The organism is Limisphaera ngatamarikiensis (genome assembly GCF_011044775.1).
In the GTDB taxonomy this organism is placed as follows: Bacteria; Verrucomicrobiota; Verrucomicrobiia; order Limisphaerales; family Limisphaeraceae; genus Limisphaera; species Limisphaera ngatamarikiensis.
On the sequence record NZ_JAAKYA010000012.1, the window covers coordinates 1 to 102,902 of the forward strand.

The 102,902-nt window shown below is 64.2% G+C and carries 75 protein-coding genes, 1 tRNA gene and 2 pseudogenes; 42 read left to right on the forward strand and 36 right to left on the reverse strand.

Features of this window, described 5'->3' with window-relative positions:
• The 4 genes and pseudogenes from G4L39_RS01805 to G4L39_RS01820 form a co-directional block, all read right to left on the reverse strand.
• Positions 1-649, reverse strand: a pseudogene (locus G4L39_RS01805) (hypothetical protein); the annotation flags it as partial.
• Positions 633-2,390 carry a TolC family protein gene (locus G4L39_RS01810; RefSeq protein ID WP_165105458.1) on the reverse strand — a complete coding sequence of 586 codons (1,758 nt, stop codon included), beginning with the start codon at positions 2,388-2,390 and terminating at the stop codon, positions 633-635. The gene G4L39_RS01810 and the pseudogene G4L39_RS01805, both read right to left, overlap by 17 nt.
• Positions 2,391-2,656: 266 nt before the next feature.
• On the reverse strand, positions 2,657-3,793 hold the full coding sequence (locus G4L39_RS01815) for a glycoside hydrolase family 43 protein (RefSeq protein WP_165105459.1): 1,137 nt from the start codon (positions 3,791-3,793) through the stop codon (positions 2,657-2,659).
• A 93-nt stretch (positions 3,794-3,886) separates the two neighbouring features.
• Positions 3,887-5,401 (reverse strand): TolC family protein, encoded by a 1,515-nt coding sequence (locus G4L39_RS01820; protein ID WP_165105460.1) that lies wholly within the window; start codon positions 5,399-5,401, stop codon positions 3,887-3,889.
• A 267-nt stretch (positions 5,402-5,668) separates the two neighbouring features.
• Between G4L39_RS01820 and G4L39_RS15305 the strand changes: the two genes are divergently transcribed.
• Positions 5,669-7,081: a Gfo/Idh/MocA family oxidoreductase gene (locus G4L39_RS15305; RefSeq protein WP_165105462.1), complete on the forward strand. Its 1,413-nt coding sequence runs from the start codon at positions 5,669-5,671 to the stop codon at positions 7,079-7,081.
• A 182-nt stretch (positions 7,082-7,263) separates the two neighbouring features.
• Here G4L39_RS15305 and G4L39_RS01830 read toward each other — a convergent pair whose 3' ends face one another.
• Positions 7,264-8,016 (reverse strand): transporter, encoded by a 753-nt coding sequence (locus tag G4L39_RS01830; RefSeq protein ID WP_165105463.1) that lies wholly within the window; start codon positions 8,014-8,016, stop codon positions 7,264-7,266.
• Between the two features lie 786 nt (positions 8,017-8,802).
• Between G4L39_RS01830 and G4L39_RS01835 the strand changes: the two genes are divergently transcribed.
• From G4L39_RS01835 to G4L39_RS01850, 4 genes are all read left to right on the forward strand, one after another.
• Entirely contained in the window at positions 8,803-9,111 is a 309-nt protein-coding gene (locus G4L39_RS01835) for a FeoA domain-containing protein (protein WP_165105465.1), read from the forward strand.
• Entirely contained in the window at positions 9,104-9,352 is a 249-nt protein-coding gene (locus G4L39_RS01840) for a FeoA family protein (RefSeq protein WP_165105466.1), read from the forward strand. The genes G4L39_RS01835 and G4L39_RS01840 overlap by 8 nt, the downstream gene beginning before the upstream one ends.
• Positions 9,353-9,355: 3 nt before the next feature.
• A complete protein-coding gene (gene feoB / locus G4L39_RS01845) occupies positions 9,356-11,680 on the forward strand; it encodes a ferrous iron transport protein B (protein WP_165105468.1) in 2,325 nt (774 codons plus the stop codon).
• A 132-nt stretch (positions 11,681-11,812) separates the two neighbouring features.
• Positions 11,813-12,613 carry a hypothetical protein gene (locus G4L39_RS01850; protein WP_165105469.1) on the forward strand — a complete coding sequence of 267 codons (801 nt, stop codon included), beginning with the start codon at positions 11,813-11,815 and terminating at the stop codon, positions 12,611-12,613.
• A gap of 442 nt (positions 12,614-13,055) precedes the next feature.
• Here the strand turns inward: G4L39_RS01850 and G4L39_RS01855 are convergent, their stop codons facing one another.
• From G4L39_RS01855 to mqnE, 6 genes are all read right to left on the reverse strand, one after another.
• On the reverse strand, positions 13,056-14,213 hold the full coding sequence (locus G4L39_RS01855; RefSeq protein ID WP_165105471.1) for an HD domain-containing phosphohydrolase: 1,158 nt from the start codon (positions 14,211-14,213) through the stop codon (positions 13,056-13,058).
• Positions 14,210-15,415: a response regulator gene (locus tag G4L39_RS01860; RefSeq protein WP_165105472.1), complete on the reverse strand. Its 1,206-nt coding sequence runs from the start codon at positions 15,413-15,415 to the stop codon at positions 14,210-14,212. The genes G4L39_RS01855 and G4L39_RS01860 overlap by 4 nt, the downstream gene beginning before the upstream one ends.
• Positions 15,412-18,180, reverse strand: coding sequence for a hybrid sensor histidine kinase/response regulator (locus G4L39_RS01865; protein ID WP_165105474.1), 2,769 nt, complete (start codon positions 18,178-18,180; stop codon positions 15,412-15,414). The genes G4L39_RS01860 and G4L39_RS01865 overlap by 4 nt, the downstream gene beginning before the upstream one ends.
• A 270-nt stretch (positions 18,181-18,450) precedes the next feature.
• A complete protein-coding gene (locus G4L39_RS01870) occupies positions 18,451-19,593 on the reverse strand; it encodes a glycosyltransferase family 4 protein (RefSeq protein ID WP_165105475.1) in 1,143 nt (380 codons plus the stop codon).
• Between the two features lie 325 nt (positions 19,594-19,918).
• The gene (mtnA, locus tag G4L39_RS01875; protein ID WP_205880705.1) at positions 19,919-21,052 is read right to left on the reverse strand and encodes an S-methyl-5-thioribose-1-phosphate isomerase; all 1,134 of its coding nucleotides are present in this window, start codon (positions 21,050-21,052) and stop codon (positions 19,919-19,921) included.
• Between the two features lie 128 nt (positions 21,053-21,180).
• Positions 21,181-22,344, reverse strand: a complete 1,164-nt coding sequence (gene mqnE, locus G4L39_RS01880) for an aminofutalosine synthase MqnE (protein WP_165105478.1) — start codon at positions 22,342-22,344, stop codon at positions 21,181-21,183.
• Positions 22,345-22,611: 267 nt separating this feature from the next.
• Here mqnE and G4L39_RS01885 point away from each other — a divergent pair, with 267 nt between their 5' ends.
• The 10 genes from G4L39_RS01885 (at position 22,612) to G4L39_RS01930 (ending at position 30,967) form a co-directional block, all read left to right on the forward strand.
• Positions 22,612-23,127 (forward strand): type IV pilus modification PilV family protein, encoded by a 516-nt coding sequence (locus G4L39_RS01885; protein WP_165105479.1) that lies wholly within the window; start codon positions 22,612-22,614, stop codon positions 23,125-23,127.
• A gap of 14 nt (positions 23,128-23,141) precedes the next feature.
• The gene (locus G4L39_RS01890) at positions 23,142-23,747 is read left to right on the forward strand and encodes a PilW family protein (RefSeq protein ID WP_165105480.1); all 606 of its coding nucleotides are present in this window, start codon (positions 23,142-23,144) and stop codon (positions 23,745-23,747) included.
• A 21-nt stretch (positions 23,748-23,768) separates the two neighbouring features.
• Positions 23,769-24,074 (forward strand): hypothetical protein, encoded by a 306-nt coding sequence (locus G4L39_RS01895; RefSeq protein WP_165105481.1) that lies wholly within the window; start codon positions 23,769-23,771, stop codon positions 24,072-24,074.
• Positions 24,075-24,128: 54 nt separating this feature from the next.
• Positions 24,129-25,445, forward strand: coding sequence for a hypothetical protein (locus tag G4L39_RS01900; RefSeq protein WP_165105482.1), 1,317 nt, complete (start codon positions 24,129-24,131; stop codon positions 25,443-25,445).
• A gap of 18 nt (positions 25,446-25,463) precedes the next feature.
• Entirely contained in the window at positions 25,464-26,081 is a 618-nt protein-coding gene (locus G4L39_RS01905) for a hypothetical protein (RefSeq protein WP_165105483.1), read from the forward strand.
• A gap of 115 nt (positions 26,082-26,196) precedes the next feature.
• On the forward strand, positions 26,197-27,267 hold the full coding sequence (pilM, locus tag G4L39_RS01910) for a pilus assembly protein PilM (RefSeq protein ID WP_165105484.1): 1,071 nt from the start codon (positions 26,197-26,199) through the stop codon (positions 27,265-27,267).
• Between the two features lie 4 nt (positions 27,268-27,271).
• Positions 27,272-27,952: a PilN domain-containing protein gene (locus G4L39_RS01915; protein WP_165105485.1), complete on the forward strand. Its 681-nt coding sequence runs from the start codon at positions 27,272-27,274 to the stop codon at positions 27,950-27,952.
• Entirely contained in the window at positions 27,949-28,530 is a 582-nt protein-coding gene (locus G4L39_RS01920; protein ID WP_165105486.1) for a type II secretion system protein GspM, read from the forward strand. The genes G4L39_RS01915 and G4L39_RS01920 overlap by 4 nt, the downstream gene beginning before the upstream one ends.
• A gap of 14 nt (positions 28,531-28,544) precedes the next feature.
• A complete protein-coding gene (locus G4L39_RS01925; protein ID WP_165105488.1) occupies positions 28,545-29,018 on the forward strand; it encodes a hypothetical protein in 474 nt (157 codons plus the stop codon).
• Between the two features lie 512 nt (positions 29,019-29,530).
• Positions 29,531-30,967 carry a type II secretion system protein GspD gene (locus tag G4L39_RS01930; RefSeq protein ID WP_165105489.1) on the forward strand — a complete coding sequence of 479 codons (1,437 nt, stop codon included), beginning with the start codon at positions 29,531-29,533 and terminating at the stop codon, positions 30,965-30,967.
• Positions 30,968-31,181: 214 nt separating this feature from the next.
• On the opposite strand, the gene G4L39_RS01935 is transcribed toward G4L39_RS01930, so the two are convergent.
• Positions 31,182-31,499, reverse strand: coding sequence for a DUF971 domain-containing protein (locus tag G4L39_RS01935; protein WP_165105491.1), 318 nt, complete (start codon positions 31,497-31,499; stop codon positions 31,182-31,184).
• Between the two features lie 531 nt (positions 31,500-32,030).
• On the opposite strand from G4L39_RS01935, the gene G4L39_RS01940 reads away from it, so the two are divergent.
• Positions 32,031-35,606: a M6 family metalloprotease domain-containing protein gene (locus G4L39_RS01940; protein ID WP_165105492.1), complete on the forward strand. Its 3,576-nt coding sequence runs from the start codon at positions 32,031-32,033 to the stop codon at positions 35,604-35,606.
• 259 nt (positions 35,607-35,865) lie between these two features.
• Here G4L39_RS01940 and G4L39_RS01945 read toward each other — a convergent pair whose 3' ends face one another.
• Positions 35,866-36,960, reverse strand: coding sequence for an agmatine deiminase family protein (locus G4L39_RS01945; RefSeq protein ID WP_165105494.1), 1,095 nt, complete (start codon positions 36,958-36,960; stop codon positions 35,866-35,868).
• Positions 36,961-37,263: 303 nt separating this feature from the next.
• Between G4L39_RS01945 and G4L39_RS01950 the strand changes: the two genes are divergently transcribed.
• Both G4L39_RS01950 and G4L39_RS01955 read left to right on the forward strand, forming a co-directional pair.
• Positions 37,264-37,908, forward strand: a complete 645-nt coding sequence (locus tag G4L39_RS01950; RefSeq protein ID WP_165105495.1) for an O-methyltransferase — start codon at positions 37,264-37,266, stop codon at positions 37,906-37,908.
• A 184-nt stretch (positions 37,909-38,092) separates the two neighbouring features.
• Positions 38,093-39,451, forward strand: a complete 1,359-nt coding sequence (locus G4L39_RS01955) for an APC family permease (RefSeq protein WP_165105497.1) — start codon at positions 38,093-38,095, stop codon at positions 39,449-39,451.
• Here the strand turns inward: G4L39_RS01955 and G4L39_RS01960 are convergent.
• The gene (locus G4L39_RS01960; RefSeq protein WP_165105498.1) at positions 39,448-41,190 is read right to left on the reverse strand and encodes a sugar phosphorylase; all 1,743 of its coding nucleotides are present in this window, start codon (positions 41,188-41,190) and stop codon (positions 39,448-39,450) included. The genes G4L39_RS01955 and G4L39_RS01960 overlap by 4 nt on opposite strands.
• A gap of 196 nt (positions 41,191-41,386) precedes the next feature.
• On the opposite strand from G4L39_RS01960, the gene secA reads away from it, so the two are divergent.
• Positions 41,387-44,461, forward strand: a complete 3,075-nt coding sequence (gene secA, locus G4L39_RS01965; RefSeq protein ID WP_165105500.1) for a preprotein translocase subunit SecA — start codon at positions 41,387-41,389, stop codon at positions 44,459-44,461.
• Positions 44,462-44,493: 32 nt separating this feature from the next.
• Here the strand turns inward: secA and G4L39_RS01970 are convergent, their stop codons facing one another.
• The 10 genes from G4L39_RS01970 to G4L39_RS02015 form a co-directional block, all read right to left on the reverse strand.
• A complete protein-coding gene (locus G4L39_RS01970; RefSeq protein ID WP_165105502.1) occupies positions 44,494-45,126 on the reverse strand; it encodes a response regulator transcription factor in 633 nt (210 codons plus the stop codon).
• Positions 45,123-46,592, reverse strand: coding sequence for a response regulator (locus tag G4L39_RS01975; protein ID WP_165105503.1), 1,470 nt, complete (start codon positions 46,590-46,592; stop codon positions 45,123-45,125). The genes G4L39_RS01970 and G4L39_RS01975 overlap by 4 nt, the downstream gene beginning before the upstream one ends.
• Positions 46,593-47,210: 618 nt before the next feature.
• Positions 47,211-47,621, reverse strand: coding sequence for a F0F1 ATP synthase subunit epsilon (locus tag G4L39_RS01980; RefSeq protein WP_165105505.1), 411 nt, complete (start codon positions 47,619-47,621; stop codon positions 47,211-47,213).
• Between the two features lie 18 nt (positions 47,622-47,639).
• On the reverse strand, positions 47,640-49,049 hold the full coding sequence (gene atpD / locus G4L39_RS01985; protein ID WP_165105506.1) for a F0F1 ATP synthase subunit beta: 1,410 nt from the start codon (positions 49,047-49,049) through the stop codon (positions 47,640-47,642).
• A gap of 12 nt (positions 49,050-49,061) precedes the next feature.
• Positions 49,062-49,940, reverse strand: a complete 879-nt coding sequence (gene atpG / locus G4L39_RS01990; protein WP_165105508.1) for an ATP synthase F1 subunit gamma — start codon at positions 49,938-49,940, stop codon at positions 49,062-49,064.
• A 21-nt stretch (positions 49,941-49,961) separates the two neighbouring features.
• Entirely contained in the window at positions 49,962-51,494 is a 1,533-nt protein-coding gene (gene atpA, locus G4L39_RS01995) for a F0F1 ATP synthase subunit alpha (protein ID WP_165105509.1), read from the reverse strand.
• A gap of 80 nt (positions 51,495-51,574) precedes the next feature.
• Entirely contained in the window at positions 51,575-51,970 is a 396-nt protein-coding gene (locus tag G4L39_RS02000) for a F0F1 ATP synthase subunit delta (RefSeq protein WP_165105511.1), read from the reverse strand.
• A gap of 49 nt (positions 51,971-52,019) precedes the next feature.
• The gene (gene atpF, locus G4L39_RS02005) at positions 52,020-52,520 is read right to left on the reverse strand and encodes a F0F1 ATP synthase subunit B (RefSeq protein ID WP_165105512.1); all 501 of its coding nucleotides are present in this window, start codon (positions 52,518-52,520) and stop codon (positions 52,020-52,022) included.
• Positions 52,521-52,527: 7 nt separating this feature from the next.
• Entirely contained in the window at positions 52,528-52,734 is a 207-nt protein-coding gene (locus G4L39_RS02010; RefSeq protein WP_165105514.1) for an ATP synthase F0 subunit C, read from the reverse strand.
• A gap of 84 nt (positions 52,735-52,818) precedes the next feature.
• Entirely contained in the window at positions 52,819-53,727 is a 909-nt protein-coding gene (locus G4L39_RS02015) for a F0F1 ATP synthase subunit A (protein ID WP_240893734.1), read from the reverse strand.
• A gap of 386 nt (positions 53,728-54,113) precedes the next feature.
• On the opposite strand from G4L39_RS02015, the gene aroC reads away from it, so the two are divergent.
• The 4 genes from aroC to G4L39_RS02035 all read left to right on the forward strand — a co-directional run bounded on the left by aroC (position 54,114) and on the right by G4L39_RS02035 (position 61,090).
• A complete protein-coding gene (aroC, locus tag G4L39_RS02020; protein ID WP_165105516.1) occupies positions 54,114-55,193 on the forward strand; it encodes a chorismate synthase in 1,080 nt (359 codons plus the stop codon).
• Positions 55,194-55,626: 433 nt separating this feature from the next.
• Entirely contained in the window at positions 55,627-56,916 is a 1,290-nt protein-coding gene (eno, locus tag G4L39_RS02025; RefSeq protein ID WP_165105517.1) for a phosphopyruvate hydratase, read from the forward strand.
• 124 nt (positions 56,917-57,040) lie between these two features.
• Positions 57,041-58,705, forward strand: a complete 1,665-nt coding sequence (locus G4L39_RS02030; protein WP_165105519.1) for an ArnT family glycosyltransferase — start codon at positions 57,041-57,043, stop codon at positions 58,703-58,705.
• Positions 58,706-59,764: 1,059 nt separating this feature from the next.
• On the forward strand, positions 59,765-61,090 hold the full coding sequence (locus G4L39_RS02035; RefSeq protein ID WP_165105520.1) for a right-handed parallel beta-helix repeat-containing protein: 1,326 nt from the start codon (positions 59,765-59,767) through the stop codon (positions 61,088-61,090).
• A gap of 537 nt (positions 61,091-61,627) precedes the next feature.
• Here the strand turns inward: G4L39_RS02035 and G4L39_RS02040 are convergent.
• The 3 genes from G4L39_RS02040 to trxB all read right to left on the reverse strand — a co-directional run bounded on the left by G4L39_RS02040 (position 61,628) and on the right by trxB (position 65,933).
• Positions 61,628-62,419, reverse strand: a complete 792-nt coding sequence (locus tag G4L39_RS02040; protein WP_165105522.1) for a type II secretion system protein — start codon at positions 62,417-62,419, stop codon at positions 61,628-61,630.
• A 13-nt stretch (positions 62,420-62,432) separates the two neighbouring features.
• On the reverse strand, positions 62,433-64,355 hold the full coding sequence (locus G4L39_RS02045) for an immunoglobulin domain-containing protein (RefSeq protein ID WP_165105524.1): 1,923 nt from the start codon (positions 64,353-64,355) through the stop codon (positions 62,433-62,435).
• A 648-nt stretch (positions 64,356-65,003) separates the two neighbouring features.
• Positions 65,004-65,933: a thioredoxin-disulfide reductase gene (trxB, locus tag G4L39_RS02050; RefSeq protein WP_165105525.1), complete on the reverse strand. Its 930-nt coding sequence runs from the start codon at positions 65,931-65,933 to the stop codon at positions 65,004-65,006.
• Between the two features lie 357 nt (positions 65,934-66,290).
• On the opposite strand from trxB, the gene G4L39_RS02055 reads away from it, so the two are divergent.
• From G4L39_RS02055 to G4L39_RS02065, 3 genes are all read left to right on the forward strand, one after another.
• Positions 66,291-67,616, forward strand: a complete 1,326-nt coding sequence (locus tag G4L39_RS02055) for a sugar porter family MFS transporter (protein ID WP_165105629.1) — start codon at positions 66,291-66,293, stop codon at positions 67,614-67,616.
• 7 nt (positions 67,617-67,623) lie between these two features.
• A complete protein-coding gene (locus G4L39_RS02060) occupies positions 67,624-69,759 on the forward strand; it encodes a GH32 C-terminal domain-containing protein (protein WP_165105527.1) in 2,136 nt (711 codons plus the stop codon).
• A 378-nt stretch (positions 69,760-70,137) separates the two neighbouring features.
• The gene (locus G4L39_RS02065) at positions 70,138-70,905 is read left to right on the forward strand and encodes an SIR2 family NAD-dependent protein deacylase (protein ID WP_165105528.1); all 768 of its coding nucleotides are present in this window, start codon (positions 70,138-70,140) and stop codon (positions 70,903-70,905) included.
• Between the two features lie 91 nt (positions 70,906-70,996).
• Here G4L39_RS02065 and G4L39_RS02070 read toward each other — a convergent pair whose 3' ends face one another.
• Positions 70,997-72,430, reverse strand: a complete 1,434-nt coding sequence (locus G4L39_RS02070) for a Gfo/Idh/MocA family protein (protein ID WP_165105530.1) — start codon at positions 72,428-72,430, stop codon at positions 70,997-70,999.
• Between the two features lie 1,057 nt (positions 72,431-73,487).
• On the opposite strand from G4L39_RS02070, the gene G4L39_RS02075 reads away from it, so the two are divergent.
• The gene (locus G4L39_RS02075; protein ID WP_205880707.1) at positions 73,488-74,123 is read left to right on the forward strand and encodes a hypothetical protein; all 636 of its coding nucleotides are present in this window, start codon (positions 73,488-73,490) and stop codon (positions 74,121-74,123) included.
• A 360-nt stretch (positions 74,124-74,483) separates the two neighbouring features.
• Complete coding sequence (locus G4L39_RS15695) at positions 74,484-75,218, forward strand: VPDSG-CTERM sorting domain-containing protein (RefSeq protein WP_165105533.1); 735 nt, start codon at positions 74,484-74,486, stop codon at positions 75,216-75,218.
• Positions 75,219-75,301: 83 nt separating this feature from the next.
• Here G4L39_RS15695 and bioA read toward each other — a convergent pair whose 3' ends face one another.
• The 4 genes from bioA to hpf all read right to left on the reverse strand — a co-directional run bounded on the left by bioA (position 75,302) and on the right by hpf (position 79,890).
• Entirely contained in the window at positions 75,302-76,768 is a 1,467-nt protein-coding gene (gene bioA / locus G4L39_RS02085; RefSeq protein WP_165105535.1) for an adenosylmethionine--8-amino-7-oxononanoate transaminase, read from the reverse strand.
• A gap of 13 nt (positions 76,769-76,781) precedes the next feature.
• Positions 76,782-78,029, reverse strand: coding sequence for an aminotransferase class I/II-fold pyridoxal phosphate-dependent enzyme (locus G4L39_RS02090; protein WP_165105630.1), 1,248 nt, complete (start codon positions 78,027-78,029; stop codon positions 76,782-76,784).
• A 20-nt stretch (positions 78,030-78,049) separates the two neighbouring features.
• Positions 78,050-79,279 (reverse strand): amidohydrolase family protein, encoded by a 1,230-nt coding sequence (locus tag G4L39_RS02095; RefSeq protein WP_165105536.1) that lies wholly within the window; start codon positions 79,277-79,279, stop codon positions 78,050-78,052.
• 257 nt (positions 79,280-79,536) lie between these two features.
• Positions 79,537-79,890: a ribosome hibernation-promoting factor, HPF/YfiA family gene (hpf, locus tag G4L39_RS02100; protein ID WP_165105538.1), complete on the reverse strand. Its 354-nt coding sequence runs from the start codon at positions 79,888-79,890 to the stop codon at positions 79,537-79,539.
• Between the two features lie 162 nt (positions 79,891-80,052).
• Between hpf and G4L39_RS02105 the strand changes: the two genes are divergently transcribed.
• The 3 genes from G4L39_RS02105 (at position 80,053) to G4L39_RS02120 (ending at position 85,583) form a co-directional block, all read left to right on the forward strand.
• Positions 80,053-81,252, forward strand: coding sequence for a bifunctional 3,4-dihydroxy-2-butanone-4-phosphate synthase/GTP cyclohydrolase II (locus G4L39_RS02105; protein ID WP_165105540.1), 1,200 nt, complete (start codon positions 80,053-80,055; stop codon positions 81,250-81,252).
• A gap of 42 nt (positions 81,253-81,294) precedes the next feature.
• Positions 81,295-81,786: a 6,7-dimethyl-8-ribityllumazine synthase gene (gene ribH, locus G4L39_RS02110; protein WP_165105541.1), complete on the forward strand. Its 492-nt coding sequence runs from the start codon at positions 81,295-81,297 to the stop codon at positions 81,784-81,786.
• Positions 81,787-84,749: 2,963 nt separating this feature from the next.
• Complete coding sequence (locus G4L39_RS02120) at positions 84,750-85,583, forward strand: glucosamine-6-phosphate deaminase (RefSeq protein ID WP_165105544.1); 834 nt, start codon at positions 84,750-84,752, stop codon at positions 85,581-85,583.
• A 1,100-nt stretch (positions 85,584-86,683) separates the two neighbouring features.
• Here the strand turns inward: G4L39_RS02120 and G4L39_RS15700 are convergent.
• On the reverse strand, positions 86,684-87,583 hold the full coding sequence (locus G4L39_RS15700) for a helix-turn-helix domain-containing protein (RefSeq protein WP_165105545.1): 900 nt from the start codon (positions 87,581-87,583) through the stop codon (positions 86,684-86,686).
• 247 nt (positions 87,584-87,830) lie between these two features.
• Between G4L39_RS15700 and G4L39_RS02130 the strand changes: the two genes are divergently transcribed.
• From G4L39_RS02130 to G4L39_RS02150, 5 genes and pseudogenes are all read left to right on the forward strand, one after another.
• Positions 87,831-89,171: a nucleoside hydrolase-like domain-containing protein gene (locus G4L39_RS02130; RefSeq protein ID WP_205880708.1), complete on the forward strand. Its 1,341-nt coding sequence runs from the start codon at positions 87,831-87,833 to the stop codon at positions 89,169-89,171.
• A 134-nt stretch (positions 89,172-89,305) separates the two neighbouring features.
• Positions 89,306-90,742 (forward strand): nucleoside hydrolase-like domain-containing protein, encoded by a 1,437-nt coding sequence (locus G4L39_RS02135; protein WP_165105547.1) that lies wholly within the window; start codon positions 89,306-89,308, stop codon positions 90,740-90,742.
• 86 nt (positions 90,743-90,828) lie between these two features.
• On the forward strand, positions 90,829-91,710 hold the full coding sequence (locus tag G4L39_RS02140) for a hypothetical protein (RefSeq protein WP_165105548.1): 882 nt from the start codon (positions 90,829-90,831) through the stop codon (positions 91,708-91,710).
• A 9-nt stretch (positions 91,711-91,719) separates the two neighbouring features.
• Positions 91,720-92,481: pseudogene (locus tag G4L39_RS02145) on the forward strand (ATP-binding cassette domain-containing protein); the annotation flags it as partial.
• 153 nt (positions 92,482-92,634) lie between these two features.
• A complete protein-coding gene (locus tag G4L39_RS02150; RefSeq protein ID WP_165105634.1) occupies positions 92,635-93,546 on the forward strand; it encodes an ABC transporter permease subunit in 912 nt (303 codons plus the stop codon).
• 89 nt (positions 93,547-93,635) lie between these two features.
• On the opposite strand, the gene G4L39_RS02155 is transcribed toward G4L39_RS02150, so the two are convergent.
• A complete protein-coding gene (locus tag G4L39_RS02155) occupies positions 93,636-94,100 on the reverse strand; it encodes a magnetosome magnetite crystal formation protein family (RefSeq protein ID WP_205880712.1) in 465 nt (154 codons plus the stop codon).
• A gap of 442 nt (positions 94,101-94,542) precedes the next feature.
• On the opposite strand from G4L39_RS02155, the gene G4L39_RS02160 reads away from it, so the two are divergent.
• The 5 genes from G4L39_RS02160 to G4L39_RS02180 all read left to right on the forward strand — a co-directional run bounded on the left by G4L39_RS02160 (position 94,543) and on the right by G4L39_RS02180 (position 97,665).
• Positions 94,543-95,100, forward strand: coding sequence for a hypothetical protein (locus G4L39_RS02160; protein WP_165105550.1), 558 nt, complete (start codon positions 94,543-94,545; stop codon positions 95,098-95,100).
• Entirely contained in the window at positions 95,097-95,291 is a 195-nt protein-coding gene (locus G4L39_RS02165) for a twin-arginine translocation signal domain-containing protein (RefSeq protein ID WP_165105551.1), read from the forward strand. Before G4L39_RS02160 ends, G4L39_RS02165 begins: the two co-directional genes overlap by 4 nt.
• Before the next feature lie 21 nt (positions 95,292-95,312).
• Positions 95,313-96,134 (forward strand): 4Fe-4S dicluster domain-containing protein, encoded by an 822-nt coding sequence (locus G4L39_RS02170; protein WP_205880713.1) that lies wholly within the window; start codon positions 95,313-95,315, stop codon positions 96,132-96,134.
• Between the two features lie 94 nt (positions 96,135-96,228).
• Positions 96,229-96,304 (forward strand) — tRNA-Lys (locus G4L39_RS02175).
• Between the two features lie 233 nt (positions 96,305-96,537).
• On the forward strand, positions 96,538-97,665 hold the full coding sequence (locus G4L39_RS02180) for a glycerate kinase (protein WP_165105554.1): 1,128 nt from the start codon (positions 96,538-96,540) through the stop codon (positions 97,663-97,665).
• A 92-nt stretch (positions 97,666-97,757) separates the two neighbouring features.
• Here the strand turns inward: G4L39_RS02180 and G4L39_RS02185 are convergent, their stop codons facing one another.
• Positions 97,758-100,637 (reverse strand): bifunctional fucokinase/fucose-1-phosphate guanylyltransferase, encoded by a 2,880-nt coding sequence (locus tag G4L39_RS02185; protein ID WP_165105555.1) that lies wholly within the window; start codon positions 100,635-100,637, stop codon positions 97,758-97,760.
• A gap of 81 nt (positions 100,638-100,718) precedes the next feature.
• A complete protein-coding gene (locus tag G4L39_RS02190) occupies positions 100,719-101,522 on the reverse strand; it encodes a glycosyltransferase family 2 protein (RefSeq protein WP_165105557.1) in 804 nt (267 codons plus the stop codon).
• A gap of 1,020 nt (positions 101,523-102,542) precedes the next feature.
• Here G4L39_RS02190 and G4L39_RS02195 point away from each other — a divergent pair.
• Positions 102,543-102,902 (forward strand): hypothetical protein (locus G4L39_RS02195; protein ID WP_205880714.1); only part of this gene is annotated, 360 nt, incomplete at its 3' end.

The window sequence follows — 102,902 nt, forward strand, 5'->3', positions numbered from 1 at the left end:
CGGCCGTGGGGCCGGGTGGGGCTGCTGCGGGCCCGGGCGCGGAGGGCGGGGCGGGGGAGGGGAAGGCCACGCTGTTGGTGGTGACCTGGGCCAGGAGCACGTCCAGTTGCAGCTCGTGCAGGATGGCCTCGGCGACCTGGTCGCCGAGGAGCTTGTCAAAATCCATGCGGGCAAAACGGACTCTTTGCTCGGCGGCGGCGATGTCGGTGAGGTTTTGGTTGAGCTGGATCTGGTAGTTTTGTTCCGCGTCGGCCAGACTGGCGACGGCGTTTTGGTACTGGATTTCCTGCTGAACGAGCTGCTTTTCGATTTCGGACGAATCGAGCTCGACGAGGATTTTCCCCTGTCGGACGTCTTCTTCGGTCACCAGGTAACCCTCCTCGACGATGCGGAGGATCTTGGTGCCCTGGAAGCCGACGCGCACCTCGCATTTGATCTCCTGGCTTTCCAGGGCTTCGATGCTGCCGGATTCGACCACGCTGATTTCCAGCGGGCCGCGGCGCACGGCAAAGGTGGGGCCGGAGACATCCGCGCCCGGGCGCGGGCGGTTCCACCAGGCGAGGATGAGCAGCGTGAGGGTCGCGGTCACCACCCAGCGCAGGCGGGGTTGTCGCCACCACGACCGCAGCAGTTCACGGAAGCTGGACATGGGTTACCTCCTGCCATTGACCGCGGTCCTTGATGTAGAGGATGCCGAGGTTGTTCCAGAATTGTAAGCGCGCGATGGTGTGGGCCACCAGGGCCTGGGTTCGCTGGTTGCGGGAGTTGACCAGGTCGTTCTGGGCGTCCACGAGGTCCTGGGCGCGGGCTCGACCCAGTTCGGCCAGGAGGTTTTGTTCGTCCACCCGTCGCTCGGCCAGGCGCACGCCGATCTCGCTGATTTCGTAGTTGCGTTTGGCCTGGTCGAGGGCGCGCCAGCTGTCGCGGACCTGGAGTTTGATTTCGTCCACGAGTTGTTCCACGCGCCGGGCGGCCTGGTCGCGGGCGATGAGCGCGGCGCGATAAGCGTTGCGTTCGCTGGTCTTGTCCAGACCCGGGTCAATGTCCAGTCCGGCGGCATAGCTGTAGCGCCCGGGGTCGGGCAGGACCAGCCCGGTGGTGTCGTCGGGGTCGCTGCGGAGGGTGACCGAGCCGGTGAGGTCGACGCGCGGCTTGAGCATGTTGGCTGCCAACTGGACCTTGCGTTCGGCGTCCACGAACTGGTCCTGGGCATTTTGGTAGTCGAGGCGGGCGGCCAGCGCGATGCGGATGGAGTCCTCGACGCTGATGTCGGGGTGCCGGATTTGGAGGGACTCCAGTTCGTGGTCGTCCAGGACGAGGGGCGTGTCCAGCGGCAGTCCCAGCTGGAGTTTGAAGTTGTCGAGCGCCTGTTTGTAGCTGCGGACGGCGTTGATCCAGGCGCTTTCTGCGGAGAGTTCCTGCTGGGCCAGCCGGCCGAGGTCGGTCTGTGTCACCCGACCTTCCCCGGCCAGGGCCCGGGTGCGCTCGGCGTTGCGACGGGAGCTCTGGAGGTTAAGCCAGGCATTCCGGACCCGGTCACGCTCGCCCAGCACGTTGTAGTAGGCCGAGGCGATCTGCACACTGAAATCCCGGCGGTACTGCACAAACTCGCGCAGGTCGTAGAGAATCTGGCGTTCGGCCTGGGTGAGGGCCTCCATTTGCTGCATGTAGCCCGCGTCGCGAACGAGGGGCCGGATGAAGGTGGCGGTGAGTTGGGAGGAGGGGCGCTGGCCGCCGCTCAGAAACCGCAGGAAGGAGGTGGTCAGCGACGCGCTGAGCCGGCCCACGTCCCGGATCAACCAGGCCGCCTGGATCTGGCCCGAACCGCTGACGCTGCGTTCTTCGACGAGGTTGTCGCTCAACACGGGGCGCAGTTCGCCGGTGGTCTGATCGAGTTCATAGCGCACGGCCCGTTCGGTTTGGCCGCCGAACCGGCCCTGGCCACTGGCGGAGAACACCGGAACGAAGTTGTGGCGGGTCAGCGTGAGGGACAGCGCCGACAGGTAGAGTTGTTCCTTGCGGGCCTGGTAGGCCCGGCTGTGACTGACGGCCAGGGCGAGCGCGGCCTCCAGGTTGACCCGGCGTGCGCCGCGTTCGTTGATCCCGTCAGGGCCCAGAAATTCCTCCACGGTGTCGTTAATGGGCAGGCTTTCCAGGTCCACCAGATTGGTGCGCTCGAGCGTAAAATCGGGCTCCATGTTGGGCACCAGCGGACCTTTTTCACGGATTACGGCATAGGCGGCGCGGTCGGCTGCCTTTTGGTAGTAGGCTGCGCCGCAACCGGACCCCAGGCAAACCAGGGCTGCCAGCGGTATTGCCAACCCCGAGAGGCGGGCCCACCGGGGCGATAGGGTCCCGCTCCGACCGCTTTGACATGCCGTTTGGTTCATGGTGACCAGGGGCCCTGCATTGTTGGCAGGACGGGTTTTCATCCGGGTCCCGCCCAATGATGAGCCTCCGTGGATGGGCTGTCCATCCCGCGTGCTGGCGTGATGTGCTCGCGAGCCGGAGGGCGGTGACCAGGCCGGGGCTGTGTGAGAAGCGGGTGCTGCAATGCCAACCCGCTGGGGACGAGAGCCGGGCCGGACCTGAAGTTGCGCGCCCGTTGGGGACCCGACGGTGTCGAATCCTGCACCGAACCCCGGGCGATACAGGATTACAATCGCACGCGGCGGACACCTTCGAAGGTGATCTTTACGGGTCGGATGAAGCCGTGTTCGTCGAATTCCATGCGGTCGATACACACCACGCGGTGGTTGGGGTCGCGCTCGCCGAGGGGGCGCCGGTGATAGACGATGTAGTATTCGTCGCGGCCGGGAAGTTTGAGCACGGAATGATGGCCGGCCCCGGTGGCCACGCGGGGGTCTTGTTGCAGGATCTTACCCACCCGCCGGAACGGTCCGAGGGGTGAATCGGCGATCGCGTAGGCGACGGAGTAGTCCGGCCCGGTCCAGCCTCCTTCCGACCACATGAAGTAGTAGCGACCCTGCCGCTGCAGCATGAACGGCCCTTCAACGTAACCCTCGGGTGTGATCTCCTTGTACAGGGTGCCGTCCGGGAAGGGTTCGAGGCCGGTGAAGTCCGGTTTCAACCGCACCACGTTGCAGTGGCGCCAGCCGCCGTAGTACATGTACCACCGGCCGTCTCGATCCCGGAACACGTGCTGGTCGATGGGTTGGGCCCCGTTGTAGAACTTGTCGATCAGGGGCCGACCGAGGTAATCGCGGAAAGGGCCTTCGGGCCGGCTGGCCACTGCGACGCCAATGCCGCCGGGCTCGTCGTTGTTCTGGATGTCGTTGGCGGCGAAAAAGAGGAAGTAACGGCCACGGTGATGGACGACAGAGGGGGCCCACATGGCCCGGTGTGCCCAGCGCACGGCGTTGGTGTCGAGGATGCGCGGGTGCCGGGTCCAGTGGACCAGGTCCGGCGAGGAAAAGGCATCGAAAAAGACCTGTTGATCGTAGGGTGCGGAGTATGTGGGGTAGATCCAGACCCGCCTACCGAAGACGGCCGCCTCGGGGTCGGCATACCAGCCCGGCAGGATGGGGTTGCTTGAGAATTCCGCGGAGGTGGAGGAGTGTCGGGCCGCGCAGGCGGCCAGCCACAGGCAGAGGGCGGACAGGAGGAAAAGGTGGAATTGCCCGGGCAGCCGGGCGAACCAGCCGCGGGGAGGGATTGTAGGTGCGGGATGCAGTCGCCGGGCAACCGCCTGTGCGGGCTGCGGGGTTGTCGGGGTCCGGCCCGGTGAGGGTGCGGGGGTTGCCCCGGCAGGGTGGACCGTATCGGGTTGCATTCGGGGCCTGTAGCGGTTCGGGCGCTGCGTCATGGGGCAGGGCTGGCAGACGCGGCGGGCGTTGCCCGGGCCGGGTCGGTGTGCATCCCGGGGTTATTTGATGACGAGGTCAATGCCGTGGCGTTGGAGGGTGGAGCCTTCGGCCTGGGCCAGGAGCGCCAGGGAGCGGCGGTACTGGACCAGGGCGCTGATCTCATCGGCGCGGGCGGCGGTCAGGTCGCGTTGGAGACGGAGCACAACGAAGCTGGTGCTTTTGCCGCTTTCGAGTTTTTTCTGTTCGGCTTCCAGGGCGGCCTCCGCGTAGGCGCGGGCTTCGCGTGTGGCGGCCACGCGCTCGTAGTTGGCCTGAGCCAGCTTCACGGCGTTGTCGATTTCAATCATGATGTTCTGCTCCATTTTCTTGAGGGCGAGCAGCCGCTGTTCGTACTGGGCCTTGCTGGCGCGGTAGGCGTTCAGGGCGGAGCGGTTGCCCAGCGGATAGCTGATCTGGCCGCCCACGAACCAGCTGGGCTGGTCGCGGTCCTTGATGTCGCCGAAGACGCCGCTGAATTCGGGTGTGGAACCGGAATACGCACCGCCGACGCGCAGGTCCACCTGGGGATACAATTCGTTGCGATTGATTTTCACCTGGATGCCCTGTTGTTCGAGGTCGAGCTGCGCCTGGAGAAAGTCCGGGCGCAGGGTGAGCCCTTTGGACCAGCTGTCCTGGACGTCGAGGATGGGGGGCGGCGCGTCCAGTTCTTCCAGGGGTTCGAGCCGGACGTGGGCCCAGGTGGCAAAATCATCCGTCAGGATTTGTTTCAGGTTGTTTTCGAGCACGGCCAGGTTGCGCTGGGCGGCGATGAGATCGGCCCGGCGCGCGGCCACGTCGGCTTCGGCCTGTTTTTCGTCCAGCGGGGCCAGGGCGCCCACCTCAACCCGTTTACGGTTTTCGGCCAGCAGTTGTTCGGACAATTGAAGGGCCATTTGCTGGACCTTGACGTTCTCGTAGGCGGCCTTGAGGTCGTAGTAGGCCAGTTCCACCCGGGTAACGATGTCAATCATGCGCGCCCGGAGGGCGTGTTCGCTCCATTTGAGGCGATTCTTGAGGATTTGGATGCGGAGCCGGGTGGGGTTGTACCAGAAATCCCTCAGCAACGGCTGGGTGACGCTGATGCTCACGGCGCCACTGCTGTCGGAGTAGGGGAACTCGAGGATGTTGAGGTTGGTGTCCACGCCGTATCGGATGCCGTCGGTGTCGCGCGCGGACAGGGTTACGTTGTAGAGTGTACCCCACGGGAGCAGGCCACTGAGGGTGGTTCGGAAGCTGTTCACATCCTGCTCGCGGCCGGGGAGGAGGAAGGTGCCTTCCAGCAGAGTGGAGCCGGCCTTGCTATAGTCGTGCTGGCCGGATGCACTGAGGACGGGGTCGTAGGCGCCGTAGCCGGAGCGCAGGTTGAAGAGAGCCAGCTCGGGGTTGTAGCGCTCGATCCGCAGGTCCAGGTTGTGCTCGAGCGAATGTTGGATGCAATCGGTAAGCGACCAGCGTCGCACTTCCCTTTGGACTTCCTGGGCACCCGCGAACGTGCAGCCCGCGCACAGCCAGATCGCAATCCACCTTGTTTTCATCGGGCCTCCAGCTTGCGTCAGGGCCGGGCAAAACGTCAAAGGCAAATCGGGCCGCCGGCCCGGTTGGTGGACGGCCCGGTGTCTCCGCCCGGGGCGTGCGGTGCCAATCTGCCGTTGCGGGCTTGGTGGTGACCGAGCCCGATGAGGGATCGAATGCAGCGATGGGAGTTTGCGTCCGAGATCGGGACGGGTAGAGTTGAACGCGTGGCGCGCGGACGCGATGGCTTCGGGTCCGGTGCGCCATGAACCAGGTAATGGGTCCCAACCATGAAACCATCGAACTCAGGCAAGGTCAGTCGTCGTCGTTTCCTCCAACACAGTGTGGCTGCCACCGGTTTAATGATTTTGCCGGCCCGGGTGCTCGGGCTGGACGGCGGTCCTTCGGCCAACAACCGGCTCAACATCGCCGGCATCGGGATTGGCGGGCAGGGTGCTGCCAATCTCCGGCAGATGGAATCCGAGAACATTGTGGCGCTCTGCGACGTGGACGAGCGGCATGCGGCCCATGTGTTTCAGCGTTACCCGAAGGCCCGGCGCTTCAGGGACTACCGCAAGATGCTGGATGAGATGAAGGAGATTGACGCGGTGGTCATTGCCACGCCCGACCATCATCACGCGTTTGCGGCCATGGAAGCGATCCGGCGCGGCAAACACGTGTATTGCGAGAAACCGTTGACCCACTCGGTTTGGGAGGCGCGGCGGCTGGCCGAGGCGGCCCGCCAGGCCAGGGTGGTGACCCAGATGGGCAACCAGGGCCAGGCCTCGGAGGAGACGCGGGCCTTGTGCGAGGCGGTCTGGGCCGGGGCGATCGGGCCGGTGCGCGAGGTCCATATCTGGACGGACCGGCCTTCGCGGGGGTTGTTTGAGGAGTACTGGCCGCAGGGGATTGACCGGCCCAGGGAGACGCCGCCGGTGCCGGAGGGGTTGGACTGGGATCTTTGGTTGGGACCGGCGCCGGCCCGGCCGTATCATCCGGTTTATGCGCCGTTCCGCTGGCGGGGCTGGTGGGATTTCGGGACGGGAGCGCTGGGGGACATCGGGTGCCATGCGATGGATCCGGTGTTTCGTGCTTTGAAACTCGGGGCACCGCTGATCGTGCAGGGGTCATCCACCCGCGTGAACGCCGAGACCTACCCGCTGGGGTCCATGATCACCTATGAGTTCCCCGCCCGGGACGCCTCGGTCCAGTCCCACAACCCGCATATCCGGGGATTAACAGGCCGCGGCGCCGGGGGGATTGCCATGCCGCCGTGCAAAGTGGTCTGGTACGATGGAGGGCTGCGGCCGCCCCGGCCGGCCGGCCTGCCGGACGGGCATTTGCTCGGCGACAACGGCCGCCTGTTGATCGGGGACGAAGGGTTCATCCTGGGCAACCGGATTTACCCCTTGGAACGCGCCAAGGAGGTCGCTGAGATTCCCAAAACAATCCCGCGCTCGCCGGGCCACTACATCGAGTGGATCCAGGCCTGCAAGGGCGGGCCGGCGCCCGGATCTAACTTCGACTGGGCCGGTCCCCTGACCGAGACCGTGTTGTTGGGCAACATCACCTTGCGCGTGCAATTGCGGGAAGATCTGACGCGATTTGCCCTCCGCTGGGATCCAGTCGCCTTCCGTTTCACGAATCTCGAGGAGGCCAATGCCTTTCTGAGGAGGGAATACCGGGCCGGCTGGACCTTGTGATGGTCCGGGCACGGGCTGTCTTGAAGCCCGGTGTCCGGTACACCGTTGGTTCTGGTCGGGGTTGAGGGTTGGCCGCGATTCAGATGAAGATCCGGTCCGAGGGTGGCTTCCGTTTCCACTCTGGGTGGGTCGGCGGGCCGATTCTTCTCTGCGAGCAGGCTGCGGGGTTTGGGCACGGGCTGTTAATTGGGTCTCCACATGGAGTGTTCGACGGAAAGGTAGAGGAAGAGGCCGTAATCCGCTGCGGCGCCATTCAGTCCCACCGGCGCCGCCAGACCGAAAACCACCTGGACATCGCGCGGCAGGTTGAGGGCATAACGGACACCGGGCGAGAGGATGGACCGCCAACGATGGTGGAGCTGTCCGAGGGCGTCGGGGGTATGTTCCCACCGGCCGACCCACTCGATTAACAGGTGCAGATCGTTTCGGACCGCCCAGATTGCGCTGGCCGCCAGTTGGTAGTGGATCAGGTCGCGGTCGTTGGCTGAGGCGGCGTCCGGCAGCGCGGTCAACCCGGCGTTTGCATGGAATGCGAGGGCGTCGCCGACGATTGTGCTGAAGGGCAGGTTGAACTCGGCGCCCAGCGTATCGTCGCCGAGGCCGCGGTCGGCGTCGCCCGTGGGCAGGATCAGGCTGACGCGCGGGGCCAATGCTGTCCACCGTTCGCGGTTCAACCAGACCTGGCGCCGGTAGTTGAGCATCAGGTCGCCCCATCCATCGGTCCAGATCCCTTGTTCGCGCATGAAGACGTAGGGCAGGGTGAAGCTGAGCTGGTTGGCCTGGTCGGGCACGGGCCATTCCTGGGTGAAGGTCAGGTACCATGTGTGGGAGTCGGGCCCCGATTGTCGGTCGACTTCGTGATGGGCGGTCAGAATGTGCTGCACCACGCCGGGCTCCTGGTTGTAGGCTTCTTCGACGAAGAACGAGTTGTCCATGATACCGGCTGCCCGGGGCTCGGCCCGGGTTGCCAAGCTCCCGGACCATAGAAAGCACGCAAGCAGCACCAGGTGCGCACCGTGAAAGAACGGAGCGGTTCGCTCGGACACGGTATGCAGGGCACAAACGGGATTTCGAAGGCGTTCCAAAGACCGGCTCTCAGCTACGGACAGTGGCTGCATGATTTTGTCCCCGTTCATTGACACTCGCCGAGGGCGATGCCCGACCCGATGGGGTTTGGCGGTCTCGCCCGCGGTTTGACCGTACCCGCTGCGGGCCAGGGCGAACTGGTTGCTTTGCCACCGGCGCTTTACTTCCCGCACCCGGCGGGTCGGACGCAGTTTGAATGCCTGCGGCCCCGGGTTCAAGCGGATTGCACCGGTTGCGATACCAATGCTGATCCTGCAGCCATGCGGCTGGAGGGTGGGGCCGCCGGGGGGCATGGGAGATCATGTCGTCCGCGGATGCCAACGTTCCAGGTTCAAAGGCGGATTGCAGGCTGGTCGTCAGGCTTCCGGATGGCAGGGAATCTTAGGAGCGGCAGGGACGGTATTGAAAGGGCAGCCGAGCGGTTTTTGGTGCCGGGGAGACCCTGCGGGTTGGGCCGACCCGGCGCGGGTGCGGGCGGCGCGGCGGCAGTCCGGTAAGTTGGGCGTCTGCCGCAACCACGTGGGGTGCAGGTCTCCCGGTTGTCGGTCCCACCGACCGGTGGTCTGAATGGCACCTTTCCGGAAACCGGGCAGAGCACCTTGCAGCGGGGGTGAGGCTCGACTAGCTTGGGCTCCGTGAGTGAAGCGGAGAAACCGTGCGAGTTTCTGGAAGGTGCCTGTTCGGAGCCCGGCGTATGTCCATTGAGTCGAATGGCCGAGGGGGCCGAGGTTTGCATCCGCCAGTTGTTGGCCACGCCGGAGGTGCGGGCGCGATTGCGGGAGATGGGCTTGGGCGAAAGCCAGCGGATTCGCATCATCAGTCGCCAGGTCAACTTTATTTGTCAGGTTTGCAACGCCCGGCTGGGGATCAGTGAGGAGGTGGCCCAGGCCATCCTGGTCGAGCCGGTGCGGAATGAGTCGTCCACGGATCCAGCGCATGGTTGAAACGCTGCCCTCTTTGGTTTCGCTGCCTCCCGGTTCCTGTGCGGTGGTGGCTGAGATCCGGCTGCCGCCGGCGGAGGCACGTCGGTTGATGGAATTGGGCCTGGTTCCCGGGACCCCCGTGGAGGTGGTGCGGTACGCACTGCTGCAGGACCCGGTGGAGATCCGGGTGCGGGGTTCCTGCCTGAGTTTGCCCCGGCAGGAGGCCGAGGCCATTCGGGTGCGGTTGTCTGACGGGACCTGAGCCATGGCGTCCGCAAACCGAACTGCGGTATCGGGCCCTGCGGGCCGAGCGGCCTCCACTGCCGTCCGGTACGTGTTCATCACCGGTAATCCCAATTGCGGGAAGACCACCGTGTTTAACGCCCTGACGGGCCTGCGGGCCAAGGTCGGCAACTATGCGGGCGTGACGGTGGAACGGAAGGAAGGACCGCTGCGGGGTACGCGGAAGGATCAGCCGGTGCGGGTTTTGGACCTGCCCGGGACGTACAGTCTCAGTCCGCATTCCCTGGACGAGCAGATTGCGCGCGACGTCCTGCTGGGGCGGCTGCCCGAACTGCCGCCGCCTTCGGTGATCGTGGTGGTGGTCGACGCGTCCAATCTGCAGCGCAACCTCTATTTTGCGACGCAGGTGATCGAGTTGGGGCACCCCACCGTGGTGGCTTTGAACATGATGGACGTGGCGGCGGCCATGGGCCTGAGGGTGGATCCTGACACACTCAGCAGGCGATTGGGCGTGCCGGTGGTGCCGGTTGTCGCCAGTACCGGCGAGGGGATTCCCCAACTGCGCGAACGGATCCTGGCGCTGCTGGAAACGCCCGAGCCGCCGGCGCAACGCCGGTTCCCCATCCTGCCCGAGCCCATGGTGCAGGAGGCGCAAAAGCTGGCGGCGTTGCTGACCTGGACCTATCAGGAGCGCCGGGTCCAGGCCGATGCCGAGGCCCTGCTGTTGCTGAGCACCGAGCAGGCCCTGGCATCCAGCCAGAGCCACTACACGCCCGGCATCCAGCAGGCGGTGGCGGCAGCGCGGCGGCGTTTGGAAGAGGCCGGTGTGGACTGGCGCAGCGTCGTCATCGAGGCCCGGTATCGGGCCGTGGCGGAAATCGAGGCCGCCGCGGTCACGCGTGTCGGGTCGCCAAGGGAGACCTGGAGCGACCGGGCCGACCGCGTCGTCACCCACCGCGTCTGGGGTACGCTGATTTTCCTCGGGCTCATGGCGCTGATGTTCCAATGCATTTTCGTCTTTGCGCGGATTCCCATGGAAGCGCTGCAGGGTGCCGTGGATGCCCTGGGAGGCTGGGTGGGCCGGACGCTGCCGCCGGGCGATTTGACCAGTCTGTTGACGGACGGCGTGATTGCGGGTGTGGGCGCCGTGGTGGTGTTTTTGCCGCAGATCCTGTTGTTGTTCCTGTTCCTCGGGTTTTTGGAGGACACGGGTTACATGGCGCGGGCGGCGTTCCTCATGGACCGGCTGATGAGCAAGGTGGGGTTGCACGGCAAAAGTTTCATCCCCCTGTTGAGCTCCTTTGCCTGTGCCATCCCGGGTATCATGGCGACCCGGACGATTGAGAACCATCGGGACCGTCTGGTCACCATTCTGATCGCGCCCCTGATGAGCTGTTCGGCGCGCCTGCCGGTGTACACGGTGCTGATTGCAGCCTGCATTCCGCGGCAAAAGGTCCTGGGGGTGTTGGAGTTGCAGGGATTGACCCTGATGGGGATGTACCTGCTGGGGATCGTGGTGGCTCTGGCGCTGGCCTGGGTGTTCAAGAAAACCCTGCTCAGGGGTGAACCGCCGATGTTGATTCTGGAACTGCCGCCCTACCGACGGCCCGTGTTGAAGGTGGTGCTGCATCACATGTGGGAGCGGTCCAAGGTCTTTTTGCAGCGGGCCGGCACGGTGATTCTGGCGATCAACATCCTGTTGTGGTTTTTGGCCACGTACCCCCGGAGCCATGAAATGGAGAGCGCCTTTACCAAGCAGCGCGAGTCCATTGAAGCGGAGCTGGCCCTGGTGGAGCCCTCGCATGCCGGTGAGGTGACCGGACCCGATGGGGCATTGCCCGGGGAGGATGCGCTTGAAAGGATCGAACAGTTGCGTGCGCGATTGGAGCAGGTGGAGACCGAACGGGCAGCAGCCCGACTTCGATACAGTTTTGCCGGGCGCCTCGGGCATCTGATTGAGCCCGTCATTGCACCGCTGGGATTCGACTGGAAGATCGGCATCGGCATCATCACCTCGTTTGCGGCGCGTGAGGTGTTCGTCAGCACCATGTCGGTGGTGTACAACGTCGGTGGTCAGGTGGGGTCGAACGACGAGGTGGGGAATCTGGCGCGGGTCATGCAGCAGCAGACGCGGCCGGACGGTACACCCCTGTACACGCCTCTGTTGGGGATGTCGCTGATGGTGTTTTACGTCTTTGCATTGCAGTGCGCCTCCACGGTGGCGATTGTCCGGCGGGAGACGAATACCTGGCGCTGGGCGGCTTTTCAGTGGTGTTATCTGGGTGTGCTTGCGTGGCTGAGCTCGTTTTTGGTCTGGCAGGTGGGGCGGCTCCTGGGTTGGGGTTGATCGGAAGCAGGCGGCAGGCGGCCGGGCAACACGGAGCCGGCCTTTCAGAAATTTTTCAATTAAAGGCACTTGACGCAGTTGCCGGAGGACGCTAGGGATAGAGCAGACATGCACCAAAGAGGTCGAGGAACCATGAAGACGAACCAAGCACGACTCCCGGTAGTGGCCCTTGCGGCTTTTGCCATCGGAACCTTCACCGGTTTCACAGCACCGATTGAAACGTCCGCTGCCCGTTCTGCCCTCAAGAATGTGCCCGTGGCGGAGTTGCCCGCCCGGGCTGCGCAACTTCTGGTCTCCGTGAGCGAGGAGGACCAGGTTGCCAGTGCGGTGAACGTGGTGGCTGCCGCTCATGCGGTCCGACCGGCGGCCACGGTCGCCGTGGTGGGCGCGGTGGCCCGCCAGGTCCCGGCCGCGGCACCTGCGGTGGCGGTGAAGGCCGTGAGCCTGCAGCGAAACGCGAAAGCCGATTACGTGGATCAGGTGGCTGCTGCGGCCGCAGCTGCAGCACCCCAGCAGGCGGCTGCGGTGGTTGAGGCGCTTTGCAAAGCTGTGCCCCAGCATTACGTCGTGGTGGCTTCGGCCGTTGCCTCGGCCGTGCCCCAGGCCAGGGAGCAGATTCTGGCCGCACTGACCCGTGCCCTGCCCGGATTGCAGCCCTTTGTTGACCAGGCGCGCAGTCGGCTGGGCTCTGAAGCCACGGTGGCGGCCTTGCTCCAGCACGCCAACGTCATGGTGACAGCTGCCGCCCAGGCAGCGCGCACGAAACCGGAGCTCGTACTGGCTGGTGGTCCCGGTACGGCCAACGGGCCTGTTCCGCCCCCCACTTATGGGCCTCCCTTCACGCCGCTGCCGCCGGGTGATGTGACGACCATCACGCGGTCCACCACACGCGTGGCCAAGCCGGGTGAGGGCCGCGACTATTCAACGCCGTGATTTGACCTCACAGAGGTGCTTGTGCGCCGCCGACGGTTTGGACCGTCGGCGGTTTCGTTTTCAGGTCCTTTCCAAACGTGATCCTCCCTGGCAGGGACGGATTTCGGCTGGTCAGGTTTCCCAGGTGGGCGGTCGGGGCCGTGGCGCTGGGGAGACACGGCGCCGGGGCGTCTCCGACATGCGTGAATTGGCTCCGTGGTGTGCGCCTCCGGCAAAGGCGTTGAGGCGGCTGTTTAGAAGGCCTGAGGTGCGAGGTACAGCGTGGCCCCGGGGCGGTCCACCTCTCGGGGGGTGAAGGTCATGGGATCCGGAGTTATCGGGCGCCACGGAGGTCGGGCGCAAGCGTGCCGTGGCGATGGATACGGTCCTGCGCGGTCTTTGGGCAGGGCGGCCCTGTAAGGGAGGTCTTAGGGGGCAGGACCGGACCTGGCGAAGTCATTGGTCAACCGCGGACGTAGATGGGTTGTTTGATCGGGTTGATGGCGGCAAAGTTGCGCAGGCGCTGCAGCACCACGGGGGTGAGTTCCGTGCCGTTCTTCAATACCAGAAGCCCTTCTTCGGTCTCGACGTCGCTGGCCAGGACCTGTCCCACGGTGAGTTCTTCGAGGGAACGCGGCCGGATGGGTGCCTCGTCCACGGCAGCCTTTTGCAGGAACACGTCGAAACAAGCGGCTGCACTTTGCAAAACGCGGGGGTCGTAGCATCCGGACCGTTCCTGCAGCCGGGCCAGCGCTTCGGCGCGGTTGCCGGTTTCCTGCTCGAGCATGACCATGTCGCGCAGGACGCGAAAGACCCGTGCCGGCATGGGGATGTCCTCTCCGGCGATTCGTTCCGGTGGGGAGCCCGATCCGTCGTAGTTTTTGTTTTGATAGCGAAGGATGGCGGCCACGCTTTCGAGCCTTGGGATGTGGGCCAGCAGATTGGCCCCCATTTCAGGCGCGCGATCCACCAGGTCCTGTTCCCTGGCGTCGAGCGACTCGCCGTTGACCAGTTTGTTCAAAAGCGATGTGGGCAGGGTGGTGTAACCCAGGGGGAACAACAGGGCCGCCGCCTCAAGGTCCCAGGATTGTTTCAGGTGGAAAAAGGCCGCGTAATCCCGGACTGCCTGGCGCAAGGGTTGGGTGATCTGAAAGGCCTTCGGATACAGGCTGGAAAGAATTTCGGTGAGCACCCGGATGGCGCCATTGAGAGTGCGTTCCAGCAGTTCGCGCTCGGCCGTGACCATCTGGTAATGGTGAAGTGCGGCCTGGAGGGTTTGGGCCAGGATTTCGGCCGGGCACGGCTTGTTGAGGAAGCGGAAGACATGCCCGCGATTGACCGCGTCCACGGCGGTTTTCTGCTGGGCGTTGCCCGTGAGCATGATGCGGACGGTGTCGGGGTGGCGCGCCTCCACCTGGACCAGAAGGTCGAGGCCGGTCATCTCGGGCATCTGCATGTCGGCGACGACCACGGCGTAGGGCCCGTTCTTCTCGATCTTGGCCAGTGCCTCGGGTCCGCTGGTGGCGGTGTCCAGTTGGAACCACCCCCGCAGGTTCCGTTGCAACGCAGCCAGCACGTTCGGTTCGTCGTCCACAAGGAGGATTTTTTGGTTCTGGCTCATGATGAGGTGATTGTGGCGAGTTGCTGCTGCCAGAGTTCCACCCGGCCGGCAAGTCCCAGTTTCTGGAGGTAGCCGGCGTCCGGCCCGGAGCAGGTGCCGGGCGGCAGCTCGGCTTCGCAGGGCCGGAGCGTCTCGGCGATGTGGACGGCTGTCAGGGCTCCGAACGATGCCGATCCCGAAGCGTCGGGCGCATGGTGAAACGTGATGGCCTCGACCACGGGATCGGGCAATCCCCACAGCCCCAGCAGGTATCCGGCCACCTCTGCGTGCGTGGTACCGAGCCGGGCTTGTTCGCACTCCGTCAAGGGCCGTTGCTGGCTGGCCGCCTCATGCCAGATGCCCTGATATTCGTCCTTCAAGTTAACGGCCAGGATCAGTTGTCCCAGGTCATGGAGCAGCCCGCCCACGGCTGCCTGTTCCTGGACGGACTCGGGCGCCTCCTCGAACCGTGCCAGGGCCCGTGCCCGGGCGCCCACGTCCAGCGAGTGTTGCCAGATGGGTTCCCAGGGGAACCATGGGATGGCTTCGGCGGGGTATTGCTCGAAGGCGTGCACGGCCAGCACCAGGGTTTTGAGTGTGGCCATGCCAAGGTACTGGACGGCGTCGAAGATGTCGCTGACGGTGTGTGGCAGGCCGAAGAAGGCGGAATTGACCAGTTTGAGGATCTTGGCCGTCATGGCGGGGTCTTTGGCTACAAGGGCCGCGATGTCTTCCAAATTGGCTTCGGGATCCTCGAGCTTGCGGTTCAACTCATGGTAAATCCGGGGCAGACTGGGGAGGCGATCCATGCGCCCCAACAGCTCCCGCAATCCGGGATTGTTCAGGCACGAGCCGGCCAGGGTGGCCCTGCGGACCGCCGATCGCAGCGATTCGGGATCGCACGGCTTGGCCAGGTATTGGTGTGCCAGGCCGATGCATTCGAACACGGCTTGTTCGTCGGCCTGTCCGGAGAGCACCAGGCGCACCGTTTCCGGATAACGACGTTGGACTTCGCGCAGGAGTTCCACGCCGGTCATGCCCGGCATCCGCATGTCGGTGACAAGGACGTCAAAGGGCTGTTGCTCCATCAGGGTGAGGGCTGCGGGGCCGTTGGGGGCAAAGGCCATGTCCCACTCGGACCGAAACCCGCGTAAAGCCCGTCTCAGCCCGTCGAGCACCATGGGCTCATCGTCCACGAACAGGATCCGCAGCCGCTGGTTCATGCCGGGGTGGTTTTCTGTTTTTGCTCCTGTTTTTGCAGCGGGAGGCGCAGGATAAAGGTGGTTCCACGCCCCACCTCCGTCTCGAAATCGATGGTCCCGCCGTGCTTATCCACGATGACATTGCGGACGATGGTCAGGCCCTGCCCGGAGCCGCGCCCGACGGGTTTGGTGGTGAAAAAGGGTTCGAAAATCCGATCCCGAATGGCTTCGGGAATGCCGCAGCCGGTATCGCTGACCCGAATTTCAACCCACGCGCCCTGGCGTCGGGTTTGGATGGTGATCCTGCCCTTGGTGGTCGGATGATGGCCCAGGCGATCGGCGATGGCATGGGCGGCGTTTACGATCAGGTTGAGCATGGCCTGATTGAATTCCCCGGGCAGACAGGGTACGGGTGGCAGGTTGGGATCCAAATCCAGCTCCATGTCGGCCACATACTTCCACTCGTTGCGGGAGACCGTAACGGTGGTTTCGATGGCATGGTTGATGTCGGTGGGCGTCTTTTGCGCCGACCCGGGGTGGGCAAACTCTTTCATGGCCCGGACGATCTTGGTGACGCGTTCCACGCCCTGAAGGGTTTGGTCAATGGCCCGGGGCACTTCCTCCAGCAGGTACTCCAGATCGGCTTCCCTGGCCCGGCGAAGGAGTTCTTCGATCAGTTGCTCACAAGCGCGGGCCGGGTCGGACGAGCTGAGCAGCGACCGAATGGTTTGCAGCAGCCCGCTCATTTGCTGAAAAGCGTCCTGTACGAACCGGGTGTTATCGCCCACGTACTGCATGGGGGTGTTGATCTCATGGGCAATTCCGGCGGCCAATTGTCCGATGGCCTCCATTTTTTGGGCCTGACGGAGCTGGATCTCCATGCGGTTGCGTTCCTCGCGGGCGTTGCGGAGCTCGGTGATGTCCTCTTTCAGGGCCACGAAGTGGTTGATCCGTCCCAGTTCGTCACGAATCGGCGTGATGAGGGCCTGTTCCCAGTACAGCTCGCCATTTTTCTTGCGGTTGAGCAGCTCGCCCCGCCAGATGCGGCCGCCCAGGATGGTGGTCCAGAGTTCGCGGTACACGGCCGGGTCCATTTTGCCGGATTTCAAGATCCTCGGATTCTGCCCCCGAACTTCTTCAAGGGTGTAGCCGGTCATTTCGGTGAACCGGGGGTTTACGTACTCGATGCGGCCCTCGGCGTCGGTGATCAGGACGCCCGTGGGCGACTGCTCGATCACCTGGGAGAGCATGCGGAGCTTGGCTTCCGTTTCCAGGTATGCGGTAATGTCCCGGCCGATGCCCACCAGCCCCACGATCTGGCCGGTTTCGTCCCGCAACGGCAGTTTGGTGGTTTCCAGCCATTGCCGTCCTCCGGCACGGTTGATGATGAGTTCCCGGCGGTTGATCACGGGTTCGCCGTGCAAAATGACCCGCATGTCGTCGGCGTAACAGGAAGCGGCCACGGTTCGGGGCAGCAGGTCGTAATCGGTTTTGCCCAACACCTCTGCCTCCGTTTCGGCCCCCAGAGCTTTCAGGTCGGCCTTGTTGGCCAGGGTCTTTCGCGCCAGGCGATCCTTGACGTAGACGTTGTAGGGCAGGGCGTCGATCAACGTGCGCAGCAAAATTCGCTCCTGCTGAAGTTGCCGCGTCAGGTTTTGTTGCTCCGTAATGTCCCGCAGAATGGCCACCGAGTGGGGCCGGCCATCCAGTTCCACCGGGCTCAACCGCAGTTCGAGGTCCAACCGACGACCGTCGGGCCGCTGAACCGGGCATTCGAAACGGAGCGACCCGGGACGAGCGTCGAGATCGAACAACGGCTTGCCGGTGTCCGGGCGCAACACCTGTTCCGGCCTGCGTCCCAACACGTCCACGGCCTTGATCCCCAGGATTTGTTCGGCTGCCGGGTTCATGAAGACGACCTCTCCAGAACCTTCCAGGACCACAATGCCGTCCATGGCGGCCGCCGCGATGGTCCGGAAACGGGCCTCGGAGTCCTGGAGCGCATGCTCGATGCGTTTTCGCTCGCGCAAGTCGTGTCCGATGAAGGCGTAAAAGGTGGTTGCCCGGGCATCGGAATGATGGACCACCAGCGTGGCTGCCACGGGCACGGCCTGGCCGGCGCCATCCCGGAGTTTGAGCTGGCCCCGCCATTGTCCTGCCTCGGCCACCGTGCTCAGAATCTCCGCGAACACGGGACCGGGCAGATCGGGCCCCAACAGGTCGGTCAGACGGCGTTGCGCCACCTCGGTTTCGCTCCATCCCACCAGCCGAAGTCCGGCCGGATTCAAATAGGCCAGTCGGAGGGACGGCGCTTCGGCCAAGGCCACGACGTCGTTCGAGGCATCCAGGATGACCTTCCAACGATGCTCATGATCGGCGAAACAGGTCTGGTGTTGTCGGAGCCGTTCCATTCGGCCCCGAACGGCGTTCACCAACTGGGCCACGGTGAACGGCTTGGGGAGAAAATCGTCAGCACCCAGGTCCATCGCCTGACGCTGACCGCCCAGACGCACCAGGGACTCGTCGCCGGTCATCAGGATGACCGGCAGATGCTGCAGGGCCGGAGATTGTCGGAGTTCCCGCAAAAAGCCAAAGCCGTCAAGACCGGGCATCTGCACGTCGCAAAGGATCAGGTCGGGACGATGCTCTCGTGCTTTTTCGATGCCCGTCACAGCGTCTTCAGCCTCGATCACCTGCCAACCCTGCTGGCTCAGGATCCTCTGGGCCAGCTTGCGCAGGCTCGGGTCGTCGTCCACGACCAGAATGGTAATCCCTTCTTTCTCCATGCTTGCCTTTCGGGGTCCGCGCGTGGCCGGGCAGATCCGGTCGAAGACGACGCCGGGGGGCGGCCGCGGAACGCCACGGGCGCCACCACCCGAACACCGAAACACCGCCGGCTCGGCCCGCGATCTACGGGCACCCTGGTTTCGGTTATCGGCGGAGCGACGACTTTCTTGAGTGTCGGATGGGGTTGGACGGGGCGGAATGCGCCGGCTCCTTTTGACCTGGGGATTCCACCCCGGGTTTGCCTTCAGCATGGCCGGTAGGAACCCGGCTCAACCCAGGTGGGCCACCTCGGCCGCAATGGCTTCGGCCCGTGCCAGGTCGGCCCGGGCATGTGCCTCCAACCAATCGCACACGCGCGGCAATACCTCCTGCCACTGAAACCGTTTCGCCCTTTCCCACGCTTTACGCCTGCATGCCTCGTACGCGGCTGGCGCCTGCCAAACCCGGGCCACCATCTCGGCAAGCTCCTCCGGGCGTTCGCGCGCCACCACCCAGCCGGTCCGACCGTGCAAGGTGGAATCCACCAGCCCGTCCACGGGATACACCACCGCCGGGGTGCCCATGGCATTGGCCTCGAGGACATTCAGGCCCCAGCCTTCCCTCACGGAACTGTGAAGCAAGAAGTGCGCGCGGCGGAGTTCCTCATTCTTCTCGGATTCCGGCAATGGACCGGTGAATCGGATCTGCCGGGTGAGCCCCATCCGGTGGGCAAGTTGTTTCAGGGGCACCTCCATGGCGCCGCCGCCTACGACGGTCAGTTCCGCCGGCAGTCCGCGTTGGAGCAGGTGCCCCACCGCCTCGATGGCATGATCCACCCGTTTGTTCGGGGCGAGACGGGAGACCACGATCAACCGGACCGGTGGTGTCAGCGGTTTGGGTTCGAGCTCCGGAAGGGGAGGTGTATCACAGCCGTTGGGCAGCCAGGTGACGTTGCGGACTCCGTGAGCCTGCAGGGCACGCCGGGTGGAAGGCGAGGGCACCCAAAACGGCACGTTACGATACAGCCAGTGGGTCCACCGTTCCTGCCAACGGCCGATCCACCCCAACAACCCCGGATAAAACACCTGCCAGATGGGGCCCAGCACCTCGTGGATGTACGCCACGCACCGGGTGCCACACCACCAGGGTGCATACCACGGGATTCCGTGATGCTGGTCAATGACCAGGTCGAAACGGGGTTGCCGACGATACCACCGGAGGGCGGCGAGGATTGAAGTGCCCTTGCCACCGCCCCGGAGGAAGCAGATTCCATCCCGTTCGTATCGTGGCGCAGCTCCGGGAAAGGCGTTGGAAAACCAAAAAACCTCATGCCCGCGCTCCCGCAGCGCCCGCATGAAGGCCAGCGATACCCGTTCAGCTCCGCCTGCTTCCGGGTTTTCCGGGTCGCGCCAGTTCAACATCAGAAAACGCATATCCCATCCGGCTCCCGTGCCGGTCGTGGTCCGTACCCTACACCGCTGGGTACCGATTCGGGCCGCCCAATATGCTGGGATCGGCAGCCCGGCCCAAGAACGAATCCAATTCCCGGCAGACATTGCACCGTTTGCGTTTCGGTACTGTTCCGCCCCGAGATTTCGGCCGGGCTCACGAGAGGCGCCAACGTTGCCGGCTTGCCGCCGGGGAATCAGCAACCGGCCTGCCGCCGCCGGGCCCGCCCCTTGGCCGGGACCACCATTTCGCCGGGGCTCCCGGTCCTCAACGTGCGGATGGTTGGGTTGGTGCCGGTCGGCTTTCCCGTTACACCCTGGCGGTGCCCGATCCGGTCCGATATCCCAGGGCGTGCCGATTGGCCCAGAGTTCGCCCGGTTTGAAGAGACCAACCGGTGTAAGGATTCCCGTAACCAACTCGGCCGGTGTAATGTCGAATGCCGGGTTCCATGCCGGGCTGCCCGGGTTGGCCACGCGCACGGTGATGGGTTCCGGGCGGATCCGGGATCCCTTGGGCACCACCGGGGCGCCGCGGGCGCACAACACCTCCTCGGCGTCCCGTTCCTCGATGGGAATCTGCCGCGGCGACCGCAGGTGCCAATCCAGCGTCGAAAGGGGGATGGCCACATAGAAAGGAATGCCATGACGCCGGGCCAGAACGGCGAGCTGGTAGGTGCCGATCTTGTTCGTTACATCGCCGGTTCGCCCCAACACGCGGTCGCTGCCCACCAGCACCAGGTCCACCCGCCGCTGCTGCATCAGCAAGCCGACGGCAGTATCCGGAACGATTGTGTGCGGGATCCCGGCTTGCGCCAGTTCCCACGCCGTCAGAGCGGCTCCCTGGGACCGGGGGCGTGTTTCCGTGCAAAACACGTGAAACTTTATGCCGCGTTCCCGGGCGAGGTACAGGGGTGCGGTGGCGGTGCCATGGTCCACGCAGGCCAGACGTCCCGCGTTGCAGTGGGTCAGGAGGGAGATCCCGTCGTGTATCAAGCGCAAGCCTTGCTCCCCCAGGGCCCGGCATTCCAGGGCGCTCCGGTGGGCAAATTCTTCTGCCGCGGCCAGTGCCAGGGCCTGGCGCTCCGGCACCGTCCGGCCCCGGCGCATGGCATCAAGCACCTCCTGCATGGCGCGGGTCGGATCCACCGCGGTGGGGCGGGCATTCAGCAGGGTTGCATGGACCTGGCGTACGTGGGCCCGAAACCTCCGCAAATCGCGCCCGCCATACTCCCGAATGCCCTGTGCCAAACCGTACGCAGCGGCCGCGGCAATCGCCGGGGCACCGCGCACGACCATGTCCCGAATCGCCTGCGCCGTGGCCCGATGGTCGGGAGTACGAACCCAGACAACCCGGTGGGGCAACAGGCGTTGATCCAGTAGGCAAACCGAGTTGGTGTCCGCGTCAAAGCTGACGCTGCGCGGTCCGGTGGAACCACCTTTCATGGCCGGCTTCATGGGCCTCAGGAAATCATCTACAGCCATCTGCGGCCAGCCGGTTTTTGCCGGGGCCGGTGCGGTGGTGCCAGTGAAAAGCCGCGCCGCAATGAAACCTGCCGAACAGCGCGCCCCTTTCATGGACTTTGGGCGGGCTCCGCCGCGGCCGGGACGGAATGCTCCGCAGGCCCGGGAAGGTCCGACGCTTTCCACTCCAGGATCGGTTCGTAGAAAGAATTGCGCCGCACGGGCACCCGCCCCGACTCGCGAATGAGTTGCACCAGCTGCCATTCGGGCATGTGTTGGGGCGACCGCGCGCCAGCCATGTGGAAAATGTGTTCCTCGACGATTGTGCCGTGCAGGTCGTCGGCCCCGTAATGCAGGGCCAGTTGGGCCAGCTTCGGCCCGAGCCCCACCCAATAGGCCGTGATGTGATCGAAGTTGTCCAGGTAGAGGCGGCTCAGTGCCATCGTGCGGAGTGTGTCGTGGGCGGTCGGCGGGTGATGCACGGGCAGGTCGTTGTTGTCCGGTTGGTAGGGCAGGGGGATGAACCCCACAAAACCGCCGGTTTCGTCCTGCAAGGCACGGAGGCGACGCAAGTGGTCCACCCGGTGTTCCGCCTCCTCCACGTGACCATACAGCATCGTGCAGGTGCTGCGTCCGCCCATCCGATGCCAGATGCGGTGCACCTCCAACCATTCTTCGGCGGATTCTTTGCCCCGGGCAATGGCCTGCCGAACCCGGGGATCGAAAATTTCGGCGCCGCCGCCGGTCAGGCTGTCCAGCCCGGCTTCCCGGAGGGCCAACAGCGTATCCGCCACGGACTTTCGCGCCAGCCAGGCCAGGTGCAACACTTCGATGGCGGTGAAACACTTCAGGTGCAGTTGGGGACTCAGCGCCTTCAAGGCGCGCAGCATGTCGGTGTAGTACTGGAACGGCAGGCTGGGATGCAGCCCGCCCACAATGTGCAGCTCCGTGACTCCGAGGGCCAGCGCTTCCCGGGCCCTGGCGACAATTTCCTCCAGGGTCAGTTCAAATCCATTGCCATCCCGTTTCTTGCGGGCAAACGAGCAGAAGCGGCAGGAGAGGATGCAGTAGTTGGAATAGTTGATGTAACGGTTGACGATGTACGAGGCGCGGTTGCCGACCTTGCGTTCGCGTGCCAGGTCGGCCAACCGCCCCAGCGTGTGAAGGTCCGCATTGCACCAAAGGTCGAGGGCTTCCGCCTCGGAGAGGCGTCCACCGTGTTCGACCTTTCGGAACAACGGGGTCCAACGGCTTGACGAGCGAATGCTCCACATGCAGCGCGAATTCTAGGCGGGACATGGAGAGGAGGCAAACGGACGCCGCCGCCCGGTTGGTCCGTTGACCATGCGGTGTGCTCTTCCGAGCAGAGGACAGCCTCCGGGGCGTCATATGGATTGGCCCCGGGCGCGACGATTGTCCAACACTGTATTGCTGCCGTGTCTTCAATTGGGACATACACGGCTGGTGTTGGCGGTCGGCCGGACCAGGAACGACCGGCATGGCGTGGGACGGCACGAGTCCTGCTTCTTCGCCGGGCGATGATGCCCGCCCTGAAAAGGCTGAAACTCCAAAAGCGTGGCGGTTTTACCCTGGCCGAGGCCGTGCTGGCCCTGGGGGTGCTGAGCTTTGTTGTGGTGCTCTGCTTGAGCGCCATCTCCTTCAGCCGGGTGACATCCTACAAGGCCAAGGAGGAAGCCGTGGCGATGGGATTTCTGGAACACTACGCCGAGTTGCTGCGCGGATTGCCTTTTGCTCAGGTGCTTCCCGGGTGGCCGCTGAATCCTCTGCTCGACGGTACCGGCGGCGGTCCGAACATCCGCCTCCCCACCAACGACCAGTGGTTCGACCTGAACACGGACGATTACCTCGCGTTTCATCCTGATTTGATCTGGCTGGCTCATCGGAATCCCCAGATGCGCGTGGTCATGAGCACCACGACCGTGCTGGGACAACCGCATACGCGGCACTTGCGGTTGGAAATCCGATGGGACCCGCCATTGGGACGGGGCCAACCGCGGGTCCAACGCCTGGACGTCGTCCGCGTCAAGGACCTCTGATCCGGGGACCAACCATGAAGCTCGTTCCTGAGAAACATGCAGTGCCGGAGACCTCCGGGTACACGCTGGTGGAACTGATGGTCGCGGTTTCCATCGGGATTCTACTGGCCGGGGGCGGGGTGTTTCTGCTGGTGGAAGCTGCCAGGGAAAACCTGCGCACCGTGGCTGACGCGACCGTGGAACAGGAGTCGGCCCAGCTTCAGGCCCGCATCCAGGGCCTGCTACGACAGATGAGCAGCGCGGAAGGCGCCGTGTTCATCCTGCCCGTGAGCGAGGTGGTCGGTCTGCCCACCGGCTTTCAGGCGGTGATTGTGGGCCGCGGGCCGACGCCGGATTTCCCCAGGGCCGAGCTCCGGTTTGATCCCCAGACGGGGCGCGTCTGGTTTCGGGAGAACCGATTACAGCCCGCCACGGAAACAACCCTGTTCGAGAATCGGCCCGGGCGGGTCGTTTTGCGGCAACTGGTGTTTGCCCCTTCGCTCAAGGCGGACGGCAGCACGGACAACGGACTGATCCGGGTGTTCATGGAAATGGATGATGACGGGTTTGGCCGGCGCCGGCCCGAGATGAACAGCGCCCGGGTCCTACGTTCCTTCGTCGTCAAAATGCGGAACGCCTAGCAAACCAGGGGAGGCACAGCCATGAAACTGAGAGGATCGGGTCTTAAAAGGTGCAATTCCACCAGTGGAAGCACCCTGGTGACCGTGGTGGTGACAGGCGCCATCCTCGGCCTGGTCACGGCGGGGACCATGGCTCTGGGGTCGTTTCAACTTCGAATGGCCCACGGGCGGAACGACTGGATCGCAGCCTATCACCACGCAGAAAACGCCCTTCATTGGGCTGCCCAGATGATCGCCGATGCGTGGCCGGCCCCGTCTTCGGGCGTGTATGCGACCGCCGACGGGACCTTGAGCCTGCCATACATGCAAGAGGCCTTGCAGGGGTAGGGGAGTCGTTTTGCCGGCGCCCGTGTCACGGTGGTCAAGTCCAACCTGGTGGGTATGAACATCTATTGGATCACCGCCTCCGCCCGCGTGGGCGAGAAGGTCCGTACCATCGGGGCACGAATCGTCAAGAACCCTGCCAGCCGCGTCTTCGATTACGAGTATTTCCTCAACAACTGGGGGTGGTGGTGGGGCTCCACCATCACCGGAAACGGCGGTAACAGGGCCAACTGGGATTTTGATTTTCGGGGTCGTCCCTCGGTCAATGGAGTGATCCTTGCCAATGGGCTTATCACGGAGAACGGCGTGCCCGTGGATCCCTTCACCAGTACCCCGCCTTTTGGCGGGCTGGCAGGGGCCAATCCCTTGGCGTACGCCCATTGGGGTGTGCCCCGGGAACCCATGCCGAATCTGAAGGATCTCAGTTACTACGCGGCAAAGGCCATGATGGACCCCGCGCGGAACGGCATCTGGGTGGGTACACAACGGGTCGTGTATGGCGTGCATACCAACGCCCAGAAGCCCGGCCTGTACCTGGAGGGGACCTATGACCGGCCCATCGTCATCAGCAACACCGTGGTGGTTCCGGGCGATGTCGTCATCAAAGGGTACATCACCGGGCGGGGCACGCTGTACGTGGGCGGCAACCTGTACATTGCCGGGGATCTGATGTATCGAAACGGACCCAGCTTCGCCACGCCGCCCGAGACCATGTCCCCATCCCAGCGGGATGCATGGGTCCAGAACAACCAAAACAAGGACCTTGTCGCTTTCGCCGTCCGGGAGTGCATCCTGGGTGGAGACGTGACCAGCGCGAACTGGGTGACGTATTGTTACAATCCTGAGGGGTACGGTCTTCGGAACGTCGGGAGCGAATTGAATCTGGGGGCCGACGGCATCCTCCATACGGGCGATGATGGAATCCCTTTCCTCCATCCCGACGGCACCTGGAGTGCCTGGTATGACGCGGATGAAGACGGCGTCATGGATGGAAACTACGACTACAACACGCAGCTCAACATGACCACCAGTCGCGCCTCCAAGATCCAGGGGTATCCCACCACGCAGTCGGGTACTCCGGTGGCCTACAGTTCGGTGGCTTCCAACAACATGAATCGCCTGGACGGGATTTTCTACACCAACCACGCCGCAGCTATGCGGCTGGCCAAGGCCAACGCCGTCATCAATGGCGTATTGGTGAGCCGCGACGAGGCAATTATTTTCAACGGCTCGCTTCGCCTCAATTACGACTCCCGGGTCCACAGCCGATACAACCGCAACCCGAACCTGCTGATTGACCTCGGATTGCCGGTGGCCGGATTGATCAGCCTGTCCGATTATCGGGAGTTGCCCCCCGAAACCGGAACGCTGTGATGCGAAGGGCCTTCACCCATGAACCTGCGGCTTTACACGACTCACGGAACCCATCGGAACGGCTGGAAGGGCCAGGTCAGGTGCGGATCCCGACGGCGGGCCCAGCCCCTCGCTGCGGGCCGGGGTTTGGGGCATTCCCGGCTCGGCACCCATGCCGCCGTCAACGGACTTTGGAATCTGCATGGCCGATGCCGTCGGGGGATCGTCGTGTTGGTGACGACCACTGTGGCATTCCTGGTCAGTCTGGTCGTGGCATGCCGGGTGGAGGCAGCTTTTGCCGAGATACCCGGGCTTGGTCCCGGCGATGAGGAAGAAATTGCCGCTCGCCTGCGCCAGGAAGGCGAGTTGTCCCTGGCGGAAAAGATCCGAGTGGGCCGGGAACGTTACGAACAGCGCCTTGCGCTGAAGCGTGCCCTTTCCCAAGACCTTCGCGCCCGCTTGGAACTGTACCGGATCGAAACCGGGCGAACCCAGACCATGGAATCTCCGCAGAACCAGCCGCAGGACGCGTCATTGCCGGCTTCCGGCGGGATGCCCATGTGGGGCTGGTACCTGACCGGGCTGTTGGGGGTTCTGTCGCTTTGGCTGATTCACCGCACGCGACGCGGGGCTGCGTGCGCATCATACCTCTTGTAAACACCCCGCGGTCCCGACGTTTGTCACCCTTTTTCAAGTTGGCCCGGGAACTGCTGTCCTGTGGGCGGACAACCGGGTTACGCAGGTTGTAGCTGGTGGAAGGAAGGCATCGGTCATGACGTTGAGCTGGTTCCAAGGCGGATCCCGAAAAAGGGATCAGGTGGTTGCGGTGGACCTGGGGCGGCGTTGCACCAAGGCGGTCCTGATTGAAAACCGCGGAGAGGGCGCGAGCCTGAAGCGCTATGCGATTCTGGAGGCGCCGGTTGCGGAGAAGGAGCCGTCGGCAGCCCTGTTGACGGAACATTTGCGCGCAGTGACGCAGTCGCTGGAGACTCGCGCTCCGTTGCTTTCACTGGCGATCGGTGTGGATGAAACCATCGTCCGATACGCGGAACTCCCGCAGATGCCCATTCCCGACATGCGACAGGTCTTGAAAACCAGCAGCAAACTTTATCTGCAACAGGACCTGCCGGGGTACGTCTTTGATTGCTGGCCGGTCAACGGCAGGGCGGAGTCTTCAGGTTCCGAGAAGGCAAAAGCGCCGAACCTCCCCAAGCAGAAGGTGCTGGTTGCAGGTGCAAAGAAAACCTGGGTGGACACGCTCCATACGGCGATCAAAGGGGCAGGCTGCATGGCAGGGGATGTGGTGCCCGGGCTGGTGGCCCCCATCAATGCCCTGGAAAAGGCCGAACCCGAACTGTTTCAGCGCGAGGTCGTCGCGCTGGTGGATCTGGGGTTCCGTCACTCCAGCGTGTGCATTCTTCAGGAAGGGGAGCTGGTTCTTACCCGCGTCCTGGCGATGGGCGGCGACCAGATTACCCAGGGGCTTGCGGACACCATGGGCATCAGCTACGCCGAAGCCGAGGGGATCAAACTCGGGATGCCCGGCGAGGTGCGGGAACAGCTGTTTGCCCTGATTGCCCCGTTGGGTCGAGAACTGAAGGCGTCCCTGGACTTTTACGAACATCAAAATGACCGCCCCGTAACCCATGTGCTCGTGTCCGGCGCAGGCGCGGCCGCCGAGTGGATCCTGCAGGCTCTGCAGGCCGAGCTGGTGGCAGAATGCCGCACATGGGATCCCACGGCAGGTCTTCAACGCGCGTTGCCCCCGCAACAACTCGCCGAGCTGGAACAGGTCGCGCCCCAGCTGTCGGTCGCGGTGGGAACCGCCCTGGCCACGCTTTGAGCCTATGCCCATCCGACTGAATCTTCTGGCCGAAGCACAGGCGTTGGAGGAAGAACGCCGCAGAGATCCCGTGAAACGGGCCCTGCTTGCAGCAGTTGCCCTGGTGATCTGCAGCTTGCTGGGCAGCCTCATCTTTTACTCACGGGTCCTGATCCAAAACAGTGAATTGGCGGGGCTGCAGACACAGTGGCAGCTTCTTCAGAAGGACTACGAACAGGCCAGAGATCATGAAAAGCGCCTGGCCGAGGTGCGACAGCGCCTGGCGGCACTGCATCAGCTGGCAACCAACCGGTTCCTTCAGGGCAATCTGCTCCAGGCGCTCCAAAAGGTTGCGCTCCCGGATGTGCCGCTCACCAGGCTCAAAGTGGAGCAGTTTTATGTGCTGACCCCGCCCACGCCCGGGAAAACGAATGCAGCCGGACGGCTCACCCAGCCGCCGAAACCCGCCACCGCCACCGAGCGGATCTTGATTACCTTGGACGCGCGCGATGAGAGCCCCAATCCGGGCGACCTGGTCACCGTTTACAAAGATCGCCTCAGCCGGGAACCACTCTTCAAGGAATTGTTGGGCAGCAAGGGTGAGGTGGTTCTGCGCAACCTTGCTCCACCGGTTCAGGACCCGCGAACCGGTCAGGGTTTTGTCGCATTCACCCTGGAATGCCGACTGGAGGAGAGAGTCCGATGAAACGGTTGTCGAGCGAAAAAAAACGCCAGCTGGGGATGGTGGCCGTGGGCACGCTGATAGCCCTGGCCGGGGTGTGGTACGGACTGATCCGCCCGCAGCAGACCAGCCTGGAGAACACGAGGCGCGAAATTGAAAACCTGCAGCGCCAGCTTGCGGAGGCGAGGAAGGTTCTCCAACGGGCCCCGGAAATCAGCGACGCCCTGGAACAGGCCGCCACGGAGCTGGAACACTGCGAAGAGCAAATGGCCTCGGGGGATTACTATGCCCACCTGATCAATCAGATCCGGCAGTTCCGTGCGGATTATCCCGTGGACATCCCCCAGTTCAGCACCATCAGCGGTCCCGCGCCCGTGGATTTGTTGCCGCGCTTTCCCTATCAACAGGTGAGTCTGACCATTGCCGGGACGGCATACTACCACGATCTGGGGCGATTCCTGGCGGATTTCGAAAACCGCTATCCCTACTGGCGATTCAGAAACCTGGAGCTGGAACCCGCACCCGCCACGGACCCCGGCCGTGCACCTGAACAGGTGGCGTTCCGGCTCACCGTTGTGGCCCTCGTCCGGTCGGGATCATGAAGAGGATACCCACAATGAAACACCCAACATCGCTTGTGGTCGTTTCGGCCTTGGTCTGCACGGTCGTTGCGGCATCCACCTTGATTGGTGGAGCGTCCGCTGCAACCGACAGCGGCACCAACCAACCCTCGCGCGAGATCCCCCGGTCCGTTTTCGAGGTTCCCACCAACCCGGAACAGGGCAGGGATCCGTTTTATCCCAAATCGACGCGTCTGTTTGGTATCCGCACGACTTCCACCAATGCGGCGCCGGTGTCCCGCGTCACCTTTCTCCTTCGCGGCCTGGCCGGTGCCCCCGGCCAACGGCTGGCCACCCTCACGGTTAAAGAATCCCCGGGCCGCAGCCTGATCCTGGCGGAGGGCGAAACCACGAGCCTCCGCCTGCCGGGCGGCGAGATCCGCGTGCGCTGTGTCTCAATCGAGGACGACCGTGTCCTGGTGGAAATCAACGGTTCCCGACAAGAACTTCGTTTGCGGGACGGGTTTTGACTTGTGGAAGACAATTTCGGACACGGACAGAACAGGTTTTGGGAGCACCGACTCATGAGATCGCCGTCCCAGTTGGTGACCAAGGCCATGTATGGGGGACTGTGAAGCGTTGGCACACCGTGTGCTCCCCTCCAAGCATGGCCCTGGAGTCAGGACCGCAACCACGTGACGTGACACCGGTTATGAAACTGAACCAACTCGGAAATGGAGGGACCATGTTGGGTGTACAAGCGAGCCGACGGCGAATGAGCGCCCTGGCAATGGGTCGTGGGGTGTGGGGCGGACCCAACTCCATCCCGGGACGCGCAGCTCGAGGAATCTCCGTGCTTTCAGCCCTGCTCCTGGGGGTGGGCACTGGGATGCCAATCAAGGCCCAGGAAGGTGAAGCAAAGGCGGACGATCAACCCCGGGCGGCTCAGCAGGGTGCTCCGGCAGGAAGCGGCCAGAGCGAACCGACATCGGCGGGCCGTGGCGCACCTCAGGGCACGAATGTGGTCATTCCGCTGATCGTCATGGATGACCTGCCGCTGACTGATGCGATTCGGAACCTGGCCCGTCAGGCGGGCTTGAATTATCTGATGGATCCCAAGGTGAATTTCGGCATGCCCGGGCCCGATGGAAAGATTGTCCCGATGCCCAACGTTTCCATCCGATGGGAGAATGTGACGGCGCAGCAGGCACTTGAAGCGCTGTTGAACAACTACGATTTGCAGCTGGTCCAGGATCCGAAGACCGGAATTGCGCGCATCACCGTGAAGGACCCGGATGCACCGGATCCCCTGGTGACACGGATCATCCAGCTCAAGTATGCCAATCCATCCAATGTGGTGGCCGTGGTCCAGAGCACGTTGACCGACAAGCGGAGCAGGGCGCTACCGGACGTGCGGACCAGCCAGATGGTGGTGGTCGCCACGGAAAAAGAACTCATGGCGATGGAGGAATTGATCGAGCGCCTCGACGTGCCGCCTCGTCAGGTGCTCATCGAGGCGCGCTTGATGGAGATCTCCCGCAGCCCGAGCACGATCAAGGGCATTGACTGGGGCAACACCCTGGAAGGTCAAAATGTCAGCTTCGGCAACGGCGTGACAGCTGCGGAGACGGTGACGACCGTTCCGGGAAGCAGCCGGCGCTATGATCGGAGCACCACGATGACGACGGTGGCCGGAGCCGGGGGTCTGTCTCTGAACACGTTCAACGGGTTTAACCCGAACATTGCCTTCCTGAACGCGGACGGTGTTCGGGCCGTGCTGTCGTTCCTGAACAAGGACGCTGATACCCAGGTGATTTCCACGCCGCGGGCGGTGACACTGGACAACGAGACGGCACGCCTGGCAGTGACGCGTGCGGTCCCCATTTTCCGGGTTCAGGCGAGCACGCAAAACACCACTGGCGGGTCCGAGGTTCTTTACACCAACCTGGGCACGGTATTGGCCGTCACCCCGCGGATTACCGCCAATGACCACATCTTCCTGAAGGTTGTGCCCGAAGTGTCCAGCATCTTCCGAACGGTGCAAAAGCGCGTCCTGGACACAATCAACGAGGCCGATGAGTACGACATTCGGAAGGTGGAGACGCAGGTGCTGATTCCCAATTCGCATACACTTGTGATGGGCGGCCTGATGAGCGACTCCACGAAAAACATCTACAGCAAAGTGCCGGTGCTCGGCGACCTGCCCCTGCTGGGCATGGCGTTCCGGCACGAAAACAAGGCCATGGACAAAAAGAACCTGCTGATTTTCATCACGCCCACCATCCTGAAGGACAATGACTTTGTTCCGGCGCAGACTGATTTCCTGAAGTCACGGCCCACGGAAATCTCGGGCGGGATTGATCCCGACAGCCTCTGGGAGGGTGCACGTCCGTCGGACTGGAGCCGCGTGAAACCCAGGACCGGCCGAGAGCCCGTGTTTCAAGAGCCGGCCATGACGCCGGGTGGGTTGGGAATGTAGGGGCAACAACTGCACCCGGTCCTCAAGGCCGCACGGATTCCGGATCGTGCGGCCTTTAGTGTTGTTGCGTTTGGTGTGGGAACCAGCAAGAGGGGCAGGGAACGGAATGGCGGAGGGGTGCCGAAACCGTTCCAGCTGGCGCGCCAGCTCCGTTGTCAACCGGGCCCGGCCACGGAAAGGGCATGCGGCGCGGGGTAGCCAGAGATGGGTTCGGTTATCGTGGAGATTCGACCGAACCCTGACCGAGGCGGCGCAGCAGCTCGAACGGATAGATGCCGGTGGCGTGGCCATCGGCCCATTCGGGTCGGAGACCGTAGCTGCCGACCCGGTGCAGGGCGCGCAAGGCAAAGGAAGCGGTGGTGAGGGGTGGTTGCAGAGGCACGGCACGGTGCCCGAGAAGGTCGCCTTCGCCCTGGCACATCGCACAGGGACAGGCCCGGCGCAGCCGTTCCAACGGGATGTACGATTCGCAGCCGTCCTGCCATTTGATGGCCAGTTCCGTGCCGATGACCTGAACATCCACCGGTTGCATACCGGCATGATGCTGCACGGGCAGGCAATTGTCCACGGAGACGGAAAAGGGGTTCGCCCCACCCGAAAGCGCCTGTGCGCACGGGGACGGCAGGGTTCACTGGCGCGGCTCACTCCGGAGACGGCATGTTGTGGATTTGTGCACGCACGACGGCGGAAGGTGTCTCCTTATGTGGCCCGGGACTCAGCGCCGGTCATTCGCCAGGCGGGGACATTCGGTGTGATCCCGGGAGAAACGGTTTTTGTTTCAAGACGTGAGCCAAACGGCTTCGGCAGCGCCTTGGACCTGTGGCAACCCTTCGCGGCAACCGGGGATGCGTCCGGTCCAACGCGCGGTGCGAAGACAAAGAAAAGTGGCAGGGGGTTGCTGGCGCCGCAGAAAGGTCTTGCCGTGAATGAGAGGAAGGGGTTGCATGGCAGTGGAGTGATGATCCCGGATGGACGTGGGCTCGAGACCGCCGGTAACTGCCGCCCGCAGAGCTGGCTGCGGTGGGGCCGGGCCACCCGTGCGGTTATCGGTGCAGTCTTGTGGATGGCGTGGAGTGGCGCGTGGGGGGCGCCGTTCCAGACACAGTTCGAGTTCCAGCAGCCGGACGGAAGCCGGGTGTGGATTCGGGGCCGGGGCGACGAGTTTCATGCGCATTTCGAAACGCTCGACGGTTACACGGTGGTGTTTGATCCGGCCCGGCGCGCTTATTGCTTTGCTCAGCGTGGCACGGACGGGCGGTTGAGCTCCACGGGGGTACCGGTGCATCTCGATCGGCCCGAGCGGTTGGGACTTCCGAAGGGTTTGCAGGCCAGCGGCGAGGTCATCCGAGCCGAGGCTGCAGAGCGACGGCGTCGGTGGGAGGAGGTCATGGAGATCGGGAGGCGGTGGGAGGAGCTCAAGGCGTGGCAGCGGGCGCGGGAGAGGTCGGAGCTCACGGCAGCGGCGGTGTCGGCACCGACCCTGGGGACCAAGGTGGGACTCTGTTTGCTGGTTGATTTCGAGGATGAGCCCGCCACCATTCCCCGGGAGGAGATCGAGGCGTTCTGCAATGCGGATGACTACGCAGGCTTCGGCAACAACGGGTCGGTCAAGAAATACTTTCTCGACGTATCCCGGGGCCTGCTGACCTACTCAAATGTGGTCACGGTGTATGTGCGGATTCCCAACAGCGTGCATCCCAGGAGCTATTACAACGACCCCACGAAGGACTCCGGAGAACAGGCGAACGAGTTGATTCGGGATGCGATCCGGCTGCTCAAGGGAATGCCCAACTACACGACGGACATTTTGCCGGCGCTGCGTTCGTTGACCGTGGATGCGCAGAATCGCGTCGTGGCGTGCAATGTGTTTTATGCGGGCGACAACGGAGGTGTGTGGAGCAAGGGTTTGTGGCCGCATGCCTGGGTCCTTCAGCGCGTGGGTGCGCAGGAACTGTGGCCCGGGGGTGCGAAGGTGTGGTTTTACCAGGTCAGCAACATCGGCAACCGGTTGGAGCTGGGCACGTTTGTGCATGAGAACGGCCATCTCCTCTGCGGGTTTCCGGACTTGTACGATTATGATTACGACTCCAAGGGCGGCGCAGGTGTGTTTTGTCTGATGGGGTATGGGGCGTTTGACCTGAACCCCGTCCAGGTGTGTGCGTACTTGAAGCGGGCTGCAGGCTGGGCAACCGTGACGGAGTTGACGGCAAGTTCGGCGTTGCTGGCAACGGTGACAGCCATTCCGGGGCCGGAGTTCAACCATTTCTACCGTTACCGGAAGCCCGGGAGCTCGACCGAATACTTCCTGCTGGAGGCGCGTCATCGGTCGGGACGGGATGCGCGGTTACCTGCCTCGGGCGTGGCGATCTGGCACATTGACGAGCTCGGCGACCGGGACAACCAGAGCCGCACCCCCAACACGCGTCATCAGAATTTCGAGGTTACGCTGATTCAGGCGGACAATCGCTGGGACCTGCACCAGAATGTGAATGCCGGCGATGCCGAGGACCTTTATTACGCGGGCAATCGCGCCGCGGGGTATGCGAATGAATTCTCCGACCATACGGCGCCGGCGGCGCGATGGTGGGATGGAAGCCCGAGCGGCCTGCGCGTTCACTCGTTCAGTGCGCCCGGGCCGGTGATGGAATTTGTCGTAGGGAATCCCGACCTGGCCCCAAGGGTGGTCGAGGGGCCCCGGGACGTATATGCGCGGGAAGGGACGCAGGTTCGTTTTACCGTTCGGGCGGTCGGGATAGAGCCGCTCTATTACCAGTGGTACAGAGACGGTCGGAGCATTCCCGGCGCCACGCAGACCGAGTGGGTGATGGACCCGGTGCGGTTGACCGATGCCGGTTCGTACGCGGTGACGGTCTCGAACCGGTTCGGCTGGGTGACCTCGGATGAGGCGGTGTTGGTGGTGGTGCCGGGGATGAGCCTGGCGGAGGCGGTGGATGCGACCGCTTGGGAATGGCATTCGGATGGTGATTTTGAGTGGTTCGGACAGAGCCATGTTTCGTATGACGGTGTGGATGCGGCGGCCAGCGGGTACATCGGGCACAACCAGTCGTCGCGGCTTTGGACGGTGTTACCCGGCCCGGGGCTGCTGCGGTTTTACTGGAAGGTTTCCTCCGAGCCCGACCGGGATCGGCTGCAGTTGCGCGTTAACGGGATGGAGATTGCGGCGATCTCGGGCGAGGTGAGCTGGCGGGAGGAAAACCTATGGCTCAGACCCGGCTATCAGACCGTGGAGTGGGTCTATAGCAAGGACGGATCGGGCTCGATGGGGGAGGATCGCGGGTGGGTGGACCAGGTGATGTTTGTGTTGAACCCCATGGCCCCGGAGATCCGGACCCAGCCCGTCGGTCAAGCCGTCCTGCGGGGGCAACCAGTGACGCTGACGGTGGTGGCCGAGGGCACGCCACCGCTGCGGTACCAGTGGTATCGGAACGGGCAACCGGTGCCGGACGCGACCGGACCGGTGCTGGCATGGAGCGCGATGAATGATTCGTTGGCCGGTATCTGGCAGGTGGTGGTGACCAACGACTACGGGTCTGCGGTGACGGAGCCGGTGGAGCTGTCGATGACGTTGCTGGGTAGCAGTGGAGACAACACGTGGGGACAACTCCGGGCGCCTGCCACGGCCACGGACATTGTGTCGGTTGCGGCCGGGTTGTGGCACACGCTGGCGCTGCGCCGGGACGGCCGTGTGCTGGCCTGGGGCCACAATTTTCAAGGCCAATGCAACGTGCCGACGAATGTGGTGGGTGCGGTGGCCGTGGCTGCCGGGGGATACCATAGTCTGGCGGTGTTGCGCGACGGGACCGTGGTGGGGTGGGGCGGCAACGGGTCCGGGCAGGCCCGGCCGCCGGCCGGGCTGCGGGATGTGGTGGGCGTGGCTGCAGGCCACTGGCACAGCGTGGCGGTTACCGGGGACGGTCGTGTGGTGACGTGGGGAGATGGGAGTGCCGGCCAACTGCAGGTGCCCGCCGGGGTGCGGGACGTGATGGCGGTGGCGGCGGGCGCCCGGCACACTCTTGCATTGACGCGTGACGGACGTGTCCGGGCCTGGGGTGACAACCGGAATGCGGCGGGCATGTGGGTCGGCCAGGCAGTGGTACCTCCGGGTTTGTCGAACGTGGTGGCGATTGCGGCGGGCGCCTATCATAGTCTGGCGGTGACGCGGGATGGTCGGGTGATGGGTTGGGGTGACAACAGCCGGGGCCAAATTCAGATTCCCGACGGCTTGACTGGAGCGGTCTCGGTGTCGGCTGGTGCCGAGCATTCGCTGATCTTGCTGGCGGATGGTTCGGTGGTTGCTCTGGGAGGTAACGCGCGCGGACAGTGCGACCGGCCCTCAAACGAACCGGTGGCGTGGGTGTCGGCCGGTGGTTACCACAGCGTGTATTTGCTGGAGTCGCAGATGGAGCCGCGTCTGGTGCGGTATGGCATGAGGGGAGCAGGGTTCCGGCTGTGGGCGCAGGGTTGGCCGCGGGCACGGTATGTGCTGGAGCGGGCGGATCGCTTGGATTCGCCGGTGTGGGTGCCGGTGGAGGTTGTGCAAGGTCAGGCGGGCTTGGTCCGTGCGGAGGATCCGGGTCCGCTGCCGAGCGCAAGGTTCTACCGTGTACGGGAGCGGTAAGGGATTCAGACCGCACGAGTGGCATCTGCTTGAGCCGGAGTGGGTGGAGCGTCGTTTAACCCGGCCCGGCTTGCTGTACAAAAGGTCCGGGGAAGATTCCCGCCTCAAGTTTGCTCCGCGTTCGTCGTTCTCCGTGGCAGGCGCAAAAGTGGGCGCCGGCCGGTGTCCGCATGGTCATGTGCCTGCTGTTGTGGGGCCCGGGGTGTTGTGACGGGCTGGGCTGATCCGTGTTGGCGGCGGCTCAGGGTGGGGACCCGGGTCATGCAGGTTGTTGTTGGGTGAGACAGTGCAGTGTGCCGAGACCGAGGACGAGATCCACGGCGTGGATACCGACCACGGGGCGGTCGGGGAAGAGCTCGCCGAGGATTCCCAGGGCGAGGCGATCCTTCGGGTCGTTGAACGTGGGCACGAGGACTGCAGCATTGCCGATGTAAAAGTTGGCGTAGCTGGCGGGGAGTCGGTATCCGTCGAAGGTGATCGGGGCGGGCATGGGCAGTGCGATGACCTGGGGACGGGACCCGTCCTCAAGTCGGAGATCCGGCACGAGTTCCCAGTTCTCCTCCAGCCGCCGGTAATTGGGGTCGCGGGGGTTGGATTCGCGGACCATGACGATGGTGTTTCGGTTTACGAATCGGGCCAGGTCGTCCACGTGCCCGTGAGTGTCATCGCCCACGATCCCGCTTTTGAGCCACAGGACATTGCGGACGCCCAGGTGCGCTTGCAAAGCGGCTTCGTAGTCGCGGCGGCTGAAGCCGGGGTTACGGACCTGAATCTCGGGGTGGAGCAGGCATTCTTCGGTGGTCAGGAGGGAGCCGGATCCGTTGACATCGACGGCGCCGCCCTCAAGCACGAAGGGCCGGCCGTTCCAGAATGCTTCGAAGAGGGGCATACCGAGATGCCGGGCTGCTGCTTCCGGCACCTGGCGGTCCCGGCGCCAGTTGGGGTATTTGGCCCAACCGTTGAAGTGGAACTGGACGATGGCGCGGGGATGGGGGCGTTGGGAGCGGGTGACAAAAATGGGGCCGGAATCGCGGGTCCAACTTCTGTTGGTGGGGTGATGGAAGAATAGGACCCGGGACAACGGGCAGCCAGCACGGTGCAGATATTGTCGGGCGCGGGCTTCTTCAGCGGCGTTTCGCACCATGAGATGGATGCGTTCGCCGGGGACAAGTTTGCGAACAATTTCAGTGTAGACCCACCGGATGGTGTCGAGTTTGCCCGGCCAATCGGACGCGAGGTGGGGCCAGGCCAGCCAGGTGGCCTCGTGGGGCGCCCATTCCGGCGGCATGCTGTAACCCAGCGCCGCCGGGGTGCGGTCGGAGTGTCGGATGTCGTGTTGCTGCTTTCCGCCCATGACGGCGGGCAAGATAGTTGGCCCGGCGCGAAAGTCGATCCGCAGGTGCGACAGGGTTGTGTGGCAATGGGGCGGGACTTTGGGGCTGGCGTTCGTGGGGGCCGTGGACCCTGCCCCGGCTGGCGGTGGACGCCCGGGGCAGGTCGAACCCTGTTCCACCGTGTGGCGCGGTACCTCCCCTGCCGGGTCGGTCGGCCCGCACCGGGAAGATTTGACGCTGGAAGGAATTAACCGGATGCTGAGGACATGCGTGACGCAAGACTTGCCCAGCTTGGAACGGCCTGCTTATTGAGCGGGCTTTGCATGATCACATCCATCCAGGCACAGCCTACGCGTGGCCCCGGCGGTGAAGTTCGGGAACCGTTTGTGGCGCGGACCCTTCCGAAAGACGACGCGGAAAAGCGGATCCTGTCGGTGATTGAGGAGGTGGGCCGTACACAACGCCGTGGCAACATGATCGTTCCGGAGCAGGATGGTCGGATCCTGCGGGTGTTGGCGGAATCGATCGGTGCCCGGCATGTGGTGGAACTGGGGACCTCGGTGGGGTATTCCGGCTTGTGGTTTTGCCTGGCCCTGGAACGGACGGATGGGCGGCTGACGACCTTTGAGATTGACGAACGGCGTGCGGCGCAGGCCCGGGAGAACTTCCGTCGGGCCGGCGTGGCCGAGAGGGTAACGATCGTTCTGGGAGACGCCCACGAAACGGTCCGGCAGGTGAAGGATCCGGTTGACATGGTGTTCCTGGACGCGGACAAGGAGGGGTACCTGGATTATTTGCAGAAGTTGCTGCCGCTGGTGCGGCCCGGCGGGTTGATCGTGGCCCACAACATCACGCCAGGGATGGCGGACCCGAGGTACATCGAGGCGATCACCAATAATCCGGCTCTCGAAACGATCTTTCTCAACCTGCATGCGTCCGGGATCAGCGTGAGCTTGAAGAAGCGGTGAGAGGGGTCGGGTTTGTGTCCCCGTGCCCGGTGATCGCGCTTTCCGGGTGTCGGCGGGTGGCCTCCCGCGGATGAGCCCCGGGATCCGGTTGGGGTCGGTGGGGCGGCGCCTTGTGGAAAAGGTGTTTGGACGGAGAGAACTTTGAGACCATCGCCGGCGGAGATGGACGCCGGCCCGTGTGCCCATGACCACACCTGACCAACCCCGACGCGTTCTGAGTCTGCTGGATTCGACCTGCCTGATCCTGGGGATCATCATCGGGACGGGGATTTATCAAATGGCCCCGACCATAGCCGGTGGGGCCGGGGGACCGGCCGGCTTGTTTGGACTCTGGGTATTGGGGGGTCTGCTGTCGCTGTGCGGGGCCCTGTGCTATGCGGAGCTGGCCACGGCATATCCACGCGAGGGCGGGGATTACGTGTATCTGGGGCGGGCTTATGGCAGTTGGGCCGGCTTTTTGTTTGGTTGGGCGCAACTGGTGGTGGTGCGGCCGGGCGACATCGCGGTGATGGCCTTCGCGTTCGCGCTTTATGCAGGGCCCATTTTCGATCCCTGGTGGGTGGCGCTGGGCGGAACACCCGGCAGCGCGCACAAGATTTACGCCGCCGCCGCCGTGGTCGCCCTGACCGTGATCAACGTGATCGGCGTGCAGGCGGGCAAATGGACACAGAACGTCCTGACACTGACGAAGGCCGCGGGTCTGCTGGCCATTGGATGTGCTGCGTGGGTGGGCGGGCCGGCTGGCCCGGAAGCGGATCCGGGACCGATGCCGGATGGGTTGCCCTGGACGCTCGCACTGATCTTTGTGTTGTTCACGTTTGGAGGGTGGAACGAGATGGCGTATGTGGCTGCCGAGGTTAAGGATCCGCAGCGCAACATTGTCCGGGCCATGGTGCTTGGGATGGCCGCGGTGACGGGGTTGTATCTGCTGGTCAATGCCGCGTTTGTCCATGCCCTGGGATATGAAGGGTTGGTGAGGTCCGAAGCGGTGGCTGTGGATGTGGTGCGGCGGGTCTGGCCGGAGCAGGCGGTGACGCTGGTGAGCGCGCTGATTTGCATATCCGCCCTGGGCGCAGTGAACGGGCTGGTCCTGACCGGTGCCCGGATCACGTACGCCATGGGCAGGGATTACCCCTGGTTTCAATGGTTGGGAAGGTGGGATGCCCGTCGCAATGCCCCGGCGGCAGCCTTGTGGGTTCAGGGTGGGCTGGCGTTGGGTCTGATTCTGGTTTTGGGTGATTTTGTGCGCACCGTCGTGTACACGTCTGCGGCGGTGTACACATTTTACATGGCGACCACCCTGGCGGTGTGGGTGTTGCGGCGGAAGGAACCCGAGATGGAGCGACCGTACCGGACGTGGGGGTACCCGGTGACGCCATGGTTGTTTGCCGGGGTGTGTGGCTGGTTGATTTACAGTGCGGTGGCGTATCGGCCGTGGCTGGCAGCGGGCTCGGCGGTGCTGATCTTGCTGGGCCTGCCCCTGTGGTGGTGGCAGCAAAAGAAAATGCGGAGCCGGTCTCAGCCGGCCGGGGCATCGGGCTAGAGGGACGGCTCCTGTGGCGGTAGTCCCCACCACGTTTGCCAGGGTTCGAGCCTCAAAGTTCCGTTCACCTCCCTGTTCGGGATCGAACTGCCGGTGGTGGCATCGTGCCAGGTCAGCTCACAACCCCGGACCGGGCCCGGGACGGCATACACCGCGGCATCGCCGGACAGGTTGTGAATGCAAAGGACACTTTGCCCGGAGTGGGGATCCTGCCGCTCAATGACGAACAGGCGCGGGTCGGATTCGTGAACGATCTGGGGCGCGGCCGGGGCAAAAGCCGGATGCGACCTCCGCAGGGCCAGCCAGCGGCGCAGGGCGGTGTGGACTTGCGCACGCAGAGAGGATGGATCGGCCAACTCGGTCTCCAATCGGCTCAGACCGAGTTTTTCCCGGTTGATGCGGCGGTAAATGCCCGTCGCGAGGGCGGCCGCCCGATCCCCGCGGGATCCGAACAGAGAGTGAAAATAGAGCGCGGGCATGCCGGGCAGACTCAGGGCGATGGCATGGGCGGTGGCGAACTTGCGGGCAACGATTCCCGGCGGCTCGGCGGCCTCCGGGGGGCTGAGGGCGTCCAGATAGTTGATGTTCAGTTCGTACGGTGCCCGCGATCCATCGGGCAGGGCTTTTTCCGATACGAATCCGCCGGCTGCCCGGGTATGCCGCACCAGGGCTTCGATGTGGTGGTCCTGCAGAATACCGCGGACGGGGTTGAGTCCGATCCCGTCGTGGGAGGCGAGGTAGTTGAGAAAGGCCGTGTGGGGTGAAGGCGTGCGGAGTTGGGCGGCCCACCGGGTCAGCTCCCGGGCCTGGCCGGTGAGGAAACTGTGCAGGACCAATGGTGGCAGGGCGAAGTTGTAGACGAGGTGGGCTTCGTTGGTTCCGTCGCCAAAGTAGGAGACGTTTTCGGCGTGGGGCACGTTGGTTTCGGTGACGAGTCGGACATCGGGAGTTACGTGGTCGAGAATGGTTCGCATGAGCTGTACGATCCGGTGCGTCTGCGGCAGGTGGAGGCAGGTGGTGCCGATCTCTTTCCACAGGAAGGCCACGGCATCGAGCCGGATAAAGCGGGCGCCGTGGCGGACGTACTCCAAGAGGATCTCCAGCATGGTTCGCAGCACGGCGGGGTTGCGGTAGTTGAGGTCCACCTGGTCGGCGCTGAATGTGGTCCAGACCTTTCGCGGGCCGGCGACGCCGGGGAATTCGTTCAGCAGGGGTGTGGTCCGCGGGCGGATGACCCTGGAGAGGTCGGGGCTTCCCTCCACGGTGATGTAGAAGTCGCGGTATTGGGGGTCGTCCTGGAGGAACCGTTGAAACCATGGACATTGCGAGGAGGTATGGTTGCAGACCAGATCCAGCATCAAGTCGAACCGGCTGCCGAGGCGCTCGATGTCCTGCCAGGAACCGTACCGGGGGTCCACGGCGCGGTAATCGACCACGGCGAACCCATCATCGGAGGTCCATGGGTAGAAGGGGAGGATGTGGACTGCACGGACGTCGGATGCAGCGTGGCGCTGCAGGAAGCTTCCCAACACCTGCAGGGGCGGTTGTTCGGGATCGAGCACCTGGTCGGCGTAGGTGATCAGCATCACGTCGCCGTTGGTCAGGGGCCGGTACGGGCGGGGCGGCAGGTGGTGTCGTGTTTGCTCCACCATTTGGACGAGCGCGGGGGCCAGGTACCGGGCGGGTTGGATGCCATAGAGGCAGGAGAGGTGTTCCGTGATGCGTTGTTCGAGGGTCATGACGGGAGGGGTATAGATCAGGACGGGGCCGGAGGCAAGCGTACAGCCCGGAGGGGGTTGAGTGGGGTCGGGCGGCCGGGCGGCAGAGGGTGGCGCCCGGCACTGCCGGGGCGGGTGGGGGCCGGGGGTTCGCATTTGACGGTGTGCCGGGCATCTCGTAGCGTTGGCATTGCCTGACATCATTCACCGGGCAACCATGATTGGCTTTCTCCTTAAAAAACTGATCGGTTCGAAGAATGACCGCGAGATCCGGCGGCTGCGGCCGCTGGTGGCCAAGATCAACGAGATCGAGGCCGGGCTGAGTTCGCTGTCGGACGACGACCTGCGCCGGAAGACGGCGGAATGGAAGGCGCGGCTGTCGGCCATCAAGGACAATGCCGAGCTGGCGGCGGCGCTGGACGCGCTATTGCCGGAGGCGTACGCCGTGGTCAAGAACGTCTGCCGGCGACTGACCGAACGCCGGGCGGAGGTGGTGGTGCGGGGTCACACCATCGTCTGGGATATGATCCCGTTTGACGTCCAGATCATCGGCGCCATCGCACTGCACCAGGGCAAGATCGCCGAGATGGCCACGGGTGAGGGCAAGACCCTGGTGGCGACCATGCCGGTGTACCTGAACGCCCTGACCGGCCGGGGAGTGCACGTGGTGACGGTGAATGATTACCTGGCGCAGCGCGACAGCGAGTGGATGGGGGCCATTTACAAGTTTCTGGGACTGACGGTGGGCTGCATTGTTCATGACCAGCCGCCGGCCGTCCGGCGCGAACAGTACTATTGCGACATCACCTATGGCACCAACGCCGAGTTTGGGTTTGACTACCTGCGGGATAACGGGATGGCGTTGCGCAAGGAGGACCAGGTCCAGCGCGGGCACTACTTCGCCATCATTGACGAGGTGGACTCCATCCTCATTGATGAGGCGCGGACGCCCCTGATCATCAGCGGACCGGCGGTTCGTACGTTTGACGACCTGTACGTGCGCTGGAAACCGGCGGTGGAATCGCTGGTCCGGGCCCAGCAACGATTGTGCGATCAGTTCCTGGAGGAGGCCCGAAAGCTGATCCGGCAGCTTCGTCCCGCGGACGGGCGGCGTCCGGAAAACGCCGAGGAGCTGGAGATGGAGATCGGGCTGCTGCTGTACCGGGTGAAGATGGGGCAGCCCAAATCCGAGGGACTGCTGCGGCTGTTGGAGGATCCCGAGAACCTCCGGTTGATGAACCGTGCCGAGCTGGAGTTGCACAAGGACCAAAAGAAAGCCGAGCTGTTCCGGCAGAAGGAGGAGCTGTACTTTGCCATTGACGAGAAGAGCCACGATGCGGACCTGACCGAGAAGGGCCGGATGTTTTTGAGTCCGAACGATCCGGATGCGTTCATGCTGCCGGACATCACCGTGGCCCTTCACGAGATCGAGTCGAATCCTGCTCTGGACGCCCGGGGACGTCTCGAGGCCAAGACCCGGTTGCAGCAGGAGTTCGAGGCCAAGGCGCAGAAGATCCACGCGATTTCCCAACTGTTGAAGGCCTATTGCCTGTACGAGCGGGACGTGGAGTACGTGGTGCAGGATGGCAAGGTGATCATCGTGGATGAACACACCGGCCGCCTGATGCCGGGGCGCCGGTGGAGTGACGGGTTGCATCAGGCGGTGGAGGCCAAGGAGGGCGTGGCGATCGAGCGGGAGACCCAGACCCTGGCCACGATCACCATCCAAAACTACTTCCGCATGTACCAGAAGCTGGCCGGCATGACCGGTACGGCGGAAACGGAGGCCCAGGAATTTTGGGACATTTACAAACTGGGCGTGTTGGTGGTGCCGACCAACAAACCGGTGCGACGGATCGACTACAACGATTCCGTGTACAAGACGAAGCGGGAAAAGTTCGCCGCGGTGCTGCGGGAGATCAAGGAGATCCATGCCCAGGGGCGCCCCATCCTGGTGGGCACCATCTCGGTCGAGGTCAGCGAAATGCTGAGCCGGATGCTGCGGAAGGAGGGGCTGGTCCATTCGGTGCTGAACGCTAAGTATCATCAGCAGGAGGCCGAGATCATTGCACGGGCCGGCCAGCGCGGCGCGATCACCATCGCCACCAACATGGCCGGCCGGGGGACCGATATCAAACTCGGGCCCGGCGTGGCCGAGCTGGGCGGTCTGCACGTGATCGGGACCGAGCGACACGAGGCACGGCGCATCGACCGTCAGCTGCGCGGCCGCTGCGCGCGCCAGGGGGATCCGGGCAGCTCGCACTTCTTCATCTCGCTGGAGGACGACCTGATGCGGTTGTTCGGCTCGGACCGCATCGTGAAGTACATGGAGCGCATGGGGTTGGAGGAAGGACAGGAACTGCAGCATCCGCTGCTGAACCGCTCCATCGAGCAGGCGCAGAGACGGGTGGAACAGCACAACTTCCAGATCCGCAAGCGCACGCTCGAGTACGACGACGTCATGAACCGGCAGCGGGAGGTCATTTACGGGTTTCGCAATGAGGTCCTGCATTCGGACAATGTCCGGGACCGGCTGCTGGAGATCATCGAGGAGGTGGTGGTACAGAAGGTGCAGCAGTACACCACCGACGACGAGGAGTTCGACCGCTGGAACGTCCGGGGTCTGACCGACTGGGTGAATCTGACCTTCCCGCTCGGGTTGTCGGAGGCGCAGGTGTTGGAGGTGGCGCGTCGGGGGGAGGAACTGCCGCCCCGGGAGTCGTTGTACGACGGTTTGAGTGCGGCGCAGTATGCCGTCGCCCGCTGGATTGTGGAGGCGGTGCACCGGGCTTATGAGCTCAAGGTCAGTTTCGAAGATCCGGAGCAACTGAAGGTCCTGGAGCGATACACGATCCTGAGTGCCGTGGACCGGCTGTGGCAGGAGCATCTCTACGAGATGGACAGCCTGCGATACAGCATTGGGCTGCGGGGCTACGGCCAGCGGGATCCGCTCATCGAGTACAAGGCCGAGGCCTACAAGTTGTTTGAGGACCTGATGACCAACATCAAGTCCGAGATCTGCCACAATGCCTTCCGGAGTGCCACGAGCCTGCTGGCCTTTGAGAACTTCCTGCAAAGCATCCCCAAACAGCTGTTGCACCAGAGCACCAGCGCTTTCGGGGGCGGGACCTCCCAGGGCACGAGCACTTCCGACAAGGCGAGCGAGGTGGTGCGCGAGGCGGCCTCGGCCGTGGAGAAGAGCCAGCCGATTCGGGTGGGCCCCAAAGTGGGCCGGAACGACCCGTGCCCCTGCGGCAGCGGGCGTAAGTACAAACACTGCTGCGGCCGGTGAGCCCGGCTCGGGCCCATGGAGCCGGTCCGGCCTCAGGGCCGCAGTTTGGCCTGACGCGCGTAGGCGACCAGTTCGGCGACGGTGGACATTCCCATTTTCCGCAGGAGCCGGCTGCGGTAGCGGTTGACGGTGGCGGTTCGAAGGCCCATGTGCCGGGCCATGTCGGCCGTGGTTTCACCCGCTGCCAGGCGGCAGAGAACCTCGAACTCGCGGTCGGTCAGCGTTTCATGGGGCGGGGCGGGGGCGGCGGGTTGTGAGGGTGCTTGCGGGCGGTGTTGCAGGGCGGGGCTCAGATAGATGTCACCGCGGTGGACGGTGCGAATGGCGTGAACCAGTTCGTCGGGGGCACTTTCCTTGTTGAGGTAACCGTTGGCTCCGGCGCGGATCAACCGGAGGGCAAATTGTTCCTCGGCGTGCATGCTGAGGATGAGAACCGGCAGCGAGGGACGTTGTTCCCGCACGATGCGCAGGACATCCAGACCCGTACGGCCGGGCAGGCTCAGGTCGAGGACCAGGACATCCCAGTCGGCCGCTGGCAGCCGGGCAATGGTTTCGTCGCTGGTGCCGGCTTCGCCGACGACGGCGATGTCGGTGGCTTCGGCCAGGATCTCCGTCAGACCGCGTCTGACCAGGGCATGATCGTCGACGATGAAGACCTTGATCATGGCCGGGGAACATCGGATTCCGGCTGGCACGGCACGCGTGCAAGGATGTGTGTGCCGTGTCCGGGCTGACTTTCGATGAGGAACTCTCCGCCCAGGGCGTGGACGCGTTCGCGCATGCCCAGGATGCCGAAGCAACCGGGGCGTTGCAGGGCTTCGCGGGACGCGCCGCGTCCGTTGTCGGTGACCGTCAGGCGCAGGGCGGATCCGTCGGTTTGCAGGGATAACTCCACCTGGGAGGCTTGTGCGTGGCGGGCCACGTTGGTCAACGCCTCCTGCGCGATGCGGAACAGGGCGGTGGCCACGCCCCGGTCGAGGTGGGGCAGGTGGGGGCCGAGCCGGACCTGGCAACGGATGCCGGTCCGGGTTTGGAACTGCTGGGCTTCCCATTCCAGGGCGGCGGCCAGGCCGAGCGTGTCGAGCAGGCCCGGTCGAAGTTCGCTGGAAATTCTGCGCACGGTCTGCACGCTCTGGTCCACCAGTTGCATCATCTCGCGCAGCTTGATCTCACAGGCCGGGTCCGGGATGGCGGCTGCCTTTCGGAGGAGGGCCGCGAGGTCCATCTTGAGTTTGGTGAGCATCTGGCCGAGCTCATCATGGATCTCGCGGGCGATCCGGGCACGTTCATCTTCGCGGCTTGTCTCCAGGTTGCGTGCCAGGGCACGGAGGCGCTGGCGCGACTCGCGCAGCATGTTCTGGTAGCGTTTGCGCTCGGTGATGTCGCGGAAGACGAGGACCGACCCGAATCTTCCGTGGACTTCATCCTGCAGGGGTGCCTCGGTAACTTCCACGGGCACGGTTTGATCGTTTCGGGTGAACAGAAGGATTTCGCGGGCCGGCGCGGGTCTGGCCGATGCGTGGCCTGCGGTTTGTTGGTCGAGGAACGAGGTGTCGGATTCCGGGCCGACCGAGCGGGCGCGGAACACGGTACTGAGGGGTTGGCCCCGGATCTCGGGGGTGGTCCAGCCGGTGAGGCGCTCGGCTGCGGGGTTCAGATAAAGAACTTCATCGGCCGGTCCGACCAGGATGACTCCGTCGGCGGCACAACGCACGGCGGCCGTGAGGGCTTGTTCGAGTCGGACCAGATGGCTTTCCCGCGCGTGTCGCTGCAGGGCCAGTTCCATGCAGGCCTTGAGCTCCTGCGGGTGAAAGGGTTTGAGCAGGTAACCGAAGGAACCGCTCCGATGCACCTCCTCCAGGGTTTGTTCGTCACTGCGGCCGGTGAGGAAGATGCTGGGGATGTCCAGTTCCTCCCGCAGGCGCCGGGCCAGATCGATGCCCTCGGTTCGCCCGTGCAGTTCGATGTCGAGAACGGCCAGATCCGGTCGGGTCTCGGCTGCGATGCGGAAGCCCTCGGCGGCCGAGTCGGTGATGCCGACCACGGCATAACCGAGTCGGCGGACTGCCGACGCCAGCAGTTGGGCCACCGGCGCCTCGTCCTCCACAATGAGCAGACGGCGTGGTTCCATGGGAAAGTCCGGCCTGCCAGGCAGGGCGGAACGTTGCCCCTCGTTTAGACGATTGGCCCCTGAACGCAAGCGAAAATGGTTACCGGCTTCGTGACGGGGTGGGGCATTGGATGGCCCGGGATGCTTACGTGAGTTGAGTGCGGTCACCCGGTTTGCGGGCGTACAGGCCCGTGCTGGTGCTTTCGGTTCATTCGGATGGAATGGATTGCCTGGCGTGCTCTGCAACGCCGTGGCGGCTGCGTCGGTGCTGATGTAGAAGGCGTCGGTCCGGGAGCGGGGACACGGTCGGTCTGGTGTGGATATTGGCCCGGTAAGGGTGTCAGAGTGCGTGGAAATGTTCCGGGTCCCTGGAGCCGGGACGGGTCAGGGGTGGGCGGGCGGTTGCGTTACGGGGCAGGACTTGGGACCGTTTCTCCGGGTTACGGAAGGGCCTTTGGTGGGGACTGTTGGCGCGGGCGATCCCGGGCTCTCAGCTGGCGACCGGAGTGGGGGTGGCGCCGTGGTCCCAAGACCTCGGGAACGGAGAAGTTCCAAGCCCGGATGGGTTGGAGCTGGGGCTGAATATGCGGTTGGACCCCTACCGCGCCGGGCGCGGGGGACCCGGAAGCGATTTTGGGCTTAACGTTTTCGAGCCCGTTTGACTTTGAGCTGGGCGGCGGTGCGGGCCAGGGTGGCCTGAACGAGGGCTACATCCTCGTCGCTGAGTTTCTCTTTGAGGCGCGCCTCGGCCCGCCGCCGCGCCTCCTCCACCCGGGCCTCGTCGATGCTGTCGGCCTCGATGGCCATGTCGGTGATGATGGTGACGTGGTCGCCGGTGATTTCGGCGAACCCCTCCCCCACGGCCATGTGCGTTTCCTCGGTCCCGCGTCGGATCACCAGTTCCCCGGGTTCGATCTGGGTCATCAGCGGGGTGTGCATGGGGAAAACGCCCAGTTCACCCTCCACGCCGGGCAGTGTGACCATGTCCACGTCGCCGGAGAAGACCTCGGCTTCGGGGGTTACAATGGTGAGACGGAGCGTGTGGGCCATGGGTGGCAATGCGGGACGTCAGGATTCCTGGAGCACCTCGTCAATGGTGCCTTTCATGTAAAAGTTGGCTTCGGGCACGTCGTCGTGTTTGCCCTCAAGGATTTCCTTGAATCCCCGGATGGTCTCCTCCAGCGGCACCTGGCGTCCGGGCCGGCCGGTGAACACCTCGGCCACGGAGAAGGGTTGGCTCAGGAACCGCTGGATTTTGCGGGCGCGGAACACGGTGAGTTTATCCTCGGGCGACAGTTCATCCATGCCGAGGATGGCGATGATGTCCTGGAGATCCTTGTACCGTTGGAGGACCCGCTGGACACCCCGGGCCACCTCGTAGTGTTCGCGTCCCACGATTTCGGGCGTGAGCGCTCGTGAGGTGGAAGCGAGGGGATCCACCGCCGGGTAGATGCCCAGCTCGGTGAGCGCCCGGTCCAGCACGATGGTGGCGTCCAGGTGGGTGAACGTGGTGGCGGGGGCGGGGTCGGTGATGTCGTCGGCCGGGACGTAAATGGCCTGGAAGGAGGTGATGGAGCCCTTCTTGGTGGAGGTGATCCGTTCCTGCAGGTCGCCCATCTCGGCCGCCAGGGTGGGTTGGTAACCCACGGCGCTGGGTGTGCGGCCCAGGAGGGCGGAGACCTCGGAGCCGGCCTGCGAGAAACGGAAGATATTGTCGATGAACAGGAGCACGTCCTGGTTGCGTTCGTCGCGGAAATACTCGGTGATGGCCAGGCCGGTCAGGGCCACGCGCAGACGCGCTCCGGGCGGCTCGTTCATCTGGCCGTATACGAGGGCGATCTTGGACTTGGAGGGTTCCTTGAGGTTGATGACGCCGGCCTCGATCATTTCGTTGTACAGGTCGTTGCCCTCGCGGGTGCGCTCGCCCACGCCTGCAAACACGGATACGCCGCCGTGGAGCTTGGCGATGTTGTTGATGAGCTCCATGATGACGACGGTCTTGCCCACGCCGGCCCCACCGAAGGCCCCCACCTTGCCACCTTTGAGGAATGGACAAATCAGGTCGATCACTTTGATGCCGGTGACGAGCAGTTGCGGCGATGTGGACTGCTCGGTCAGGGTGGGTGGTTTGCGGTGGATGGGGTAGCGTTTTTCGGCCTGGATCGGTCCGCGTTCATCCACCGGGTCGCCGGTGACATTCAGCACGCGGCCCAGCACGGCCTCGCCCACGGGCACGGTAATGGGGCCGCCGGTGTCGATGACCTCGTAGCCCCGTTTCATGCCGTCGGTGGACCCCATGCAGATGGTGCGCACCCAGTTGTCGCCCAGGTGCTGTTGCACCTCGAGCACGCGTTTGACCCGGCCCTCGCCGGGCACGTCGTATTCGATCGTGAGGGCGTTGTAGATGGCCGGGACTTGGTCGGGGAACTCGACGTCCACGACCGGACCGATGACCTGAACGACTCTGCCTTTGTTCATGACGTATCCGAATCAGGAAAGGGCCATTTGGGCGGTGGCGATTTCGAGCAGTTCCTTGGTGATGCCCGCCTGGCGCAGTTTGTTGTACTGCAGGGTGAGGTCCTTGACCAGTTGGTTGGCGTTTTCGGTGGCGTTTTTCATGGCCACCATGCGCGCGCTGTGTTCACTGGCCTTGGCCTCCAACAACACCTGGTAAATCCGGAAATTGAGGTAGTGGGGCAGCAGGGCGCCCAGGACCTTGTCGGGCGCGGGCTCAAACAGGAACTCCGTGGCGCCGCGCAACAGTTCCCCGCCAAGGTCGGCCCCGACGTGGTCGCTGGAAACAGCGCGAATTTCGCGCACCGGCAGAAGGGGATAGAGTTCCGGTCGCTGGACCAGGGTGGAGATGAAGTTCATGAACAGGACGTCCACCTGGTTGAAATCGCCCCGGAGGAAGCCGTCCTGAACGAAGCGGGAAATGGCCCGGGCCTCGGCGAACTGGGGCGTGTCTTTGTAGGAGAACTCGGCCAGCAGGGTTCTGCGGGCACGGGCCAGGAATTGGGCCGCCTTGCGGCCCGCCGCCACGAACACGGTTTCCTTGGGATCGAATTTGATCGCCTCGCGGAAGAGGGTGCTGTTCAGGGCGCCGCACAAACCCTTGTCCGTACTGACCAGGACCACGCAACGTCGGCCGCCGGGCCGCGCCTCCATCAGGGGGTGGGTGAAATCGGTGACCGTGGGCAACAGCTCGGCCAGGATCCGGTTCATGGCCGCGGCGTAGGGGCGCCCGGCCAGGGCGGCCTGCTGGGCCTTGCGCATCTTGGCCGCAGCCACCATTTGCATGGCCCGCGTGATTTGGGCCGTGCTTTTGACGGACCGGATGCGGCGGCGGATGTCGCGGAGACTGGGCATGGGGACGAGGGGAGTTCGGGTTTACCGCCAGGTCTGCTTGAACTCGGTGATCGCCTGTTTCAGCTCCGTCACCATGTCGTCGGTGAGGACCTTCTCTTTTCGAATCCGGGTCAGGAGATCGGCCTTGCGCGTGGTCAGGTAGTCCACCATCCGGGCCTGGAACTCCTTGATTCGCTCCACGGGTACATCGTCCATGAAGGCGTTTTGCACCGCCCACAGGACGGCCACCTGGATCTCGACGGGCACGGGCTTGTACTGCTCCTGCTTGAAGACCTCGACAATGCGTTTGCCGCGTTCGAGCTTGGCCTGGGTGACGGCGTCCAGGTCCGAACCGAACTGGGCAAACGCCGCCAGTTCACGGAACTGGGCCAGTTCACCCTTGATGCGGGCGGCCACCTGTTTCATGGCCTTGATTTGGGCGGCCGAACCGACCCGGGAGACGGACAGACCCACCGAAATGGCAGGTCGCACACCCTGATGGAAAAGGTCGGTTTCCAGGTAGATCTGCCCGTCGGTGATGGAGATGACGTTGGTGGGGATGTAGGCCGAGACGTCGCCGAGCTGCGTTTCGATGATGGGCAGGGCAGTCAGGGAGCCGTTCCCGTACTTTTCGTTCAACCGCGCGGCGCGCTCCAGCAGACGGCTGTGCAGGTAGAAGATGTCGCCGGGATAGGCCTCGCGGCCGGAGGGCCGTTTCAACACGAGCGATACCTGTCGGTAGGCCACCGCGTGTTTGGAGAGGTCGTCGTACACGATCAGGGCGTCCATGCCGTTGTCCATGAACCATTCGCCCATGGCGCATCCGGCGAAAGGAGCCAGGTACTGGTTGGTGGCCGCATCCGAGGCGGATGCCACAACCACGATGGTGTAGGGCATGGCCCCGTGTTCCTCCAGCACGCTGATGATCCGGGCGATGTTGGACTGCTTCTGCCCGATGGCCACGTAGATGCTGTAGAGCGGCCGGTAGGAGGTGTCGCCGGCTTCCTCGGCCTCGCGGTTCAATCGGGCGTTGTTGATGATCGTGTCGATGGCCAGTGTGGTCTTGCCGGTGGAACGGTCGCCGATGATCAGCTCCCGCTGGCCGCGGCCGATGGGGATCATGGCGTCAATGGCCATGATGCCGGTTTGCACCGGCTGGTTGACCGACCGGCGCTTGATGATCCCCGGAGCAATCTTTTCCACCGGGTAGAAGGTATCGGTTTGGATGGGGCCCTTGCCGTCGAGGGGACGGCCCAGGGCGTCCACCACCCGGCCCAGGAGGGCCTTGCCGACCGGTACCTGGAGCACCTTGCCGGTGGTCCGGACCTCGTGCCCTTCGCGGATGCTGGTGAAGTCACCCAGCAGGATGGCGCCCACTTCGGTTTCCTCGAGGTTGAGGGCCAGGCCCATCACCCCGTTACCGAAGTCGAGCATCTCATTGAGCATGGCGTCATCCAGTCCCTCGATCCGGACAACACCATCGCCGACCTCGCGGACAATGCCCACGTTTTGTCGGCGTGCCGCCGTTTTGGCTCCCGCGATTCGGGCCTCGATTTCCTGCAACAATTGGCTCATAAACCGTGGATCTCTTCTGCTACCGGCCGGCCGGTGTCCGGGGAGATCCTGAATCCCCCCGCCGGTCCGGCCCATGACCTTCATTCAAAACTTTCGGCCAGCTGCCGCAAGCGCCCCAGCACGGACGCATCGTACACATCGCTGCCCACACGCAACCGCAACCCCGCGATCAGCGCGGGATCCACTGCATATTGCCAGTACAGGCCCGGACCGTACCGGTGGCTGACCTGCTGTTGCAACCGTTGCCGCAGGTCGTCCGGCAGGGGAATGGCGCTTTCCACCCGCGCCGTCCGGCGTTGGAGGTCCAGTTTCACCAAACGCTGGAAATGGCTCAGCAGCCGCAGGTAACCGCGCGGTCGTTCCGCCAGTACCTGGTCAACGACCGCACGAACCCGTGCCTCGTCGACTCGCCCCTCCACCAAGCAGAGCCGGTAGAGGCGCTTGGCCTCGCGTCGGATCAACCGGTTACTGACCATTGCATTACCTCGCCGGGTACGGTTCCTTCAACTTCCGGTTCCATCCGGTTCAGGCGGCCACCTGACGAGTGGCTTCGTCGAGAATCCGGCGCTGATCTTCGGGCGTCAGTACCTTGCCGGTGACGGTGATGGTGGTCTGGACCACCAGCCGACCGATCTCGCGCTTGAGCTCGGCCAGCATGCGGGCGCGGTCCAGCTCCGCGGCCTCGCGGGCTTTGGCCAGGATTTGTTCCGCGGCGGCCACCGCCTTTTGGGCCTCCTGGGCCTGCAATCGGGCGGCGGCCTGCCGCGCCTCTTCGATCAGCTTCTGGGCCTGGGCCTGGGCCTCGGCCAGGATCTGCGTCCGTTGTCGCTCGGTGGCCTCCAGCTCGGCCCGGATCCGCTCGGCCTGGGCCATGCTTTCGGCGATCTTCTGCCGGCGCAGCTCCAGCATGCGCAGCACCGGCTGGTAGGCCCATTTCCACAGGACGAACAGGACGATGGCGAAGTTGATCGTTTGCGCGATCAACTTTGGCCATTGGATGCCCAGCGTCTGGAGGGTTTCGCCCATAAGCGCATCAGCGTGGCACGACGAAGTAGATCAGAATGGCCAGACCTTCCGCCAGCGCCATGCCGATGAGCGCCGTGGTGAAGACCTTGCCGAAGGCACCGGGGTTCCGGCCGATGGCTTCCGAGGCCTTGGCAGCGGCAATACCGACGCCCAGGGCCGCGCCCATGCCCACCAAGCCGATGGGCAGATTACCAGAGAGTTCTGCGAGCATCATGGTTTGTTCCAGGTTTCTCAGGTTTAGGGTTCGTGTTGGTGTTCACGGTCGTCCGCGCGTGGCACGGTCCCGACCGCCAAATCTCTAATGTTCAGCCCCGCCGCCGTGGCCCTCGTCCTCCACATGCGAGCACAGGGTGCCGATGAATGCGATGGACAGCAGGGTAAACACCAGCGCCTGCACCACCGCAACCAGCAATTCCAGAAAATAAAACGGCAGCGCCCCGATTCCCAGGGGCGAATGAGTCAGCATGATCGTCAACACGCTCTCGCCCCCGTAAATGTTGCCATAGAGACGCATGGCCAGAGCCACCGGCCGGATGCAGATCGAAATCACCTCGATCAGGCCGATGAAAAGGAAGATCAGCGACAGAGGAATCACGATCCAACCGCGCATGCCGCCCTTGACGCCGAAGATGTGCTTGATAAGGCCCACGGGACCGTTGTAGCGGATCGCCCACCATGTGCTCATGATGAAAAACACGGCGGCCATGGCCACGGTCATGTTCGCATCAGCCGTCGGTGGACGCAGCAGCGGCTTTTCCACGTGGTCCACCCCGAACGGTCCCGGTCCGGGTTGACCCCAACCGATGCTGCCCACGCCCGGTAACAGGCCCATCAGATTCGAGATCACGATGAACAGGAAAAACGTGGCCACCAGGGGAAAGGCCCAACGCGCCACTTTCGGTTCCAGCAGGCCCCTCGTGAGTTCCTCCAAACTCTCCACGGCCGTTTCCACCAGGTTCTGGACGCCGGTGGGGACCTCCTGCATCCGGCGTGTCCCCAGCCGGACAACCAGAAAGATCACCAGGGCGATCAACCACGTGTAGACCATGGAGTTGGTGACCGGCAGAGGTCCCAGGTGAAACAGAACCGGTGCATCCGGTGTCACCGGCGGGCCCGCCTCGGCGGCATGGCCGTGCCCGGCCGATCCGGCGGCCGCGGCCATCCCGGGCCAGGCCAAAACGCAAATCCACAACCAAAATGTTCGCATCAACCCCATGCTCCAGTCGCTAAAATCCCGGTGCGCGAACCGAGAAGGCAACGATTTGACTTTGCTCCGCTGCCGGTCGGCTTCTCAGCCGGACCGCAGAGCGGGTGCGAAGCTGGACGAACAGCAGAAATTTCTCAAGTCTTTTTCGCGGCCAACAAAAAATTTTTTGATGAACAGGGCACCCGGCACGTGGGGAGGGGCTGGCACCCGACGCCGGAGCCCGCCCCGGGTCGATCGGTACGCGCATGTCGTTCCCTGTGCGGTTTTTTAAGGCGGATTTCGAGCGGGTCGGTGGGAGTTGTCCAATGAAGGCGGTGCGGGCCTTGTTTGGGGCCGTCGCGGCCCGGGTTTGACCCTCCAAGGGGCATGCCTCATGTTGGATCCACATGGGCAACACGTTCGGCCATTTGTTTCGGGTGACGACCTGGGGTGAATCGCACGGCGGCGGTGTGGGAGCAGTGGTGGATGGCTGCCCGCCCCGATTGCCGTTGACCGAGGCGGATATCCAGTCGGAGCTGGACCGGCGACGGCCGGGTCAATCGTCCATCGTCTCACCGCGGAAGGAGGCGGACCGCGTGGAGATCCTGAGCGGGACGTTTGAGGGGTTGACGCTGGGCACGCCCATCTGTCTGTGGGTTCGGAACGTAGATGCCCGGCCGGAGGCGTATGAGGAAATGGCGCGGAAGTTTCGCCCGTCGCATGCGGATTACACGTACCAGGCCAAGTACGGCATCCGGAACTGGCAGGGCGGCGGCCGCAGCAGCGCGCGCGAAACGGTCGGGCGCGTGGCCGCCGGTGCCATTGCCCGCAAATGGCTGCGCCTCAGCCATGGCGTGGAGATCGTGGCCTGGGTGGCCCAGGTCCATGAAATTACCGGTCAAGTAGACCCGGAAAAGGTGACCCGCGAACAGGTGGACGCCACGCCGGTGCGGTGTCCCGACCTTGAAGCCGCCCGGCGCATGATCGAATTGATCGAAAAGGTGCGGTCCGAGGGCGACACGGTGGGGGGGATTGTTGAGTGCTGTGTGCGTGGGGTGCCGCCGGGTTGGGGTGAACCGGTGTTTGACCGGCTGGAGGCCGACCTGGCCAAGGCCATGCTGAGCCTGCCGGCTTCGAAGGGCTTCGAGATCGGGTCCGGATTTGCCTGTGTGCACATGACCGGCCGCCAGCACAATGATCCGTTCCGGATTCGTGACGGCCGTGTGGTCACGACCACCAACCATTCCGGCGGCATTCAAGGGGGAATTTCCAACGGCATGCCCATCCGGTTTCGCGTGGCCTTCAAACCCGTGGCCACCATCATGCATGAACAGGACACGGTGGACGTGGACCTGCAGGAAACCACGCTCAAGGGCCGGGGACGGCACGATCCCTGTGTGCTGCCGCGGGCGGTGCCCATCGTGGAGGCCATGACGGCGCTGGTTTTGGCCGATCACGCCCTGCGTCACCGTGCCCAGTGCGGGTAGGTGGTAAACGGCCATAACCCAGGGTTCCCGACCTCCGGCCCGGCCCGCACGGACGCTCATGCTCGCACCAACCGTTTCTGCAGCGGCTCCCTCTCATCCAAGCCCACACCCCGGCTGCGATGCGAGGAGATCGGCCGGTGCGGGCAACCACCGGGTTCCGCAGCCGAAGTGCCCCATAAACCCCCGGCCGCCGCGGGTGGGGTGTCACATTCCCGGGCCCGGTTCCAAGGCGCCGCGGGGCCCTGCCGGGCAGAGGGCCCGTCGGCTCGGAGCGGGATTCACCCATCCGGAACCCGGCCCGGCCCGCCGCGGGGAGTTGACTTGCTGGCATCCCGGGCCAGGTTGAAGGAAGGACCGCGAACCTTGACCAGGGGGTGCAGTCACCTATCATGCGTTGAGTTTTGCGATCGTGCGAGAAAACCAAAGGACGATTATGACCAACATTGAAAGCATCAAGGCTCGGGAGGTTTTGGATTCCCGCGGGAATCCGACGGTTGAGGTGGACGTGACCCTGGTGTGCGGCGCAACCGGGCGGGCCGCGGTGCCCTCGGGCGCCAGCACGGGCGAACATGAAGCCCTGGAACTGCGCGACGGCGACAAGAAACGGTACCTGGGCCGCGGCGTTCTCAAGGCGGTCGAGAACGTCAACAAGAAGATTGCCCCCGCCCTCGAAGGCGTGGATGCCCTGGACCAGCTGACGGTGGACCGGACCATGCTGGAGCTGGACGGGACCGAGACAAAGTCCAAGCTTGGAGCCAATGCCATCCTGGCGGTTTCCCTTGCCACCGCCAAAGCCGCCGCCGCCGCCCTGGGCCAACCCCTCTTCCGTTACCTGGGTGGTCCGAACGCCAAGGTCCTGCCCGTGCCCATGGCCAACGTCATCAACGGCGGTGCGCATTCGGATGCCCCGATTGACTTTCAGGAATTCATGATCATGCCGTTGGGGCGCCCCACGTTCAGCGAGGGACTGCGGGCCATCACCGAGACCTTCCATGCGCTCAAGGGCGTGCTGAAACAACGGGGTCTCAGCACGGCCGTGGGTGATGAGGGCGGATTTGCTCCCCGGTTGGAGAGTGTGGAGGACGCGCTGGAGGTCCTGGTGCAGGCCATCAAGGCAGCCGGCTACAAGCCCGGCAGGGACATTTACCTCGCCCTGGACGTGGCCGCCTCGGAGTTCTATGACGGCAAGGGCCGGTACACGTTCAAAAAGAGCACCAAGGAGACCGTCACCGGCGACGACCTGGTGAGCCTGTACGAGAAACTGGTGGCCAGGTACCCTATCGTCAGCATCGAGGACGGCTGCGCCGAAAACGATTGGGAGACCTGGAAGAAGCTGACGCAGCGGTTGGGCAACCGTGTCCAGCTGGTCGGCGACGACCTCTTTGTGACCAACGTGAAGTTCCTCCGCAAGGGCGTTGAGAACGGAGTGGCCAACTCGGTGTTGGTGAAGGTCAATCAAATTGGTTCCCTCACCGAAACGCTCGACTGTGTGGAGCTGGCCAAGACCCACGCCTACACGGCGGTCATCAGCCACCGGTCGGGCGAGACCGAAGACGCCACCATCGCGGACATTGCTGTGGCGACGAACTGTGGCCAGATCAAGACCGGCTCGCTGAGTCGCTCGGATCGCCTGGCCAAGTACAACCAGTTGCTGCGGATCGAAGAAACCTTGGGTCGCAACGCCGTCTACGCCGGGACCAGCGCACTCCCGCGCGGGGCTTGAGGCGGCAGCCGGGCAGCAGTCCGGGTGATTTCAAGGTTGGGGGCGCCTGCTGGACTTCCTCCGGCAGGCGTCCTACTTTTCGCCCCACGGGTCACGGCTGCGAAGGAGCGGCCCAACCGTTGACATGAATCCAGACGTCCCGAAGGGCAAGGGAGAGGGAAGTCCGGCCTCCCACGGCTCTGCCCTGCCAGCGCTTGCGCCCGAAGAGCGGCGCTGGCTGGTGGCGGCCCTGGGGTTTGCTCTTCTTACGGATCTGGCCCACCTGCTCACCTGGCCCTTGCTGCCCGTGGACGAGACCCGGTACCTGTCCGTGGCCTGGGAGATGTGGCTGCGCCACGAGTGGCTCGTGCCCCACCTGAACGGAGCCTTGTATACGGACAAACCGCCGCTGCTGTTCTGGCTCGTGCACCTGGGGTGGGCCGTCGCCGGCGTTAACGATGTCTGGCCGCGAATGATTTCCGGTCTGGCCGCATGCGCGGCCCTCTGGCTGACGGCACGACTCGGCCGCGCGCTCTGGCCGCAACAGGCCCCCGCCAGTGCGGGCGCTTGGATCCTAGCCACGTGCGGTTTGTGGTTTGTGTGGACCGGCCTGGTCATGTTCGACCTCCTGTTGACCGTATTTGTGCTGCTGGGCTGGAATGCCCTGGTCGTTCCGCCCCTCGGCCGCGGTCGGTGGTTCTGGTGGACCATGGCTGTCGCCGGCGGGATGCTAACGAAAGGGCCGGTGGTATTGTTGTTTCTCCTGCCGCCGGCGGTGCTGGTCCGGTGGTGGGATCCGGTGCAGCAGGGCCTCTCTTGGCACTTACGATGGTTGGCCGCCACTGTGGCGGGCCTGGCGCTCGTGTTGTTGTGGTTTGTCCCTGCGATACTCCATGCGGGGTGGGATTACGGGCGGGCCATAGGACTGGACCAGACGGCCGGGCGGGTGGTCCGGAGCTACGCCCACCGGCGCCCGATCGGTTGGTACGTGCCGTTGATTCCATTGTTGACCCTGCCGTGGAGCCTTTGGTTGCCCGCTTACCGGAGGGCTGAAGGGACCGGCGCCGGTGCACCGGACCCCGGGTTGCGGTTTCTCTACACGGCGACGATCCCGGCGTTCGTGCTCCTGAACTGCATCAGCGGCAAGCAAGTTCACTATCTGTTGCCCCTGTTTCCCGCGCTGGCGCTCATATTTGCCCGGCGGGCCCAACAGGTGGGTCTGAGGTTGTCCCGGGCCTGGCCGTGGGCTTGGACGGTACTGTTCCTTTTGCCGTTGGCGGCATGGTGGGCTTTCCAAGCGGTGCCCCTTTGGCAGCCCTGGAGGGATTGGGCGGCCGGCGTGCCATGGTGGAGCCCGGCCGCGGCCGCGGGCATTGGTTGCGCGCTGGGCTTCCTTTCTCGGGCGCGCCCGGGACCGGGGATCCAACACTGGGCCCTGGGGGCCGGGCTGGGCCTGGGGCTGCTGTGCATGGGTGCCGGTCTCACTTTGCGAGAGCATTTTGAGTTGGGGCCCCTGGCCCGCGAAGTTCAGAGTCTCCAGCAGAAAAACCTCCCGGTGGCATGGGTTGGTCGATACCAGGGCGAACTCGGCTTTCTCGGACGACTTCGCCAGCCTCTGACCACGCTCCGGCCCGACGAGGTCAGCGATTGGGCACGAACGCATCCGGACGGGCTCTTCCTCGTACCATTCAGGGTCAAGTCGGGCCGGGCGGTGCCGGGACACGTGGGCGGGTACCGGGTGGGTGAGCGGATTGTGGAGCTCAGACGGGCAAACGAGCTGGTGGGCGAGCAACTGAAGTCGGGTGCGTGAGGGTTGGTCGGGCCGAGGGCGCACAGCGGTGTGAGCCTTACAGGGACAGCAGGTGTTGCGTGCGGCATTGCCGGGGATGCTGTTCCGGCTCTGGGTCGGACGGCTGGCTTGCTTCCCCGAGGCTAATTGGGCGGTTTGGCTCTCCTTGCGAGTTTCCGGCCGTGGCGGGCGGGGCCCACCGAATATCGGAGTCCGGGGGTCGCTCGGTTTCGTCTCCCGGGATGAGGGTTGGATGGACCATGTCTCGACGGATCGCGTGCAGGGACCGCACTTGAGCAGGTTGGGGACGGGGTTAGGGTTTGCCATGAACAAGGCCGAGAAGTGAAAGGTTGTGCAAAAGCGCAAATCGCCAGGCGCGGGCCGGAATCGAGCCGGGACCAAGGAGAGCAGCTACAAGGACGAGGCTGAGCGCCCGGGCAAATTCAGGAGAGGGTCCTCAACGCCCGAGGAACTGGAAAAGAGGGTTCCGAAGTTGGCGGGTCATCTTCCCCCGTTCGCTGTAAATGATGTTCTGGACCGGTGATCTGCCGGTTGGCGTCCCGGGCTACTCTCGCGGTCCAAGGGCGACGGTGCGGGGCAGAACGGAAAGGGCGGAGGTACCCCCAAACGCTCAGCTCCATCTTTCCGACTGTGATTCCTGAAAGAAACCGGACCGGGACAGCGCATTTGGGCCTGCGAAGCGGCCTTCGATTAGGAGGGTTACACTCTTCCTCAAGCTGGGGCGTTGTGTGACGGCCAGAGGGACCCGGCGGGCCGGCCGCGCCGGTTGCACTTGCAGCTATCTGGACGCTGCGGTGTGTCCCTGAACCCGCGTCAACACAGCGGACCGCCGCATTTACCGAGCCGTAGACCCTTGGAAAGGCGGGTTCTCCAAAACCGCTGACGGGCTCTGCCACAACGGTTCCGCCCCCTCAGACTGCATCTCCGACCGCATCGTGGTCCCGGGCATTTGCCAGCCATTTGGGCTGCACGGATGCCGAATGCTCCTGGCCGTTTTTCTCCCAGTTTCATGCAGAACGGGTCAAAAAACCGGATTGGCTTGGCCGCGCGTCTTTATTCGTGCCGCTGCGGTTGTGGCAGGGGGTCGAGCAACCGGTCCGGATCGAGCGGCTTGGCACCAACGACTGGGCCGATCTGAGCGCCACCGGTACAAACGCAGAGCTCATCGTCCAGCATGCGGTTGTCACCGGCGGCCAGACCATCGTGCGCAACGGAGCCCGCGGCCGGTTCGAGTTCGTTACATTCCGCGATTTCCCCGCCGGCACTGGTACGACTCCCATCCTTCTGAGTGACCGGGCCGAATCCATCCGTGTCCGTGCCTGTGTGTTCACAAACTATTACGAGACCCTGTTCCGACACGGCGTCATCGTGGTGGAGGATTCCCTGTTCGAAGGCATTCGCGGCGATGGCATTGACTTTGATGGTGCCATGCCGGGTTCCGTGATTCGACGCTGCACGTTACGGCACGGCGCAGCGAGTAACGTGGACGGCGTGGACCTTGGCAGCAATTCCGCCGGGGTCACGGTGGAGGATTGTTGGATTCACGATTTCCCCTTCGACAAGGGTGTCTCCATCGGAGAGTCGTCCACGAACATTGTCGTACGCGGCTGCGTGATCTATGACGTGGACAGCGGCGTGGCGGTCAAGGATTCCTCGGTGGCCATCCTTGTGCAAAACACGGTAACCCGTTGCCATCACGGCTTCCACCTCTATGAAAAAGTCGCCGGTCAGGGCGGAGGCCACGTCCTTGCATGGAACAACCTGTTGTGGGGCAACACGTCGGCGATCACCCTGGACGCGCTCTCCACCATTGTCCTGCATCACTCGAACACCGATGGCCCCTCGCCATGGCCGGGTGAGGGCAACCTCAACCTGGACCCACAGTTCCGAGATCCCGCCAGGGACGATTTCCGCCCCGACGCCGCCTCGCCGCTGACCCTTGCGGGCACCAACGGAACGCCGCTGGGTGCCCTGGGGGCCGTGGGTTCCTTCCTGGTCGACACCGACTCGGACGGCGTGCCGGATCCGTGGGAATGGGTCTGGGGCTTGGACCCGCGCGACCCGTCGGATGGGGCATCCGATCCCGATGGCGACGGTATGTCCACGAGCGCGGAGTTTCTGGCAGGGACCGACCCGTTCGATGCCGGCAGCCGCTTTGAGATCCGAATCCTGGCCTCCGCCGGATTGCCGGTCCTGGCCTTTTCCGCGGTTCCGGATCGCCTTTACACGCTCGAATGGCAACCCCTGGGCACCGCATCCGGGTCGCCACTGTGGAATGTGGATTCGACCCACGCCGTGGCAGAGGCAGGTGCGATTGTCGTGCCGGTTGAGACAACATCCGGGCCGGGTCGGTTGTACCGCGTGGCTGTCCGACCCGTGTGGTGACCGGCGCCGCCCCGGGTTGTGCGACCCGGTCGAACAGCTCGGCTACAGGTCGGGATTGACGCTCCAGCCTGGCAACAGAAAGCAGGAGGGGCGTTTGTCGTACTGTCAGTCGCATCCTTCCTGGCGATGGATCACGGTGGATAACTCCCTGCCCGGTGTGCCTGCGACATGCCGCGAGTCGCGCCGACCCCACAAGGGGCCAGCGTCTGTTCATGACTGTCACAATGGACGAGTCGAGCTGAGGGGTTTCGGTGCGGGGGCGGGAGATCCCCAGGTTTTGCCAAGGATGCGGCCAGGAAGCTGTTCTTTAATGGGTCGAAGTGCTTACAGACCGGGAGAGTCATTTCGTCTCAGCCGGGCAGGTGGGCAGGTTGCCCTGAGCCGGTCTGAAGTGAACCAACCGACGGCGCCCGGCAGATAAAGGCTACTGCGGGTGGGCGCACGAGCCGTACAGCCCTGGGCGAAAAAGCACCTGTTTTGCGGCGTGCGTAGGTGTCGCGGAGTTTTCCTCGGGACAGCGGTGCGGGTGGCGCAGGATCAGGAGTTTGGGTTGGCGTTAGGGTCCGGTGTCCAGATGACGCGGTTTTGTGGGAGGATGGCACGGCCCTTGTTGGGGTTGCCAGGGGTCGTTTCAACGACGTGAGGCCCCTTCAGAGATTCGACATGGGCGTCGGCGAAGACCAGGTTGCCCATCCCTTGATGTCGAGCGACGAACCGCGAGGCGTAGCTGGCCGGTTGACCGAGGTTGGAATCCGGCTGGGCGGGATCCACCTTGGGCTCGGGCGGCAGGCGATTCTCGAGGAACACAACGGTTTGGGAGGGCCTGAGGATGGAGGAGACGCGCACGGGGGCCGTGCCGGAACGAAGCTTGGAGTTCATGGCCAGTGCGAAGAGCACGTTGGGTAGGGACTCCGGTCGATCCGGGAACCGGGTCGTCTTGCAATGGAAGAGGGACCCCTTGTCATAGAAGCTGTCCCGTTCTCTTACGAAGTCTCGGACCCCGGCCTGCCCCAGGGTTGCTGGAAGGGCATTGTACCAAACGTCCCGGGCTGCGGGATCCGCAACCTGCGCCCAGTTGTTGAGGGAGGAACTGGCCCCATAAGCTTCGCGGGGCAGCTGATCCTCCTGATCCTGCGTGTACAAGGTGAGTGCCAGCGCCCATTGACGGAGTTTGTTCATGCAGGACACACGCTCGGCTCTTTGTTTGGCCCGGCCCAGGACCGGGAGCAGCAACCCGGCAAGGATGCCGGTGATGGCGATGACGACCAGCAGTTCCAGCAGGGTGAAGCCGCGGGGTGGATGGTGTGTGACTCGGCTTTTTGGGTTCATGGTACCTCTGGATTTACGGCTCGGGATACGGCAAGACGACACCGATGCGGAAGAATGCCGCATCCTCGGAAAGGGGGACGTGCAGGATGGCGGGCGTGTTGGTGGCCTGGAATTGCGCAAGGACCCGCCAGGACAGGGGGAATGCCCTGAGTTGGAGGGTCTCCTCGATGCGGTAGGTACGGCCGGGAACGGCACTCCATTGGAGCACGCCGAGGCCAGCGGCGATGTCAAGATGCAATGCCGGCACGTCAACGACCCGACCCGGTGATCCGACGTCACCCAGCGTGGACAATATCGCACCATCGACGCCGAGCTGTGCGGTAGTGGTGAGGAGGCCGCCAAAGGGGTACTGTGGCTCGGGATGATCGGGATCGTAAACGAAGGTTCTTCTGACCTCGGTGGGGGAGGCACCAAACGTTACGCCGCAGAGGAAATCTGAGTCTTCGGTGGCGGCTGCGTTCCACAGGTACACAGCATCGCCGCTGCTGCTCAGCCCGAGTCCGGGGCCTTGATACACGATAATCGGCGTGGAACCAGGTACCTGGTCGCCCCACCAGGCCCGGAAGGCTTCGGGTGTCATGGGCCGCGATGCTGTGGACTCAACGAACACGATGGACTGCCCCGGATGGATGACCACGTCCTGGGTGATGACAAAGGCTGCAGCGAGCGATCGTGAATCATCGTCGAATCGGTATCCCTGCAGGAAAATGGGCCGGCTGTCGAAGCTGGTGAGTTCCCACCAGTCTTGTTGAACGGCGGAACCGGTTGGATGGACCTCGGTGATCAGCAGCCGCGGCCGGTTGGTCACGATCAGCGTGACAGTGGCCGAGCTAACGCCGGCGATGTTGGAGGCGAGCAGGGTGTAGTTGCCCGCATGGTCGCGCGTCAGGCTGGGGAGGATCAGTTCAGGAGTTGTCGCTTCGGGCAGGGCCGTGCCGTCTTTGAACCACTGGAGGAAGGGTGGGGGATTCGCCTGTAGGGCAGCTTGAAACCTGACGGTTTGGCCCGGGTAAGCCTCCAAGGTCCGCGGTAGAAGAGTCAAAGTCGGCGGTACGGGTTGTTCGATCACCGAGACGGTTGCGGTCCGGGTGGTGAGGGATTGGAGCCCATTTTGCAGCACTGCATGATAGTTGCCGACGTCGTCGGGCGAGGTGGACTCAAATCTAAGGGTTGAGCTGGTGGCTCCGGCCACGGGAACGCCGTTGCGGTACCATTGGTATCGGGGCCGGGGCAGACCGACGGCTTTCACCGTCAGCTCCGCGGACAAACCCGCCACCGCGACCAGATTTGTGGGATGGGCTATGATCTCCAATGCAACCGGCCCGGCGTGTTCGCCCGGGGATCCCATGTCATCGGAGAGAGCAGCCTTTCTGACGCCCGGGAGTCCGGGCTCGCTGATGCGGCCGAACGAACCGGTTGCGGTATCGTAGGTGAAGGTTCGCCCCGGTGCTGCCGCACCAAAGTCGACACGATCCATGTAATCTTCGTCGCCAACAGCCGTGGGTGACCAGAGGATCACGCTGTCTCCGGCGCTGCTGAGGCCATTCCCGGTGTAGAACACGACCTTTTGGGTGTCAGGTAACCCCCACCATGCGCGAAATGCTTCGGGTGTGGATACCTCGGGGACGTTGTCCTGGACGAAGAGGATGGTTTCCCCGGGCCCAATGACGAGGCCCTCAAAGGGGTTTGGATCAGCCGCAGCCCATCCTCCGCTGTTGTCATTCCACCGAAACCCCGTGAGATCGATCGGCTCGGATCCAAAGTTGGTCAGTTCCCAAAAGTCTGGTCCTTGCAAAGCGCCGAGTTGATTGTTGGTGGAGGCGGAGCTCATGACCTCCGTGATGGCAAGTTGGGCGCCAGCCGGGGGTGCGGCAAAGCATACCAGTATTGCGGTCCCAATGATTGCCCATCCCGGGCCGAAACGTGCGTGTTTCATCGCCCAAGTCTGGCGGATTTGAGGTGACAAATGCGTGTCGTGGGCGTCACGGGACCGTTAAAAGGTGGCTGTATCCGGGGCGCGACCCGGGTTTGGTTGACGGGGGCTGGCCGGGATGAGTGAGGCCGGTGGTTGCAGGGTGGGCGAGAGGGCTCTGGCCGGGTTACAAGGCATAACATGCTCGGTTTCACACAACCCATCGAGCAGGACCGGTCCCGTGGGGCGGGGTGCGCAGCTGCGCAACCGGAGTCGAGTTTGCCGCTGGGTGGATGGGCAGCTTGTGCGGACTTTCCGGACTGCCCTTGACGCGAGGCCCATGCGAGGAAGGGCCGGAGGAGTTTCCGAACGGTGGTTCGGCCGCGTAACCGTCAAGGGCACCGGGTTCGCACCTGCCCGTACGAAAGGGCGGTCGCTTTGCCCGGGAGCCCTGTTGGGAGGTCATGGGTTACGAGACCTCAGGTGACCTGTGCGATGGGGGGTCCGGGCGGCGACCTCGTTGGGATGGAACCAGTCTGGCCGGCGTGAATTCAGAACTTTCGCTTGGGGCCGGCTCCGTGGGGATTTGAACGGGCAGGGCCGTGATGGAGGCCGGGGCTGGGGCTTGGAGTTGTCAGGTGATGCCGCTGTGCCGGAGGTGGCGGGACGGGGCTAGCTGCTTTGGGCGGCGAGGAAACGTTCGGCTTCAATGGCGGCGGCACAGCCCATGCCGGCGGCGGTGATGGCCTGGCGGTAATAGGGGTCTGCGCAGTCGCCGGCAACAAACACACCGGGCACGCTGGTGACAGGACCGCGCCTGGTCAGGATGTAACCGGCTTCGTCCATTTCGAGCTGGCCGCGGAACAGAGCCGTGTTGGGGACGTGACCAATCGCAATGAAGACGCCGGCGCATTCGAGAACTTTTTCGGCCCCGGTTTTGACGTTCTTCAGCCGCACACCGGTGACACGATTCTGTTGGACGTCCAGGATCTCCGTGACGACCGTGTCCCAGATGGGTTGGATCTTTTCATGGGCCAGAACACGGTCGGCCATGATTTTGGAGGCGCGGAGCTGGTCACGCCGATGGACGAGGTAGATGACGGAGCCGAATCGGGTGAGGTAGAGTGCTTCTTCGCAGGCGGAGTCGCCGCCGCCGACCACGACGAGGGGCTTGTTGCGGAAGATCGGCAGGGCGCCGTCGCACGTGGCACAGTACGTGACTCCCTTGTTTTCCAGTTTGGCCTCACTTTCCAAGCCGAGTTTGCGGTGGCTGGCACCGGTGGCAATGATCAGGGCGCGGGCCCGGAGGGGCTCGCCGTCCACCACGAGTTCAAACGGGTAGGTTCGAAGATTGGCGGCTTCCAGCGAGGCCATGCGGGTGCGCGCGCCGAAGCGCTCGGCCTGTTTTTGCATGCGCGTCATCAGTTCGTAGCCGTCCACGCCATCGGGGAATCCGGGGAAATTCTCCACGATGGTGGTGGTGGTGAGAAGCCCGCCCGGCATGGTGCCGGTGAGCACCAACGGGTTGAGATTGGCGCGTGCGGTGTAGAGCGCGGCCGTCCAACCCGCACAGCCCGAACCAACAATCACGACGTCTTCCATGGCGACTTCAACCTAGCGGGCGGATGCCCCTGCCGACAAGCCGTCAACGCATCGGACCCGGTGCCTGCGGCCGCTGAAGCTCGGCTCCGCAGAGCGATCCGTTTCGGCTTCGGCCGGTGCCCGGAGGCCAACGGGTCCGGGGCAGCACGGACGGGGCGCTGGTGCGGGGAGTTCAATCGAAACGCACAACCCGCGCTTGACACCGGAGGGCGCGTCTGATGTGGGTGAGGGCGGTTGTCGTCGGGTGCCCTGCATGAAGGGGTTGGGCGGGACGGGGCGCCCGTAAGGATGCGAACCATGGCCACGTCCGAGACCGTTTCCATCGGGGGCGAAGCCCATGCCGTGCGGCGTGGGGGGATGCGCGTGTTTTTGTGGTCGCTGACGGCCGCGCTGGCGGGGTTCCTGTTTGGTTTCGATACCGTGGTGATCTCGGGTGCGGAGCAGACCATTCAACAGTTGTGGGGATTGAGTGCCGGGTTGCACGGGCTGGCGATGGGGTCGGCACTGTATGGGACGGTGCTGGGTGCGCTGGTGGGTGGTTGGCCGGCCGACCGATGGGGTCGGCGGCCCACGTTGTTTCTGGTGGGGATTCTGTATTTCGTGTCGGCGGTGTGGTCGGCTCTGGCCACGGGTGTTTACTCGTTCAGTCTGGCCCGCTTTTTGGGCGGGCTGGGCGTGGGGGTCGCCACCGTGGTTGCACCGATGTATATCGCGGAAATTGCGCCTCCGGAGCGGCGGGGCCGGCTGGCCGGCATGTTTCAGTTCAACATCGTGTTCGGGATCCTGGCCGCCTTTTTTTCGAACGCATGGATCGGCTGGTGGGGCGGGGCCCACGCCTGGCGCTGGATGTTGGGCGTGGAGGCGGTGCCGGCGTTTGTGTACACGGTGCTTTGTCTGGCGATTCCGGAAAGCCCGCGCTGGCTGTTGGTGCGGCGGGGCGACCGTGCGCGTGCGCTGGAGGTGTTGCGTTGGATCGAGCCGGAGGCGGGTCCGGATCGATGGGAGGCGCACGCGGATCAGATTGTATCGGCTTCCGGTGCCGAGGGGCGCCGTGAGGCGTTCTGGTCGCGCCGGCTGGCACGTCCCATTCTGCTGGCCTTCCTGATCGCGATGTTCAATCAGCTGTCCGGCATCAACGCGGTGCTGTATTTTGCACCACGGATTTTTGAATGGACGGGACTGGGTCGGCAGGCGGCGTTGCTGCAGTCGGTGGGGATCGGAGTGACGAACCTGGTGTTTACGCTGGTGGGTTTGTGGCTGATTGACCGGGCAGGGCGGCGGGCGCTGCTGTTTGCGGGGTCGGTGGGGTACATCGTGTCGCTGGGTGTGGTGGCGCTGGGATTTCTCTACCAGCGGTACGAGTGGGTGGCGCCGTTCATTTTCCTGTTCATTGCGGCGCATGCGGTGGGGCAGGGCGCGGTGATTTGGGTGTTCATCGCGGAGATTTTCCCCAACCGGCAGCGGGCCGGGGGACAGGCGCTGGGGAGTTTTACGCACTGGGCTTTTGCGGCGCTGCTAACCACTGTGTTCCCCAAAATGGCGGAGGTGCTGCCGCCAGCCGGGATTTTCGGATTCTTCTGCGGCATGATGGTCCTGCAGCTGCTCTGGGTCATAGGGATGGTGCCGGAGACCCGCGGTGTGGCCCTGGAGGATATGCAGAAGCGGCTCGGGATCTCCGGCTGATGCGGGCGTGGCATGGGTGGATGGGCGGCGGAACCCCGGTAGGAGCAAGGGCGTGGAGAAAGGGGCCGAACCTTCAGGCACGGGGTACGGGCGGCGAGCGCCGTGGTTGCGGTGTCAGTACGTCGTTGCACTGGCTGCAGACCTGTGGCTTGCACTCCACTTTGCCCCGGCGGCGGACGGACCGACGGAATATTGGCGGCCCGGGTTCCATTTCACCCCGGAACGCAACTGGATGAATGATCCCAACGGACTGGTTTGTTACGAGGGCGAATACCACCTGTTTTACCAGCACAATCCCTTCGGAGACCGTTGGGGTCACATGAGCTGGGGCCATGCGGTCAGTCGGGACCTGTTGCATTGGCGGCATCTCCCGCTGGCCCTGGCGGAACAGCCGGGATACATGATTTTTTCGGGCAGCGCCGTGGTGGACTGGCGGAACACCAGCGGGTTTGGCCATGAGGGCGCGCCTCCGTTGGTGGCGGTTTTCACAGCGCATCGTACGGACCGGCCCTTGCAGACACAGCACATCGCATGGAGCACCGACCGGGGTCGGACCTGGCAGTTTTACGAGGGGAATCCGGTACTGGATATCGGGGAGGCCGACTTTCGCGATCCGAAGGTGTTTTGGCACGAGCCGACCCGGCGTTGGGTCATGGTGGTGGCATGGCCCCACCATCGAAAAGTCCGGTTCTATGCCTCACCGGACCTTCGGGAGTGGAGGCATTTGAGTGATTTTGGTCCGGCGGGATGTGTGGATGGGGTTTGGGAATGTCCGGATCTGTTTGAACTGCCCGTGGAGGGTGTACCGGGCGAATCGCGCTGGGTGTTGGTGGTCAGCGTGAGTGAGGGTGCACCCAATGGCGGCTCCGGTTGCCAGTATTTCGTCGGGCACTTCGACGGCCTGCAGTTCACGCTGGATCCGTCCTTTCCGGGGGCTGATCCGGAGTTTGTGCCTGAAGGCCGCCTGCTGGCGGACTTTGAGGGTGACGATTATGGCTCCTGGCGTGTGAGCGGCACGGCTTTCGGGACCGGTCCGGCGCGGGGGACGCTGGACCGGCAGCAGCCGGTGACCGGTTTTCGCGGTCGGGGGTTGGTCAATTCCTATCTGGGCGGGGACGGTCCGCAGGGGACCTTGCGTTCGCCTCCGTTTGTGATCACGCACGATTACCTGAACTTTCTGATCGGGGGTGGCGCGCACCCGGATGAGACGTGCATGAACCTGTGGGTGGACGGCCAACGGGTGCGGACTGCGACCGGGCGGAATCGCGAGAGGTTGGAGTGGCAGTGGTGGGAGGTTCGACCGTGGCGGGGCAGGACGGGTGTGTTGGAAATTGTGGATCGACACTCGGGCGGCTGGGGCCACATCAACGTAGACCACATTCTTCTGGCCGATCAGCCGGCCCGTTCGGCGACCCGCCCTGCGCTGTGGCTGGATGCCGGACGGGATTGCTATGCCGCGGTCACATGGTCGGACATTCCGGAAGAGGACGGGCGCCGCCTCCTGATCGGTTGGATGGTGAACCTCGAATATGCCGGTGACGTTCCCACGTCGCCCTGGCGCGGATCCATGACGGTGCCACGGGAACTGCGGCTGGTCCGGACCCCGCATGGCCCGCGTTTGAGCCAGCGGCCGGTGCGGGAGCTGAGCGCGTTGCGGGAGCGTGGCTTGCGCGTGGAGGAGACGAACCTGACCGGGGCCAATCGGAGCATTGCCCGATCAGCGGTGTGCGGACCACGGTTGGAGATTCGTGCGGAGTTCGAGACTCGGGGGAACTCCCCTTTCGGTCTCGAACTGTTTGTGGCCCCGGGCGTGGCCACGCGGATCGAGTGCGATCCCGCCGGCCAGCGGCTCCGGGTGGACCGTGGAAGGTCGGGCTCGCCGCGGTTCCATGCCGGTTTTGACCGGCCGATCGAGGCTCCGCTGGATGGGGAAGGGCATCGGCTGCAGCTCCATGTGCTTTGTGACACCTCCACGCTGGAGGTGTTTACGGGCTCGGGCCGGGCCGTGGTCAGTGCACTGGTGTTTCCACCGCCGGGTGCGGTGGATTGGCGGCTCTGGGGACGGGAGGACGAGGTGAAGGTCCGCCGCTTGGAAGCGTGGTCTCTCCGGTCCGCCCGCGGAAGCCTTCAGGCCACGCGGTAACAAAGGTCCGGCGCACATGGGCCGCGGTTAAGCCCCCATGGTAAGGGCCAGGGGGTCGCCAGGTTCGGCCGGGACCGGTCTTGGCGCGGCACTGGATCGCTTCATGGCCCTGCTCTTCGCCCGATGGAGGGGCCCGGTGCTGTTTTTCTGAAGGAGAGCTTGCGGTGACGGACCGGCAATTGAGTGGCGACTTTTCGCGCACGATTGTCGCCGGAATCCCTGCTCTCGAGGGTGGGGCGAACCGGATTTGGGGCGCGTTGGGCGGTGTGGTGTGCCGGCACGGGGCCGGGTGCCGGACCGCGTCTGGAGGACCAGGGGTCGGGCGTCCACGCAGGTTCCATGTTGTGCGGCCGGGTCGGCCGGAGTATCCGCTGGAGCATGGACACGGATTGGGACGCGCTGGTACGGATTCTGCGGGACGCGAACAAGCTGCTGATTTTCACCGGAGCGGGCATATCCACCGCCAGCGGGATTCCGGATTTCCGCGGGCCGGGCGGGGTTTGGACGCGCCGTCGGCCGGTGACCTGGCAGGAGTTCCTTTCATCGCACGAGGCCAGGGTGGCCCATTGGGAATACAAGTTGGAGGGGTGGACGGCCTTTCGCGATGCGCGCCCGAATCCGGCGCATTATGCGGTGGTGGAACTGGAGCGGGCGGGCAAGGTATTGTTGGTGGTCACACAAAACATTGACGGGTTGCACCAGTTGGCGGGGACCGCGCCCGAGCGATTGGTGGAACTGCACGGGACCAATCGCCGGATTGAATGCATCCGGTGCGGGAAACGATTCGAGCCGGATCCCGTGTTTGATGAGTTTCGTCTCACGCGGCAGCCGCCGCGCTGCGCGTGCGGCGGGTGGTTGAAACCCGCCACGATCAGTTTTGGTCAGCCCCTGCGGCCGGAGGATCTGGACCGGGCGTATGCAGGGGCGGAGGAGTGCGACGCTGTTGTGGCGCTTGGCTCGTCATTGAGCGTGTACCCTGCTGCCGACGTCCCATTGACGGCGGCGCGGCGCGGGGTGCCGTACGCCATCGTAAACCGGGGACCCACCGAACACGACGGTCTGCCAGTGGTGACCGCGCGTGTGGAAGGGGACGTTTCGGTGGTGTTTCCGGAAGCTGTGCGGGCGGCGTTGGGCCCCGTGGAGTAGGAAACCCGGCGCCGCCCGGAACAGGATGGGTTCACGGGACCCGGCCGGCCGGGGCAGCAATGCTGAAGTCGCCCGGGCCGGCCCGGGGGATTCAGATTTCCCAGCCTTTGCGGTAGGTGCGTTTGATGTACTGGGCTGCCTCGGGCGCGTTCTTGGCGCGCATGTTGGGTCCGTCCCATTCGAGCCGTTTGCCCACCTGCAAGGCCACACACCCCAGGAGGATGATCTCCGTCAGGTAGGCCGCAATTTCGAAATCGGAGTAGCACCGTCCGTTGCCCTTGCAGGCGGCGATCCACTCAAGGTGCTGCCGTCGGTCGGCATCTCCCTCGAAGCGGTTCCGCTCGATGGTTTGGGGGATGGCCCTGACCGCTTCGTGTTTCTGGCCGTCGACCATTTCTTTTTCGCCCTTGAGCTTGAGGAAGAAGCGGGCTCCGTAATCGTCGGGTGAGAAGAGCACGCCCTTGTCACCAATGAGAATGCAACCGCTGCCGGGCACGGTGCCCATCATGGCTTCCACGTCGGCGGTCACTTCGCGCGGGGGCTTGTTGTTCCCGTCGTGCCGATACGGATTGTCCTTCAGCGGATTGCCTCCGTCGTACCACCAGAAGGTTACCGGTGCCAACCCTTCGCGGGCGGGGAATTGGAAGCGGATACGGGACTTGAGCGGGAAGCTTTCCTTGTTCATGCCGGAGGACCATGCCTCCACCTCGGTCGGGTAACCCAGTTTCAAAGCCCGGAACGGCATGTTGGCCGTGTGACAGGCCATGTCGCCCAGTGCACCGGTGCCGAAGTCCTGCCAGCCGCGCCAATTGAAGGGATGGTAAACATCCCTCTTATAGGGGCGCCATGGGGCCGGACCCAGCCACAGGTCCCAATCGAGGGTGGGCGGGACGGGGTCTTCACCCGGGGGCCGTCCCATGCCCTGAGGCCAGATGGGGCGGTTGCTCCATACATGGACCTCGCGAACCTGGCCGATCAAGCCGGCCTGGATGCATTCGACCGCGCGGCGCAGACCGTCCTCGGCGCTGCCCTGATTGCCCATCTGGGTGACCACCCGATACTCGCGGGCAAGTTTCCGGAGCAGCCGCGCCTCGTAAACGGTCTGGGTGAGGGGCTTCTGGCAGTACACGTGCTTGCCCATCCGGATGGCGGTGGCGGCCACAATCCCATGCAGGTGGTCGGGCGCGGAGATAATGACCGCGTCGAGCGATTTCTCCTGCTCGAGCATCTTCCGCCAGTCGCGGTAGAAGCGTGCCTTGGGATATTTCTTGATCTGGCCGGCGGCGTAGGCTTCGTCCACGTCGCACAGGGCCACGATGTTCTCACTGGCGCAGTGGTCGGTATCGCTGGCGCCTTTTCCGGCTGCACCCACGACGCCAATGTTGAGTTTTTCGTTGGGCGAGATCCGCCGTGGTCGGGGTCGTACACATCCACTGAAGGCCAAACCACCAGCGGCCACCGAGCTGAGGAAGATGAACGTCCTGCGCGTGATCGGTCGGGTAGAAGTTGGTTGAGTGTTTTCCATGCCGGCGTTTTAGTCGGACTGCAGGGCGGCGACAAGGAGTTTTTTCAAGCACCGGCGCGCTCGCTTGGTTGGCTGTCCATGTTCACGAAGACTTTTGTGCGGGTGCTGCTCGGTTTGCCGCCGGGATGACCCGGTCACGGCCATGATCCCAACTCAAATTGTTGGTCGGCCGGGATCCGAAGCCTTGCCCCGGGGCAGGTGAGCTGCACCGGCACGGGGATTGGCCGGGCCGATGCCGCGCGAGGTCATCTGGCGGATTGCTGTGTGGGATGGTACGACGAGTTCGCCGGCCGGGGCCTTGTTGGGCTGGCGGAGACGAGGCTGTGACGCAGTGAAATGAAAAAAACGGGTTGTGGTTTGGGGCTGCTGATGGCGGACCCTCAGTGGAAGGTCCGGCCTCGTTCTGCGACAGCAGCCGCGCCATGGAGGGTCTCCAGACCATCCTGCATTCTCGAGGGCGTTTACTGGGTAAGCAGTGGCGCCGGGATCCGGTTCCAATCGGCAGGTGCAATGGACGGGGTGAGTCGGGGTGGCAAAGCAGACGGGAAGGCCGAGCGTTTCGCCTGCACTGGCCAGGGCGGGTACGGCGGTGGGAAAGGCAGGCCGGGTGGGGGTTGGTTCTGGGGCGGAGCGGGTGCGCGGAGCGCGTGAGATCAGCATGGCTTGGCGATGCGGCTGTGGGGGCGAGACCCGGCCGGGACTTTTGGTCTGGTCTGGGCTTTGGCCTGGGGCGGTTCATTTTAGCAGGTTTTTGGCGCCTGAAGGTTGGGCTAGCAGGCCTTGGCGGATTGCAATTGTGTAAGGTTTGCCAGACACCGCGGGCCTACCTGTATCGTTACAGTGTCGGGAGAGTTTACACTATTGTAAAGTCCAAGTTGACCAACACAACCATGCGGTCTGCGTAAGTAGTTGACGGTGAGTGAGATACGTGTAAGAATTCGCTCCTCAGGTCTGACTGGCCCGAATAATGCTTTTATCGTTTCTGCACGCGGTAGAACGGGAGCGAGTGTCAAGTGTACCGACGAATCATAACGCTGATGGTGCTGATCACAGGCCTTTGGCCGCACAAGCGGCGCAATTTACGTTCGTGCCCAATGATCGCGAGGGGGATACGGATGACCTCTGGGATCTGGATCACCACTACTGGTACACTTGGGGTTTCAAGAATTTTACCTTGCCCGAGGGTGAGACCATCGTGGAAGCCGTCCTGACCATCTCCAACGTAAACAACTGGAGCGCAGCGGAGAATGGACAGAACTGGCTGCGTTTGTACCTGTTGGACACTGCGGAGAATCCCTACAACGGGAAGGTGGACCAGGGCAACCCGCCCACTGGCAAGCTTCGCCGGTATACCGACGCCGATAATGGCGCGGACAATATCGCCGGGCTTGATTGGACAGCCAGGGCGCACATCGCCACGTACACGGATTGGAACGGCGGGCCCGGCGGTGACGTTGTGACCTTGGTGTATTCGTTTGCGAACCTGGGGCTGTTGGGCGTTCTCGAGGCCTTCATTAGGAACGGAAACGACTTTGGCTTGGGTTTCGACCCGTACTGCCATTTCTGGAACGATGGGGTGACCTTTACAATCACCACCGGGCGACGGCCTGTGCCGGATGGTGGGGCCACTTTTTGGTTGTTGGTTTTCGGGGTCGGCACGGCAGCGTGGGCCGGGCGTCGTGGCCTGGCTTGAGTTTGCCGTCCACTCCGCTCCCGCAGCGCCACCTCGGACACCCCGCCGGGGTGGCGCTCTGCGGGGGGCTTGGTAGTACTACCAGCAATGCTTCGGCCCGGATCGAGTTCGAGCTCCATCCAGCGCCACTCAGCGGTGCAGATTCCCCAATGGCTCGTCTGCATCGATTCGCGTGCGCGGGGCCGCGTGGCGTAGGTTGGAGTTTGGTGAGGGATTCTTTTTGACGTGCCAACGGCCGGGTGCATTGGATAATGGACCCAGGGACGGCTCCGGTTCAGGGAGCGGGTTCCGAGCCGGTAGTTCCAGAAGGTTCAGAACGGTATGCGGAGCGGGGTGGGGATCCGAACAGGTCGGATACTGGTGATAGTGGCAGTGCTCCGGGCCGCCATTGGGGCGGACCCGCTGAGCGGGGCGGAGCACGTGTTTCGGGTCAGCGACGGCGTCACCGACCCCGGAGAGCCGTTTGAGCTGACTGAACGGCATTTTTTCACGTGGGGTGTGCGCGGGTTCAGTCCCGGGCCCACTGAGGAGCTTCAGGACGCCGTACTGATCATTTCGCTACCTGAGAAAGCCGGGCTGCGACACGGTACGCCCCGCATCCGGGTCCATTTGTTGGATAGTGCAGAAAACCCCGCCAACGGACGGCCGGATGAGGGGTTGCCGCCGCGGGGACGGCTCCGACGCTATGAATGGCCCTCCGGAGAGCCCACGGTGCGGCTGCGTGGTCCTTACCTTCCATGGACGACCCAGGTGGAGATCTTGACCGAGACCTTTGAGGATTCGGCCGATGGACACCCGCGCGTGGTGCGGTGCTCCCTGGGTGAGCGCGGCCTGATGGAATATTTCCGGACCTTTCTGGCCAACGGCGGAAACTTCGGGTTGGCCATGGATGCCGACGGGCAGGTGGGCCGGCCGCTGGTACGGTTCGTGGTGATTACACGGGAAAGGGCACCTCTGCCGATTCGTACCTGGGAACGCCCTGTGCCGAGGATCGGCGATCACCCGGTTCGCATGCCCGATGGGGGTTCCACATGGGTGTTACTGGGGTTGGGCCTGGGCGGTTTGGGCCTCTGGCTGTGGCTGCGGCGACGATGAGCTGGGCGGGAAACTCATTGTGTGCCGGGGCCGGGGCCGGGGATTCGAGTTGACCGCGCCTTTCCGGTGCGCTGCGCGAGCGTTCAGCGGTGCGTGCTTCGGGCGGAGGCGCTTCGGCTGAAGGTTTCTTCGCAGGCCTCGGCCAGTGCGTGAACAATCTGCCGCACCTGGCGTGGAGACGTGCAGTACGGAGGCATGAGAACGACCACGTTGCCGATCGGCCGGGTCAGGACGCCCCGGCGGGCCATGGCCTTGCACACTCGAATGCCCGCTTGTTCTTCCAATTCAAACGGCTCGCGGGTGGTCCAATCGCGGACCAGTTCCACCCCCACCACAAGGCCCACCTGTCGGATATCCCCGATCTGGGGTATGGACCAGAGCACCTGGAGTTCCCTGGCCAGTGCTTCCTGGAGCCGCCGGCGAGTTCTCAAGGATGCGGCGGAGCGGAGCAATCGGAGGTTCTCCAAGGCCGTTGCAGTGCCGAGCTGGTTGGCGGTGTAGCTGTGGCCGTGGAAGAAGGTCTTAAATTCGTCATACCGACCCAGGAAGGCATCAAAGACCTCGCGGGTGGTCAGGGTGGCGGCCAGCGGGAGGTAACCTCCGGTGAGGCCCTTGGCCAGGCACAGGAAATCGGGTCTCACCTTTTCGTGTTGGCACGCAAATAGTGGTGCCCGCTCCGGTGATCCCTGCCAGTGCCGGGGCAGGCCGGTTCTGCCAAACGCGGTCATCACTTCGTCTGCGATGAGCATGATCCCTTGCTGGCGCAGCAGTTCATGGACGCGGGCCAGCCAGCCCTCCGGCTGTGGGATCATGCCGGCGGCGCCCTGGATGAGCGGTTCCACGACCATGGCGGCATAGGGTTCGCCCCGCTGCCGGGTTTGGTGTTCGAGGCGCCGAGCCACCTCGTCGACGCACTCCCAACGGCACTGTCGGTAGCTTCTTGCGTCGGCCCGTTCGGGTCGGGCGCGGTTGAACGGGCAACGGTAGCAATAGGGCGCCATGACGGTGTCGGTACGGAACAGCAATCCACGCCAGGTCTGGTGGAACAAGGGAATATGGCCGAGGGCCACCGCGCCGAGGGTGTCGCCATGGTAGGCCCCGTCCAGGGAAAGAAACCTGGGCCGTGAGCGTCGGCCCCGGGTGCGCCGGGTGTACTCGTAGGTCAGTTTCAGGGCCACCTCGAGGGCGGTGGACCCGTCGTCGGAGTAAAACACCTTGGTCAACCTGGGACCTCTGGCTCCCGGGATTTGGGCGGCTTGAACCAGCTCCGCTGCCAGCAGCGATGCCGGTTCGTTGGCCAGCCCGAGCGCGGAGCTGTGCGCGATTTTCCGGAGCTGGCGGACAAGGGCGGTGTTCAGTCGGGGATGGTTGTGCCCGTGGAGATTGGTCCAGATGGAGCTGTTGGCATCGAGGTACTCGCGACCGTACACGTCGTATAACCGGGCGCCCTTGCCCGAGACGATGACGATTGGCTCCTCCCTTAGCCAATCCCGCATCTGGGTGAACGGGTGCCAGACAAACCGATGATCCAGCTGTGCGAGCCGATGCATGATCCGATGGGATTTAACCGTCGGAACCTTCTCTGGCCAGATTGAATCTTTGCCGGGCGGATTCCGCGAACGCCCGCAACTTTTCAATGTCGGCCGGCTGGTGAGCGGCACTGATGGTGATGCGGAGCCGCGCGCTTTTGCGGCCCACCGCCGGATATCGCACTGCGGGGATGAACAGACCGGCTTCGCGTGCCGCTGCAGCACAATCCAGGGCTCGTTGGTTGTCCCCCACGATCCACGGTAGAATGGCACTTTGGGGTTGGTGCGATCCTGGCGCGTGGGCCGGTCCGGCCCCGGCGAGAGCGGCGGCTGCTTGCCGAACGTTTTCCCACAGGCGCGACCGAAGTTGGTCTCCTTCCGGCCCCCGGACCAGCTCGATGGCTGCCCGGGCTGCGGCTGCCTGGGCCGGCGGGGGTGCCGTACTGAACATGAATGTGCGCGCCTGCTGGACCAGCCAGTCCACCAGCCGCCGTGTCCCGGCAATGAACCCACCGGCACTGCCCAGAGCTTTTCCCAGGGTTCCCATCTGCACCTCCACCCGTTCCGTCAGATCGGCCTCACCGATGCAGCCCTCACCCCGGGTGCCGAACAGACCCGTGGCGTGGGCTTCGTCCACCATCAGCCACGCGCCATAACGATCCTTCAACTCCACCAGGTCGCGTAACGGCGCACGGTCGCCATCCATGCTGAACACGGATTCGGTAATCACCAGGATCCGGGGCGGACGCGGGCTCCTTGCGGCTTTGCTGCGCTCCCGGTCGGCCCAGGCCAGCAAGTGGTGCAGGTCTTCCAGGTCGTTGTGGCGGAACACCCGGATCATGGCGCCCGAGGCCCTGGCGGCATCCACCAGACAGGCATGCGACAGCCGATCCAACAGCACGAAATCACCCTGCCCGACCAGGGCCGGAATGGTACCCAGGGCCGTGGCATGGCCGGTGGCGAAGGTCAACGCGGCCTCGGTACCCTTGAACTCGGCCAGTTCCTGTTCCAATTCGTGGTGCGGAGCCAGAGACCCGCAGATCAATCGGGAGGCCGTGCTGCCCGCGCCCCAATCCCGGATGGCACGCATGGCGGCCTCACACACGGCGGGGTGTCGTGCCAGCCCCAAATAGTCGTTGGACCCGAAATTGACGAGCGATCGCCCCTCCACCACGAGGGTCCGGCTGTCCCCGGACTCAACCGGCATCAGTTGCCGGAGCAGGCCGAGCTGCTGCCGCTGCTCCAGCGCCTTGGCCAACGGTTCATCCCACCTTGCGCTCATGTCCAAAAATCTGCTGCTGCTCATGCCCGGGGGCTTGTGGGCCAGACCCGGACCCCGCCGATGAACACCGACTCCACCGGCCCCTCATGCGCTGCCGCCGCCTCCCATGCCTGCCGGGCGGAACGTACACCTGCGCCCGGCAACACCGTAAGGTCTGCAAAGGCGCCTTCTACCAGCTCCCCGATCCGCCCCTGCAATCCCAGCGCACGGGCCGGTTCCAAAGTCACCATGCGCAGCAGCCGGATGGGACTGAGCCAGGGCTGCGTTCGTTGCAGCTCTTGCAGCTCGTCGAACAGGCTCAGCTCGGGCCTGCAGCGCCCTTGGCCACGGACCGAGGCGAGGCTGTCCGTGCCCACGCAGATGCGCACCCTGGCTCGCAGCAGCCGTTGCCAGGGAAACGGCGGATGCCCGAAATACCGGTGACTTCGCGGGCAGTGGACCACGGTGACGTTGTGGCGGGCCAGCAGGGCAGCGTCACCCCGGGCCAGGCAGTTGGCATGCACGGCCAGCAGATTGGCCCCCAAACAACTTGTCCGGTGCAAATGTTGCACAGGACTCACCCCGCCGCAGTCCTGCATGTCCCGCTCATGTCGCAGAAGCCAATCGTACATGGGACCCGCGGCATCGCGAAACATCGCAAACTCCTCCTCGGACTCGGCCACGTGAATGGTCAACCGCAGGCCTCGGCGCCGCGCCTCCTGCGCTGCCATCCGTAACAGTTCGGGTCGGGTGGAGTAGGGCGCATGCGGGGAGAGTCCGGCGCTGCATCGCGGGTGCTGGAGCCGTTCCAGTACGGCCAGTGTTTCAGCCAGTACCTGGCGGGGATCCCGGCGGGCGCGGATTCCGGTCATCTCCAGAAACGAGATCACCCGCAGCGGCGTGCCATTCCAACAGCCCGGTAGCAATTCGGGCACGGCTTCCACATCAGCCACGGCGGTGCAGCCGCTCCGGAGCAACATTTGGGCGCCCCTCAGCCACGACCGACGAAAATCCTCCACCGTCCAGCGGTCCTTGGCCCGGGTGATATGCTTGATCCAGTCCGTGAACGACCGCGGCGGAGGCAGGCAACCCGCCAGGTCGGTATAGTCCAGGTGACAATGGGCGTTTACCAGACCGGGCAAAACCAAGACCTCCCCCAGGTCCACCACCCGCGCCGGCCGCGCCGGCTTCAGATCCGGCCATCGGCCCACGGCGCGAATTCGATCTCCTGCAATCCACACCGCTCCGTCGGGGACCGGCGGTTGTGACATTGGCAGTACCCAGGCCGCCCTCAAAACCCATGAATCGCGTTGCGGGCCGCGTTCCCTGTTGGGTTGAGCGTTTGGCACCGTTTGCGCCTGAGTACTGTCCCCCTGGTCTGCCGGCCTTTTCGACCGCCCTTGCCCGAGCGCTTTCCCGCCCCCTTGCGGTCTTGGGACGGCAAATCTCTCCCTTGGAGCCGCTGACAGGGTGGCTTTCGGGGTGCCCGACCGCTGTCCCCCTCCCTGGCCGCCGGCAAACCGGGCGGTTAAAGGGTTGCCTCTTGGCGACGCCGTTTGGTTGCAGCGCCCTGTTTGTGTTTACGGGCTTTTTGTTTGTTATGGAGTTTACGCACCTGCTGCTCGAGCTTCTTCACCACCTTGTCAATGGCGGCGTACAGATCGTTCTCGCAATCCTCCGCGTAGAGGTCCGGACCGCGCACGCCCAGACGAATGGAACAGACAAATTGCTTTTCCGGTGCGCGTGCATGATCGCGTTCCAGAATCACACGCGCATCCACCGCGCGTCGGAGCAGGCGGCCCAGTTTCTCCAGCTTGCCCACCAGGTGGTTTTCGATGGCCTCCGTGAGCTGGAGGTTGTGTGTGGACAGAACCAGCTTCATACCGCTGTCACTATGACCCCATTGGCACAAAAATCCAGCCCAAGAACGCGGCTTGACCGACCGCGCGGACCGGAGGGGCGGGGACTGGTGCCTCATGGGGCGCTGCAGGGTGGCTTTTTGCCACTGGCGAACCGCACCGGTTCGAGTACCCTGTGGATGGGTATGCGGGCTTCGTTCGATTCCATCGAGTCCGTCCTGGCCGACCTGCGCAAAGGGCGCATGGTCATTGTGGTGGACGATGCCGACCGGGAAAACGAGGGCGACCTGGTGATGGCCGCCCAGTTCGTCACGCCCCGGGCGGTCAATTTCATGGCCAAGTATGGTCGCGGCCTGATTTGCGTCCCCACCACCGCCGAGCGCCTCCAGCAGTTGGGCATCGACAGCATGGTCAAGGACAACCGTGACACGTTCCGAACCGATTTCCAGGTCAGCGTGGACGCCGCCAAGGGGATCACCACCGGCATCAGCGCCGCCGACCGAGCCCGCACCATCCAGGTCATGGCCGATCCGACCGCCGTGCCGGACGATCTGGTCCGGCCGGGTCACGTCTTTCCCTTGCGTGCCAAACCCGGCGGCGTGCTCCAGCGCGCCGGTCATACCGAAGCCGCGGTGGACCTGGTCAAACTGGCCGGGCTCCGACCCATCGCCGTCATCTGCGAGATCATGAATGAGGACGGGACCATGATGCGGCTTCCCCAACTGCGCCGCTTTGCCCGCAAACACAAACTCAAACTCTGCACCATTGCCGACCTCATCCAGTACCGCCGCAGCCGCGAGAAACTCATTGAGCGGGTCGAAACGGTTCAACTACCCACCCCGTACGGCATGTTCAAGCTTCACCTCTACCGCTCCCTTGTGGACGGCCAGCATCACCTGGCCCTGGTCATGGGCGAGGTTGCCGGCCGGGAAAACGTACTGGTCCGTGTCCACAGCGAATGTCTCACCGGTGATGTCTTCGGTTCCCTGCGCTGCGACTGCGGTCCGCAGCTCCATGCCGCCATGGAACGGATCGCCCGGGAGGGCCGAGGTGTCATTGTGTACATGCGCCAGGAAGGCCGCGGGATCGGTCTGCCGGCCAAAATCCGCGCCTACCGGCTTCAGGAGCAGGGTCTCGACACCGTGGAAGCCAACCACAAGCTCGGTTTTCCCATGGACCTCCGCGAATACGGGTTGGGCGCCCAGATTCTGAGCGATCTCGGCCTGCGCACCATCCGGCTGCTCACCAACAATCCCAAAAAGCTGATCGGCCTGGAGGGGCACGGGCTCAAGGTCGTCGAACAGATTCCACTTCGCATCCCCCCCAACCCCTACAACCGCCGTTATCTGAAAACGAAACGGGAAAAGATGGGCCACCTGTTGTGATCGGGCTGGTTTCCCGCTGACCGGATCATTCTCCCAACACCTATGTTGCGAACCGTTCGAACCACCAGGGTGCGAGCCGCAGCGGAGCGGTTCGCCATCGTGGCCTCGCGGTACAATGCCCGTTACGTGGACTCCATGGTACGGGCGGCCCGAAAAGCCCTCGAACAAGCCGGCGCACGGGTGGAACTCGTTCGGGTGCCGGGCGCTTATGAAATCCCGCTGGCGACGGAACTTCTGGCACGGCGCGCCGCGACCGAGCCCGCCTCAGCCCCCGGGGCAATCCTCTGCCTGGGCGTCATTCTGCGCGGCGAGACCGTTCACGCGGCCCACATCGGGGAAGCTGTGAGTCGTGCATTGATGGAGATCCAACTGCGCCACGCAATCCCCGTTATCCACGAGGTCCTGCTGTTGGAAAACGAGGCGCAGGCCGCCAAACGGTGTCTGGATCCGCAGCACAATCGCGGACTGGAGGCGGCTCACACCGCCCTGGAGATGGCCCGGGTGGTGCGCCAACTGCGCAGCCGGTCCGCCTGAGCCCGCTTTTGCCAGGGAGCGTCCAACCACGCCCGCCCCGGGGTGACGATCGAAGCCGGGTCCCCGTCGCCAGCCCGGGCCGCAAACGGCCTTCTTATGGAGCGGTCGGTCCTTTTTCTGCATCTCTCTTCCACCATAGTAGTCCCTGACGTCGGGCCATCGTGTCCTGGTGCGGCGATGTTGCCAGGTTGCCGATCCTCACGGCGCCGGTCGGATCTCGGGGTCACGCTACCGCACCCGCATCATGCACCAGGGGAGGTGACTCTGCCGGTCCAGATACTTGCGGGGCACCATGGCAAGAAACACGGGTTGAAGCCCTGCCGATCCCGGACCTGTCCCGGCCCGCAAACCGCACCCGCCAATCGCCCGGGATCGGTACAACCCGTTAGAGTTTGCGAAAGTCCAATCCCACCTTGGCACGGACGCGTCAGAATCGAGGGCACCGGCGATTCCGGAATGATCTCCGGTTCAAGTTCCGGGGACCGAGGTCTGCCACGGAGAGAATCACGCAAAGGTCCAGCGTGCCATGCACGGAACTCCACCCCGGCTTATTGTGGCTCAAGCCGGTCGTTGGCGGCCACTGGCCGGACTCGTAAACGCCAATTGCCGGTGAACCGACCAGCCGCGGCCGCGGCTGCCCTTTCTGCACCACTTCGGACCATATGAACGCCCGGTGAACACCACAGGTCTTCGTGAACTGATGAACGTTCCATCCTGCCCGGACGAGCATGCCCGGGGCGGAAAGTCGTTACCACCCAATCCCGGCCCGATGCCGTGCAACGTGCCCCCGGGCCGCACGGCCAGAAGCCCGGCAACAAACGAAGGCATGGCGTCCAACCTGGAACGGCTGGCAATCACGCAATTCCAGAGGTAAACCTGCATGGGGCCCGAACCCGACCGCGGTAAATGGATCCACGAGTCAAGCACAGTTTCCCAAGGCGGAGTTACCGGTTCACCATTTGGGTGCAATCCCGATGCAAGGTTTGACTGCTTCGGAGAGGTTGGGTGAAGCCGATCACAAGGCTGGCCTGACCGGAACCCCCGCCGTCACCGGGCGCCGAGCATGCCCATTGCGGCTGGCACATGGATGTGGTCCCCGGTCCTCGACTACTCTTTCCTGTGACACCCAGGGGGAATGCGGCAGTTGTGTAGCCCCGGGCTTCTGGTGCAACAGGCGGAGTCTTGTCGCCCGAGACCGCCGCCATGCCCTCCACCCCGCCGCCCACCCGGCCAGCCACAGGACAAGATACCAGGAATCGTAGGTGGTGTTGTCCAACGCCCGCCAACGCGGTGTCTTGGATTGACCAGCCAACAGTTGAGGGGCCCTGTCGTTGTATCCATTGAACGTCTTTCTGGCGAACAACAATCCGAACAGTTTGGCCGCTGCCCCCGATAGGGGCCCTGAAGCATGCCGTTGATCGAAACGTGTTGCATACACCGAATCCATCATGGTTTGCAGGTTCGGTTTGTGGCCGAACTCGAATCTGTCACCGAACCGCATCAGGTTCGTGGTCTGGAGCAAAGTGCCGCCTGCAAGTGAAACGCCCTCCCCCGGCACGACCTGCCGGGACCAGCGCCGGGTCCCGGTACTATATCAACCGAAGGAGGTTCCGTGGCTCTGGAATCGCGCCGGGCGTTTAGTCAAAGGCGGGTCGCACCGGCCAGCAGGGCTGCGGCGCCATGAAACACCAGCGTGGGTCGTCCAAACATGCCGTATGCCGGGGAGACCCATAACAGGAGCCAACCTGGCAGTGCCGTCCGCGGCGTACCTTGCACCATAGTCTGGTTCGTATTTGCAGCCGTCGTGGCCGTGGGTTCGGTCGGCCGGCGGCGACCACGCGAAGAAACAACAAGGCACCACAACGCCATCAATCCACCCATCCACCCAGGCTTTTTGCCTTCGGCGCGTCTTTGTCCCTGGTAACGGCTGGGCACTTCCAGAAACCGTGCGCCGGTCCGGGCTCGGACTCAAACCCGATTCGGTTTTCCGAAGGTCACGACGCCGCAGAAAATCGGTTCGGATAGCTTTGTCGCATGTGGCCTCGTGGTGAGCCGGAGCACGGTCACCAGACGGGTCACACCGCTCGGCCATACATTCAGCCACCGATGTCACAGCGAAGTCTCGGGGCAAGCCCCGGCGCCGAACCGGGTACCGGAGACAACATCGCCAGTGCCGGATACCAATGGCTCGACGATTCGTGGATAGTCGGCCGGATTGTGGTCCAGCTCGGAATCCTGGATGAGTGCAAACGGGGCGGTTGTGTGGCCAGGGCTGTGCGAATTGCAGCGTCCCTACCGCGGTTGGGGGTTGTGCCCGGGCTCAGGGACGGGTGGGTTCGTGGCGGCTGAGGAAAACCTGTAGTTACGCAACGAGACTCCAGCGGCGCGGCAATGCCAGGCAGTGGCCGGAGGGGGAAAAAACGGCAATAAGGGGTCGGGCGGGTCTGCGATGGATCCGTCGCGGGTTTCCCACGGCGCCATTCCCCTGGCAAAAGCCGGGACGCAAAGGAGTCCTGCTGGCAAGGCGACCGACCAGGTGAGCCGCGATGCCGGCGCGGCCCGGGGCGGCGTGGTCGGACCGGAATCCACTCGGTTCGAGAAGGACGTTTCAGGGCGGGTCCTCGGGCGCAGGAGAATCCTGTGCAGATCGCCCGGGCCAAGGCCACTAAGTGGTGTGCGAACAAGGGGGTGGCTGGAAAGGGCGTAGCGCCTTGAACTGACGGCGCGCGGGGTCGCAAGCCCCTTGAGACCTGGCCGGGTCATGGTGCCCCCTGCCTCGCTTGGATTGTCTCCCCCAAAGCTGGCAAGTCCGCGTGCCCAGGAAAGTGGCCCGGGCAGGTCGAAAGCCACGGGTTGATGGCGAGGGAGATGGATGCGTGCTGGTCCCGGGGCTCAAATGGGGGAAAGTATTGCCCCGGGGGCACGACGGGTGCGTAAGATGAGACGGAAATGACGTCGTGCATATGAGTGAAGATTTGGAATCTTCTCGGAGCTCGCTTGGAGCCCCGGCCGATGCTTCCACGGCCCCGGTGTACCGGTTCACAGTGGATCGGCTGGAGGTGCGGGTGTATGCCGATTCACTGGCACTGGCCCGGGGCGCGGCCGTCGAGGCGGCGCAGACGCTGCGCAGGGCGGTGCTGGAAAAGGGACATGCCCGGGTGATCTTCGCCTGTGCCGCTTCCCAGATTCGGTTTCTGGAGACCCTGACGTCGCAACCCGGGGTGGACTGGGCACGCGTCGTGGTGTTTCACATGGACGAGTACCTCGGACTGGAGGCCGGGCATCCGGCGAGTTTTCGGAGGTTCTTGCGTGAGCACCTGCTGGAAAAGGTCCGACCCGGCGAGGTACACCTCCTGCAGGGGGATGCGCCGGAACCGTTGAAGGAGGTGCGTCGGTACGGCGAATTTCTTCGAGCGACGCCCGTGGACCTGTGCTGCGCGGGGATTGGAGAAAACGGGCATCTTGCGTTCAACGACCCGCCGGTGGCGGATTTCAACGATCCGGACCCGGTGAAACTGGTGGCCCTGGACGAAGCGTGTCGGCGTCAGCAGGTGCGCGAGGGATGGTTCGCTGACATTGAATCCGTGCCGCGTTACGCGTATACGCTGACCATTCCGACCCTTTGTGCGGCGCAACGCCTGGTTGTGGTGGTGCCCGAGCGGCGGAAGGCGGAAGCCGTGGCGCGGGCTTTATCGGGGCCGATTCATGAGGCGTGTCCGGCCTCGGTGTTGCGGCGGCATCCGGCGGCAACTTTATTCCTGGACACCGAGTCGGCCGCGCTGCTGCGCTTGCCGTGAAGGCCCGACAGGGTGACGAGTCAGGTAACACCGGCGTGCGGCGACCGAAACGCGGCTGTCGGGGTGTGGGGTGGCGGTTGCGCCTCTGAGGATGTACGACCGCTGACCCGATTTCTGGAACGGGCAGGGCAGAGAGTGGAGGGGTGTGGGATCCGCTTTGATCGGGCTGGCGCGAAATGTAAGCGCGTCTCCAAGGGGTTTTGGTATGGGCCCGGGTTGGCAGGGAGGTTCCTTCGGCTGCTGCCGGTCCGGCTTTACACTGAGGGGCTTGCCGGGGGCATCGCCATCATCGGGATCCTGTCGGCCCTCTAGTTTCCGGCTGTATCGGCTGTGCGGGCCCGATTGCGGACGGTTAACCGTCCCTCCCGACTCCGGCAGTTTGGTTTTGCCTTGCCGTTATATGCCCGGGACGGCCACAACCGTTTGCCGCCGAATGCGGATGGGTACCTGGACACACCCGACGGAAAGAGGATGTATGGTGGCTGACCGGGCTCGGCGGGGCCGGATTGCCCCAACACGGCCCAGCTTCGACAGAGCCTGTTGTCACCGTATCTGGGGAGTTTTGGCAGCCTCTGGCAGTGTCCGAAATCCAGGAATCCCGTGCCTCCGGGGTCGGTGCCGCGGCCCCGGCTGCGGACGGTCTTAGTGAACTATTTTGTGGAGTTGTGGAGAGCGCAATTGTGAGTCCGGTGGCGACGACCTGTCGAAAGTTGGTGAGATGGTGCGACCTGCCCCCGGCGAGGTTCCCGACCTGCGGGAGTGTTCGGAGTGATTCCACTGATTTGGGTGGCGTTTGCGGGACTTTGCGGATGGAAATGGTCCCGCTGGGACTAATGGCGGGAGCTGCTGGGACGCACCATGATTTTGGGGTGATGCCGGCCTTGAGCGGGCGGTTTGTGTTCTACGTTCGGCTTGGGTCGTATGGGTTTCCGTTGTTTGTTGCGCCGGAGGGATTTTGGGGGTGGGGGCAGCGCGTCCGGTCGGCCTGGCTCTGGATGGGCCTTCAGGGGAGGGCAGATCTCCCCCTGCTGTGGCGGTTTGTAAACTGCCGTTGGAGCGGCTGACGCCCGGTGAGCGGTGCGAAGCGGCGTGCCGGTGGCTCAGGTCCCGGGCGTGGCACTTGATCGGATTCGGGCGGTGGAGCGGTGTTGCAAGCGAACTTGCTGCCGCTTGGTGGCGGGGCGATGGCCTTTGCGATATTCGCGGGGGGTGCAGCCGCAGAGTTGTTTGAAGACCTCGTTAAACCGGCTGAGGCTCTGGAATCCGGAGGCCAGGGCGACCTCCAGGATGGGGAGATCGGTGGTGACCAGCAGGCGTTGGGCGTGGCAGAGTCGGTGGCGGGTGATGAACTCGGTCATGGTGGTGCCGAAGGCGCGGCGGAACAGGGTCATGGCGTAGTTGGGGTGTAATCCGTGGGCGGCTGCGATCCGGGCGGCACTGAGCGGTTCCTGGTAATGGCGGGCGATGTAGCAAGCCAGTTGGTCGGCCCGCGACAACGCGGGGTCGGGACAGGTTGCTGTGGGTTGACGGGAGATGCGCCGTGCCAGGCGGAGGATGCGGGCTTGGATTTCGAGTCGGACCGGTCGTTCGGTGGCGGGGTTGCTGTTGCGCAGCTCCCGTTCCCATTGTTGGAACTTGATGGGGTCGGAGGGATCGGGTGCGGGTTCCTGCATGAGGTTGCCCTCCAAAAGCCGCTGGGTGAAGTCGGAGGGCAGACCCATGCCGAGGAATTCGCCCAGGGGGACGGTGACGACATAATAGGGATGCTGACCTTCGAAGGCGACGATCTGGTGCGGGATGGCGGCCCAGAAGATGGCCAGACGCCCGGCCGGAATGGTGACGCGACGGCCGCCGAGCAGGTAGGTGAGCGAGCCGGTCCGTAGCCAGTTCAATTCCACCTCGGCGTGTTTGTCGGGTCGTGGCATGCACGCCGGCATCCAGAGCTCGCACGTGAATCCGTAGGGCTGAAACTCCGGGCGCTGAACATCGAACCGTTTCACCGACCTTAGGATTCCGTGAAAACCGGCCGGATTCAAGGAAGAAGCCCCGACAGATTTGGACTAGGGTAGGAGTGAGTTGACAGGTTGTTTGGAGCTTGTTGAAAAGCTGAAGCCGGGCGAAAGCATGGGCGGGCGCACACAGGTTGGAAGTGGAGGGGACGCCGCAGCGGGGTGCCGGGGACTTGGGGGCGCGTGGTGTTTGCCGGCGGGGCGGCTTGGGGGGATCAGGGCAGCTGTGCGGTGCGCCTTGCGGCCCTTGGGGTGGGTGGCGGTGCTGCTGGGGTTGGTGCGGCTGTACGTCGAGGCCGAGGCCGGGCCTGCCGGGTGCGGGGCGCTGGACGGAGTCCGGCATCGCGTGGTGGTGTGTACGGACGTGGGTGGGACGGATCCGGACGATTATCAGTCGCTGGTTTATTTGCTGGTGTACTCGGATGTGCTGGACCTGGAGGGGTTGATATCGTCGCCCTACGGGCCCGGCCGGAAAGAGCACATTCTCGAGGTGATCGATGCCTACGAGCGGGATTATCCGCGCTTGCGCAGCTGGTCGGAAGGTTATCCCCCGCCGGATCGGTTGAGGGCCATCACGAAACAGGGGGCGATTGAGCCTGCGCCCTATGCGGGTTATCGGGGGCCGACCGAGGGTTCAGATTGGTTGATCCGGTGTGCGAGGCGATCGGACGCGCGGCCGTTGCACGTGTTGGTATGGGGTGGACTGGAAGACCTTGCGCAGGCGTTGCATGACGCGCCGGACATCCTGCCCCGGTTGCGGGTGTACTTTATTGGCGGGCCGAACAAAAAGTGGAGTCCGGACGCGTATCAGTACCTGGTCACACGATTTCCAAAGCTCTGGTTGATTGAGGCGAACTCGACCTATCGCGGGTGGTTTGTTGGTGGTGATCAAACGGATCCCTGGGGCAACAGGAGCTTTGTGGAGCGGTTTGTGGTCGGGCATGGTGCCCTGGGGACATTGTTCGCGGAGAAGCTATCGCAGCTCAAAATGGGCGATGCACCCTCGGTGGGATGGCTGTTGCGGGGCTGCCCTGCGGAGCCGGGCCAATCGGGCTGGGGCGGGCGGTTTGTTCGGGCCTGGCGACGCCCGTATTTGCGGCTGGAGCGACTCCCGACGGAGGAGGACCGTTTGGAGGTGTTTGGCATCCTCGAAGTGGTGTTGAAAGTGGATGACGATGGGAGAGTTCCGGTTGAGGCCACGCTGCGGGTGGAGAACCAGGCGTTGCCGTTTGCCCGATTTGCGGACGGAACGATGCGTGTGCGGTTCTCACCCAGGGCGGCGGGTTTGTACCGGTTCAACATCGCGAGTAATTCAGAGGTCTGGGATGGCCGCAGCGGCGCCCTGACGGTGGTGCCGCTGCGGGCGGACCATGCACGCGAGCCGGATCCCGAGTTGCCGTTCTGGTGGACGGACGATCCGGCGCCCGAGTGGGCGGAGGGCGAGCATGCGGGAGCGCGAACGGTGAGCCAGTGGCGTCGGGATTTTTTACGGGACTTTGCGGATCGGATGCGACGGTGCCGCGAGGCGGCCGGTCCTGTCGGGATACCGCAGGCAATTCGGGAGGGCAGAGGTTCATGAAGAGGTTGCCCCGTGTTGAACGGTTCGGTGCAGCGCCGGGGCCGAGGGCGGCGGACCGGCACGGGGAAGAATCGGAGCCGGCGCGGTGGGGGCTGCTGGGCAGAGACCCGGCGGGCTCGCAAAGGTGGAGGTTTATGTGCAGATGCAGATGCTGGTGTTGGTTGCTCGGCTTGGTGCTTTTGGCGGCGGCAGTGCGGGCTGAAGAAGTGCCGGAGAAGGTTCGGTTGTTTGTGCTGACGGACATTGAGAACGAGCCGGACGATGCGCAGTCGATGGTTCGGCTGATGGTTTATGCGAACCAGTTCGACATTGAGGGTTTGGTGGCGACGACGTCGGTGCATCAGCGGAACCGGACTGCGGCGTGGCGGATTCGCGAGATTATCGAGGCGTATGGTCAGGTGCGGGAGAACCTGATGTTGCATGAGCCCGGATGGCCGACGAAGGAGCAGTTGTTGAGCGTGGTGCGGGAGGGTTTGCCGGTGTACGGCATGGAAGGGGTGGGCGAAGGCAGGGATTCGCCGGGGTCGGAGTTGTTGATTGCCGCGGTTGATCGGGAAGATCCTCGTCCGTTGTGGGTGACAGTATGGGGCGGACCGAACGTGCTGGCCCAGGCGTTGTGGAAGGTGCGGGCGACGCGGCCGCCCGCGGCCGTGGCGCGGTTTGTATCGAAACTGCGCGTGTACGCGATTTCCGACCAGGACGATTCCGGCCCCTGGATCCGCCGGAATTTTCCCGAACTTTTTTACATTGTGAGTCCGGGCTTTCACCCTGGCGGCGCGTATCATTATGCGACCTGGAGCGGGATCAGCGGGGACAGATTCCATGGCCGTTTCGCGGGGGCGGACTTTTCCCTGGTGGATAACCCGTGGTTGGATCGGAACATCCGGAGCAAGGGGCCGCTGGGGGCGAAGTATCCGCGGACCGAGTATCTCATGGAGGGGGACACGCCGAGCTTCCTGGGGCTGATTCGGAATGGCTTGAACGTGCCGGAACGGCCGGACTGGGGTGGCTGGGGAGGGCGCTATGAATTGTACACGCCCCGCAAGCAGAAGTGGCATTTGGAGGCTGAGACACGGCCCATCTGGACGGATGCCATGGACGAGGTCAAGGGCGTGGACGGCCAATGGCATACCAGCAATCATGCCACCATCTGGCGGTGGCGGTCGGCCTATCAGAACGATTTTGCGGCGCGGATGGACTGGACCGTGAAGCCCTACAAGGAAGCCAACCACCCACCCGTGCCGCGGCTGGGGCATCCGGATCGGTTGACGGCCCGGCGTGGCGACCGGGTGGAGTTGAATGCCGAGGGGACCAGTGACCCGGATGGCGACGCCGTGTCGTACGAGTGGTTTTACTATCCGGAAGCCGGCACGTTCACCGTTTCGAGTGCCGTTTCCGGGCAGCCGGTGGAGATTCGGAACTTTGATCAACCTCGCGCCTGGTTTGTGGTTCCCACCCAGCGGGTGATGCCACCGGGCACAGGGACCATGCACATCATCCTGGCGGTCACGGACCATGGCGTGCCGAGGCTGACGCGGTATCGCAGGGTGATTGTGGAGGTGCGCGACTGAGATCTCATCGAGGGCCGCGGGTCGGGTGGTATGAGCCTGCCGCGGCTCCGAGACCGAGCCGGAAGAAAGGAAAGAGCATGAACACCATGGAGAAGACACCGACGTTGGGGGTAATCTACGGGAACCGGGATTTCTTTCCGGACCAGCTGGTTGCGGAGGCGCGGGCGGATCTGACCAGGCTGTTCAAGGAGTTGGGGATCCGGGCGATCCAGCTGAACGAGCGGGAGACCAAGCTGGGGGGCGTTGAGACGCACGAGGACGCCCGCAAATGCGCGGCGTTGTTTCGGGAGCATCGCGACGAGATCGACGGCGTGTTGGTGTGCCTGCCGAATTTTGGCGACGAGAAGGGGGTGCTGGATGCGGTACGGCTTTCGGGTTTGAACGTGCCCATCCTGGTTCAGGCCTATCCGGACCGGCCGGACGAACTGTCGCCGGCCCGGCGTCGCGATGCCTTCTGTGGCAAGATCTCGGTGTGCAACAACCTGGCCCAGGCAGGCATCCGGTTCAGTCTGACGCGGCGGCACGTGGAGCACCCACTGACGGATGACTTCCGGCGCGATTTGCAATGGTTTCTGGGCGTGTGCCGGGTGGTCAACGGGATGCGGGGGCTGCGGTTGGGTGCGGTGGGTGCCCGGCCGGGCGCGTTCAATACGGTGCGGTACTCGGAGAAGCTTCTGGAACGGCACGGCATTTCGGTGACCACGGTGGATCTGTCGGAGATCCTGGGAGCTGCGGAGAAGCTGGATGGGCGGGATCCGAGGGTGGCGGCGCGTCTGCAGGAGATCCGATCGTATGCACCGGCCCCGGGTGTGCCGGAGGAAAAGCTGGTCCAGATGGCGAGGCTGGGGGTGGTGCTCGCGGACTGGATGCAGGCGAATCATCTGCACGCCATGGCCATCCAGTGCTGGACCTCGTTGCAACGGCATTACGGCTGTAACGTGTGCACCCTGATGAGCCTGATGAGTTAACGGTTCCTACCGAGCGACCATTTACTCCGGAACATCAGTCTGGAGGTGCGTCGCGGGGAGGTTCTCGGAATCTTCGGCCTCATGGGTGCGGGCCGGACCGAACTGCTGGAAACGTTATTCGGGCTGCACCCGGATCACATGGAGGGCAGGGTGGAGTTGGACGGGCGACCGGTACGGATCCGGTCCCCCATGGACGCGATTGACCTGGGACTGGCCCTGGCACCGGAGGATCGCAAGGCCGAGGGCCTGGTGTTGGAGATGAGCGTGCGGGAGAACGCGAGTCTGGCGTGTTTGAACCGGTTGACACGGTTCGGTTTCATTCGCACGGCTGCCGAGCGTACGCTGGTCGAACGGTACCTGAAGCAGCTGCGGGTCAAGACACCCTCGCTGGAGCAGCGCATCCGGCATCTGAGCGGTGGGAACCAGCAGAAGGTGATTCTGGCCAGGTGGCTGGCCACCTCGCCGCGGGTGTTGTTGTTGGACGAACCGACCCGCGGCATTGACGTTCAAGCCAAGCGCGAGATTTACGAACTCATTGACGAACTGGCCCGCGCGGGGCTGGCGGTGATCGTGGTTTCGTCGGAAATGCCCGAGATCCTGACCGTGTCGGACCGAATCGTTGTGCTTTGCGAGGGGTGCAAGACGGCGGAATTCACCCGCGCGGAAGCCACGGAGGAACGGTTGATGGCCGCGGCGTTGCCGCGATCGGACAGCCCGGACAACCGTGGGGTTCCGGATGCGCAGGGTCGTTCGGGGATGTGCCGCGGATGAGGCTGGATTTTCCGGTGGCTTTGGAGGGTTGGCGCGGCAGGCGGCGTTAAAAGCCGCCGGGCTTTGACGGAAACGGGTTGCATTGCAGTGGCCACGAGGCAGGGACATCGAGACTGGCTGGCCCGGGGACAATCGCTTCTGGGCCTTGGATTGATGGTGGTCCTGATGAGCCTGTTGTCCGACCGGTTTCTGACGGTGGAGAACGGGCTCAACATTCTGCGACAGATTTCTGTGAACCTTTGTCTGTCGGTCGGGATGACCCTGATCATCCTTTCCGGTGGGATTGATCTGTCGGTGGGTGCGGTGCTGGCGCTGGCGGGTGCGGTGGCGGCGGGGCTGCTCAAGGAGGGGTTATCCCTGCCGATGTTCGGCGTGCTACTGCAGTTTACGGTTTGGGGTGCCATCCTGGCGGGGGTTGTGGTGGGGCTGGCGTTGGGGTGGTTCAACGGTTTTGTCATTACGCGGTTTCGGTTGCCGCCGTTTGTGGCCACGCTGGGCACGTTGAGCGTGGCACGGGGACTCACCATGCTCTGGACGGGGGGCTATCCGATCACGGGTCTGGGTGAAACGTTCGGGTTCATGGGGACCGGCTTCTGGTTGGGTGTGCCGATGCCGGTCTGGATCTGTGCCTTCTGGGTGGCGGTGTTTGTGGTGGTGACCCGCCGCACGCGATTTGGTCGGCATCTTTATGCCGTGGGCGGCAATGAGCGGGCTGCCTTGCTGACAGGTCTGCCGGTGGAGCGGGTGAAGCTGTGGGTTTACACCCTGGGCGGCGGCCTGGCCGGCGTGGCCGGTTTGATGGTGACCGCGCGGCTCGACTCGGCCCAACCGAATGCCGGGCTGGGGTACGAATTGGACTCGATCGCCGCGGTGGTGATCGGGGGCACGTCCCTGTCGGGTGGCCGGGGTTCGGTGATGGGCACGGTGTTGGGTTGCCTCATCATCGGGGTGCTGAACAACGGCCTGTTCCTTCTGAACGTCTCACCCTTCTGGCAGCAGGTGATCAAGGGCCTGGTGATCCTTGCCGCGGTGGCGCTCGACCGCATGAGCCAACGGAACGACTGATCCGACGCGTCACATCCCCCCACGGCTGCGAGCGGCGGGACCTCCCCGGTCCTCAATGCCTCCTGCGCGTTGCCGATGGGAGGACCTGCTCAGCAGAAAAAGCGGATCGCGAGCGGGTAGGGCCAAACCTGGCCGGCATGGGCCTTGATGGCCCCCACGATGGGGAACACGACCGAGCAAACCCCCAGGACCAGGATCAGCAGCAATCCCATTTCGTCCTCGAGGAGCACGAAAGCCACAGCGCAGTAAAGGAGGGCCGACAAGATCCAGTTCGCCACCGCTTTGCCATGGGCGTCCAAGCCGGGCAGGGAGGCTTTCTTGAGCTGCCAGATCAGGATGGGCACCAGCAGCCCGGCCAAGGGAACAACGTAGCCTGCGAACAGTGAAAGATGCAGGATCAAGGCCCACAAGCGTGTTTGCGGTTCGCGTGGGTCCGGTGCGGGGGGTGGCGCCGATGCTGGTGTGCCTGACGGCGCCAGGGATTCGGGGTCCATGAGTTGAAGGATGACCGTCAGGCGTTTGACGCGGTTGCGTGATCGTCGTCGAGCACTCACGGCGCTGTTGCAGTTACGGTAGCCCCGTCGGCAAAGCCGCGTCAAGCCGGACGTCCCCGTGAGAAGGGCCGGGGAGGCATCCAGCTTGCGGGCACGTACGTTCGGCGTCCGCCCCGGACACATTTCCCTGCGCGGGAGGTCGTTCCTTGCGGCCGGGGATCCCGGCGGCCGGGGTTTCGAACCCGGTAAAACCTTCACCTGCGTCAAAGCCCTCGGTGAGCGGGCCATGTAAAAGAGGATCGTGATGGATGGACGAAAAGTCCGAACCGGCCCAACGCACGGCTCACGGCCGAGTGGGATGGGCCTCTTGCGTTGGACCGCCGGGTTGGGCGCGATGCTGCCTCTCCTGGCAGGGCTGGTAGCCGGCCGGCTCGTTGGCCTGGCGGGAACGGCGTCTGTGCCCGCGGGTGGGCCGGAGGCGGAGCCCGGACCGGCAGTCGCGGTGCAACTTCCCAAGGTGGAGAAACCTCCGGCCCTCCAACCTCCCGTGGGTCTGCCGGTGGATGCCCACCTGGACAAGACACCCCCGCGCGCCACGCGGGGATTGGACCTGGTGAAGCTCGGCTGGACCTACAACTGCATGGAGTGCCACAAGCTGTTGCCGGCCCGCTGGCACTACGACCGACCGATGGTGGAGCATCAGGACATCCGGCTCGAGCATGGGAACAATCGGTTTTGTCTGAATTGTCATCATCCCACGAACCGCAATGCGTTCGTGGATTATGACGGGTCGGAAATCCCGCAGGGCGAGGTGGTTCGGCTTTGTGCCAAGTGCCACGGCACCATTTATCGCGATTGGCTGGCCGGTGTACACGGGCGCCGTAACGGGTACTGGGACCCGCGGCGGGGCCCGCAGACCCAGTTGCGCTGCATCCAGTGCCATGATCCGCATCGACCGGCCTTTGCGCCGATGAAACCGATGCCGCCGCTGCGGTATCCGCCCCGGGCCGCCGGTTCACCCCGGCGGTCCGGGGAAGGGCATCCCTCGCATCAGCCATGAACGACGCATCCTCCACGCCCCAATCCGCGCGCTCGCTCGAGGAGGTGTACCGTCCCATGACGCGGCGGACCTTTCTCAAGGGAGCGGCGGCGTCCCTGGTGGGGATGGCCGGGTTGATGGCCGCCCTGCGACCGTTACTGGAGCTGGAGCGGGGCGAGATGACGCTGGAACAGTTGTTGTGGAAGCACTAACGCGAACTGACACCGGAGGAGTTGGAGCAAATCCTGCGGCGTCCGGAGGCGGAAACCGAACGGCAATACGGGGTCAGGCCGCACATCCGGGACGTTCGGCCCCGGCCGGGGGTCGAGTTTGCGTATGCGCTGAATCTGACGCGGTGCATCGGCTGCCGGAAGTGCGCTCATGCCTGTTTGAGGGAGAACAATCAATCGCGGGAGGACCCCGACGACATCGAGATGTCGTACATCCGGGTGCTGGAACTGCAAAAGGGAGCGATCAACCTGGAGACCTCGAACGTGTACTATGACCCGGATCGGGTCCCCCAACCGGACAAGTATTACATGCCGGTGCAGTGCCAGCAATGTCGGCAGTCCCCCTGCACAAAGGTGTGCCCGGTCCAGGCCACCTGGCAGGAACCGGACGGCATCGTCGTGGTGGACTACAACTGGTGCATCGGATGTCGTTACTGCATGGCGGCATGTCCCTATGATGCACGCCGGTTCAATTACAAGAAACCGACCCTTCCGCCCGGGGCCATGAATCCGAACCAGAGTTATCTGAGCAATCTCTCAAAAGCCTCAGCGGAGCAGGTACAGCGCACGGCGGGTTGCCCGCCGTTGGCCGTACATCGCGCGCAGACATGCGGCATGGTTGGGGGGGGGTTGCGCGGCTTTTACGGGGCGCGGGTTTTTGGAGCCTCGGAACGCCGGGGCGTTTTCGGGAGGAGATTGCCCACACGGGGACGCAGGGGTGCAGGCCGGGTTGGTCCCATGATCATCCGCCGCGGGTGTCGGATCGTGGCAAGGGCTCCAAGAGGAGCTGCCGAGCTGCGCGTCTTCCAATGGCCATTCGGGTGACGCCGGATTCCGGGCCGGGGCGGGTTGCCCACGGCGGTTCTGGTTCTTGACAGCGGCACTGCAGGAGGGGCAATTTAAGGCCTGATTCGAGGGTGCCTCGGTAGCTCAGTTGGTAGAGCAGCTGACTCTTAATCAGTAGGTCCCAGGTTCGAGTCCTGGCCGGGGCACCAAATCCTTTTTTCTGCCAACCTCCGAGACAGGTGTGGTTTGCTCCTGTGGGGGGGCCGTCCGGGTTTTCCTTCCAAGAGCGGGGCACGAATGCGTTTGGGCGGTGCAAACCCGCGCGAAATCTCGTGGACAGGGTTTCTTGCGGGTTACCGGGCGGGCAGACAGGTGGCTCGGCAAAGGGGGCGACTCGGGTTTTCGAATTGCCCGGGCAGGGGTTCGAATGGATAAAGGGGGCGTGGGCCTGCGTGTACTGGTTTGTCCGGACAAGTTCAAGGGCTCGCTGACCGCGGCGGAGGTGTGCGAGGCCATTGCAAGGGGTTGGCGCCGGGGTCGCCCGGAGGACGTGTTGGAGCTGTTGCCGGTGAGCGACGGGGGTGATGGATTTGGGGATGTTGCGCGGCGGCTGGTGGGGGCGCGGTCGCGGTTCTTGCGCACGGTGGATGCGGCGGGCCGGCCTTTGCGGGTGCGTTGGTGGTGGGAGGGGCGTACCCGCCTGGGCATAGTTGAATCGGCGGGGATTATTGGGTTGGCCTTGTTGCCCCGGGGTCGGTTTCATCCATTTGAGATGGATACGACCGGTTTGGGTCGGGCGCTGGGGGTGGTGGCCCGGCGTGGGGCGCGTTGTGTGTTGATCGGGTTGGGTGGCAGTGCCACCAACGATGGCGGCTTTGGGTTGGCGCGGGCGTTGGGCTGGCGATTTTTGGATGCCCGGGGAGGCGAGCTGACGCGGTGGACCGAATTGGTGCGGTTGGTCCGTGTGGTTCCTCCGCCGGGGCGGTGGCCGTGGCGCCGTGTGCAGGCGGCGGTGGATGTATCGAACCCGCTGCTGGGTCCGCGCGGGGCCACGCGCGTGTATGGTCCTCAGAAGGGCCTTCGTCCGGAGGATTTCGCTCTGGCGGAGCGGTGTCTGCGGCGCCTGGCGGATGTGATGGAAGAGTGGACGGGGAGGTCCCTGGCGTGTGTGCCGGGGGCTGGTGCCGCGGGTGGACTTGGATTTGGACTGATGGCGTTTGCCGGAGCGGAACTGATTTCGGGTTTTGGATGGGTGGCGCGGAAGGCCGGGCTGGAACGGAAGCTGCGTCGGGCGGATCTGGTTTTGACCGGCGAGGGCGCGTTGGATCGTTCCAGTCTGATGGGGAAGGCCGTGGGTGAGATTGCGCGGATCTGCCGGCGGCAGGGTAAACCGTGTCTGGCTTTCGCAGGGCGTTTTCAACCCTGGCCGCGGCACCACGTGTGGTTCGAGCGGGTGTACGCGTTGGTGGACGCAGTTTCGGAAACAACGGCCATGCGACGGGCCGCCGAGGTGTTGGAAAGGCTGGCCACACGTGCGGCGACGCAATGGGCGGACGCGGCGGCAGGTTGAGGGGGTGTTGGTGGGGCGGTTTGGGGATGGGCGTGGGAGGCTGGGAGGCGGGGGCGGGCCGGCGGATACTTCCGGTCTGGCGGCGTCCGGGTTCAGCTGCGGGTCACCTGCAATCCAGTGGTGGAGACGCTGAATCGGACGAACCGGGCCCGGGGATTGGGCGGGTGGCGGGTGAGGATTTCGCGGATGCGGGCGGCGGCGGCCGGGTCGTGCGCGATCATGAAGAGGTAGCCGCCACCTCCGGCGCCGGTGAGTTTGGCAGCGGCGAGCCAGGGGGCAACGGCGTCGAGGATGGCTTGGATCTGGGGCGGGTTTGTTGCCGGGTCGAGTGCCTGGTTGAGGCGCCAGCTTTCGCGCACGGTTTCGCAAAGACCTTCAAGGTCGCAGCGTTGGATGGCGAGGGCACCGCGTTGCGCGTTGCGGCCGATTTCCTCGAGCAGGGCGAGGTGCCGCGGGGAGTTGAGGAAGACGGCTCGGACGATTTCGCCCAGGATGTTCCACGCCAGGCGGGTGATGCCGGTGTAGTACAACAGGCAACAGTCGGCGGTGAGCGGGGATTCGAACAGGTGCTGGGGGAGCCAGTGAATTTGCGGGGTTTGGCGCAGGCCGGGGCGGGTTTCGATCAGTTTGATGCCCCGCTCGAGTGCGCCGAGTTGGTCCTGCCAGCCGCCGCCGGTGCCCAGGAGCTGTTCCAGCACCAGGGTCCGATGCGAGAGGGTTTCACGGTCCCAGCCGAGCCCGCACAGATCGGAGAGCGCGGCCAACAGGGTTGTGGCCAGGATGCTGCTGGTGCCAAGTCCGCTGCCTTTGGGCACGGCGGCGACCAGAGACAGCTCAATGCCACCGCCGAAGTCGCGCAGTTGCTCCTCGAGGGAATCGAAGCCGCCATCGGCATGGAACCGGGGTGAAAACCCGGCCAGGGCCAATGCGGCTCGGGCCAGGCCGAAGGGATTACCCGGATCGCCGAACTCTTCCAGTTCGGCGTAGGTGCGTACGTGTTGCTCGGCGCTAAGGTCAATGGAACGGATCACCAGCACCGGTTCGGGGATGCATTTGGCGAAGACCTGCAGGGGCGGCTGACCGTTGAGGTCCACAGCCAGGTTGAGGACCCGACCGCCATGTTCGAGGCAGTAGGGTGGGGTGTCAGTCCAACCGCCGGCCAGGTCCACCCGGACCGGGCTGCGGGCCCAGACGATTTGGTCTTCCAGGACGGAACGGACCGGGCGGGCTGGGGTGACGCGTGCCTCGCGCACAAGCATGTCCCGCAGGGAATCGAAGGCGTCGCGTTCGAGCCGCCGCCAACCCGAATCTCCGCGCAGTCGCGCGAGGGCGGCCTGGAACATGGCTTCGCGCGCGTGGTTCAGAGGAGGCTCATCCGGGCCCGGTTCGACCGGTGCAGGGGCCGATGCGGCGTTGACTACCAGCCGTGCCGTGGCCTCCAGGTCCAGTCGGTAAAAGATGCTCCATTGAGCGTGTTTTCGGAGCGTGGCCAGGGCTTCGAGGCGCAGCCCGGCGCGCTGTTCGTAAAGACGGCGCGGATTGCATTGGCGAAGCAGGTCGGCTGCGGAGAGGCGCGGGCTGCGCGCCCACAGACGGGCCCAGGTGTTGGCTCCCCGGGTCTCCGGCTGCCAAAGCCACTGAATGAAGTTTGGGTCGAGTTCTGCGGAGGAAAGAACCGGGAACAATGGGCAATCGTACAGGTCCAGGCCAGGGGTCCAGCCGAGGTCGCGTGGCTGAAGATTCCGTTGAGCCAGCCATTGAGCCACGGGCTGCCCGAGCCAGCGGGTGTCCGGATCGTCCCAGGCACCGCGGAAGGTGTCGGTGAAACCGTACGGTCGGGCGCACCAGCGGTCCTCTCCCACCGGCACGAGGTCGAGACAGATACCCGGTGGCAGGCTGATGGACCAGTAATTGTCGGGTATGCCGGTGAGAACGTGTTGGTGCTCCAGTTCCCAGCGGCTGCTTATCACGGAATTTTCGATCCAGAGCGTGTGGCGGGTTTCACGGTCGAGGAGGGGGACCACCCGCGCGTTTTGCAGGACCTGATCGGGATGACGCCGGTCCTCCCAATCGCCCGGTATGCAGTTTTGGAGGGCCACGACGGATGCCAACATCTGGGCCGAGGTGCCGAAATGGTAGAACTCTGCTCCCGGCCATTCCACGACGGCGCAGCGGAGGGCCTGGAGCTCGGGGTCGGGGAACCGGGGTTCGGTTCCGAGAGCTGCGGTGAATGTGGCGTAGAATTCGTACGGTCGGGGCCGGCCCTCGTGAAAGGACGCCCGGGCCGGGTTCCAGCCGCAACGGTCCATCAGAACCCGGAGGGCACGCGAGCTGAGCAACCAGAGTCCGGTGTCGACCAGGAAGCGGTAGGAGAGTCCAAGCTCGCGGATTCGGGACGCGGAGGGTTTTTGGCAGGTGAAGGCGAGTCGGCCCGGCTCACGGCGGTGGCAGAAGAGCACGCCGAAATGTTGCGCGGTTTCCGGGGGCACACGCACGCCCAGGACGAGCACGTCGGCCTCCGGCAGACGGGGTGGTTCGGGCCCGGGCCGGATCCATACGTCTCCGCTGCACAGGAGGATCCGGGTGGAATCCGGTGCGGCGCGCAGGATCCGATCCCACAGGGGCTGTTGGAGGTCCAACAGGGTTTGGTCGAGCCGTTGTCCGCGGCTCCAGCGGAAAACCGGAATGGGCAGGAGCGCTTTCCCCACCGGGGCGTAGGCGGGCAGGCGACGGCTTTGTCCGCCGGCATGGACGACCACGCGCCGTGCGGCATCGAGCCACGATTCAAACGGAACGTCGGCTCCCTCGTGTTTCCAGGCTTCGACGAGCAGATGTGCGGTGGCGCCCCCCGATCCCGCGGGAGGACCCGAGGGGTCGGTACCCACAAACCAGGTGGGCGCCGGACGATTCTCCAGCTTCGCAAACACCGGGGCCATGGCCGGCGGCAGTGAAATCAGGTATTGCGATGTCATGGCGCATCCGGGTGGATTACGATGACATGGTTCGCGGCGGTCCGCACGAGGATCCTAGTGGGGGCCGCCGGGGGCCGGGGCTCAAGTGGATTGTTCATGGGCCGGAGTGCCGGGGCTCGAGGATGCACCTGCTTGGACCGGGGGCGGAAACAACGGGGATCGGATCCAGCCCCATCGGGCGAGCCGGTAGGTGAAAGCGGTGCGGAGGCAACCCCAACCGTAGCGCACGCTGCGGCGGAAGTTGATCGAGGAGGCTTCCGGGAAATAGCGGGCCGGACAGCTTACCTCGCCGATGCGGAATCCGTGCCACAGGATTTGCGCCAGCATTTGATTGTCGAAGACGAAGTCGTCCGAATTGACCGAGTGGTCGATGCGGCGGAGCACGTCGGCCGCGAACGCGCGGTAGCCGGTGTGATATTCGGAAAGTTTGGCGCCCAGCAGCCAGTTTTCCACAAGAGTGAGTGCACGGTTGGCGATGTATTTCCACAGGGGCATTCCGCCGCGGAGTGCCTGACCTCCGAGGATACGGCTGCCCAGCACGCAATCGTAGACCCCATTGGCGATCATGGAGGCCATGGCCGGGATTAGGGCCGGGGTGTACTGGTAATCGGGATGGATCATGATGACGATGTCGGCGCCGGCTTCCAGGGCGAGGCGGTAGCAGGTTTTCTGGTTGCCGCCGTAACCGCGGTTGCGGGGGTGGACGTGGACACGGACTCCTTCGAGTGTGCGGGCAATGGCCACGGTGTCGTCGCGGCTGTCATCGTCCACAAGGATGATTTCATCCACGATTTCCTGGGCCCGCACCTCGGCCCATGTTTGGCGGAGGGTACGGGCGGCGTTGTAGGCCGGCATGACCACCACGATTTTGCGCCCGCGATACATCGTTGTGACCTTGCTTGATGAAAGCGGCGTCAACCTGCCGCAGAGCCGCCGGGGTTGAGAAGTCGAAAATCTTGCCCGGACCGGTGCGTTTGGGGGCCGGCGCGGGCGTGATGGGTCGGTGCGTTACGGTTCATGCGGGTGTTGTGAACCTGGCCGGGCTTTGAGGCGTTGGGGGGCTTGGGGAAGGGCGGCGCCCTTGCGGTGCGGAGAAGTCCGGCTCATGGCGGTTAATTTCCCGGCGGATTGAGAGCCGGGCGGGTGCGGGGGGAAGCAAGGGCGCCCTCGCCGTCCGCAAATGTGGGCACGGAGGACCGTGCCGCTCCTCGGATCCACGCAAGGCCGGCACAGGGGGACTGTGCCCCTCCGGTTCATGGCTCCTGCGTGACGCGCCTCTGTCTTTGTGGGGTGCGTTCTCTGTGCCTCTGTGGTTTTAGTGGTTTCTGTGGCCCTGTGGGGAATTGGACGGGCTCGGAGGGCCATGTCTATTCCTTTGAGTCCGCTTCCGGGCCGGCTTGGCGTTCATGGGCTTGACCGGTTCAGGTCGGCGTGGTTGAGTGGCGTTGTGTCGGGTCGAGGGGTGCCAACGAAGATGCGTCGAGCGCTGGCCTGCCTGATGGTGTTCTTGTGGGTATGGGTATTCGCCCAGGCCGCATGGCAGGGGATGAGTGGCCACGTCCACAAGGGTTCGGCCAACGCGCCCGGCTGCGCCCTTTGCACGGTGACATTGGGGCTGTTGGACGTTCCGGCGACGACCGCACCGGCGTGTGAACCCTCCCTTGGACCGGTCCTGCCAGAGGCACCTTCATCTGCCGAACCTGTGCCGGTCCGTGCCTGTTTGCCTCACGTTCGGGCTCCGCCCGCAGCCGAGCTTCCCTGACTGTGATTTGTCGGGAGCGGGTGCGATCCCGCTCGGATGTGATGCCCGGTGTTGGGGTCGGGCCGCGGGGTTTGCAAGAAGTGGCCCCGTGAGTTGAGGGAACCTCGGGACGGAGTGGATTGAGCAGCCGGATTATGGATTCCATGAAAAGGTGTTTGTGTGTATTGGCCGTGTTGGGCCTGGTGACGGGCATGCGGGCGCAGGGCCCTGCCGGTGGCGAGGAGCGGTCGGAGCGCATCCGTGAACTGGAGCGGCGACTGGAACAGCTTCAGGAGGCGTTTGAACGGACGTTGGCGGAGCAAAAGAAACAGATGGAGGCGCTGCAGCGGGAGCTGGAGTTGCTTCGCCGGGAAGGGGTGCGGACCTCAGATGCGGGGGCGGTCGCATCTGGTGCAGTAGCGGCGCCGGTGGCGTCAGGGCCGGAGGCGGCTGGCGGCGCTGGTTCCTTGAGGGCGCCGGGACCCTTTTCGTGGCGGTTGGGTGGCGGGGGTGGTGGTTTGGGG

Bases quoted from the DNA above. Each gene is read 5' to 3' on its own strand.
- G4L39_RS01980 (WP_165105505.1), bottom strand. From the start codon at position 47,621: ATGGCCCACACGCTCCGTCTCACCATTGTAACCCCCGAAGCCGAGGTC.
- G4L39_RS02090 (WP_165105630.1), bottom strand. From the start codon at position 78,029: ATGAGCGCAAGGTGGGATGAACCGTTGGCCAAGGCGCTGGAGCAGCGG.
- G4L39_RS01960 (WP_165105498.1), bottom strand. From the start codon at position 41,190: ATGACCCTCGAACAACGCATCACGGAACACCTCTCCTGCCTCTATGGC.
- G4L39_RS02040 (WP_165105522.1), bottom strand. From the start codon at position 62,419: ATGAACCCAAAAAGCCGAGTCACACACCATCCACCCCGCGGCTTCACC.
- hpf (WP_165105538.1), bottom strand. From the start codon at position 79,890: ATGAAGCTGGTTCTGTCCACACACAACCTCCAGCTCACGGAGGCCATC.
- G4L39_RS01820 (WP_165105460.1), bottom strand. From the start codon at position 5,401: ATGAAAACAAGGTGGATTGCGATCTGGCTGTGCGCGGGCTGCACGTTC.
- G4L39_RS01945 (WP_165105494.1), bottom strand. From the start codon at position 36,960: ATGGGCGGAAAGCAGCAACACGACATCCGACACTCCGACCGCACCCCG.
- atpG (WP_165105508.1), bottom strand. From the start codon at position 49,940: ATGCCCAGTCTCCGCGACATCCGCCGCCGCATCCGGTCCGTCAAAAGC.
- G4L39_RS02120 (WP_165105544.1), top strand. From the start codon at position 84,750: ATGAGTGAAGATTTGGAATCTTCTCGGAGCTCGCTTGGAGCCCCGGCC.
- feoB (WP_165105468.1), top strand. From the start codon at position 9,356: ATGGCGTCCGCAAACCGAACTGCGGTATCGGGCCCTGCGGGCCGAGCG.
- trxB (WP_165105525.1), bottom strand. From the start codon at position 65,933: ATGGAAGACGTCGTGATTGTTGGTTCGGGCTGTGCGGGTTGGACGGCC.
- ribH (WP_165105541.1), top strand. From the start codon at position 81,295: ATGTTGCGAACCGTTCGAACCACCAGGGTGCGAGCCGCAGCGGAGCGG.
- mtnA (WP_205880705.1), bottom strand. From the start codon at position 21,052: ATGAAAGGTGGTTCCACCGGACCGCGCAGCGTCAGCTTTGACGCGGAC.
- mqnE (WP_165105478.1), bottom strand. From the start codon at position 22,344: ATGTGGAGCATTCGCTCGTCAAGCCGTTGGACCCCGTTGTTCCGAAAG.
- G4L39_RS02000 (WP_165105511.1), bottom strand. From the start codon at position 51,970: ATGGTCAGTAACCGGTTGATCCGACGCGAGGCCAAGCGCCTCTACCGG.
- eno (WP_165105517.1), top strand. From the start codon at position 55,627: ATGACCAACATTGAAAGCATCAAGGCTCGGGAGGTTTTGGATTCCCGC.
- G4L39_RS01885 (WP_165105479.1), top strand. From the start codon at position 22,612: ATGCCCGCCCTGAAAAGGCTGAAACTCCAAAAGCGTGGCGGTTTTACC.
- G4L39_RS01920 (WP_165105486.1), top strand. From the start codon at position 27,949: ATGAAACGGTTGTCGAGCGAAAAAAAACGCCAGCTGGGGATGGTGGCC.
- G4L39_RS02065 (WP_165105528.1), top strand. From the start codon at position 70,138: ATGGACACGGATTGGGACGCGCTGGTACGGATTCTGCGGGACGCGAAC.
- G4L39_RS01900 (WP_165105482.1), top strand. From the start codon at position 24,129: ATGAACATCTATTGGATCACCGCCTCCGCCCGCGTGGGCGAGAAGGTC.
- G4L39_RS01855 (WP_165105471.1), bottom strand. From the start codon at position 14,213: ATGAGCCAGAACCAAAAAATCCTCCTTGTGGACGACGAACCGAACGTG.
- G4L39_RS02030 (WP_165105519.1), top strand. From the start codon at position 57,041: ATGAATCCAGACGTCCCGAAGGGCAAGGGAGAGGGAAGTCCGGCCTCC.
- G4L39_RS01895 (WP_165105481.1), top strand. From the start codon at position 23,769: ATGAAACTGAGAGGATCGGGTCTTAAAAGGTGCAATTCCACCAGTGGA.
- G4L39_RS01975 (WP_165105503.1), bottom strand. From the start codon at position 46,592: ATGGAACCACGCCGTCTGCTCATTGTGGAGGACGAGGCGCCGGTGGCC.
- atpA (WP_165105509.1), bottom strand. From the start codon at position 51,494: ATGAGCCAATTGTTGCAGGAAATCGAGGCCCGAATCGCGGGAGCCAAA.
- G4L39_RS01930 (WP_165105489.1), top strand. From the start codon at position 29,531: ATGGATGACCTGCCGCTGACTGATGCGATTCGGAACCTGGCCCGTCAG.
- atpF (WP_165105512.1), bottom strand. From the start codon at position 52,520: ATGGGCGAAACCCTCCAGACGCTGGGCATCCAATGGCCAAAGTTGATC.
- aroC (WP_165105516.1), top strand. From the start codon at position 54,114: ATGGGCAACACGTTCGGCCATTTGTTTCGGGTGACGACCTGGGGTGAA.
- G4L39_RS01870 (WP_165105475.1), bottom strand. From the start codon at position 19,593: ATGCGTTTTCTGATGTTGAACTGGCGCGACCCGGAAAACCCGGAAGCA.
- G4L39_RS01810 (WP_165105458.1), bottom strand. From the start codon at position 2,390: ATGAACCAAACGGCATGTCAAAGCGGTCGGAGCGGGACCCTATCGCCC.
- G4L39_RS01860 (WP_165105472.1), bottom strand. From the start codon at position 15,415: ATGAACCAGCGGCTGCGGATCCTGTTCGTGGACGATGAGCCCATGGTG.
- G4L39_RS02150 (WP_165105634.1), top strand. From the start codon at position 92,635: ATGGTGGTCCTGATGAGCCTGTTGTCCGACCGGTTTCTGACGGTGGAG.
- G4L39_RS02185 (WP_165105555.1), bottom strand. From the start codon at position 100,637: ATGACATCGCAATACCTGATTTCACTGCCGCCGGCCATGGCCCCGGTG.
- G4L39_RS02135 (WP_165105547.1), top strand. From the start codon at position 89,306: ATGTGCAGATGCAGATGCTGGTGTTGGTTGCTCGGCTTGGTGCTTTTG.
- G4L39_RS01935 (WP_165105491.1), bottom strand. From the start codon at position 31,499: ATGCAACCGGTGGATGTTCAGGTCATCGGCACGGAACTGGCCATCAAA.
- G4L39_RS01915 (WP_165105485.1), top strand. From the start codon at position 27,272: ATGCCCATCCGACTGAATCTTCTGGCCGAAGCACAGGCGTTGGAGGAA.
- G4L39_RS02070 (WP_165105530.1), bottom strand. From the start codon at position 72,430: ATGGAAAACACTCAACCAACTTCTACCCGACCGATCACGCGCAGGACG.
- G4L39_RS02045 (WP_165105524.1), bottom strand. From the start codon at position 64,355: ATGAAACACGCACGTTTCGGCCCGGGATGGGCAATCATTGGGACCGCA.
- G4L39_RS02095 (WP_165105536.1), bottom strand. From the start codon at position 79,279: ATGTCACAACCGCCGGTCCCCGACGGAGCGGTGTGGATTGCAGGAGAT.
- G4L39_RS02010 (WP_165105514.1), bottom strand. From the start codon at position 52,734: ATGATGCTCGCAGAACTCTCTGGTAATCTGCCCATCGGCTTGGTGGGC.
- G4L39_RS02140 (WP_165105548.1), top strand. From the start codon at position 90,829: ATGGAGAAGACACCGACGTTGGGGGTAATCTACGGGAACCGGGATTTC.
- G4L39_RS01905 (WP_165105483.1), top strand. From the start codon at position 25,464: ATGAACCTGCGGCTTTACACGACTCACGGAACCCATCGGAACGGCTGG.
- G4L39_RS01950 (WP_165105495.1), top strand. From the start codon at position 37,264: ATGATCACATCCATCCAGGCACAGCCTACGCGTGGCCCCGGCGGTGAA.
- bioA (WP_165105535.1), bottom strand. From the start codon at position 76,768: ATGCATCGGCTCGCACAGCTGGATCATCGGTTTGTCTGGCACCCGTTC.
- G4L39_RS01830 (WP_165105463.1), bottom strand. From the start codon at position 8,016: ATGGACAACTCGTTCTTCGTCGAAGAAGCCTACAACCAGGAGCCCGGC.
- G4L39_RS01925 (WP_165105488.1), top strand. From the start codon at position 28,545: ATGAAACACCCAACATCGCTTGTGGTCGTTTCGGCCTTGGTCTGCACG.
- G4L39_RS02015 (WP_240893734.1), bottom strand. From the start codon at position 53,727: ATGCGAACATTTTGGTTGTGGATTTGCGTTTTGGCCTGGCCCGGGATG.
- G4L39_RS02055 (WP_165105629.1), top strand. From the start codon at position 66,291: ATGCGCGTGTTTTTGTGGTCGCTGACGGCCGCGCTGGCGGGGTTCCTG.
- pilM (WP_165105484.1), top strand. From the start codon at position 26,197: ATGACGTTGAGCTGGTTCCAAGGCGGATCCCGAAAAAGGGATCAGGTG.
- G4L39_RS01840 (WP_165105466.1), top strand. From the start codon at position 9,104: ATGGTTGAAACGCTGCCCTCTTTGGTTTCGCTGCCTCCCGGTTCCTGT.
- atpD (WP_165105506.1), bottom strand. From the start codon at position 49,049: ATGAACAAAGGCAGAGTCGTTCAGGTCATCGGTCCGGTCGTGGACGTC.
- G4L39_RS01850 (WP_165105469.1), top strand. From the start codon at position 11,813: ATGAAGACGAACCAAGCACGACTCCCGGTAGTGGCCCTTGCGGCTTTT.
- G4L39_RS15305 (WP_165105462.1), top strand. From the start codon at position 5,669: ATGAAACCATCGAACTCAGGCAAGGTCAGTCGTCGTCGTTTCCTCCAA.
- G4L39_RS01865 (WP_165105474.1), bottom strand. From the start codon at position 18,180: ATGGAGAAAGAAGGGATTACCATTCTGGTCGTGGACGACGACCCGAGC.
- G4L39_RS01970 (WP_165105502.1), bottom strand. From the start codon at position 45,126: ATGATCAAGGTCTTCATCGTCGACGATCATGCCCTGGTCAGACGCGGT.
- secA (WP_165105500.1), top strand. From the start codon at position 41,387: ATGATTGGCTTTCTCCTTAAAAAACTGATCGGTTCGAAGAATGACCGC.
- G4L39_RS02165 (WP_165105551.1), top strand. From the start codon at position 95,097: ATGAACGACGCATCCTCCACGCCCCAATCCGCGCGCTCGCTCGAGGAG.
- G4L39_RS01955 (WP_165105497.1), top strand. From the start codon at position 38,093: ATGACCACACCTGACCAACCCCGACGCGTTCTGAGTCTGCTGGATTCG.
- G4L39_RS01890 (WP_165105480.1), top strand. From the start codon at position 23,142: ATGAAGCTCGTTCCTGAGAAACATGCAGTGCCGGAGACCTCCGGGTAC.
- G4L39_RS02190 (WP_165105557.1), bottom strand. From the start codon at position 101,522: ATGTATCGCGGGCGCAAAATCGTGGTGGTCATGCCGGCCTACAACGCC.
- G4L39_RS02105 (WP_165105540.1), top strand. From the start codon at position 80,053: ATGCGGGCTTCGTTCGATTCCATCGAGTCCGTCCTGGCCGACCTGCGC.
- G4L39_RS01815 (WP_165105459.1), bottom strand. From the start codon at position 3,793: ATGCAACCCGATACGGTCCACCCTGCCGGGGCAACCCCCGCACCCTCA.
- G4L39_RS01940 (WP_165105492.1), top strand. From the start codon at position 32,031: ATGGCGTGGAGTGGCGCGTGGGGGGCGCCGTTCCAGACACAGTTCGAG.